Source organism: Streptomyces sp. NPDC028910 (genome assembly GCF_055564955.1).
This window is the reverse complement of sequence record NZ_JBVHVF010000021.1, coordinates 1-112,377: the sequence shown is the minus strand read 5'-3', so window position 1 is coordinate 112,377 and position 112,377 is coordinate 1. Positions and strand designations below refer to the sequence as shown.

Sequence of the window (112,377 nt, the reverse complement as noted above, 5' to 3'; positions counted from 1 at the left end):
GCGCGCAAGGTGCTGGCCGTCGTCTCCGCTCCCGGTGGGTTCGAGGGCGAGGGATTCCCGGTGCGCCGCGCGTTCGCCGGGATCAACTACCAGTACCTCGACCCGTTCATCATGATGGACCAGATGGGCGAGGTGGAGTACGCGCCGGGCGAGCCCAAGGGCACCCCCTGGCACCCGCACCGCGGCTTCGAGACCGTCACGTATCTGATCGACGGAACCTTCGTCCACCAGGACAGCAACGGCGGCGGCGGAGTCATCAACGGCGGTGACACCCAGTGGATGACCGCCGGTTCGGGCCTCCTGCACATCGAGGCCCCGCCGGAGGCCCTCGTCGTCAGCGGCGGGCTCTTCCACGGCCTCCAGCTGTGGGTGAACCTCCCGGCCTCCGACAAGATGATGCCCCCGCGCTACCAGGACATCGGCGGCGGCCAGGTCCAGCTGCTGACCACCCCGGACGGCGGCTCCCTGCTGCGCGTGATCGCCGGTGAGCTCGACGGCCACCAGGGGCCGGGCATCACCCACACCCCGATCACGATGATCCACGCGACCGTCACGCCGGGTGCGCAGATCACCCTGCCGTGGCGCGAGGACTTCAACGCCCTGGCGTACGTCATGGCCGGCCGCGGGTCGGTCGGCGAGGACCGCCGGCCCGTCCGGACCGGGCAGACGGCCGTCTTCGGCGAGGGCGGCTCGCTCACGGTGCGGGCGGACGAGTCGCAGGACTCCAACGCGCCCGACCTGGAGGTCGTGCTCCTCGGCGGCCGTCCGATCCGGGAGCCGATGGCGCACTACGGGCCGTTCGTCATGAACAGCCAGCACGAGCTCCAGCAGGCCTTCGACGACTTCCAGGCGGGCCGGCTGGGCACCATCCCGACCACCGCCCGGACCGGGCTCGGTCACCGGGGCACCGGCGAGCCCGACGCCGACTGACCGTACGGGAGCGCGTAACCGCGTAACCGCGTAACCCGGTCACAGCACTAGACAGGACCCACGGGTCCGGGCGCCGCTTCGGCGGCGTACCGGGCCCGCAGCTCCGAGATCACCCCGAAGACGGCCGCGGTCAGCGGTACCGCCAGCAGCATCCCCAGGATCCCGGCGACGCTCGCCCCGGCGGTGATGGCCAGCATCACCACGGCCGGATGCATCTGCACCGTGCGGCTCTGCACCACGGGCTGGAGCACGTACCCCTCGATCATCTGGACCAGCAGCACCAGGCCCAGCGCCCACAGCCCGATGGCCCAGCCACGGTCGGCGAAGGCCACGAGCACCGCCACGGCGCCCGAGAGGAACGCGCCGAGGTAGGGGATGTAGGCGGTCACGAAGACCAGGGCGGCCAGCCCCAGCGCGCCCGGCACGTCGAGGATCAGCAGGCCCACGCCGATCAGCACGCCGTCGACCAGGGCCACGAAGGTGGTCCCGCGCATGAAGCCCTCGACGGCCTCGAAGGCGCGCCTCCCCATGGCCTCCATCAGGTCGCCGGAGCGGCTCGGGACCAGCGAGCGCAGCGTCCCCACGGCCCGGTCGGAGTCGCGGAGGAAGAAGAAGATCAGGACCAGCGCGAGCAGGGCCATCGCGATCACCGAACCCACCACGCTGAGCCCGGCGACCACGCCCGACGCGGCCGTACTGCCGAACTTGGTGAGCAGGTCCTTGGAGTTCGCGGTGATGTCCTCCAGCGAGGTGCCCACCGCCCCGAGGTGCTCGGTGAGGGTCGCGCCGGCCCGCCGCAGCGCGTCGACGATCTGATCGCCGGTCTCGATGAGCGCGAGGCCGACGACGTACGCCGCCCCGCCGACGACGGCGACCACCGCGAGGCAGGTGAGGGCCGCGGCGAGCGAGCGGTTCACCTTCATGCGGACCAGACGCCGGTGCATCGGCCCGAGCAGGGCCGTACCGAGAACGGCCAGCAGGACGGGCGTGACCGCCGTCTGGAAGACGACGCACAGCCACACGGCGACGGCTAGGACGGCGGTCACGAGCAGGGCGACGGCGCACCAGGCGGCGAGCCGCCGTACGGGCTCCGGCAGGAGTGGAGGGGGCACGTCCGTATCCAATCACGATCACCATGACGGCCCGCCCGCCCCGCCCGGCGCTCAGAGCACCGGGTCGGGGTCCGCCTTCGACTGCTCGTGCAGCTCGAACCAGATCGACTTGCCCTCGCCCCGCGGGTCCACGCCCCAGGTATCGGCCAGCATCTCCATCAGCAGCACGCCGCGGCCGCTGGAGGACATCTCGCCCGGGTGGCGCTTGTGCGGGAGCTCGTCGCTCGCGTCCGCGACCTCGACGCGCAGCCGGCGCGCGCCGAGCTCGCCCACCGCCTCCGCCGCCAGGAGGGCGTCGCCGTCGGTGTGCGTCAGTACGTTCGTCACCATCTCGGAGACCATCAGCACCGCCGAGTCCACCTGATCGGCGTCGGCCCAGTCGTGCAGCAGCTCCCGCACCTGCCGCCGCGCGCCCGCGATCCGTTCCGGTTCCGCCTGGGCCACGGTCAGGACCGTGCGGCGCGCCGGGCGGGCGGGGTGCGTCAGCGGGGTGCCGCAGCCGCAGCCCTCGCCCTCGCGGCACAGGAGCAGCACCGCTATGTCGTCCTCGCGGCGGTCGGCCAGCGGGCCGGTGGTGTGGTGCGAGGACGGCCCGTGCACGGCCTGGACCAGCAGGTCGGCGAGGCGTTCGAGGTGCGGGGGCTCGAACGGCGCGAGCCGTCCCTCCTCGGCGGCCCGGCCCGCCCCGGGGCTCCCGGGCGCGTGCGTGTCGGACTCCAGGACCGCGCGCAGCCGCGCCCAGCCGGTGTCCAGGTCGTGCCCGCCGGTCTCGATGAGCCCGTCGGTGCAGAGCATCATCGTCTCGCCCGGTTCCAGGGTGAACCGGGTGGTGGGGTAGTCGGTGTCGGGGACGATCCCGAGGGGGAGCCCGCCCGCGGTGGGGCGCATCAGGACGGTGCCGTCCGTCATCCGGATCGCGGGATCGGGGTGGCCGGCGCGGGCCACCTCCAGCATTCCGGTCTTCGGGTCGCACTCCACGTACAGGCAGGTCGCGAACCGCGGGCTCTGGAAGTCCGGGTCCTCGCCCGGGTCTGCGCCCGGAGGCACGTCAAGGGCCCCGTCCGGGCCTCCGTCAGGGCCCCGGTCCGGGCCGCCGGACTCCTGCGAGGAGCACAGCCCGGCCAGGAAGCGGGAGGCGCGGGAGAGCACCGCGTCCGGGCGGTGCCCCTCGGACGCGTACGCCCGTACCGCGATCCGCAGCTGGCCCATCAGCCCGGCCGCCCGGACGTCGTGTCCCTGCACATCGCCGATGACCAGCGCGAACCTGCCCGAGGGCAGCGGGATCATGTCGTACCAGTCGCCGCCCACCTGGAGCCCGCCGCCGGTCGGGACGTAGCGCGCCGCGATCCGCATGCCGGGGATCTCCGGGCCCAGCTGCGGCATCATCGACCGTTGCAGGCCGGTGGTGAGTTCCCGCTCGGATTCGGCCACCCCGGCGCGCTGGAGCGCCTGGGCCAGCATCCGGGCCACGGTCGTCAGGACGGACCGCTCGTCGGGGGAGAAGGACGCCGGTTGCTTGAAGGCGGCCATCCAGGCGCCCATCGTCCGCCCGGCCACGATCAGCGGCAGGAAGGCCCAGGACACCCGGCCGAAGCGCTGGGCGAGCGGCCAGGTGGCCGGAAAGCGCCGTTTGTAGTCCTCGGGGGTGGGCAGGTAGATCGCCCGGCCGGTGCGCACGACCTCGGCGGCCGGGTAGTCCGTCTCCAGCGGCATGTCCGCGAAGGGGCCCTCGTCCCCCGGATCGTGCCCGTGGTGCCCGATGATCGACAGCCGGTCCCCGGCCACGCCGAAGACGGCCAGCCCGTCCGGGTTGAAGCCCGGCATGGACAGCGAGGCGGCGACCCGGAGCACCTCCGCCGTGGACCGCGCCTCCGCCAGCGCCCGCCCCGCGTCCAGCAGGAAGGCCTCGCGGGAGCGCCGCCAGTCGCCGGTGATCGGGGTGTGCGCGGCCGTGGTGCCGGGCTGCGGCTCGGCGATCTCCTGGATGGTGCCGATCAGCTCGTAGTCCAGGGTCCCGTCGGCCGCCCGGTTCTCCAGGGGTTTGGAGCGGCTGCGTACGGTCCGCAGGACGCGCCCGTCCACGTCCATGATCCGGAGCCGGGCCTCGGCGAGGGTGCCCTCGGCGACGGCCATGTTCACGATCCCGTTGATCTCGTTCCAGTCCACCGGGTGGAAGCGGGACCGTACGGACACCTCGGGCAGCACCACGGGCTCGGCGGGCAGCCCGAGGAGCCGGGCGGCCTCGCTGTCGAGGGTGACCGTCCCGGAGGCGTTGTCCCATCGCCACAGGCCCGTCGCGATGGCGGCCAGCACGTCCTCGGTGCGCACCCGGTCATCTTTACAGCTCATCCCACCGACGTGCCTGTTCGCCGGGTGCTGCCGGGCGCGTTCTCCGCCGGCTTCGGGGCGCCTCCCGGGCGCGTTCCGCGCGGGCTCCCGGGCGCGTTTGCGCAGGCTGGCGGGAGTGCCCGACCTGCCACGCTTCCGGACGGTAACCTTGTGAGGGTTGAATCCACCCTGGTATCGCGTAGAACTGGATGACTGATGCATCGGTACAGGTCCCACACCTGCGGCGAGCTCCGCGCTTCTGACGTCAACGCCGACGTCCGGCTGAGCGGCTGGCTGCACAACCGTCGAGACCTGGGCGGCATCCTCTTCATCGATCTGCGGGACCACTACGGCATCACGCAGCTCGTCGCCCGGCCCGGCACCGCCGCGAACGAGGCGCTCAGCAGCGTCACCAAGGAGACCGTCGTCCGCGTCGACGGCAAGGTCGTCTCCCGCGGCGCGGACAACGTCAACCCCGAGCTGCCCACCGGCGAGATCGAGATCGAGGTCTCCGAGGTCGAGGTGCTCGGCGCGGCCGGCCCGCTGCCCTTCACGATCAACACGGACGACGGTGTGAACGAGGAGCGGCGTCTGGAGTACCGCTTCCTCGACCTGCGCCGCGAGCGCATGCACCGCAACATCATGCTGCGGTCGGCCGTCATCGCCTCGATCCGCTCCAAGATGGTGGCCCTCGGCTTCAACGAGATGGCGACCCCGATCCTCACCGCGACCTCCCCCGAGGGCGCCCGTGACTTCGTGGTGCCGTCCCGCCTGAACCCGGGCAAGTTCTACGCCCTGCCGCAGGCCCCGCAGCAGTTCAAGCAGCTGCTGATGATCTCCGGCTTCGACCGGTACTTCCAGATCGCGCCCTGCTTCCGCGACGAGGACGCCCGCGCCGACCGCTCGCCGGGCGAGTTCTACCAGCTCGACGTGGAGATGTCCTTCGTCGAGCAGGAGGACGTCTTCCAGCCGATCGAGCGCCTGATGACCGAGCTCTTCACCGAGTTCGGCCAGGGCCGCGAGGTCACCTCGCCGTTCCCGCGGATCCCGTTCCGCGAGTCGATGATGAAGTACGGCAACGACAAGCCCGACCTGCGCGCCAAGCTGGAGCTCGTCGACATCACCGACGTGTTCGAGGGCTCGGAGTTCAAGGCCTTCGCCGGCAAGCACGTGCGCGCCCTGGCCGTCCCGGACACCGCCGGCCAGCCGCGCAAGTTCTTCGACGGCCTCGGCGAGTACGCGATCTCGCTGGGCGCCAAGGGCCTGGCCTGGGTGCGGGTGGGCGAGGACGGTGCCCTGAGCGGCCCGATCGCGAAGTTCCTCACCGAGGAGAACGTCAAGGTCCTCACCGAGCGCCTGGGCCTGGTCCCCGGCCACGCGGTGTTCTTCGGCGCGGGTGACTTCGACGAGGTCTCCAAGATCATGGGCCCGGTCCGGGTCGAGGCCGCCAAGCGCGCCGGCCAGTTCGAGGAGAACGTCTTCCGCTTCTGCTGGATCGTCGACTTCCCGATGTACGAGAAGGACGAGGAGACCGGCAAGATCGACTTCTCCCACAACCCCTTCTCCATGCCGCAGGGCGGCATGAAGGACCTGGAGGAGAAGGACCCGCTCGACATCCTGGCGTGGCAGTACGACATCGTCTGCAACGGCATCGAGCTGTCCTCCGGCGCCATCCGCAACCACGAGCCCGAGGTCATGCTGAAGGCCTTCGAGATCGCCGGTTACGAGGCCGAGACGGTCGAGCGCGAGTTCAAGGGCATGCTGAAGGCCTTCCGCCTCGGCGCCCCGCCGCACGGTGGCATCGCCCCGGGCGTGGACCGCATCGTGATGCTGCTGGCCGACGAGCCGAACATCCGCGAGACGATCGCCTTCCCGCTGAACGGCAACGCGCAGGACCTGATGATGGGCGCGCCGACGGTGCTGGAGGAGTCCCGTCTGCGCGAGCTGAACATCGCGCTGCGGGGGCCGGTGGAGACGAAGCCGGCGGAGGCCAGGCCGATCACCGAGGCCGTCCACCCGGACGCCGCGCGGTAATCGCGGGAAGCGCTGTGACGAAGGGCCCGGGATCGGCTGATCCCGGGCCCTTCGGTCGTGCACGTACTAGAAGCGGTCCAGGATGCCCTTGATCAGGGCGGCGGAGGACAGCTCGCGGGGGGCGGGGCCGGCGTGGAAGAAGCCGGCGTTTTCGGCGTCCAGCTTGCGCAGGAAGTCGAAGGCCTTGGCGTCGTGGTCGCCGAAGGCGACGAACTGCCAGTGGATGCCCGGAGCGGTGGTGGCGGCCTCGGTCAGCGCCTGCCGGGCGGGCTGGCGGTTGTCGGGGGCGCCGTCGGTCTGGAAGACGACCAGGGCCGGGCCCTCGCCGCCGTCCTTCTGGTAGCGCTCCAGGACGGCCTCGACAGCCACGTGGTAGCTGGTCCGGCCCATCCGGCCGAGCTCGGCGTGGCGGGCCTCGACCCAGGCCGCGTCGTGGCCGTCGAGGGTGAGCTCGGAGGTGCCGTCCACGTCCGTGGAGAAGAACACGGTGTGCACGGTCGCCTCGTCGTCGAGGTGCGCGGAGAGGGCGAGGGCGTGGTCGGCGAGGTACTGGGCGCTGCCGTCCTTGTAGAACCCGCGCATCGACCCGGACCGGTCCAGGACGAGATACACCTTGGCCCGCGCCCCGGCCTTCCCCTTGCCGCGCAGCACCTGGCCGGCGGCCTTGTACGCGGCGAGCACCTCGGGCGCCCGCCGCCGCACCACCGCCACCCCCTGCGCCGGCCCTCCCGCCTCCGTCGCGGTCCCGTCGCCCTCGGCGGCCAGCGGCTCGTCCTGCGCCTGCGGCGCATCGGCCTCGGGCTGCTCCGCCTCGGGCTGCTCCGCCTCCGGCGTGGTGGTCTCGGCGGCCGGCGTCTCCGCCGCCTGGGGCGCGTCAGCCTCGGGCTGCTCCGGCTCGGGCGCGGCCACGTCGGCCAGGGGCTCGTCCTGCGCCTGCGGCGCATCGGCCTCGGGCTGCGGCGCAGCCGTGGTGGCGTGCGCCACCGGCGCGGTGGCCTCGGCGGCCAGCGGCTCCGCCTCGGGCGCAGTGGTCGTGGCCTCGGTGGCAACCGGCTCGGCGGCCTCCGCAGCGACGGCCTCCGGCTCGGGTGCGGTGTCCGGCACCGCCGCAGGCGGGGTGGCCTCGGCCGGCGCGGGCGAGGGGTTTTTCCCGCCGGGCTTCGCCGCAGGCGACGCGGCAGGGGACCGGCGGGCCTCCGGGACCGTGGGGTCCGTCACCGGGGTGACGGGGGCCGTGAGGACCGTGCCGGGTTCGCGGTCCCGCGGAGCGGACTGCGGTGGAACCGTGGGGTTGTCGAAGGACGCCGCCACCAGTTCGGCCGCCACGTCCAGGGGCGTGCGTTCCGTCTGGTTGGGGACAGCGGCCGAAGGGGCGTCCGTAGTGTCGGGAACGGGTTCCTCAGACCGTCCGAACACCTTGCGCAACAAGCTCCGAATACCCATGGGCCAGGCCTTTCGCATGTGTGCGTGCGTCATTTGTCCGTGCTGCGCGGATGATCCCTGCCCAGAGTGGACACGTAAGGTTATCGGCCGCCCGGCTGGATCTTCGGCAGGGGCGCCTTTCGTGGTGTCCGGTTCCCGAACGCCCGCACACCGCCCTCGAACTGCCTCTCCGACGCGCTCGGTTCATCGACCGTTCATCCCTCCGCCGCCGCTTCGGCGTAACCCGGGCCTAGCGTCGCGGCTGGATTGTTCCGACAGGTTGTCGGCGCCCACGCAGCTACTCGGAGGACACTCGTGCGCAAGCTCCTGCCGTTCATCGGCAACCCGCATGGGAGCGGCCGTTCCGCTCTCACCTGTCGTTACCGCTGTGGCGACGCCTGCTTCCACGAGGTGCCGAACACAAGCGACAACGAGTACGTCGGTGATGTCATAGCCCGCGCGTACTCCCGCCGCTCGATGCTGCGTTCCGCCGCCGTCGTGACGGTCGCCACCGCCGCCGGTACTGCCGTCGCCCTCAGCGGCCCGGGTCAGACCGCCAACGCCGCGACCGCCGGCGAGGCCGGGGCGGCCGGCTCCGGTTCCGGTTCCGGCTCCGGCTCCCGTGGCGAGGCCGCTCGGGGCCTGCGCTTCAAGGCCGTCGCGCCGAACACCGACGACAAGGTCACCGTCCCCGAGGGCCACGAACAGAACGTGGTCATCCGCTGGGGCGACCCGATCATCAAGGGTGCCCCGGGCTTCGACCCCGACCGGCAGACCGCCGCCGCACAGGCCGGTCAGTTCGGCTACAACAACGACTTCCTGAGCCTGCTCCCGCTCGGCGGCGACTACGAGCGCCAGCAGCTGCTCGTGGCCAACCACGAGTACACGGACGAGGTCCTCATGTTCAAGGGGTACGACCCGGCCAACCCGACCCGCGAGCAGGTCGAGATCGCCTGGGCCGCGCACGGCCTGTCCGTGGTCGTCGTCCAGGAGGACCACCGCAGCGGCAAGCTGACCGCCGTCAGCCGCCACCAGCTCAACCGCCGCCTGACCGCCACCAGCGAGTTCAGGCTGACCGGCCCCGCGGCGGGCAGCGCCCTGCTGAAGACCTCCGCCGACCCCACCGGCACGAAGGTGCTCGGCACCCTCAACAACTGCGCCGGCGGCACCACCCCGTGGGGCACGATCCTGTCCGGCGAGGAGAACTTCAACCAGTACTTCGCCAACGGCGGCAGCGTCACCGAGCCCGTCCAGGCCGCGCGCCTGAAGCGCTACGGCGTCACCGGCGCCGCTTCCGAGCGCAAGTGGGAGCGGTTCGACAAGCGCTTCGACGTGGCCCAGGAGCCCAACGAGTCGCACCGCCACGGCTGGGTCGTCGAGCTGGACCCGTACGACGTGAACTCCGTCCCGCGCAAGCACACCGCGCTCGGCCGCTTCAAGCACGAGGCCGCGCAGCCCCGTCTGACCCAGGACGGCCGCCCGGTCATCTACATGGGCGACGACGAGCGCTTCGACTACTTCTACAAGTTCGTCTCGTCGAAGCAGATGAAGAAGGGCAGCTCGCGCGCGGCGAAGGAGCACAACCTCACGCTGCTCGACGAGGGCACCCTCTACGTCGCCAAGCTCACCGGTGACTCCCCGGCCGAGCAGGTCGACGGCACGGGCAAGCTCCCCGCCGACGAGCAGTTCGACGGCTCCGGCGTGTGGATCAAGCTGGCCACGGGCAACGTCTCGCACGTCCCCGGCATGACCGCCGAGGAGGTGTACGTCTTCACGCGGCAGGCCGCCGACAAGGTGGGCGCCACCAAGATGGACCGCCCCGAGGACGTCGAGCCCTCCCCGCGCACCGGCCGCGTCTACGTGGCGCTGACCAACAACAAGGACCGCGGCGCCGCCGGCAAGGCCCCCGCCGACGAGGCCAACCCGCGCAACGGCAACAAGCACGGCCAGATCCTGGAGCTCGCCGAGAACTTCGACGACCCGGCCGGCGACGGCTTCGCCTGGCGGCTCTTCCTGGTCGCCGGTGACCCGAACGACCCGGCGACCTACTTCGCGGGCTTCCCGAAGGACAAGGTCAGCCCCATCTCCTGCCCGGACAACGTCACCTTCGACCCGCACGGCAACCTGTGGATCTCCACGGACGGCAACCAGCTCGGCTCGCACGACGGCCTGTTCGGTGTCGCGACGGCCGGTGAGCGCCGCGGCGAGCTGAAGCAGTTCCTGACCGTCCCGCGCGGCGCCGAGACCTGCGGCCCGATCGTCCAGGACAAGCGCGTCCTGGTGGCGGTCCAGCACCCGGGCGAGATCGACGGCGCGTCCGTGGAGAAGCCGCAGTCGGTGTGGCCCGACGGCCCCGGCAAGATCGTCCGCCCGGCCGTCGTCTCCGTCTGGCGCAAGGACGGCAAGAACATCGGCGTCTGATCCGCCCGATGAGCACGCCCGGTTGACCGGCCCACGGGATGTTTCACGTGAAACATCCCCCCGGCCGGTCAACCTCCGTCCGGCAGCCGCCCGACGGGAAGCCGGAGCGTCGTCAGCGCGCCCCCATCCGGCGCGTTGGCGAAGCTCAGCGCGATGTCCAGGACCGCCGCCTGCCCCACCACGATCGTCAGGCCCAGCCCGTGGCCGCGCCCGCGCCCCGGGTCTCCGGTGCGGAACCGCTGCGGGCCGTGCTCGATCAGCTCGGGCGGGTAGCCGGGTCCGTGGTCGCGGACCACCACCACCGGGCCCTCGACGGTCACCTCGACCGGCGGCCGGCCGTGATGGTGGGCGTTGACCAGCAGGTTGGTCAGGATCCGGTCCAGGCGTCGGCGGTCGGTGAGCACCACCGCGTCCCGGACCACCCGTACCGAGGCGGCCAGTCCGGTCCCCGCGACGGCCCGCTCCACCGCCCGGCCGAGTTCCACCCGGGCGAGGTCGGCCCGTTCGACGCCCGAGTCCAGCCGGGAGATCTCCAGCAGGTCCTCGGTCAGCAGGTGCATGGCCTTGAGCCGGTCGTTGATCATCTCCTTGGGGCGGCCCTCGGGCAGCAGCGCCGCCGCGGCCAGCGAGCCGGTGAGCGGGGTGCGCAGCTCGTGCGCGACGTCCGCGGTGAAGCGCTTCTCGGCCTCCAGCCGGTCCTGGAGCGACCCGGCCATCGAGTCCAGCGCCTGCGCCACGTCCCGTACCTCGTCCCGGAAGCCGCTGGGCCCCGGCTCGCCCCCGTCGGCCGGGAACCCCACCCGGGCGTCCAGGTCCCCGGCGCTGATCCGGCGCGCGACGGCGGCCGTGGTCGCGAGCCGCCGGCTGATCCGGTTGGCGAGGAACAGCCCGGCCAGCGCCACCACTCCGGCCGCGAGCGCGGAGGAGGCGAGGATCGCGGTGTCGATGTCCCGCAGCCGGTCGCGGGTGCTGCGGTACGGCAGCCAGACCGCGAGGGCCTTGCCGTCGGCGGGTCCGGCCGCCCACATGACGGGCTCGCCCTTCTGCTCGCCGACCATGCTGCCGGTCTCCCCGCGCGCGACGAGCCCGCGCAGTCGTCCGGGCAGGCCGGGCGGGTCCAGGGCGGCGTTCACATCGCCGTGCGCGGTGCCGTACTCGTAGTGGCCGAGGGCGTGGTCCAGCTCCCCGGCCGCCTCCTTGCGGACCTCCCCGACGATCTGCCGGGCGACGACGTTGTGCACCAGGATCCCCAGCACGGCGGCGACCATGCAGCACACCCCGATGGTGGTCAGGGCGATCTTCCAGCGCAGGCTGCTCAACGCGCGCATCGTGAGCCGTCCCCGCCCGGCGGGAGCTCGGTGAGGCCGGGGCACTCGTCGAGGGTGAGCTGGGTCAGGTTCATGATCCCGGCCTTCTCGTCCCACACGTAGTCGGAGATGGCGACGTACTGGGGGTTCGACGTCGGCTCGCGGACCGCCAGGTGCTCGGCGGCCACCTCCACGCCCTCCAGCACGCCGCGCCGGGACAGGATCCGGGCGATGCTCCCGTCGTCCCGGACGGTGTAGACGCGCAGCTCGCTGAGCCGGCCGTCGATGTCCAGGGCGGTGATCAGCTCCTCCCGGCCGTTGCCCGTCAGGTCGTGCAGGACCGCTGGACGAACCGGGCAGTCGGCGCCGCCGTCCACAGCCTGTGTACAGAGCGCGAGCCGCTGGATCGCCCGCGGGTCCACGAGCTGTCCGGTCCCGCCGTCCCCGGCGGTGGCGGAGGTGATGTCGGCCCGCACGACGTCCAGCGCGTTCACGCCGCGCATGTTCAGGTCGGGCACCTTGGGCAGACCCGGGATCACGGTGGCGGTGCCCGGCCTCTGGTCCGGGTCGGGCGGGGCGGGGCGGATGTCCTTCCACAGGCTCTTCGGGGCGTGCACCGTGCCGAGGTCGCCCTCGCTCTTCAGGCCCTCCACGTCGGCGCAACCCGCGGTGGCCGCGAGGAGGGCGGCGAGGGCCATTACGGCCGGGGCCGGGGCGCGGTGCATGTTCCGATGCTCCCCCGCCGGGCGGCTCCCGGCCCGGACACAGGCCCATCCGAGGGACCGGCCCCGCTCCGAGCACCGGCCTGACGGCCGCACCGGGGCTCCGCCCCGGACCCCGCGCCTCAAACGCCGGCGAGGCTGGATTTGCTCGGCCCCGGACCGCGCGCCTCAAGCGCCGGCGAGGCTGAATTTGCCGGCCTCGAACCATGAAGCATCTACGCCTACTAGGGCTGGGCGATGGCGCGGGCTGCTGCCAGTTCCTGGTGGACCGGGGCCAGGACGCTCGACTCCTCGCCCTCCGGCTCGGCGTCGACCCGTACCGGGGTCGTGCTGGTGCGCACCCGCTCGGCCAGCTCGCGCAGTTGCCGCGCGATCCGCTCCACCTCGCCCGCCGCAGGCGGCACCGCGCCGTGGTCGACCCGGACCCGCGCGGCGGTGGTCGCGTCCACGATCCGCTCGACGGCGACCACCAGCGGCCACCAGGCGGCGGCCCGGGCCCCCGTCGGAGGCGGCTCGGTCAGCGCCCGCTGGAACTCGCAGCGCACGCCCGACAGGTCCCGGTAGATGCGCCGCCGGGCCTGGAGGCGGGCGGTCCGTGCCGCGGCGCGCGCGGCCTCGTCCGGGAGCGGGGCGAAGGACCGTTCCACGTAACGGGCGGCGTCGTCCACGGCGTCGGCGAGCCGGTCCCCGATCCGGGTGTGCCAGCTCTCGGGCCACAGCAGGTAACCGGCGACGAGGGTGATGGCGCAGCCGATCAGGCTGTCCAGCAGCCGCGGGCGGATCAGGTCGAAGCCCTGGTGGTTGAGCACGTCCGAGAGCAGCAGGATCACCGGGGTGATCGCGGCGGTCTGGAAGGCGTACCCCTTGACGGAGAAGGCGGGGATCAGCGCGGCGAGCACCATCATCACGGGCACGGTCCACCAGCCGCGCGGCACCTCGGCGAGCACGGCGGCCGCGATGACCAGCCCGCCCGCGGTGCCCAGCGCGCGCAGCACGGCCCGGGAGAACACCGAGCCGAAGTCGGGCTTGAGGACGAAGGTGACGGTCAGCGCGACCCAGTAGGACCGCTCGACCTCGACCACCGAGACGAGCGACTGCGCGAGCCCGATGCACAGGGCGAGCCGCAGCCCGTACCGCCAGGAGGCCGCGGACAGCGCCATGTCGTGCACCGCCCGCCGGGCCCGCACCCGCAGCGCGGCGGGCCGGCCGAGGCGGTCCTCCACGTTCGGGGTCCCCTCCGGGCCGCCGGGCCCTAGGGGGGACTCCGGTTCGGCGAGGTACACGACCCTCGCCGCGTGGCGCAGGGCCCCGTCCACGGCCCGTTCGGAAGGGGTGTGCGCGGCGGGCAGGTCCAGTACGGGGGTTCCGGTGCGGCCCTCCTCGACGGCGACGGCCAGTTCCCGTACGGCCGCCGGGATCTCGGGCGGCAGCGGCCGGCCGCGCAGGTGCGCGGCGGGCGCGGACTCCACCAGCGGAATCACCACATTGAGCTGGGCCAGCATCCGCACCAGCGAGGGGCTGCGCCCGTGCACCCTGGCCCGGCGGCCCAGCACCAGGTCGTAGGCCTGGTTCAGGTCCTGGGTGACCTGGCGGCGGCGCTCGTCGTAGAGGGAGCCGGGTCCACCGGCGGCCTCCAGGGCGTCGGCCAGGGACCGGTAGGTGGCGGCGACCGCCGCCCGCTCGGGCCGGCGTCCGCGCAGCGGCCAGCCCAGCAGGGTCAGCGCGAGCACGAACAGTCCGCCCGTGCTCAGCAGCAGCGGGGCCGCCCACCAGGGCTGCGGCATCGGGAGCCCGGCGCCGACCACGGCGTTGAGCAGGAGCAGCAGTCCGGACACGGAGGCCACCGTGCCGATGGAGGAGATCATCCCGGAGACCAGGGCGATGAGGGTGAGCACGCCGACGGCCAGCCATCCGTGCCCGAAGACCAGGGTTCCGAGCGCCACGCCGACGGCGCCGAGGAGTTGCGGGACGGCGATGTTCAGGACCCGCATCCGGTAGGCGTCGGCGGTGTCGCCGATGACTCCGGAGAGGGCGCCCATGGAGGCGAGGGCGCCGTACTCGGGCTCGTCCAGGGCGAAACCGACGGCGAGCGGGGCGGCCAGCGCGACCGCCGCGCGCACCACGGCGGCCCGGGGGATCGGAGCGGTGCTCGGCTTCAGCCCGCCGAGCAGCCAGGGGGGCGGAGCCAGCGGAAGGTGCCGGGCTCGCCGCGACGATATGTGTTCGGTGCGTTCGGTGCTCATCCCGCTTCCGTGCCGTCGCTCGCGAATCGGTTCTTCTGGGCTCTTCTGCGCCGTTCTGCGCGTGTTGGTACCTTCCGAGCTTATGGGGTGCGGCGTAGTCGGCCCATCACCCATGCGGCCAGCGCGGCGGCGAGCCCGATCACCAGCACCACCGAGGCGGTGGTGCGCAGGAACGCGGTGAGGGCGTCGTACACCGCTCCGGCGGCGGGCCGGTCGATGTCGGCGGGCAGATCGTCCAGGGTGAGGCGGCGGCACACCTCCACGGCGAGCCACAGCAGTCCGGCGCCGGCCGCGAGCCCCAGTCCGGTGGCCATCACGGCGCGTCGCCGGTGGACGGCGACGGCGATGGCCGCCACGGCCAGGACGAGGGTTAGCACGGGAAGCCAGACGCCGGCCATCTGGAGCATGCGGAACCCCGTTCGGAGAGCGCCGAGGTTGTCGTACTCCATGACCTTCACGGAGAGGTGGGTCACCGGGATGTGGTCGGCGAAGGGCACGTCGTCGGCGACGAGTTCGCCCTTGACCTGGGCGATGACGGGAGCGATGTCGATGGTGACGGCGTCGCCGTGGCCGGTGGTGAGCGCGTCGAGGAAGGCGGCGTGGGCAGCCCGGTTGGCCGCGTCCCAGGCGGTCCGGTAGGCGGGGGTGTGGGCGAAGGAGTTCAGGGCTTCGCCGAGCAGCGCGTCCACCCCGCTCTGGAAGGGGCCGGCGTCGATCTGTCCGGCGAGGGCGCGGGTGGCCTGGGTGACGACGACTCCCCGCACGTCCGGGTTCTCGGCGAGGGGCGACATGATGGCGGTGTAGCGGTCGGCGTCGCCCAGCTCGCGGTCGGCCCAGTACGCGACGGCGCTCGCGGGCACCAGGAGGGCCACGAGCACGATGAGTACCGCCGACAGGATGGTGCGCACGTCACCAGGGAAAGGGGGCCCGCGCCCGGGCGCGAGCGGTGTTGCTGCGGGTGGGTGGTGGGCCGTCCGATGGCGTGGCACCCCCTTGCCTCCCCGATCCTGGATATCTAATATCCAGGATATGAAGATGAGCGAGGGCGTCGAGTGGGCCCTGCACAGCTGCGTCAATCTGGCCTGGAGCGGCCCGGACCGGGCCGTGTCGGCGGCGCGGCTCGCCGCCTGGCACGACCTGCCCGCCGCCTACCTCAACAAGCAGCTCCAGGCGCTGGCCCGCGCGGGCATCGTCACCTCCACTCCCGGCCCCCGGGGCGGCTTCCGGCTGGCCCGCCCGCTCGCCGCCATCTCGCTCATGGACGTGGTCGCCGCCGTCGAGGGGCCGGGGGAGGCCTTCCGGTGCGCGGAGATCCGGCAGCAGGGTCCCGGCGCGGGCGACCCGGCAGCCGAGGCCGCCGACGGCGCCGAGTGCGCCATCGCGCGCGCCATGACCCGGGCCGAACTGGCCTGGCGCAGGGAGCTGGCCGCCCAGAACCTCGACGAGATCCGGCAGCAGGCCGAACGGCAGGCCCCCGGGGCCCCGGAGCGCCTGCGCGCCTGGCTCGCCGCGCAGTAGCCCCACCGCCCCACACGGCACCGCCCCACACGGCACCGCACCGCACGTACGGAAACGGACACGGAAACAGGGAGCTCGGCATGACGCGCAGCATCATCAACCCGGCAGGACTCCACACCCCGACCGCCTACGGCTACAGCCACATCGTCTCCGCCCCCGGCGAGCAGGTCTTCATAGCCGGCCAGTACGGCTCCGACGAGAGCGGCCACGTCGTCTCCGAGGACTTCGCCGACCAGGTCGAGAGGGCCTTCGCCAACCTCCGCACCGCCCTCGCGGCCGTCGGCCTCGGCCCCGCCGACGTCGTCCGCATCGGCACCTACGTCGTCGGCCATGACCAGCGGAAGCTCGACATCCTCCTCAAGCACCTGCACACCACCTGGGGCACGGAACTGCCCGCCCAGACCCTGATCGGGGTCGCCGCGCTCGCCCTGCCCGGCATGCTCTTCGAGATCGACGCCGTGGCCGTGCGCACGCCCTGAGCATTGATCCACTTGCCGCTCAGGGGTGGCGGGTGTGCCCTGGATGATGGAAGAGAGGAGCCCGTCATGGCACATGCGGCACCCCCCGCCCCCAGGCGGCACGCCCCCTGGCAGTCGGCGGACACGGCCCACCTGAGCAAGAGCGCCTATGCGGGGCCCCTGCTCCTCGGACTCGTCTTCGGCGTCTGGGCCGCCTTCCTCCAGCGCCAGATGGGCCCCGTGGACGCCGGCAACGTCTTCTACGGGATCCTGTGCGGCGTGCTCTTCGCCGCGATCATGTTCGGTCTGGCACGGATCGGCCCCCGCCTCAAGCGCGAACTCCACGCCACCGCGTACGGCGTCTTCGCGGGCGTCGCCGCGGGCTACCTGCACAGCCTCACCCACGCGTCCGTGCTCCGCGCCACCGTCATCGGCCTCTTCGTCGGACTGGGCGTCGGCGGGGTGGCGTTCTACCGCTACTACACGCGCGAGGACTGAGGCGGGCAGCCGTACTCCGGCGCCGGTTCCCCTGCCCGTGGTCGAAGCCTCACACCACCACGCTCCGTTGCCGGGGGTAGGGGAACCGGCGCTCCGTCATGTCTGCGGGAAGCTCCTACGCGGCCGGGTCCGCCGCGGCGGTCTGCTGCGGTTCGCTCTCGGGCTCCACGGCCTCCGTCGGGGTCTTCGGCGGGGGGGCCGGCTCGGCCTGACGGACCGGCGGGGTGAAACGGGTGACTTCGGCGCGGAGCATGGCGTTCAGTGCGGTGTACGGGTCGATGGGCATGGCGGAACCTCACGGTGTTCAGGGGGTGTGGGGGTGGGGTCTGCGCGGTGGACTCGACCCGCTCAGCAGCGCAGGACCACACTCCGCACCGTCCGCAGGGACAGGGCCGGGTCGGCCGTCTCCGCGGCGGTCCCGCCCGGCGGGGCATCCGCATGTTTCACGTGAAACACGGCGAGCGGCGTCCGCCGTACGCCCGGCAGCCCGCTGCGCGTGAGCGTCCGTACGGCCGCCCGTGCTTCGGGGTCGGCGGCCGGATCGGACTGGCCCTCGATGGGCTCCGTGGGCTCGGCGGGCGCGCTGGAGGCGGTACGGGGCTCGGCGGCCGCGGCGCCAGCCGGACCGGCGCCGAAGACGCACAGCAGCACGACACAGGCCACGGTCAGGACCTTGGTCAGTGGCGAATGCGCGCGTTTCCTCCCGCTCATGCGAGGGGTGTGCCCCGCACTGCCGGACGGTTCCCGGACGGGCCCCAAGAAGTCCCCCGACCGGGGGACGAAGACACCCCCCACGGCTGACAGGCGGCCGCGGGGCGAGCCGGGCCGCGTGTCGGGGGCGGTGGGGGGGCCGGATCAGCCGGTGTGGCGCTGCCCGGTCAGCAGGGCCAGCACGGCGGTCTCACCGCCGAGCAGCAGCAGTTGGGCCCGGCCGGCCGGGCCCTCGTGGCCGGAGGCCTCGCCGGGTGAGATCCGTACGACGGTGAACACGGCCGTACGGCTGTCCGCGCGGGGGATCTCGATGGTCAGGCCCCGCCGCAGCTCGCCGAGGCGCAGCCCGGCTCCGGTGATCACGGCGGTCCCGGCCGCACCCGGTGCGGGCCCGTCGGTGTCCCAGGAGACCGAGGCCTCCTCGGGGTCGCCGGTCAGCGGTGCGTCGACGCCCAGGCTCGGGATGCGCAACCGCAGCGGACGCGCGGCCCGCAGCGGTTGCGTGACCTCCCGCAGCGGTCCGGCGGCGGTTCTCTGCGACCGGGCCCCCTTGCCCGGGGTGTGTTCGGACTGCTCCAGCTCCCGCACGAGACGGCGGTGGCCGGAGAGCCCCAGTGCCCGCGAGGGAAGTGCGTCGTCGGTGGTCGCGGCTGCGGGTTCGGCACCCTCGGTCCGGTTCAGCACCACGATGCCGGTGGACAGCAGAGCCACCGTCAGCGAGGCGACGACCCACTTGGGGCGGGGCATGGCATTCCCTCCTGGCCGGCTCGTACGGCCGGGTCATGTGAGCAGTGGACACCTCCTCTGCCCAGCGGCACCCTGTGAAACACGGTGGACTGACAGGGCGACACTGGCGTGTCGTGGCCCGATCCGGTCGTCTTCGCAGTTCGCGGCGGGTCGCCCGCCAGGTGCCGGGTGCGGGTCGGGTGCGCCCGAACGGGTGAATGCGAGCGGGTCCCCGGGCGCTCCGGGGCCCCGGCCCGCGGCCACGCGGTGGAGGGTCACATGACGACGGCCGCGGTGCCCGCCCCCATCAGTGCGGCGGCGAGGTGCATCGCCGGGTGGCCGTAGTCGCCGTACCAGAGGTGGCGGGCCAGGCCGCCCAGGGCGGCCAGGGCCGCGATGACGCCGATCTGGCCGAACAGCGTGATCGCGCAGCAGGGGGCCAGGAGCAGCAGGAACGAGTTCAGCCAGAACGGGGCCGCGCCCGTCCAGCCCCGCCATTCCCTGATCGCCGTCGGCATCTGCTACCGGCCCCCTCTTCGTCAACTCGTCGGCTGCACAGCCTCCTTGGGTGCGGCGATCGGCACAAGGGCGCGTTCGGCTAGAAAACCGAAGGCCAGGCCGAAAGTCGTCCACAGTGCGGTCTGGATGGCCAGGGACGCGAGGCGGAACTCCCAGATCAGCGCGGCCGGGAAGTCCGCCGGTACCTCGTTGATGGCGGGCAGGGTGGCGTACGAGATCCCGATGACCAGGACGAAGGCCGCACCGGCGGCGATCGACGCGTTCGCGTTGCCGAGCCTCGGCGCGAGCCGGCGGCCGAGGAGCAGCGCGCCCGCCGCCAGCAGCCCGCTCAGGGCGATCATCAGGAGGTAGAGGGCGGTCCGCCGGGCGGCCGTGCCGGGGTCGCCGACGGCGGGGGGATTGGCGGGGTACTTGAAGAACGGCACCAGGGTCACGGTGACGAACAGGCCGGCGGTGACCAGCGCGGCCGTGGCCCGCGGGCCGAAGCGGCCGATGCGCCCCAGGGCGTAGCAGTAGACGAGCGAGGCGATGCCGCCGAGCGCGACCCCGTAGAGCAGGACGCCGGTGCCGAGGCCGGCCGTGGCCTGGAGGGCCCGGCTGACCGGGGCCTCCTCGCCGTGGTCGTGGCCGCCCCCGGCGTGGTCGTGGCCGCCCCCGGCGGCGGCCTCTTCGATGGCGATCGCCGCGTCCACCTTGGACTCACCGAGCAGGTACGCGACGAGGAAGGCGGCCGCGCCGGCCAGCAGGCCGGCGAGCATGCCCCGGAGGAGCAGGGTGCGGGGAGAGGCCCCGCCTGAAGGGATGGAGGCCATGGTTCGGTTCCCTTGCGGAGACGGACGTCAGGCAGGGCGATCAGTGGCAGGGGAACCCGAGCAGGTGGCGGCCGTCGTGCAGCCACTCGTGGATGGTCTCGCCCTCGAAGACCGCCGTGGCGCCCTGCTCGGCGCCGACGAAGTACAGCAGGACCAGCATCAGGATGCCGGCGAACGCCGCCCAAGGGGCCAGCGCGGAGAGCGAGATCGGGGCGATGACGGGTCCGGTCGCCGCGGTCGTCGCGGTCGTCGTGGGCACGGCGGAGTGAGCCATGGCAGAACCTCCAGAGGGAACACGCGTCCCGGTCAGTGGTGCTCGCGACGACGGTGGCGGGTCTGACTTGCCTCCCCCTCCGGGAGGATTCACAGTGGCGCGACCGTGCCGGATTCTCACCGGTGCTTCCGTCGTACCGTCGTCATGTAGTGGTGTCGTCCGTGACCGTACCGCGCTTACGCTCCCCTTATGAAGACCCCGTTGGTACGAGTCCGGCTCGTGAGACTCCCACTGGACGCAGCCGCCCGTCAGGGGCGCTTCGGTCACGCGCGACCGTGCCCCGGTCACGAGGGACTGCGCGGCCTGGACGCGGGGGAGTGGGCGGGGCGCACCCTCGACGAGGTGGCGGCCGAGGACCCGGCGGCCGTGCACGCCTGGCTGACGGACCCCGCCTACGCGCCACCGGGCGGGGAGTCCGTGGACGCGCTGATCGCCCGCGTCGGGGCGGAGCTGGCCGGCCTGCCCGAGGGCACCCACCGGGCCGAGGTCGAACAGGCCGTCGTACGCGCGGCCGTGGTGCACGCCTTGGAGCTTCCGGCGGCGGCCTTCTGGCGCCTCGACGTGCGGCCGGAGTCGGTGACCACCCTCACTGGGCGCTCGGGGCGCTGGAATCTCCTCGTAGGGCAGCAGTCCGGCCCGGACCCCGCGACGCGGTCCGGGCCGGAATGATCCACGGCGGACGGCGTGTTACGCGACGATCCAGTCGGACGTCGCGATCACCGGCTGCACGCCGTCGCGGTGGACGGTGCCCTCGATCAGGCCGTACATCCGGTCCGCCGCGAAGTAGACCTCGTTGTCGTTCTTCAGGCCGAAGGGCTCCAGGTCCACGAGGAAGTGGTGCTTGTTGGGGAGGTTGAGGCGCACCTCGTTGACCCGGGGGCAGTTGTCGAGGACGCGCTCCGCCATCTGGTTCAGGGTCTGCTGCAGCGAGTACGAGTACGTCTCCGCGAAGGCTTCCAGCATGTTCTTGCGGACCTTCTTGTACGACTGGTCCCAGTCGTACCCGGCGTCGTCGGCGGCCAGCGCCGAGTGCGCCCAGCGCGCGGTGACCTTGGTCGCCAGGATGCGGTCGTACGCCTCCTGGAGGGTCGTGTACTTGTCCTTGATGTAGCCGTGGAACTCGGAGTTGGTCGAGTTCATCACCGTCAGGTCCTTCAGACCCGAGATGACCTGGAGGCCCGTCGTCTCGCTGTAGGTGATCTGCGCGGTGCGCACCTCCTGGCCCTTGCGGACGAAGGAGTGCTGCTCCTTGCGCGTCGGGACCGGGATGCGGTCCCACACGTACTCCTCGATGCGGATCTGGGCCTCGCGGATCGGCCGCTGCGAGGAGACGAAGTGCTTGGCGAGCAGGATGCCGAAGGCCTCGGGGGAGTCGATGCCGTGCTCCTTGCCGAAGGCGTACACCGTGTTCTTGGTGGTGTCGGTCGGCAGGCAGTTGGCGTTGTCGCCCGTGAGGTGGACGTCGCGGAACTCACCGCGGAGCGCGACCGAGACGTTGAGGTCGCGGATCTCGTGCCAGGAACCGTCGTTGCCCTTGCGGGTGACCTTCACGATGCGGTTCTCGGCCTTGCCGTACTGGTTCTGGGCCAGGACGTGCTTGCTCATGCGCTGTCTTCCTTCGGGTACACGGAGTCCGGATGCGTGGATCCCGTACGCCCGGCGTCCGGTGGCCCGTCCAGGTGCTGCGGTCGGCCCGCCCCCCGCCGTTCGGTCCCGCAGGACCGCCCCGGGACTGACGTGCATCCCGGTCCGTAGGTGCTCTGTCGGATTTCAGCACGTTCACGTGCTGTTCGGAATGGCGCAGATCCTCCGAGACAGGCACCCACGGATTGGGCGACCCTACGTTCGTGCAGCTCAGGCCGTGTGCGCGTCAGCGACCGAGAGCGCTTCGTCGAGGATCGCCAGCCCCTTCGCGACGTCCTCGGGAGCGATGTTGCAGGCCGGCGCGACGTGGACGCGGTTTCCGGCGACGAGCGGCCAGAGCCCGCCCTTCTTGCACGCGGCGGCGAGCGCGGCCATCGGAGCGTTGTCCGCCCCGGCCGCGTTGTACGGGACCAGCGGCTCGCGCGTCTCCTTGCTCCGTACGAGTTCCAGCGCCCAGAAGGTGCCCAGACCGCGCACCTCCCCGACGGAGGGGTGCCGCTCGGCCAGCGCGCGCAGGCCCGGGCCGAGCAGCTCGGCGCCGGTGCGGGCGGACTGCTCGACGGTGCCCTCCTCCTCCATGACGTTGATGGTGGCGACGGCGGCCGCGCAGGCCAGCACGTGCCCGGAGTAGGTCAGCCCGCCCGGGTAGGGGCGGCGGGCGAAGGTCTCCGCGATGGCTGGCGAGATGGCGACACCGCCGAGCGGTACGTAGCCGCTGGTGACGCCCTTGGCGAAGCAGAGCAGGTCGGGGGTGACGTCCCAGTGCTCGGAGGCGAACCACTTCCCGGTCCGCCCGAAGCCGACCATGATCTCGTCGAGGATGAAGACGATGCCGTAGCGGTCGCAGAGCGCGCGTACCCCGGGCAGGTAGCCGGCCGGGGGCACCAGCACGCCCGGGGCGCCGCCGACGGTCTCCAGGATGATCGCGGCGATCGACTGCGGGCCCTCGAAGACGATCGTGTCCTCCAGGTGGCGCAGGGCCCGCTCGCACTCCTCGGCCTCGGTGGTCGCGTAGAAGGGCGACCGGTAGGCGAAGGGCCCCCAGAAGTGCACGACACCGGCGGTGGCGGAGTCGTTGCCGAAGCGGCGGGCGTCGCCGGTCAGGTTGATCGCGGTGGAGGTCGCGCCGTGGTACGAGCGGTACGCGGACAGCACCTTGGGCCGGCCGGTGTGCAGCCGCGCCATGCGGACGGCGTTCTCCACGGCCTCGGCCCCGGCGTTGGTGAAGAAGATCTTGTCGAGGTCGCCGGGGGTCCGCTCGGCGATCAGCCGGGCCGCCTCGGAGCGGACGTCGACGGCGAAGCCGGGCGCGACGGTGCACAGCTTGGCCGCCTGCTCCTGGATGGCCGCGGCGACCTTGGGGTGCTGGTAGCCGATGTTGGTGTAGACGAGGGCGCTGGAGAAGTCGAGGTAGCGGTTGCCGTCGTAGTCCCAGAAGTACGAGCCCTCGGCGCCGGCGACGGCGAGCGGGTCGATGAGCTCCTGCGCCGACCAGGAGTGGAAAACGTGCTTCCGGTCAGCGTCTTTCACTGCGTCTTTCACGGCCGTGAGGGCATCGGCTTCTGCGTTCATGAAACGAGCGTAGTTGTCCAGGATGTGGACGTGGCGGGGGTCGCCCCGCCGGACTCGTCCGGCGCGTCCGGTACCTTCCCCGCGCCCGCCCCCGCCCCTGCCCCTTCCGCCCCTTCGGCGTCGTCGGTGAGCAGGCCGCTGCGCAGCCGGGCCAGGGTCCGGGCCAGCAGCCGGGACACGTGCATCTGGGAAAGGCCCAGCCGGTCTCCGATCTCGGACTGCGTCAGCTCCTGCCCGAACCGCAGCGCGAGCAGGGTGCGCTCGCGGTCGGGGAGTCCGGCCAGCATCGGCTTGAGCGACTCCAGGCACTCGATGCGGTCGTACGCGCACTCCTCCTCGCCGAGGGCCGGCCGGTCGGCGTACGCCTCCCGGTCGCCGTCCTCCTCCACCGGAGCGTCCAGGGAGCGTGCGGAGTACGCGCACGCCGCCTTCTGCCCCTCCGCGAGCTCTTCAGGTGTGACGTGCAGGTGCTCCGAGAGCTCGGCGTCCGTGGGCTTGCGGCCGAGGTCCTGCTCCAGGTCGTCGTGCGCCTTGGCCACGTCGATCCGCAGCTCCTGGAGCCGGCGGGGGACCTTGACGGCCCAGCTGGTGTCCCGGAAGAACCGTTTGATCTCGCCGGTGATCGTCGGCATGGCGAACGAGGTGAACTCCACCCCCCGCTCCGGGTCGAACCGGTTGATGGCCTTGATCAGACCGATCGTGCCGACCTGGACGATGTCCTCCATCGGCTCGCTGCGGCTGCGGAACCGGCGGGCGCAGTACTTCACGAGGCTGAGATTGAGCTCGACGAGGGTGTTGCGGACGTACGAGTACTCCGCGCTGCCCTCCTCCAGCTCCGCCAGTCTCCGGAGCAGGGACACGGACAGGGCCTTGGCCTCGTGGGTGGCGACGTCAGTGAGGTCTGTATGACGGTGCATGGCGCTCTGCGCTCCTCCGACGGTCTGTCCCCGAGGATCCCGAGGGTACGTACGTCGTCGCGCTGTCCCAGGAGGTATACCCGCCTGAATCGCCCGATACCCACCCAACCGGTTCAGGCCAGGGCTTCTCCGTACAAGCGGAACAGCCGAGGACCTCCGGCCGGGGCGGCGGCCGCCAGCCGGGCCCACGCTCCGGCAGCCTCGGCCCGGGCCACCGTCCCCGGCCACGGCTGCGGCAGCAGTTCCGGCGGGAGCAGCGGATCCGGGAGCATCGCCGTGGAAAAGGCCGAGGCCAGCGCGACGGCGTGGGCCAGCGCCGCCACGGCCCCGTCGCCCTCTGCCCCGTCGCCCACTGCCCCGTCGCCCGCCGCCCCGTCCGCGGCCCCGCCGACCGCCTCCGACCCCGCCAGCGCGCGCAGCGCCTCGTACCGGGCCGCGATCTCCGGCAGGGGCCACAGCCGCTGCGCCAGGGCCCGCGGATCCGTGGTGCCGCCCACCGCGAGGTCCCGGGTGCTCAGGCAGCTCAGCGCGTGCGACACGCCCAGTTCCGCGGCCCGCGCCCGGACGTACGGGCCGATGGCGTTCGGCGTGACGTACAGCCCGCCCTGCACCGCCGCCGCCCCCAGCCCGGTCAGCGCGTCGCGCAGGGCGTCCCGCGCCGCCCGCGCGGATTCGGGCACGGCGAAGGCGAAGGCGTGCCAGACCCCGTCCCACGGCTCCAGCCCCCGGTCCTGCCGGTACGCGTGCCGTACGAACTCCACCTCCGGTACGAGCTCCGGCCCCGGCCCCGACCCCGCACCCGCCATCCGCAGCACGGACCGCCGGCCGCGGCCCTCCACCACGAACCGGCCCTCCGCCACCAGCCGCTTCACGCACAGCCGCACTTGCTGGTCGGTCATCCCGAGCAGTCCGGCGACCTCGTACAGCTCGCCGCCCGCGACCGTCCCGTCCTCCCGGACCAGCGCGTGCACGACCATCCGCGTAGGGACACCGCCCGCCGCGACCGTCCCGCCCGCCCCGACCGTCCGTCCCGTCCCGTCCGACCCGCTCACCGCGCCACCGCCTTGTGCATCGTCGTCACGCCCCCGAATCCCAGCACGTCCCGCAGCCAGGGTGTCCGCTGCACCCTGACCGCCCGGAACCCGTGCCGTTCGTACAGTGCCCGCGCCCGCGGGTTCTCCGCGACCACGTCCAGCCTGATCCGTCGGCACCCCTGCTCCACCGCGACGGCCTCGATCTCCCGCAGGAGCAGCCCGCCGATGCCCCGGCCCCGCTCGGCGGGGTCCACGGCGATGCCGTCCATGACCAGCTCGCCGCGGGCCGGGGTGCGCTCCAGCAGCGCCAGCAGGAACACCCGGTACAGGCCTCGAAAGCGCCCGTACTCCGCCCTGACCGCGGCCGCGTCGCCGCCGACCAGGCCGCGCCCGGCCAGCTGGTAGCCCGCGACGCCAACCACGCGGCCGTCGGGGCCGCCGGACAGCGCGGTCACCGCCCGGTCCGCGTGCAGGTGCCCGGCGATGAACCGCCGTCCGGCCTCCGCGGGGCCGAGCACGAGGCCCAGCTTTCCCGCGAAGGCGTCCCAGTACAGCTCGGCGACGCGCGCGGCGGCCCCTTCGGGCACCCCGCGCCGTACGTCCACGCTCTCCGTCGTCATAAGCACAAGCATAATACGTTCATTGCAGCTACGATCGTTTTTGACACGAGCGAATCAGTGAGATCCGGAGTCCTCATGACCGCGCCCCGCCGAACCGTCCGCAAGGCCCTCCTGACGGTCTTCCTCCTGGCCCTGACCACCGCGCTCCTCCTCACCGGTGTCGTCCTGTGGCAGCACGACTACGGCCTCCACGAGGAACGCGTCACCGTCCCCGCCGCCGGCCACGACCTCCCCGGCGTGCTCGCCACCCCCACCGGCAAGGGCCCCGGCCCCTTCCCGCTCGTCGTCCTCGTGCACGGCGACGGCGAGGTCGACGCCACCCACGACGGCTTCTACCGCCCCTACTGGGAGGCCTTCGCCCGCGCCGGATACGCCTCGCTCTCCCTGGACAAGCCCGCCGACTGGCTCGGCCAGAGCATGGACAACCGGGCCCGCGAGACCACCGACGCCATCGCCTGGGCGGCCCGCACCCGGCCCGAGATCGACGCCTCCCGCATCGGCCTGTGGGGCGCCAGCCAGGCCGGATGGGTGCTGCCCAAGGTGGTGGCGCGGGCCCCCGCCCCCGGCGTGCGCTTCGTCATCGCGGTCGGCACCGCCGTGAACTGGCAGCGCCAGGGGGAGTACAACCTGCGCGCCGAGCTCCGCGCGGCCGGGGCCGGCGCCGACCGCACGGCGGCCGCACTGCGCACCCGGGAGGCCAACCTGGCGCTGCTGCGGCGCGGGGCGACGTACGAGGAGTACCGCGCGAGTCCGGGCGCCGACCCGGAACTCACCGCGGAGCGCTGGTCGTTCATCAGCCGGAACCACACCGCGGACGCGACCGCGGACCTGCGGGCGATGCGGACCAAGGGGGCCGTCCCGGTGCTGCTGATCTCGGGCGCCGACGACCTGAACGTGGACGGCGCCGAGACCGAGGCCGTCTACCGGTCCCTGCTCGCGCCGGGCACGCTCACGGTCCGCCGCTATCCGGGGGCGACCCACTCCCTGCTCCGCACCCCGCTGGAGCGCTCCTCCTGGCGGCTGGCCCTGACGGCCGTGTTCGCCCCGCGCGCCCTCTTCCCGCCCGGTCTCCTCGCCGACCAGCGCCGGTTCCTGGAGGACCTGCCCCGGGCGAGCGGCTGACCCTCGACTCCACCCGCGCCGCGTCGGCGCGCTGCCTGGGGATATTGCCATTTCGTTATCCGTGGGTGTCGGATAGGCCCGAAATGGCGGCAGTTGATGATGATCTACTGGATGTCGCTTCGGCCTGAGATGACCAATCAGGGCGGGGTACGGGCGCTTTAGCACCACTTTAGTGCCGCTTTAGTCCGCGGTGCTCCGGCAGTGCATTCGGGCGATCGCGACTTTTGTGTCGACTGACCTGGGGGAGAACATGTCTTTCGTTTCCAAGAAATCCGCCCTGCGCGTGGCCGTGGCCGCGGCCGCCATGGCCTCCTTCGGCCTGACGGCCCCGCAGGCCTCCGCCGTGCAGGCCGTGCCGTCGGCGGGCGAGGTGCGGATCGCCGCCGTGGCGGACGAGGCCACGCGCGCCATCGCCAAAGCCCAGCCGCAGGCGGCCGCGGCGACGGCCAACCTGTGCGGCGCCGGCTACGCGCTGGCCTACGCCGAGCAGCTTCCGGACGCCCGTCGTTTCGGCACCCTGTTCATGTACCGCAAGGGCACTTCGGCGACCTGCGCCGTTTTCGACAACAACCTCGGCACGGCGAAGTACATGAAGCTCAAGCTGTGCGAGACCAAGCCGCGGCCCGTGGGCACGCCCCGGGTGTGCAGCACGGACGAGGGAACCTTCACGCAGTACGCCGGCCCGGTGCGCGTCAATGACAATTGCGGCGAGGTCACCGCCATCATGAAGAGCAGCGGCATCGCGCTGATCGACCGCGTCCAGCTCATCCCGCCCTGCAAGTAGCCGATTCACGAAGACGGCCCCCGCGGATGAACGCGGGGGCCGATTTCGTCGCTCACTTGTCGGAGTAGCTGAAGTCTCCGACGGTCCAGGCGCTGACGTCCTTGACGGCGATCCGGTACATCCCGCCGGTCTCGGGGATGCCCAGGGTGCCCTGGAGGATGCGGGCCACGTGGAAGTGCAGGTGCGAGGGCGCCCCGGCGGTCTGTCTGCCGGCCCGCCCGGGGGAGCTGAAGACCTCGGCGAACGGGGCCAGTTGGTCGGAGTCCTGGAGGACCTCGGCCACCCGCTGACGCCAGACGCTCTCGGGGGCGAGGCGGCCTGTGATGACGGCGCCGTGGACCACGACGGTCAGGGACATCTGATTGGTCTGCTCCGACTCCACCATGGCGGCGAGATCGAGGAGCAGGTCGTCAGGGATCGACATGGACACCGACTCTAGCAAGCGCCGTCAGGCATCGGCCGGGCTTCCGAGGAGTGCCGAGGCCGCCTGGAGCGGGGTGAGGGCCGGCGCCGGCACGGGTACCGAAAGGTCGCGGCAGGTGAAGCCCAGGCGGGTCAGCGCCCGGGTGACCTCGGCCGCCGTGAAGTCGCGGCGGTCCTGGCGGGTGATGACCTCACCGACCTGCTTGACGGGGTAGGTGCGGCGGCTGATGATCACGGACGCGCCCGTGACGGGCTCGGCCTTGACGCCCTTCATCTTCTCCTCGACCTCGCTCTTCTCGAGGTCGAAGGGGTATCGGGCGATGACGAAGCGCATGATGCCTCACAGACTGGACGGAGTACCCGGGACGGCGGGACGGCGGGACGGCAGGACGGACGGGTGTGGCCGCGCGGATCAGGCGGCCATGCCCATGGCGCGGCGTCGCTCCTGGGCGGGGCGGCTGCGCCGTCCGCGGGAGGAGTTCTCGCTGCGCCGGGGGCGCTCCGCCTTCGGCGCGGTGATGGTGACCGGAATGCCGGAGGGGGCCTGGGCGCCGGTGATCCGGCTCAGCGCCTCCTCGCCCGAACGGACCTGGGTGGTCTGCGGGACGATGCCCGCGGCCGCCATCAGGCGGGTCATGTCGCGACGCTGGTTCGGCGTGACCAGGGTGACGACGCTGCCGGACTCGCCGGCGCGCGCGGTACGGCCGCCCCGGTGCAGGTAGTCCTTGGGGTCGGTGGGCGGGTCGACGTTCACCACGAGGTCGAGGTTGTCGACGTGGATCCCGCGCGCCGCGACGTTGGTCGCCACCAGCACCGTCACGTGCCCGGTCTTGAACTGGGTCAGGGTCCGGGTGCGCTGGGGCTGCGACTTCCCGCCGTGCAGCGCCGCGGCCCGTACGCCGCTGTTGAGCAGGTGGCTGGTGAGCAGGTCGACGGCGTGCTTGGTGTCCAGGAACATGATCACCCGGCCGTCGCGCGCCGCGATCTCGGTGGTGGCGGCGTGCTTGTCGGAACCGTGGACGTGCAGCACGTGGTGCTCCATCGTGGTGACCGCGCCGGCCGAGGGGTCCACGGAGTGCACGACGGGATCGGTCAGGTAGCGCCGGACCAGCAGGTCGACGTTGCGGTCGAGGGTGGCGGAGAAGAGCATCCGCTGGCCCTCGGGGCGTACCTGGTCGAGCAGGGCGGTGACCTGCGGCATGAAGCCCATGTCGGCCATCTGGTCGGCTTCGTCCAGCACGGTGATCCCGACCTGGTTCAGCCGGCAGTCGCCGCGCTCGATGAGGTCCTTGAGCCGTCCGGGCGTCGCCACGACGACCTCGGCGCCGCCGCGCAGCGCGCCGGCCTGCCGCCCGATGGGCATGCCGCCCACGACGGTGGCCGTACGCAGCTTCATGGCGCGGGCGTAGGGAGCGAGGGCGTCGGTGACCTGCTGGGCCAGCTCGCGGGTGGGAACGAGCACCAGGGCCAGCGGCTGGCGGGGCTCGGCGCGCTGGCCGGCCGTACGGGCCAGCAGCGCGAGGCCGAAGGCGAGGGTCTTGCCGGAGCCGGTGCGCCCCCGGCCCAGTACGTCGCGGCCCGCGAGGGAGTTCGGCAGGGTCGCGGCCTGGATCGGGAACGGTACGGTCACGCCCTCGGTGCCGAGCGCGGCCAGCAGCGGCTCGGGCATGTCGAGGTCGGCGAAGGCCTCGACGGCGGGGAGCGCGGGGGTGATGGTCTTGGGGAGGGCGAATTCGCCCTGGAGGCCGGCGGGGCGGCGGCCGCCGTAGCCGGAGCGGCCGGGGCCGCCGGAGCGGCTCGGGGCCGAGGAGCCGAAACGGCTGCCGCGACCGGAGCCGCCGGAGCCGGCGTAACCGCCGGAGCCCGCGGAGCTGCCCGTACGGGGGCTGCGGGAATAGCGGTCGTTCGTGCGAGTGGTGCGGTTCATGCAGAACCTTCCTCGATGCGGCGCGTATCGAGGAATTCCCGACAGGGGGATTCGCGAGAACGTGCCGAAGAAAAGACGAGGCAGAGCCGTGCCGGAAAGAGCGGGCCGGACTGCCGTGGAGAGAGTGCCGCGCTGCGCGTCGGAGAGCCGGGGGACCGGCGGACGGTATGCGGGGCAGGGGGCGAGGCGGCGCGTCGTGGAGGACACTGCCGCCCGGCCGGACGATGAGGCGGGCCGGCGCTGAGCGCCGTCACCCGCCGCTCACGCGCTCCGTCGGGGACCGACAGGGGGTGTGAGCAGGGGAAAAGCAACGCGCTGAGGCCCGCACCCCAAGGTGCGGGCCTCAGCTGCGTGTACGCGTCAGCGATTAGGCGGGAACGATGTTCTCGGCCTGCGGGCCCTTCTGGCCCTGCGTGACGTCGAAGGTAACCTTCTGGCCTTCCTGAAGCTCACGGAAGCCAGAAGAGGCGATGTTCGAGTAGTGGGCGAACACGTCAGCGCCGCCACCCTCCTGCTCGATGAAGCCGAAGCCCTTTTCCGCGTTGAACCACTTCACGGTGCCAGATGCCATATGAATTCTCCTTTGGGGCAGTGCCCGGATTCGCACTGTGCGAATACCGGCGTCGCTGTGATGATTGCCCCGTCCGGACTGTGCATGTGACTGCGTGCACCGGAAATAAAAAGTGCGCCCACCGAAAAGTCTGGTGAGAGCACTTGTAAGTTTTTGGGAACCACAACTGCAACTGAGATCACAGTAGCACAGGGGGGTCCGGCAGGCGCGGTGACTTTTCCCCCGCGTGCCGTCCGGTCGTGAAATCTCGTGGCGTGTCAGCCGCAATTCTGCACTTGCAGTAACAGATATCTGCGTACGGAAGTCATATAAACGGTCCCGGTGGCTTCAGGAACCGTTGCTCCGGCGGCTCATCTCCTCGTTCAGCTTGAGGGCCTCTTCGAGCTGGTCCTCGAGTGCGACGATCCGGCAGGCCGCTTCCACCGGGGTGCCGCCGTCGACGAGCTCCCGGGCCCGGGCGGCGATGCGCAACTGGTAGCGGGAGTACCGGCGGTGGCCGCCGGTGGAGCGGAGCGGGGTGATCAGGCGGGCCTCGCCGATGGCGCGGAGGAAGGCGGGTGTGGTGCCGAGCATTTCTGCGGCCCGGCCCATCGTGTAGGCGGGGTAGTCGTCGTCGTCGAGGCTGTCGGCGAGCGGGGACTTCTCAGGGGTCACGTCAGAGACGCTAACCGTGATGAGAGACCATGTCTACTCTGACCATGGCAGATTTGCTCCAGGATTTGCATCCGAAGTTCTGTCCCCCGAGAGAGGTATTTTCACGGGCATGACCGCCTGGGCGCTATTCGTGGGAAACAGGCGGAGCCCCCGGCTCGCGCCTGCGGTCGGAGGCCGCTGCGGCCACCATGCGCAGATGTGACGCAGGTCACATGGAATGTCCGGCCGGTTCGCGGCCTCTTCCCTCCCGGCACGCCGTCAAGGAGGAGGAATGCGATGGCCGCGGACGCGGATACGAGCGGAGCCGCGGGCAGGGCCGAGCCGGCCGCGCTCGTGCGCCGCGCCCAGCGCGGCGACCCGATGGCCGTCCAGGGGCTGCTGGACCTGCTGACCCCCTACGTCGGGCGGCTGTGCGGTCCCATCGCCCTGCAGGACGGCCCGGACGCCGCGCAGGAGGCGATGATCGTGATCTTCCGTAACATCGGCCAACTCCGGGAACCGGCCGCCCTGTTCGGGTGGGTACGGGTGATCGCCGTACGGGAGGCGGTCCGGATCGCCCGCGCGGCGGCCCGGGCCGTCCCGGACCCGCTCGACGACGTGCCCGCGCGGGACGATCCGCAGCTCGCCGCCGACGTGCGCGACGTACTGGAACGGCTCTCCCCGGCGCACCGTGCCGTACTGGTCCTGCGGGACCTCGAAGGGCTGGACGAGCATGCCGTCAGCGCACTCCTCGGGGTGCCCGAATCCACCGTGCGGACCCGGCTCTTCCGGGCCCGCCGCACCTTCCGGAAGGCGTGGGAACGTTGAACGACTCCTGGCCGGTCGCCGAACTCGACACCGTCCGCAGGCTACGGGTGATCGCACGCAGCACCCCGGGCACCGGCTTCGCGGAGCACCTGGTCGACGCCCCCTTCGAGCGGGTCTGGGCGCTCGCCTCCGACCTCGAGAACCAGCTGCCCCTGATGATCACCGACATCAGCGCCTTCACCGTGACCTCGGCCGTGGGCGAGCACCTGGAAGCCCGGGCCCGGAGCCCGCTGGGGATGCGGGCGCGCTTCGACGTCGTGCTGCGGCCGGGCTGGTGCCTCATGCGGAGCCGGTTCGTGGTCGGCGGGATGGCCGCGGTGGCGGAGGGGGACGGCACCAGGCTCGCCTTCTTCGGCGGGCTGCGCCTCCCGGGCGTCCGGCATGCCGACCGCCTGCTGCGCCCGCTGATGGCGCCGCTGGGCGCCAGGGCACTCAAGCGGCTCACCGACCAGCTGTGACGGGCCCGGGCCGTGGGCGGCTGGCACTAGGTGCCGATGCGTACCAGCGCGAGCGTGATGTTGTCCGGGCCGCCGGCATCGATCGCGGCCTTCCACAGCTCGAAGGCGGCCCTGCCGTCGTCGTGGACCCGCAGCAGATCCTCGATCTCCTCGTCGGGCACCGGATCGGTCAGGCCGTCGCTGCACACCAGGTAGCGGTCGCCCTCGGACAGAGCGAAGGTCGCCAGGTGGGGCGTGATCGCGTGGTAGCCGCGGCTGCCGCCAAGGGTCTGCGTGACGGCCGACGTGGTGCGGCGCCCGGGCGGCGGCGGTGGGCTGTCGTCCACGCTCACCTGGTGGAGGCCGTCCTGCGCCGCGTGGAACACCTTGCTGTCGCCGACGTTGAACGCCAGCAGCGACTCCGCCAGCACGAGGGCCCCCGCGACGGTGGTCCCCATGGTGGCCAGCTCCGGCCGGCCGTCGGTGGCCGAGTACAGCGAGCGATTGCAGAGGTTCAGCGCGTCACTGACGGCTTGCGCGCCGTCGAGCGTGGGACCGAGCGTGGAGAGCTGGCGGACCACGAGCTCGCTGGCCACTTCTCCGCCCGGCTGCCCGCCGAGCCCGTCGGCGACCGCCACGACGAGCGGCGTGCCGAAGGGGAAGACGAGCGTCTGGGGATTCTGCGTCACGGTCCCGCACAGCGTCCACGGTCCGACGGCGAGGCTGTCCTCGTTGTGCTCGCGGATCAGCCCGACATGGCTCAGAGCGGTCACGGCTATGTACGGCACCTCGACGTCCCGCCTCTCGCTCCGTACGGCAACGGCAGACGTGTCCCTCCCCACCATTGTCGCGCCGCCCCGGCATGCGGGGCGCGGCCTGCCGGAGCACGCTGGTCATGGAGCTGCACGTTCCCGACGGGCAGCCGTGCCAGGAAGGACTGCCGCAGATGTTCGCGAGGCTGAGCACCTACCAGGGTTCACCGGTCCCGCCGGAGGGAGACGTGTCCGCGAATTCGGAGGCGATCGTCCGGCAGGTCCAGGACGTTCCCGGCTTCCGAGGCGTTTACTACCTCGTCAACCGGACGACGGGGGAGGCCAAGTCGCTGACCTTGTGGGAGGACGAGCGGACCATGCGGGACAGCGAGGAACAGGCCGCCCGGATCCGCGAGGAGACCGCGCAGCGGGAGGGCCAGCGGATCGTCTCGGTCGAACGCTTCGAGGTGGGCTTCAGCCATCTGCAGCCGTAGCGCGCGCCTGCGCCGGCGCGGCGCCCCGTGCGTCACCAGCGCCGCCCGAGACGGCTCCTGACACCGGGACCGGGGTGGGCCTGCCGCTCGGCGGGCCCACCCCGGTCGTGTCCGCCACGGCGCCGCCGGACACCCCCTAGTGCTGTGACCGGAAAGGTTCACCGGGTCACGGCCCCCGGCACGGCACCTCGCGGCGTTGTCGGACCGCGCAAGTACGTCCAGTACGAGCCGCGGTCCTCCGCCTTGCGATGCACCGCACCGGACGCCGCGACCCGGCAAACCTTTCCGGCCACAGCACTAGTGGGCCGCCGGCACCGCGGAGTCCGCGGGCAGCTCGGGCGCGGCAGGGCCCACCGGCAGCAGCTCGGTGACCACGAAGGCGACCACGGCCGCCAGGATGATCACCGGCATCATCGCGGTGCTGCCGAGCAGCAGGGCCACCAGCACCACGCTGCTCACCGGCAGCCGCATCGCACTGGTCGCGGTCGCCGCCATGCCCGCCGCCATCGCGGGCACGATGCCGAGGCCGGGCAGGGGCGCGAGGAGGACGCCCGCCACGGCGCCGAGGAAGAGCGCGGGGAAGACCGGGCCGCCCCGCAGGCTGCCGAGGCAGAGCGTGTAGGCGGCGCCCTTGAAGAGCAGGACGGCGATCAGCGCACCGATTCCCCAGGCGTGCGGATCGGAGGCCAGCGCGGCGAGGGAAGCCTGGCCGGACCCGGCGGCCTCGCCGGGCGAGCGGCCGGTGAGCAGCGCGTAGAGGCAGGCGCAGGCCCCGGCGCCCACGGCGCACAGGACGGTCCGTACGAGGGGTCGTGCGGCGACGTACGAGGCGATGAGCCGGGCTCCGGTCAGCATGGGGTGCAGGGCGGCGGCGAGGGCCACGGCGATGACCACGGACCAGCCCACATCGGCGCCGTCCAGGCGGGGGACGGGGACGGACAGGTGCAGCGTCAGGTCGCCGGTCGGCAGCCCGGTCCAGCGTCCGAGGCCCGTGAACACCAGGGCCCCGACCCCGCTGGACAGCAGGGCCGGCAGCATGACCGCGAACAGCTGCGGTCCGCCCACGCCCGCCACCTCGATCAGCAGCACCGCGCCGATCACCGGATTGCCGAAGATCGCGCAGATCGCCGCCGCGGCTCCCGCCGCGCCCACGAGCGCGGTGCTCTGGGGGGTCGCAGGCGCTTGCGCGAGGTCCCGGAACAGCAGGGCCAGCCCGCTGCCCAGGGCGATCAGCGGCGCCTCCGGTCCCAGCACCGCGCCGAACGGCAGACCGGCCGCCGCCGCCAGCATGACCCCGGGCAGTGCGGCCGAGGAGGCGTCGCCCGTCCGCAGGCCGGCTGCCGGGACGTGACCGCCGCCGCCGCGCAGGTGCGTGGCGGCGAGGCCGACTCCGATTCCGGCGACGAGCAGCAGCGGAAGCGGCCACCACCAGGGTGGCGTGGCCCAGCCCATCGCGGCGGGGAGGTCCGCCCACAGCGCGTGTTCCGCCTCGTGCAGCGCGACGAGGAACCAGAAGGCCACGAGGGACACCGGGATGCCGATGAGGGCGCAGAAGCCGAGCAGCTTGAGGTATCCGGGGCTGCGGAGCGCCTGTCGCAGGACGTTCGCTTCCTGCGGCTGCGTTGCGCTGACGGGCGGTTCGGATCGAGGGTGCGACGGCCGCATGGCTCACTTCCTTTCCGCTCCCACGATGATCCGCCTCGGCGGCGTACTTCGCCGCCGGGGGACGCACCCACGGCGCGCAGCGGCGTGACCGGCCGCTCAGGGCTCGTCCGACGCCTCGTCCGACGGCCCCCGCCGGGGCGCGGGAGGCCGGCCTGCGCTTGCGCATCCCGATCCTGACCGCGCCGAGGAGGACCTTGGCGATCACGCCCACCACGATCACGTCGACGACCATCTGTACGGTGGTCAGCGCACGGCCGGTCTGGGTGGCGGGTGTGATGTCGCCGAACCCCACGGTGGCGAACACGGTGACCGTGAAGTACAGGGCGTCCGTCCGGCTCAGCGGCTCCGAGAACGATTCCGGAACCTCCTCGGCGAGCAGGAAGTACGTCGCGGCGAACAGCGTCAGGAACAGCGGTACGGCGGTGGCCAGTGCTTCGAGGGCGCGCAGCCGCGGGTACTGCGCTCGGGTGATGGCGGTGACCTGCCAGGCCACCAGCAGGCCGAAGAGTCCCAGGCCGAGCCCGAGCGTCACGACGGTGAGGACGCCGAACCCGCGGTCCAGGGGCGCCAGGTAGAACAGCGCCGTGAGCAGCACGACCGAGGCCACCGAGCGCAGTACGTGGCCCAGCAGGGCGAGCCGGCGCCGCCTAGTGCTGTGACCGGAAAGGTTCACCGGGTCACGTCGCCCGGCACGGCACCTCGCGGCGTTGTCGGACCGCGCAAGTACGTCCAGTACGAGCCGCGATCCTCCGCCTTGCGATGCACCGCACCGGACACCGCGACCCGGCAAACCTTTCCGGCCACAGCACTAGCTACGGTGCGTTCCACGGCTCGACCGCCCTCGCGTCGGCAGGATCAGCGGGATGGGCGGGATCAGGTGGCGCGCCCGTAGCGCACGCTTCCGGTCCAGATGCGTTCCAGTCGCACTCGGGTGCCCGGGCGCGGCGCGTGCCAGATCCTGTCGTGGCCGGCGTAGATGCCCACGTGGCCCATGGTCGCCCCGCTCGGGAAGAAGACGAGATCGCCCGGCGCGCGATGACTGCGCGGAATGGGGCGGGTGTGCCTGTACTGCTGTCCGGCGGTGCGGGGTAGTCGTCTGCCGGCTTTCCGGAATGCGTAGAGCGTGAGGCCGGAGCAGTCGAAGCGCTTCGGGCCCGTCGCGCCGTAGGCATAGGGGGCGCCCTTCTTGGAGGCGGCCACGGCCACCGCCTTGACGCCGTACGGCACGGCCGCCTCGGCTTCGGCGGCGGTCCCGGCCACTGTGCCCGTGGCCAGGAAGAGCAGGAGGGCGATGGTCGTGGCGAGGGGCATCGGGGTCCAGAGCGGCGTTGTGTGCCGTAGCGGCGCGCCAGAGATATTCAGCGTCATCTAGGTGGCCAACTCCTGTGTGTGGATGGTGGCTTGATTGATGGTCGCGATCACAATGGGACGGTCTCTCTGTCGCCCGGCATATTACGCAGAAACCTGTGGCTGCTTACGGTTCATTCGGCCGGTTTCTATGCATTCCACCTTTCGCAGGGATGGAAATAGAATAATGAGCTGAAGCGCATAGCCGTATGTTCATGGCGAAGGCCCAGGTCGTCGACCTGGGCCTCATCGGAATCCTGGGAATCAGCGGGCGCTGTCGGGCGGGCTGGTCGCGGCGCGGCGGAATTCGGCGTTGATGCGCTGGGCCTCTTCCAGCTGGTCCTCGAGGATGACGATGCGGCATGCGGCCTCGATCGGGGTGCCCTGGTCGACGAGTTGCCGGGCGCGGGCCGCGATCTGCAGCTGGTAACGGGAGTACCGGCGGTGCCCGCCCTCGGAGCGGAGCGGGGTGATCAAGCGGGCCTCGCCGATGGCGCGGAGGAAGCCGGGGGTCGTGCCGAGCAGTTCGGCGGCCCGGCCCATCGTGTAGGCGGGGTAGTCATCGTCGTCCAGTCGGCCGACGAGCGAGTCATCCGCTGTCATTTGCACCTCTTCTTGGGAACGCGTCGAGGGGCCTTGGTGCCGTACGGCACCAAGGCCCCGAAGGAAATTCAACACCATCTGTCGGCCCTAGTGCGCCGACCTTCTGTTTCCGCGGCCTCGCCCTGGAGAAGGGCGGGAGTGCGGGGATCGCGTATGCGTGACCGGGGACCACCTTCCGTTCCGGGGTCTTGCGGTACCCGGGCCGAATGCTGCCGCCCGGGCGATCCTGATGGCGTCTGCCTCCTCCGTTCTTCTCTGGATCGGCTGGATCAATCACTTGCCTACTGCACTGCTGGTACAGCTGCCCGGCAGTTCGTCTCTGCCGGGCCTTTTGACTTTGGCTACGTGAGAAACCATAACGATGCCAGGACCCAATGTCTACTTCGGCGAGCGCAGATTTTTTCGTGTCCCGCGCTGAGGCAATCCGCCCTGGACGGCAACGGCACGGGTCCTCCGGCCGGGCGCGGGGTGTCACCGTCACGCGCGGGGCGGTGGATCGTTGGCCCGGCATGACTGACTTCGCGGTGCAGATTTCGGCGGACTGGCTCGCCCGGGTGTTCCTCTCGCTGCGGCGCGGCAGCTCCGACGATGCCCACGCCCTGGCCGCCGAACTGCAGCCGTTCACCGAGAGGCCGGGCCAGCGGGTGCCGGTGCCCAGGGCGACGGTCCTGCGTACCGAGCTGGCCCTGCGCGGGGAAATGCGGCACGTGGACGAAGGCGAGCGGCTCCAGAGGCTCTCGGAGGAGGCCGAGTACCTGATCAAGGCACGCCTGGATCAGTAGCGGCCCCGGTCCGGGCGGCCCCCGGTCCGGGCCCGGAGGCGGATCACGTTCACACGTGGTGCAGGCCGGCCTGCCGCCGGTGGAACGGGCGGCCGTCGATGGTGGCGGTTGCGGCGGTCGGCCGGTTCAGACCGAGGATCATGCGCAGGGTGGTGCTCTTCCCGGCGCCGTTCGGGCCGAGGAATCCGGTCACGGTCCCGGGCCGCACCGTGAAACTGAGGTCGTTGACGGCGAGGACGTCGCCGTAGCGCTTGGTCAGTCCGTTGACTTCGATCACCGGTGCCGCGCGCCGGGGGCGGGCGGCCACGCCTCCCTGCGGGCCGGAGCGAGCGGCTTCCTCGTCAAGGACATGGACCTGGACGGGTTCCTCACCGCCATCCGCGTGATGGCCGCCGCGGACTGTCCAACGCCGCCATAAGCTTGCGCATCACCCGGCACTTGGGCGTGCACGGGTCCCGGCGCCGCCGCCGGAGCCGGGCAACGATGCGGGTCCCGGCGTCCGCAGAGCCCCCGGCGGGGCCCCGCGGCGGAGTGACACCAAGGTGCCAGACCCCATGCTGCCAGCCACATCCCTTGGGCCCGCCCCGACTCCTCATGCAGGATCACCGCAAGGGGAAATCGGGCCGGAACACAAAATGATCCGGCCGAATACCGGTTAGTGAACCATGGGGGAAGCTCCACATGAAGTGTGTCAGGAATGCCGTTGCCGTCTTTGTCGCGCTCATCGCCGTCGCGTTCGGGGCGGTCGAATTCGGAGCCGGTGACACGGTGAACTCCGCGTCGGCCGAGACCACGGCCGATGCGGTCATCGTTCCTCTGAGCAGCCTCAACTGGGACTGATCCGGCGCATCGCGCGAAGGACGTAGGGAGAAGCAAATGAATGTCTTGGTGTGCCGATGGGACCGGGTCACGCTGGAGGCCGTCCTCGACCGGGGCGCCTCGGTGACCCTGGTGTTCGACGAGTGGGAGGCCGCCAACCGGGGGATCGACCAGAAGTTGCTGGACCGGGTCGACCGCCACTACGTGATCCGCAGCTTCGACGCCCTCGACGAGCTGGCGCAGCTGGCCGTGGACATCCGCTCCAGCGGTGTGAAGATCGACCGGCTGCTCAGCCTGTCCGAGTTCAGCCAGTTCGGTGCCGCCTACCTGGCACAGCTGCTGGGCCTGGCGCTGCCCGCCGTCGAGACCTCCGTGCTCATGCGGGACAAGCGGGCGATGAAGGACCGCGTCCAGCAGGCCGGCATCCGCTGCGCCCGCTACGTCTCCCTCTCCACCCGGGACATCGAGGGATCGGTGCGGCAGGTCGAGCAGGAGCTCGGGTTCCCGGTCATCGTGAAGCCGGCCGCGGGCCTCGGCTCGGTCGACACCTTCAAGGCCGAGGACGCGGCGCAGCTCACCGCAGCCCTGCGGGAGGCGGGCCGTGAGGCCACGGTCAAGTTCCTGATGGCCGAACAGGTCCTGGACGGCGACGAGTACCACGTGGACGCGGTCTGGGCGGACGGGAAGGCGCGGGTCTTCGGCGTCAGCCGGTACCTGCGTCCGCGGATGACGGTCACGACGCCGGGCCACGACAACGGCTCGATCCTCCTTCCCCGCGACCGCGAGGCCGCGCTGTACGAGGAGATCGAGCAGCTGCACGAGCGCGTCAACACCGCCTTCGGCATCACCGACGAGATCACCCACCTGGAGATCTTCCGGCGAGCGGACGGCGAGCTGTGGTTCTCCGAGATGGCCACCCGCTTCGCCGGCGGCGCCATCCCGGAGAGCTTCGGGCCGCAGGGCGCCGACCTGCGGGAGCTGTGGATCGCCGCGGCCCTGGGCGGGCCCGGCGAGGAACTGCCCGCGCAGACGCCGCCGTACCCCTACGTCGGGTGGATCAACCTCGCGCCGGCCGGGACCGGACGGATCCTGGAGGACCCGTCCGACGAGCTCATCTCCCGCTTCCCGTATGTGCTCAAGACGGTCCGCAGCCGCCCGGTCGGCTCCGAGATCGGCGAGCTGCACCCCTCGGTCTGGTGCACGCTGCTGGTCCTCGGCGCGGACAGCGAGGCCCAGTTCCGCGAGCGGGCCGCGGAGCTGGAGGCGGCGCTGCTGCCGGCCTACGTGATGGGGCAGTGAGCCGGTGAGCACGGCACCGCTCGGCTTCGGCCGGCACTTCACGGAGCACATGGCGGTCGCGCGGTGGACCCACGGGGCGGGATGGTCCCGGGTGGAGCTGACCGAGCACGGTCCGCTGGCCCTGTCCCCCGCCGCGATGGCCCTGCACTACGGCCAGGCGATCTTCGAGGGGCTCAAGGCCTATCCGCAGCCGGACGGCTCGCTCGCCCTGTTCCGGCCCGGGGTCAACGCGGAGCGCTTCAACAGCAGCGCCGCTCGTCTGGCCATGCCCGAACTGCCCGAGGAGCTGTTCGTCGAGGCGTGCGAGACGGTGGTCCGGGCGGACGCCGACCAGGTGCCGCGCGGGCCCGGGCAGAGCCTGTACCTGCGCCCGTTCATGATCGCGGTGGAGCCCTCGCTGGGCGTCAGGCCGGCGCTGGAGTACCTGTTCGCGGTCATCGCCTCTCCCGTCGACCACTTCTTCGCCGACGGCTACCAGGCCATTGAGGTGTGGTGCGCGAGCGACCAGATCCGTGCCGCCCGCGGCGGCACGGGCGCGGCCAAGTGCGCCGGCAACTACGCGGGCAGCCTGGCCGCCAAGGCCGAGGCCGTGGCCCAGGGCTGCCACGAGGTGCTGTGGCTGGACGCGGAGGAGCGCCGCTGGGTGGAGGAGCTGGGCGCGATGAACTTCTTCTGCGTGACCCAGGACGACGACGGCGCTCCGCTCCTGGTCACCCCGGAGCTCTCGGGGACGATCCTGGCCGGCAACACCCGGGACAGCCTGCTGCGCATCGCGCCGGACCTGGGTGTGCGGATCGCGGAGCGGCCCGTCGCTCTGGCCGAGTTGACGGGCGGCGACGGCAGGGTCACGGAGGCGTTCGCCTGCGGCACGGCCGCGTCGGTGGTGCCCATCGGCGCGGTGACCACGGCGGACGGGCGTGTCCCGATCGGCGACGGGCGCCCGGGGAAGATCACCACGATGCTGCGGGACGAGCTGGCCGCCATCCAGTACGGCCTCCAGCCGGACCCCCATGGCTGGATGCTGCCGGTTCCGGTACACCCGGCGGCCGTTGCGGCACCGGCCGGCTGAACGCGAGGGCGCGAGGCGGCGAGGCGGCGAGGCCGCGGGTCCGCGAGGCCGCGAGGCCGCGGGTCCGCGGGTCCGCGGGTCCGCGAGGCCGCGGGCCCGTGCGGTGCTGGTCCCCCGATCACGGGGTCCGGCGCCGTCGGCCTTCGCTCACAGCCAGCCGCACTCCACGGCGCGCACTCCGGCCTCGAAGCGGCTTCGCGCCTCCAGCCGGGTCATGAGGTCCGCCATGATCCGGCGGACGCTGCGCAGGGAGAGGCCCAGCCGCTTGCCCGCCGCCTCGTCGGTCAGCCCGGAGGCCAGGATGCGCAGCAGCTCGCGCTCCTGCGCGGTGAGGCCCTGGTCGTCGCGCTGCCCCGAGGTGCCGAGCGGGAGTGCCGATTCCCACAGCCGCTCGAAGAGGGCGATCAGGGCGGCGATCACGCTCGCCTCGCGCATCAGCACCGCTCCGGCGCGGCTGTCCTTGGGGTCGATGGGCAGGACGGCCGTCTTGCGGTCGATCACGATGATGCGCATCGGCAGGGTGGGCACCGTGCGGATCTCACCGCCGAGGCCGGTGAGCCAGACCGCGTACTGCTGGGTGGCGGGATGGTTGCGGACGCTGTCCAGGTAGAGGGTGCGCAGCGACACCCCGCGGGCCAGCACCTCGCTGTCCAGCTTCTGGCTGGCCTCCAGGCTCTCGGGTGACAGCCCGGCCTTGGGGATCAGCGCGAGGATCTCCGACTGCACGTCCTTGGAGAGCTCGGCGATGCGGTTCCTGGTCGAGTCGAGGCTGCGCAGGTACTCGATCTCGCCGGTCTCGCGGGCGCCCTGGGCGGCCTCCTGCTCCCGCATCAGGTTCATCATCGCCGTGCGGGCCTGCTGCAGCTCGTGCTGCTCCTTGAGGAGCGCGGCCTCCCGCTGCGCGATGAGCGCGCCGAGGCCCAGGTTCGGCTGTATCGCGACCATGCGGCCGGGGTTCTCATAGGACGGCCAGAGCAGGCCCAGCTCCGCCAGCTCGGCGCGGCTCGCCTGGACGGCCTCCTCGGTGCTGCCGAGTTCCGCGGCCAGTTCGGGCGTGTCCCACTCGGGACGCCGGAGCAGCAGCTGGTACGTCGACTCCGCGAGCCGGGTCAGGCCGAGGCAGTCGAGTACCGGTTCCGCAGAATCCACCGAATCTGCCGAATCCGTCGAATCTGCCACATCCGCTGAATCCGACGCATCGCCCCCGAGGCGCTCCAAGATCATTCGCATCTCTTTCTTCAGCCCCGGGAGGTCGATTCGGGGCGTCGCACCGCCGAGGACTGTAGCCCGCAGGTGCCCGCGCTGTCCAAGATCCTCACGGAGTGTGATCATCCCTGATCGGAAGGGTAGGGATGCGTGTGAGGTGACATCAACGTGCCAGTCCCCAAGCTGCCCGATGGATCGATTGAGTTACCGATAATCCCGCCAGGACAATTTCTCCACGGAATTCATATCTGTAGGGGTGGGGCATCGGAAGAGAAATCCGCGGAATGCGTATCCTCTCCTGGGCGGCATCGGCGGCTCCCGCCCACGGAAGATTGCACGAGGTGTTTCATGCGGTATCTGGTCTGTCGTTGGGAACCGGGCGCCATCGAGGCCCTGTTGTCCCGCGGCGTGGACGTCGTCCTGCTCATCGACGCGTGGGAGGCCGAGCACCGCCGTCTCGACCCCGGGATCACCGGCCGGCTGGAGCGGTTGATCCGGATCGACAGCTTCGACGCCATGGACGAACTGGCCCAGCTCGTCACGGGCCTCCAGGAGGAGGGACTGGCCTTCGACCGGGTACTGAGCGTCTGTGAGCGCGGCCAGTTCGCCGCGGCGTACCTGGCCGCTCTGCTCGGCCTGGACCGGCCCACCATCGTCCAGAGCGTCCAGGTCCGCGACAAGCGCGCGATGAAGACGGCGGTCCGGCGGCTCGGCGTGCCCACGGCACGCTTCACCACAGTCCCGTCAGGCGACCCGGGGGCGGCCGCCCGCCATGTCGAGCGGGAGATCGGTTTCCCGGCCGTGGTCAAGCCCGTCGCCGGTGCCGGGGTGGTCAGCACCGTCCGGGTCGGGACGGCCGGCGAACTGGAGGCCTGGCTCGCGGTGAACGCCGCGGACGGGCGCTTCATGGCCGAGGAGATGATCGACGGCGAGGAGTTCCACGTCGACGCGGTCTGGGTGGACGGCCAGGCCTGGGAGTTCGCCGTCAGCCGGTACCTGCGCCCCCGGATCGAACTCGACGACCCCGGCCACCTCAACGGCGCGATCCAGCTCCCCGCCGACCGGGAACCCGAGCTGTACGCGGCCGTCGAGGAACTGCACGGCCGGGTCAACGAGGCGCTGGAGATCACCGACGGCATCACGCACACCGAGCTGTTCCGCTCCCCGGACGGCAGCCTCTGGTTCTCGGAGATCGCCACCCGTCCGGGCGGCGGCGGCACCACCCAGGCCTTCCGGCCCCGGGGGGCCGACCTGCGCGAGGTGTGGGCCGAGTCCCTGGTCAGCCCGGAGCGGCGGCCGCAGCCGCTGTCCGAGCCGCCCCACCCCTACATCGGCTGGGTCATGCTGACGCCCCGTACGCCGGGCCGTATCACCCGCGAGCCCGCGGACGCCGAGATCAGTGCGTTCCCCTACGTCCTGGACGTCGACCGGACGGCCCGTGTCGGCGACGTCGTCTGGACGAACAGCCTGGCGCCCGGCGTGACCCTGGTCATCGGTGCCGACAGCGAAGAGCAGTTCACCGAGCGGGCCCTCGTCCTCGAATCCGTCCTCGTCTTCGAGACGCAGCCCGCCGACGAGGCCGCCGCATGACCATCGTCCACGACTTCCGGGAACTGCCCGCCCCGGCGAAGCTGCTGCTGCTCGCCAGAGGCGTGACGTCCTTCGGTTCCGGCCTGGTCCTCCCGCTGCTCGTCATCTACCTCGTCCAGGGACGCGGCTTCGGGGTCTCCGTCGCCACCAGCACGATCGCCGTCACCTCCGTGACCGCCTTCGTCGGAGGGCTGGTGGCCGGCTGGGCCGCCGACCGGTTCGGCAGCGTGCGCGCGGTGTTCACCGCGCTGCTGCTCGCCGCGACCGGCACCGGACTGTACGCGTGGGTCACGGCGCCCTGGCACGCCCTGGCGGCCGCAGCGGTCTTCGGGCTCGGCGTGGGAGGCACCAGCGTCTGGCAGGGGCTGTTCGCCGAGGCGGTGGAAGCCGACCGGCACCCGGTCGTGTTCGGCTTCCAGTTCGGGGTCGCCAACGCCGCGCTCGGCATCGGCGGGATCCTGGCCGGGATCGTCGTCAGCGTCGAGCACCTGTGGACGTTCCAGGCCGTCTATCTGGCCGACGCCACCACCTTCGTCCTGGCCGGGCTGATCACCGTCGTCGCGGGCAGGCGCCTGCCGGCCCCGGCGGACCGGCCGGAGGAGCGCGCGCAGCAGTCCTCCTACCTGCGGGTGCTGGCCAACGGGCCGCTGCTCGCGGCGCTGCTCATCGCGTTCCTGATGTTCGCCATCGGCTACTCACAGCTGGAGTCGGGCATTCCCGCCGTGCTGGTCGCGGTCTCGGACGTGCGGCCCTCGGACATCGCGCTGATGTGCCTGGCGGACACCGCCTTCGCCGTGATCGCGCAGATCGCCCTGATGCCGGTGGTCAAGCGCACCCCGCACCGGGTGTCGCTGGCGATCGCCGCGCTGACCTGGCTGGTGTTCTGGGTCGTGCTGCTCGGTGCGCTCCAGGCCGGGTCCCGGGTCGTGATGCTCGCTTCGATCTGCGCGGGCGTGGCGGTGGCCTCCGTGGGCGCGGCCTTCTACTCCATGGCGATGCCGACCCTGGTCAATGCGGCCGCGACCAGTGCCGACCGGGGGCGGGCGAACGCCCTCCTCGGGATCTTCACCTCGCTCGGATTCACCGCAGGGCCGTTCGCCGCGGGTCTGTTCGCCGACCACGGCATGGCCCGGACCTGGGTGCTCGTCGCGGCGGGGACCACCGCGGCCACGGCACTGCTGGCCTGGGTGCTCCGGCTGTCCGGCACGGCGCGGTCCGCGGAGCCCTCGGAGCCCGGGCAGCCGGCGGAGTCGAAGCTGCAGCCCGAAGCGGTCTGACGTGGGGGGCAGGACCAACGACGGACGGACGGGGATCCCGCTGCACTGCGGGATCCCCGTCCGTCCGTCGTCCTGCCCCCGGGTCAGACCTCGGTCCCGGCCACGGCCCGGGCCTCGGCCTCCACGGCCAGCTCCACGAGCGCGCCGCGCACCGCACCCGCGAGCCGGCGCAGGCCCCGCGGCCCGATCCGGGACGGGTCCGCGGTGAACAGCAACTGCCGTGCGCCGCCGGGCCGGTCGGCCCGCAAGAGCTCCGCGGTGAGGTCGGCCGAGGGGGCGGAGCCGATGAGGTGCGCCGGCGCCAGGAGCGACGTACCGAGACGCAGGCTCCTGGCCGGCTCGCCCGGTTGCACGCACAGGGTCGCCTGGAGCAGGGGTGCGGGCGTGCCCTCGTACCACCAGTGGTCGGCCGAGAACAGCAGCTCCCGGTCGCAGCGCCGTACCAGGGAGACCAGTGACTCGCCCGGTACGGCCCGCACTTGGACGAGGAGCGTGAGCACCCGGCGGCCGAGCGTCGGCTCCTGCCACGGCTCCACCCGGCCCGAGACCACCAGGCCGACCCGGAACTCCGGCTGCCCGGCGAACTCCGCCAGACCACGGGCGTACGCGGTGAGCACCAGCGAGGTCAGGGACACGCCCAGGGCGCGGGTCGCCGCACGAAGCCGCCCCAGCAGCACGTCGTCGACCGGAACGGCCCACTCGACCACGTCGCCGCCGTCCACGCCGCCGTTCTCGGCGCCGTTCTCGGCGCCGTTCTCAGCGTCGTCCGGTGCCCCGGCCGGCCAGGCGATCGGGGGCAGCGCCGCCAGCCGCTGGTGCCAGTCGGCCACCGCGGACCGGGGCTCGGTGCCGCCCGCCGACCGGTGGACGGCAGGGGCCGCCCGTCCGGAGCACTCGGGTTCCGATGGACGGGCGGCCGCGTAGGCGCTCTCCAGCTCGCGTTCGAAGGCGTCCAGCGACCAGGGGTCGAGTGCACTGCGGTGCAGATGGACGGCCAGCAGGCGTCCGCCGTTCCAGGTGTAGAGGGCGCAGCGCACCAAGGGGCCACGGACGGTGTCGAGCCCCTCCAGGGCTCCCGCCGCGGCGAGGTCGCGCGCCTGCTGCAGGGCCTCCCAGCCGGCGTCCGGCACGGGTACGACGTCGACGCCCAGCCGGTCCCAGTCCGGCAGGACCGTGGATCGGTGGGCGTCGTGCCCCGCCTCGCCGGGCGGGGTGCGCAGGGCGGCCTGGCGGGCGGCCACCGTCCTCAGCGCTGTGGTCAGGCGGCCCGGGTCGATCCCGAGGTCCCCGGTGCCCGTATAGGCGAGGGACACGACATCGGCGGGCCGCCCGGCCTGCGTTCCCCCGTGCGGACGGTACGGGCCGGGGCCGGGGCCGGTGGCGAGGCCGGGGGCGGGGGCCGCGCCGGCCGCCCCCCGCCGGCGCAGCCCGGCCGCGATGCGGCCGGGCGTCCGCCCCGCGTAGATGTCCGCGACGGACAGGCGGACGCCGAACTCCTCGTACACGCAGGCCGCCAGCCGGATCGCGGCGCTCGGTTCGAGCCCGGCCTCCGCCAGGTCGGTGCCGCACCCGATCGGTACCTCCAGCACCTCGAAGGCCAATTCCGCGATCCTGGCGGTGAGATCGGCCCCGCTCCAGGAAGGCGGTCGGGTCACGGCGTGAGCGCCACGCCGTTGAGGCGGGGGGCGAGCTGGAGCTCGCGGATGTCCTTGTGGTTGAGCACCCACATGAACCAGCGCTCGACGCCGAGGCCGAAGCCGGAGGTGTGCATCGGCGCGCCCTCCTTCATGCGCACGTACCAGTCGTAGGACTCCTCGGGCACGTTGTGGTGCGCCAGCGCGGCGCGGGTCTGGGCGCCGTCCACGTGGCGCTCACCGCAGCCGACCGTCTCGCCGATGCCGAAGAGCAGGTCGCCGTTGAGCGCGGTCCGCTGCTCCGCGTCGCCGTACGCCTGGTAGAAGGGCACCGACAGGTGGTCGAAGTGGGTGACCCACAGCACCGGGCTGATCTCCTGCATCAGCCGGCGCTCGCCGTGCCGGGTCAGGGTCCGCCAGCCGTCGTGCTGCTCCACCGCGTACGGGTCGTTGCCCAGGTGCGCCACGGCCTCGTCGAACGTCAGGCGCGGGAAGGTGTCCAGGGCGAGCATCTGCTCGATGTGCGAGGTGGAGCCCGCCAGTTCGCGGATCTCCTCCGAGAGGTTCTCCATCACACCGGCGGCGAGCGCGCGCACGTACGCGTCGACGACGTCCATGCAGTTCTCCAGGCCGCCCGGCAGCTCCGCCTCGCTGTGGAAGAACTGGTTGAGGTGCGACTCGTCCGCGTCCTCGCCCCGGAAGCTGGGCATCAGGTACCAGGCGCCGTTGCGGCTGAGCCGGCAGCCGTACTCCAGCATGAACTGCATCGAGTCGGCCAGGAAGGTGCGCTCGCCGAACAGGTCGATCTCCACCGGGAGGGAGTCGCTGCCCAGGCCCATCGGGCTGGAGATGCTGTTCGTGGTGATCGGCAGGTGCACGGACTTGACGCCGCGCTCGCTCCAGAAGGCGGTCGTCCGGGTGGTCACGAGGTCCTGGAGGTCGACCAGGGTCCGGTACAGCGGCTGATCCACGATTTCGAGGAACCGGTCCGCCGAGGGACGCCATCCGCCGTGGGAGAAGTCGTTCTTGAGGCTCATGTTTTCTTCCTGTTCGGTGGCAGACCGGCCGCCCGGAGGATCTCGTGGGTTCTCCGGCGCCGTCTTGGCATACGTACTGAATCGGGAGGAAGAGTCGCGCACGGGTGTCGCGAACGGTCCCGGTGATGGAGACAGGACGATTCCCCCGCTCATCAATATGTCGGCACGGTCCCGGCGGGCCAAGTGGTGTGGGTGGCAGCTATGTTCGTGGCAGCTTGGTGCCTGCCCGGAGCGGATTCAGTCGTTGATTGCCGCACATGTCCGGGGATACATTCACGTCATCATCCTTCGGCAGGGCCCTTCGGCGGAAAGATTCGCCGGGTTTCCGCGTGCCCTTCGTGTTCCGCGCCGTCAGACCGTGCCCGTGCCTTTTGCCGTGCCGCGTCGGGCATTTCACTTTTCGTGTCGCGCGGTGGGCCGTGCCGGAGCAACGCATCACCTTCAGAGGAGATCCCTTTCATGACCGAGACCCTGCTCGCCGAGGTCCAGGACTACTTTTCCGTGAAGGCCGAGGCCTACGACGACGTCGACCTCCAGCCGTACTGGATGCTGTCCGACCGGCTGCTGGCCGCTGCCCTGAAGGACGAGGTGCTCTCGCGGCTGCCCGAGGGCTTCCGCTTCCTGGACGCCGGCTGCGGCACCGGCCGCTGGACCACCTTCTTCGCCGAGCAGGCGCCGGCCAGCCGCGGTACGTCCTTCGACCTGACCGCCGAGATGCTGGGCGTCGCCGAGGAGAAGGCCCAGCGCCGCGGCTTCGCCGACCGCGTCTCGTTCGTCCGCGGTGACCTGGCCGACGTCTCCGAGACCCTGGCCGGCCAGAGCTTCGACCTCGCCTTCAACTTCCACAACGTCCTCGGCTTCGTCGCCGACCCCGAGAAGGTCATCGCCGACGTCGCGGGTCTGCTCAACCCGGGCGGCCTGCTCGTGTCGTTCCTGCCGAGCGTCTGGCACACCGCCTTCTTCAACATCAGCGTGGGCAACCTGGACGAGGCCGAGAAGGCCCTCGGCCGCCGCGGCCGCTTCACCACTCAGATGCCGGACATGCACCTGTTCGACCTGGAGCGCATCGAGAAGATGCACGCGGCCGCCGGCCTGGAGCTGGAGGTGGTCTCCGGCTTCCCGAACCTGATCTACCCGGGCTACCAGGAGACCCAGCTGCACGGCTCCACCGAGAAGCTGGTGGACATCCTGGCCGACGACAACGCCGACCGGATCTTCGAGATGGAGAACCGGCTGCGCAGCACCCCGGGCATCGCCCCGCGCGGCAACAACCTCTTCGTCGTCAGCCGCCGCCCGGCCTGACGACCCGGCACCGAGCTGAGCTGAACTGATCATGCACGCAACACTGGCGGCCGAGCCGCTGTCGCTGCTGTCGGAGGAGTTCGCCCGCGCCCCCCACCCCCACTACCGGCGCCTGCGCGAGCAGGCGCCGGTGTGGTGGGACGCCGAGACGCAATGCTGGTACGTCACCAGCTACCGCGAGGTCAACGCCCTGCTCCGGGACGCAAGGCTGTCGGCCCGGATCGGGGCGGGCTTCTTCGGGGACCTCGACGTCCCCGCCCGCGCCGGCATCCAGGACGTGGTGGACTTCTTCGACTCGTGGCCCATGTTCACCGATCCCCCCGCGCACACGCGGGTGCGGTCCGCGGCGGGCCCCGGATACCGCCCCGCCGGCGTCCGCCCCCTGCGCGACCGGATCGCGCGCGAGGCGCGAGAGCTGCTGGCCGACTGCGATCCCCGGACCACCGATCTGCTCGGGCGTTTCGTCCATCCGCTCGCCGTGTCGGTGACCTGCCGGCTGCTCGGTATCGACGACGAGCACCGCGAGTCGGTCCTCTCCTGGTCCTGCGACATCATCGAGTTCATCGGCGTACCGCAGTGCGAACCGGACCGGGCGCCCCGCTCCCGCGCGGCGATCCGAGAACTCCAGGACTACCTGCGGACGGTGATCCTGCCCATGGCCCGGGCCGGACAGGGCCCCCCGCAGATCCAGGCCTTCCTCGACCTGGAGCCGCGCCAGGGCGCCGCCCTGTACGCCCAACTGCTCACCGGAGGCATCGAGCCGGTCGCGGCCAGCCTCGGTTCCGCGCTGGTCAGCCTCCTGGACGGGGCCGGGGACGTACTCGACGGGCTGCACCGGGGGTCCGTCGACGCCGGTCAGGTGGCCGAGGAGGCGCTCCGGTACGACGCCCCGTTCCACTTCGTACCGCGCAGTGCCACCGAGGCGATCGACGTGGCCGGGGCGACCATCCGGCCCGGTGAACGGGTGGCCCTCGTGGTGGCCGCGGCCAACCGGGACCCCGCCGTGTTCGCGGACCCGGACCGGTTCCGGATCCCGGTGGAGGGGGAACGGGACCGTCCGCACCTGTCCTTCGGGGCCGGCCATCACTTCTGCCTGGGTGCCGGCATCGCCCGGGTGACCCTCACCGAGGCCATCGCGGCATTCGCCGAGTGGACCGCGGGGCGGCCCGTCGGCCGGATCTCGGCCGACCGGTCGGCCGCGTTCTGCCGGACGGTGTGGGAACGGGTCGCCGTGGGCCTCTGACCCCTGACATCCGCGCCCCGGCACCCTGCGTAGCGAGGGTTCCGGGTGGACCGCCGCCATCGTCGGCTGTCCACCCGGAGCCCTCGCTTTCGCGTGCCGGCCTGCGTACGGGCCTGCGTACGGGCCTGCGTACGGGCCTGCCGACCCGCCCGCGTACCGGCGCCGCGCCCGGGACGACGGCCAGGGCCTCCCACCCGTACCCACGGGTGGGAGGCCCTGCGCGCGCTGTGCGACGCCCGCCGCCCGCCTACGGGCGGTCCGTCATGCGGGAGCGTCCTCCAGCACCGTGCGGACGGCCGCCGCGGCCTCGGCGAGGGGGACGGTGATGCTGCCGCCCTGGGCGAACCGGGCGCTGCCACCGCCGCGGCCGCCGGTCACCGCCAGCACCTGCTCCAGCAGTTCCCTGGCCGTGCCCTGCCCGCCCAGCGCGGCCGGCACCCCCACACCGATACGGAGGGTCCCGGCGCCGTCCGGGAGCAGGAACAGCACGACGGCGTTCAGCTCCTCGCCGAGCCGGCCGGCCTCGTCCGCCATCTGCTTGGGGTCCAGGGGCGGATCGACGAGCAGGACGTACCGTCGGCCTCGGCCGGACACCGGTTCGCGGACCTCCGCGGCCAGCGACTGTGCGCTGATCCGGGTCTGCCGGGCCGGCTTCTGCTCCTTGGCCGCGAGTGCCTCTATCCGGGCGGGCAGTTGCTCCGCCGGTACCCGCAGCCGGCCGGCGAGCTGCTTGAGGGTCCGGTCGCGGTCCAGGGTGTAGGCGAGTGCGGCCTCACCGGTGACCGCCTCGATCCGGCGGACGCCGGCGCCCACGCTGCCCTCGCCGATGATCCGGAAGAGCCCGATCTCGGCCGTGCCGGACACGTGCGTACCGCCGCACAGCTCGCTGCTGACGTCCCCGAACGAGACCACCCGGACGTCGTCGCCGTACTTGTCGCCGAAGAAGGCGATCGCTCCGTCGCGCACCGCGTCCTGGTACGGCTTCACCCGCACGCTCCGGCCGGCGTTCTCCAGCACCCGGGCGTTGACCAGGCGCTCGACCTGGTCGGCCTCCTCCTCGGTGAGGGCCCGGGGGTGCTCGAAGTCGAACCGCAGCCTGTCGGGCGCGACGAGCGAGCCCGCCTGCCGCACCTGGTCGCCGAGCACCTCGCGCAGCACCGCGTGCAGCAGGTGGGTCGCCGAATGGTTGCGCATCGCCGCCCGGCGACGGGTCGCGTCCACGGACAGGTCCAGGGTGTCGCCGGCGCGCAGCACGCCCTTCGAGACCTGGACGACGTGCACGTGGTGCCCGTCGATCCGGCGGGTGTCCGTCACCTCGGCGGACAGCTCCGGCCCGGTGATCGTGCCGGTGTCGCCGACCTGGCCGCCGCCCTCCGGATAGAAGGGCGTGCGATCCAGGACCAGCAGGCCCTCCTCGCCCTCGACGAGGCTGTCGGCGGGCCCGTCCGGGCCGGCCAGGGCGACGACCCGGGCCTCGGACTCCAGCCGCTCGTAGCCGAGGAACTCCGTGGTGACCGAGCCGATGGCCGCGGTGAACGCGGGCGCGAGGGTCCGTACGGCGCCCTTCGGGTCACCGGCGCCGGCCTTGCCCGTGCCGCCCGCGCCCCGGGACAGCTCGCGGTGGGCCGAGAACAGCTCCGTGAAGCGCGCCTCGTCCACCGAACCGCCCTGTTCCGCGGCGAAGTCGCGGATGAGGTCCACCGGCATGCCCTGGGTGGCGTACAGGTTGAAGGCCTCCTCGCCGGAGATCCGGAACCCGGGGCCGGTGGCCAGCCCGGACAGCTGGTCCAGGCCGCGTCGGACGACCCGGCCGAAGTCCCGCTGCTCCCGGCCGAGCAGTTCCAGTGTGCGGTCCCGGTTGCGGCCCAGCTGGGGGTAGGCGCCCTTCAGCCGGTCGATCGCGACGTCCGCCAGCTCGGGCACGTCGATGTCGTGGAAGCCGCTGCGGGTGGCCACGGCGATCGCCTTGCGCAGCAGGCGCCGCGGGATGTAGCCGCGGCCGTCGTTGGAGGGCACGACGCCCTCGCTCAGCATGAAGGTCGAGGACCGGATGTGGTCGGAGATGATCCGGACGTCGCGCTCGGCGGCCGCCGCCCCGCCCAGGCCCTCGCGGACCGCCCGGACGATCGGGGCGAACAGATCGGTCTCGTACGCCGAGTCGTGTCCCTGGAGCACCATGGCCATGCGCTCCAGCCCCGACCCGGTGTCCACGCTGGGGAAGCGCAGGCGCTCGAAGCGGCCGTCCGGCTGCTTCTCGAACTCCATGAAGACGCCGGCGTTCCAGATCTCGATGTACCGGCTCTTCGTGTCGAACTCCCCGCCCGGCCGGTACTCCTCACCGTGCGCGGCGCCGGTGTCGTAGAACACCTCGGTGCACGGGCCGCAGGGGCCGGTGTCGCCGGTGGACCAGAAGTTGTCCTCGCCGAGGTACACGATGTGGTCGCGGGCGATGCCGACCCGCTCCCAGGCGGCGGCCGACACGTCGTCCGGCGGCAGGCCGAGGGCCGGGTCGCCCTGGTAGACGGTGACGTACAGCTTGTCCGCGGGGAATCCGAAGCGCTGGGTGAGCAGCTCGAAGGCCAGCTCGACGGCGCGTTCCTTGAAGTAGTTGTCGATCGACCAGCTGCCGAGCATTTCGAAGAACGTCAGGTGGTGGCGGTCGCCGACATCGGTGATGTCGTTGGTTCGCACGCACGGCTGGACATTGCAGAGGTCCGGCGCGGGCGGCAGCACCTCGCCGAGGAAATAGCGCTTGAGCGGCGCCATACCGGCGTTGATGAAGAGCAGGGAGGGGTCGTTCACCGGAATGACCGACGCGGAGTCGATCCTGGTGTGGTTCTTCTCGACGAAGAATTCCAGGAACGTGTCCCGTATCTCATCGCTGGTGAAGGTTCGGATCATATGGAGTGCCTGATTCCTGGGAATGATGCGTACGGGTGTGGGGGCAGGCACGGTCCGTGGACGGGGCTGCGGAAACCGGTGCCGTACAGGCCCGAACAGATCCCAGGGCCCAGGTGAATTCGACGAGTTCCGCGCATGGCGCGTCGGGCAGTTCCCGCCGATGTCGAGTCCCCGGACACCGAGCGCCGGACTGCCGTGCCCGCGCCGCTCATGATGGCACAAGCACGATAATGGAATGCCCTTTTATTTCCGGTTCATCCCCATATCGTGGGCGGCTGCGCGCCGGGCACCAAGCTGCCAGGGGAGTAGGTGCCACAGCGCAGTGCTGTCCGCCGCCCGCCCGCTGGCGAATGCTGGAACGGCCGGGGGATCGGATCACCGATCCCGGCCCGCGCCCCGAGTCCCCGGGGCGGACGGGGCCCCGGCGGTAAGCGCTCTCTTCAGGGTGGACCACCGATCAAGGAAGACGAAGATGATTGACGTCGCCCCTCATCCGCAGCCGGCAGCACCGCCGCCCTGGCAACCGGTCATCCGGCAGCGGATGTTCGCCACCGCGTCGTCCGTGGGCGGGAGTTCGGCGACCCGGGGCGTGGTGACCGCGTTCCTGGACACCCTGACGGAGCGCGGGTACGAACTGACGCCTGCGGCCCGGCTCACCGACGCGGACGCGTCGGTCACCTTCGTCAACGCGACCATCACCCCGCACAAGCAGGCCCTGGCCCGTGGCGGCCGCATCGGATCCATCTGCCACTACCAGCCGTGCTTCCGGGCGCACGGCGAGCACCCCTGGCTGTTCGCCTTCGGCATGGTCGGCCTGCTCGCCGACGTGGAGAGCCCCGACGACCTCGACCGGATCGCCGAGGACACCCACCTGGCGACCCTCGCCGCGCTCGGCCACCCTCCGGTGGACCGGCTGCACATCCTCATCGACTCCCGGGACACCGACCTCCAGGAGTCCGTGGGCAAGGCGGCGGCCCGCCACGGAGGCACCCTGCACGTCCTGCCGGACTCCACCGTCGGCACACGATGGACGTACGGCAGCGACAGCCCGCTCACCGGGCGTGGCATCACCTACTACTACCGGCGCCCGGACGTGGGCTGCGAACCCGAATGCCGGCCCGACTGCCGGTGCCCCCGCTGGCAGCCGTTGTCGAATCTGATCGTCGTCCACAACGGCGAACGCCAGTACGCCGAGGTCGGCTTCGGCACCGAGGTCACCGCCGCGATCCCGTACGGTCCGAACGCCTTCTCCCTGCCGGAGATCGCCGACCGGGTCGCCATGGCCACCGGGGCGGGCCTCCCGGATACGGCCGCCGCCGACGCGGTGAACCTCTTCCGCGCCGTCACCATGCTCGTGGAGGACGGTGCCCGGCTCTCCGGCAAGGGCCCCGGATCGGTGGTGCGGAAGTTCGTCCTGCGGCTACTGGACCTGCTCGACGGCACGCTCGGCGTGGAAGGCGGGGAACACCTGCTGACCCGGTTCGGCGCCACCCGGCAGCTGTTGGACGTGCTGCGCGCCGAACGGCAGCGCAGGGAGAGCGCGATGGCCGACAACCTGCGCGCCGCCCTCTTCCTGCTGGACCGGCACCCGCACACCACGGACGCGGAACTGCGCTCCACCTACGGTGTCTCCGAGTGGCAGGCCCGCCGGCTGCGGCAGACCCGGCTGCGTCCGCCGCGGCTGAAGGCGGGCGATACGGTCACCGTCGTCTCCCCGTCCTGGCGCGGCGGGGAGGTCTTCCCGGAGCGGACGGCGCGCGGCGCGGCCGAGCTCGCTGCCCGGACCGACCTGACCGTGGTGACCTCGTCCGTGAAGCCCGGGCTCTGCCCGGAATCCCGCACGGCTCGCGCGGAGGAGTTCAACCGCGCCGTACAGGACCCCGGAACCCAGGGCATCCTGTGGATGATCGGCGGCCTGTCCGCCTCCGAACTGCTGCCCCTGATCGACTACGAGGCGTTCGGGGCCCGCCCCAAGGTGCTCTGCGGGTACTCGGACGCGACGGTGCTGCACCACGCCCTGTACGCGCGAACCGGCGCCACCACCTTCTACGGCCCGGCGCTGCTGTCGCAGTTCGCCGAGAACGGCGGCGCGCCCGAGCTCACGGTGGGCTCCTTCGCCGAGCTGACCATGCGGGGCTGGACGGGACGGTTCCCGACCGCGTCCGAGGTGATCGAGGAGTTCGTCGACTGGGCCGGCGACAACCGTCCGCGGGGCGCCGTCCCGGCGCCCCCGCGCAAGGTGCTGCGTCCGGGGCTGGCCCAGGGACCCCTGCTCGCCGGATGCGTCCCGAGCGCCCTGCAACTGCTCGGCACGCCCTGGCTGCCCGACTACCGGGGCCACGTCCTCGCCTTCGAGTTCACCGACGACAACGGCTACGGCCCCGGCCAGGCGGCCCGGGACCTGTGGCAGCTGCGTCACGCGGGCCTGCTCGACGGCGTCGAGGGGCTCGTCCTGGGCCGGCCGCGGATGTGGTCCGACGACCAGCGGGAGCAGCTGGAGCGCATCGTGCTCGACGTCTGCCACGGTACGGCGTTCCCCATCGTCACCGAGTTCGAGTTCGGCCACACCGACCCGGTCCTGACCCTCCCCACCGGCGTGCCGGTCGAGCTCGACAAGACGACCCTCACCCTGCTGGAACCGGCGGTCCGCTGAGCCGGCGCGGGGTGTCGGTGTGCCGCGGGGTGCCGCAGGGTGCCCGGGGCCGCTGCCGGCCCGAGGTGCGTTACCGGTCGCGATGGGTGGACAGTCCCGCGCGGCCGCACGCCACCACCGCTTCGCGAATGTCACCCACCAGGTCTTCGCGGTCGCCCACGATCATGCGGACCAGCTGCGGCGCGGCCTGCGGCCACACGGCCAGCCCGATCAGGACGAGGAGGCGGACCGCCATCTCCTTTTCGGGCAGCCCGGTCCGCTGCGCGAGGGTCACCACCGTGCGCTGGTAGCGGGCCGTGCGCTCGGGCTCGCCCGGCACCTCCTGGTCCTGGTAGTGCAGCGCCTCCCACATCAGGAGCCGCAGTAGAACCGGGTTGCTCTGGTGGAAGTCGAAGATGTCGCCGAGCGACTCGACCGGATCGGAGGCGAAGGCGGGTACGGCTTCGTACAGCTCGCTGAACGCTTCGATGACGACAGCCTCGAACAGCTTCTCCTTGGAGCCGAAGTAGGCGTAGATCCGCTGCTTGTTGGCACCCGCAAGCGCGGCGATCCGGTCAACACGGGCACCGGCGATGCCGTGTTCGGCGAATTCTGCGCGACTTGCGGCCAAAATCCGATCGCGTGTGCTGGCGGAAATGGAACCCTTGGTTGGCATGGAACACTCCTCGGTCCCCCTCGGTGTCTCATCGAGATGTGGGGTGATCGGCCTCGTAGCCGGCTGGGAAACGGAACCCGCCGCACGGTTTGACCAGCGGGTTCGTCTCAGATCCTGACACAGAAACGCATGGCAACCAACTAGTTGGGGTGCTAGCTTTTCGTCTCGTGACGACGACAGAGATGAACCGAACCTCCAATGAGAGGGACGCATATGTGCCGATCTGGCCCACTGTGCCGGTCCTGGCTGTCGTCGCCGCTCTCATCGCCGGGCAGCTCTACATCGCCATCCCGCTGTACGACCCGATCTCCGCGTCCTGGAACGTCGCGCCCGGCGACCTGTCCTGGCTGGTCACGGCGTTCGGGCTGGCGTATGCGATCGGGTTCCTCCTCGCCGGCCCGCTCTCCGACCGGTACGGCCGCCGCACGGTCATCACCTGGGGGCTGGCGGCCACCGCCGTCTCCACGCTGGCCGTCACCGCTGGATCGGACCTGGCCGCCGGTACGGGGCTGCGCGTCGTCCAGGGCCTGACCGCATCCGCCTTCGCGCCGTCGGCGTTCGCCTACCTCGTCGAGCACGTCGAGCCGAGCAAGCGTGTCCTGGCTCTCGCGTCGCTGATCAGCGGGTTCATGGCCTCGGCAGTCGTCGGCCAGGTCGGTGGTCAGGCCCTGGCCGGCTTCGGCTGGCGCGCCGCGTTCTTCGTCTCCGCCGGGCTCTTCGCGCTGGCCGCGCTGGTGCTCCGCTCCCTACTGCGCCCGGACTCGGCCGCCACCGCCGGCTCCCTGCCCGCCGCGCTGCGCGCCATGCTCGCGCTGCTCGGATCCTGGCGCCTGGTCCTCCTCTACCTGTCAGCCGGTACGGTCCTGACCTCCTTGGTCGCCTTGTACGCGGGCATCCAGCTCGCCGGCGCATCAGGGATCGCCGGCAGCCCCACAGCGCTGTTGCTGCTGCGGCTCTCCGCCCTCCCCGCGATCGTCCTGATGCTGTTCGTGACTCCGCGTCTGCGTCACATCAGTGCGTCTCGGCGGGTCGCAGGGGCGCTGGCCGTCGCTGCCCTGGCCGTGCTGCTGTCCGAGGCGGCCTGGCCCGCCCCGGTCGCGGTGGCCGGAGCCCTCTTCGTGTTCAACGCGGCGATCTCGGTGGCCGCACCCAGCCTGGTCGAGACCATCGGCGATCAGGCGGGCCCCGCCCGCGGTGCGGCCGTCGCCCTCTACACCTTTGCCCTGTTCATCGGTGCGAGCCTGGGCTCGCAACTCGCCACCGGCTTCCCCGCCGACTACGGCGCGCTCGCTCTCGCGGCGACCACCGTGCTGTCGCTGGGAGCACTCGGCTCCCTGATCGCAGGCAGGCCGGCGCGTCGCACGTGATCGCCTGACGCGCAGTTAAGTTCCGTAAATCACCCACTACTTGAGGAGGCTCGATGTCCGCCACCACCACACGCGGCACCGCCGAGACCGTCAACGCCTGCAACGGAGCGAGTCTCCCGTACGGCACCTGACAACCATCTCTCACGCACACACATGGGGGTAAGCGCGTGAACACCGATCTCATCCGTACTCTGTGCCTCGTCGGCGACCGCTTCGAGGGATTCGGACGGCACGAGTCCGTCCGGACCCTGTCCGGCTTCCTGGGAGCACTGCGCCGAGGCGAGTTCGACTCCATCCCGGCACCGCTGTTCCTGTTCGGGGGGCAGGGGGTCGGCGCCTACGAGTGGCAGCACGTCCGCACCGCACTGGAAGCCCGTGGACTGACGGACAAGGTCATCGTCGAAGAGGCCGTCCAGCCGCTGGCCGGCCGCAGCGAAGCACACAAGCACCGCGCGGAGAACGTACTGATCGCCGGTCTCGACCGCGTCGACGACACCCGGTTCAAGGCCGATCTGCGGCTGCACAACGACAACGAACTGCTCATCGACCATCAGACCGGCCAGCACGTACAGGGCCTGGTGGCGGTCGAGGCGGCCCGGCAGATGTTCCTTGCCGTCACCGAGCGCTTCTACGCGGCCGGCCGCGACTACTATTACGTCATCAACTCGCTGGACACGCGGTTCGAGAACTTCCTGTTCCCGCTGGACGCGCGCATCGACTACACCGTCACCAGCGCCGACACGGACCGTGCGGACCGGCTGCGCTTCACCGCCCGCATCGAACTGCACCAGGCCGGGCTGCGGGCGGCACTCACCGAGGTGAGTTTCACCGCGTACGAGTCCGGCAGCATCGAGACCAAGGAGCACCGTCGCGCCGAGGACGCACTCACGGCGGCCCTGACGTCCGATCGCGTTCTGGCCACCGCGGGGCCCGCTCGATGAGCGCGAACGGCAGAACCGCCGCGTTCTTCGATGTGGACGAGACGCTGACGGACTTCAAGTCGATGTTCCGATTCCTGTCGTTCTTCCTCCGCACGCAGGGCGAACCGGACTCCACCTACGACCGGCTGACCGGCAGGCTCTTCGCCGATGCCGCCGCCGGGACGCCCCGCGAGGAGATCAACCGGGCGTACTACCGCCTGTACGCGGGGGAGCGCGCGGACCGGCTGGCCGAGTGCGGCAAGCGCTGGTTCGCGTACGAGCAGGCCGGCGGCGGCGTGTTCCATCCCCGGATACGGGCCGAGCTGGAGGCCCACACCGAGGCAGGACGGCAGACCGTGCTGATCTCCGGGTCGTTCTTCGCCTGCCTGGATCCGATTGCCGCCGAGCTCGGCGCCGACTACGCCTACGGCACCGAGCAGGTGATCCGGGACGGCGTGCTGACCGGTGAGGTGGTCCGGCCGACCATCGGCGAGGCCAAGGCGATGGTGATCGCCGAGCACGCGGCGCACGCCGGCCTGGACCTGGCCGGCTCGTACGCCTACGGCGATCACGCTTCCGATCTGCCGATGCTCAGGGCCGTGGGCCGGCCGGTGGTGGTGGGCGCCGACCAGGTGCTGACCGCGCACGCGGCCCGAGGAGGCTGGCGATGCCTGGCCCTGGACGGCGCCCTCAGGTAGGCGCCTCAGGTAGGCGCCCTCAGGTAGGCGCCTTCCCCGTAGCCCTCTGTGCGCGGGACCTACACAGCACTTCTGTCTGCATTCCCGGCATCCCCACATGCGTCCCGATGTCAGACCCTGATTGATCAGGGAGCACCATGCAGTTCACCCAGCCGGTGGCCGTTCTCGGCACCGGGTCCTACGTTCCGGACACCATCGCCACCAACGAGCAGGTCGGCTCCGCCGCCGGGGTCGATGCCGAGTGGATCCTCCGCAAGACCGGCATCCGGGAACGGCGCTACGCCGCCCCGCACCAGGCCGCCTCGGATCTGGCCGCCCAAGCGGCGCTGGGCGCCCTTGAACAAGCCGGAGTCAGCGCCGGCGAACTCGACTACATCGTCGTGGCCACGTCCACCCCCGATCACCCGCAGCCCGCCACGGCCTGCATAGTCCAGGACGTGATCGGCGCCCGCCAGGCGGCCGCGTTCGATGTGAACGCCGTCTGCTCGGGCTTCGTCTTCGCGCTGGCCACGACCCGGGCCCTGCTGGCGACCAGGCCCGGATACGGTCTGGTCATCGGCGTCGACGTCTACTCACGCATCATCGACCGCACCGACCGGCGCACCGCGATCCTGTTCGGTGACGGAGCCGGCGCGGTCGTCCTCGGCCCCGCGGTCCGCAGCGGCGCTGTCCTGGAGACCCATCTGGCCTCCTCCGGCGCCGACCACGGGTTGATCGGCGTGAGCGCCGGGGGCTCCCGCGTGCCCGCCACCGCCGCCACCGTCGAAGCCGGTGACCATTTCTTCCGCATGGACGGAAGAGGCGTACGCGACTTCGTCAGCCAGCATGTCCCCGACACCACCCGGCACTTCCTGAACCGAACGGGCATCTCGCCCGACCAGGTGACGCACTTCGTCCCGCACCAGGCCAACGGCGTCATGCTCGACGAACTGCTGCCGGAGCTCGCGCTCGGCAACGCCACGATGCACCGCACGGTCACGCACTTCGGCAACACCGGCGCGGCGTCCATTCCGCTCACCCTGGACGTGGCCTCGCGATCCGGAGAGATCGACGAAGCCGATCTCGTGCTGCTGGAGGGCTTCGGCGGAGGCATGTCGCTGGGAGCGGCGCTGCTCCGCTGGGAGATCCCGGCCGCGCAGCTGCTGCCGCGCGCCGCCTGACCTCACTTCTCATGACTTCCCGCCCCTCGGGTGCGGGCACCCGTGCCCTGAAGAAGCGGGGCACACCGAAACTCACTAGGGAGAAACCGTGCACCACTTTGCCATGCCCCGCCGCCCCAAGCGCCGTACCGCGCTCATCGCCGCAGCGCTCCTGACCGCCACCCTCGGCACCACCCTCAGCGCGCAGGCCGCCCCGGCCGAGGCGACCGCACTCACCGAAGCGGTGGCGGGCGGCGACAACGTCGTACTGAAGTGGAACCAGCAGGCGTACAACGCGACCGTCGTGCGCGCTGCCGGCAAGGGCACCCAGCCGCCGATCGGTTCTCGTACCTTCGCCATCGTGCACGCGGCGATGTTCGACGCCTGGGCGGCCTACACCCCGACCGCGCAGGGCACCCAGCTGGGCGGCGGCCTGCGCCAGCCGGAGAAGAAGCGGACCGAGGCCAACAAGGCCAAGGCGATCAGCTATGCGGCCTACGACGCCCTGGTGAACCTGTTCCCCGAGCAGAAGGCCACCTTCGACCAGCAGATGACCGACCTGGGCTACGACCCGGCGGACACCACGCTCAAGACGGAAAACCCGGTCGGTGTCGGCCACACCGCGGCGGCGGCCGTCATCGAGGACCGCAGAGACGACGGCTCGAACCAGTACGGCACGCCGGCCTATTCGCAGCCCGAGGACGACACCTACCAGCCGATCAACCCGCCGCAGGACATCAACAACTTCGACAAGTCGACGGTGGTCGCGCCCGACCGGTGGACGCCCCTGATCATCAACGGGGTCACGCAGAAGTTCGCCACCCCGCAGTGGCGCAACGTGAAGCCGTTCGCGATTTCCAACACGCAGGACTACCGGGCGCCGGAACCGCCGAAGTACGGCAGCCCCGAGGTCGCGGCGGACATCGAGAAGCTCATCAACATCCAGGCGAACCTGACGGACGAGCAGAAGGTGATCGCCGAATACTGGCTGGAGATCCAGGAGACCCCGACCGCCCACCAAAACCAGTGGGCCCAGTTCGTCTCCCGCCGGGACAAGCACGGCCTCGACGAGGACGTGAAGATGTTCTTCACCCTCAACCTGGCCATGGCGGACGCGGGCATCGTTCTTCGCGACAACAAGGTCGCCTACGACTACGCACGCCCCATCACCACGATCCGTTACGACAAGTCCGGGCAGCAGGTCCCCTCGTACCAGGGTGCGGGGCTGCCGACCGCGATGGTCGACGGCTCGAAGTGGAAGCAGTACACGGGCACCCCGCCGTTCGCCGCGTACATCTCCGGCCACGCCATCTGGGGCGGTACGGCCGCCGAGGTGCTGAAGCTGTGGACCGGCTCCGACAAGTTCGGCGACTCGGCGACCATCAAGGCCGGCTCCTCGCTGTTCGAGCCCAACGTCACCCCCAAGCAGGACATCACTCTGAAGTGGGAGACCTTCTCGGAGGCCTCCGACCAGGACAACGACTCGCGCCTGTTCGCCGGTTCGCACTGGACCTTCGACGTCGAGGAGGGCGAGGCCACGGGCCGCAAGGTCGCGCGTGACGTCTACGCGATCGCCCAGAACTACATCAACGGTTCCTGACCGCTCTCCTGCGGGCCACCACCCCGCAGGAGTCCCCGACCGCCGGGCCGGCCGATCGCGTGCGGCCGGCCCGGCGGCCGGCCCGGCGGTCGGCCGGGGAGAAGGCGCCCGGTCATGCGGTTCGATCAGCGATCCACCGAAGGAAGGAGTTCTTGATGCGTGCCATCCGATTGCCGAACCGTTGGAGAGACCGGCTGGCAGCGTTCTCCGTCGCCTATCAACGATGGAGCCCGGCGTGCCTGCGAGCCAGCGTCGGTCTCCTGTACCTGTGGTTCGGGGCGCTGAAATTCATCCCCGGCATGAGCCCGGCGCAGGACATCGCGATTCGGGCGATGTCCACCATGACGTTCCACGCCGTCCCCGCCGGGGTCTCGCGTCCGCTGCTCGCGCTGATGGAAGTGCTGATCGGCCTGGGACTGGTCTCGGGACGGCTGCCACGGCTGACGATGGGCGTGTTCTTCGTCCATATGGCCGGGGTGTTCGCCACGCTGGTGATCATGCCCCACTCGGTGTGGATGTGGGCGCCTTTCGCGCCGACGATGGAGGGGCAGTACATCCTGAAGAACATCGTGCTGGTGGCGGCGTGCATGTCGGTGGCCACCCGGCGTCCCGGCCGCCGTGTGGGGGAGCACTCCGACGTGCGGCCGGCCGAGCAGGAGCTTTCCCCAGCCGTGTCCGCCCGTGCCTGACGGCTGCGGCAGCGTTCAGCCCGCAGGGTGGGCGAGCAGTACGGCTGCGGCGGAGCGGGCCAGGCGTGCGGCATCGGAGCGCCGGTCCAGGTGCGCGGCGATCATCGCGCCGTCGTACAACTGGCCGAGGACGGCCGGTAGATCGCCGGCGCCGGTTCCGAGCAGCCGGCTGAACAGCTGGCGTTGCCAGGTGCGGTGGCGGGTGATGACCGCACCGATGAGTTCGTCGTGCGGGTATTCGGCGGCGGCGTTGGAGAACGGGCAGCCCCGGTAGCCGGGGTCGGACAGCGCCTCGTCCAGGACGTCGAAGACCGCGAGGACACGTCCGTCCGGGTCTTCGGAACGCGCTTCGACCTGCTCTTCCATGTGCGCGCTCCATGACTCGGTGCGTTCCTGCAGATAGGCCGCGACCAGCTCCTCCTTGGTCCGGAAGTGCACGTACAGCGTGGACTTGGCCACCTTGGACTCGGCAACGATGCGGTCGATGCCGACGGCACGGATGCCTTCCGCGTAGAACAGCTCGCTTGCCGTGGCCAGTGCGCGCTGCCGCGCGGTCGATCGCTCTGTCGTGTCTGCCATTTCTCAATCATACGTACAGGTCTGTTTGACCAAGGCGATCTTCGTCGTTACAGTTTTAATCGAACGAACAGTTCTGTTCGATCTCACTCAAGGAGTACTCATGTCTCGCCTGCCCGTCGTCGACCCCGCCGCCGCCACCGGTGACGCCAAGCAGCTCCTCGACACCGTCCAGGCCAACTGGGGCGCGACCCCCAACAGCCCGAAGGTGATGGCCAACAGCCCGGCCGTTCTGAAGGGGTTCCTGGAGTTCTCCGGGGCCCTTGCCGGTGGCGCCCTGTCCGCCGCCACCCGCGAGAAGATCGCCCTGGCTGTCGCGGAGGCCAACGGCTGCTCCTACTGCCTGGGCGCCCACGGCTACGTCTCGGCCAACTTCGTCGGCCTGTCGGCCCAGGACATCGAGGACGCCCGCCGCGGAACCTCCACCGACAAGCGGGACGCGGCGGCCCTCGCCCTGGCGCTGGCCATCGTCGAGACCCGCGGCCACGTCAGCGACGCCCTCGTCGCCGATGCCCGCAACGTGGGTCTGACGGACGGTGAGATCGCCGAGGTCTTCGCCAACACGGCGCTCAACATCTTCACCAACTACTTCAACGAGGCCGCGGAGGTCGAGGTCGACTGGCCCCTCCTCGCCCCCCTCGCCTGATCCTGGCTGGGAATCCCACCCCCACCGCCAGCTGAAACGGCCCCTGACCAGCCAACTCGGTCAGGGACCGTCGGCATGTCGTACACCGTGGCGAGGTCAGGCCGGGGCCTGCGCCCGTGCGCGGCTCCGAGTCTCCTGCCGTACGACACGCCGGTGCCGGGACGGCATGCCCGCTGTCGGGTTGGCGACGCCCCACGCAGCGCCCTTGCAGATCAGCTCCTTGTAGAGGGCGGCTACACGGCCCGTCAGGGCGCTGTCGACCGCTCGGTCGTCGGCGGCGACGAACTGGATCAGGCCCTCCTTGCGGCCGAGGGAGATGCACTGCTGGAAGTAACGGATGGAGATGCGGGGGATCTTGGTGCCGGCGAGACGGGCGGCGATGGCGTCGGCGGCCTGCCAGGCCATGGGGACGCCCGAGGCGCAGGACATGCGCAGGGGCGTGCCGGCCGCGCCGATCGCCATCGCCGCGTCGCCCACGGCGTACACGTCCGGGTGGGAGACCGAGCGCATCGTGGTGTCGACCACGATCTGGCCGCGGTCGGTGAGCTCCAGGGCGGTGGCCTGGGCGATCGGGTGGACGGCGAAGCCCGTGGTCCAGACCGTGACCTCGGCCGGGATGGTCCGGCCGTCGGCGGTCGTCACGCCGTCCGCCTCCACGGCGTTGACCGCGGCGTGCTCGTGGACCGTGATGCCGAGCTTGTCCACCACCTTCCGCAGGTGGGCGCGGCCCTTCTCCGAGAGCCAGTCGCCGAGGGCGCCGTGGGTGGCCAGGGCGACGTCGAGGTCCGGGCGGGCCTCGGCGATCTCGGTCGCGGCCTCCAGGCCGGTCAGGCCGCCGCCGACCACGACCACGGGCCGGCCGGCGTCCAGGGCGGCCAGGCGATCGCGGAGGCGGAGGGTGCCGGGGCGGCTGGAGATCTCGTGGGCGTGTTCGGCGGTGCCGGGGACGCCCCCGTCGTTCCAGCCGCTGCCGAGGGCGTAGACCAGGGTGTCGTACTCCAGCTCCTCCCGCTCCTCCCGCTCGGGGCCGTTCGCCGAGGCGACCGTCACCGTCTTGCGGTCCACGTCCACGGTGGTGACCTTCGCGAGCTTCAGTCGCACGCCCGTGCCCGCGAACATCTCGCCCAACGGCCGGGGCCTGAGGTCCTGGCCGGCCGCGAGCTGGTGCAGCCGGACGCGCTCGACGAAGTCGGGCTCGGGGTTGACGAGGGTGATGGTGACGTCCTCGTGGTGCAGCCGCTTGGCGAGGCGGCCGGCGGCGATGGCACCGGTGTAGCCGGCTCCGAGGACGACGATGCGGTGCTGCATGTCCGTGCTCCTGTCTGGGCGGTGGCTGCCGTTGTCCGGCGTGGTTTCGCCCCTTGAACCGGACAGCCCCCCGTTCCCTGACAGGATCCGAGTGTGACTTGCGTCACGCCCCGTCACAGGGTGTGGAGCGCCTCCCCGTGGTCCGCGGCGGCCCAGTGCTCGGTCGCGCGGACGAGCTTGTCGGGGTTGACCTGGCTGCGGACCGCGGCGATGCCCTCCGCGGTGACCTCCAGGCAGGTGATCCCGACGACCCGGCCGTCCACGACCGCCACGATGGCGGGCCCGCCGTTGGCGGTCGTGGCGTAGATCTCGGCCGCGCCGCCGATGTGGGCCCGCTTGGCCTCGCTGGGCTTGAACAGGCCGCGCAGGAACCTGGCCACCGCGAGCGCGCCCTCGAACGCCTTCGCGCGGGCCGGGACCTTCCCGCCGCCGTCGCCCACCGAGACGGCGTCCTGGGTGAGCAGGCGCAGGAGGGGTTCGGTACGGCCACTGGTCGCCGCGGCCAGGAACTCCTCGACGATGTGCCGGGCGGAGGCCTCATCGATCTCGGTGCGTGCCTTGCCGTCCGCGATGTGCTTCTTGGCCCGGTGGTAGATCTGCTGGCTGGCGGCCTCGGTGATCTCCAGGATCTCGGCGATCTCCCGGTGCGCGTAGTCGAAGGCCTCGCGCAGCACGTACACCGCCCGCTCGTTGGGCGACAAGCGCTCCAGCAGGACGAGGACGGCGTACGACACCGACTCGCGCTGCTCGGCGGTGTCGGCCGGGCCGAGCATCGGGTCCCCGGTGAGCAGCGGCTCGGGCAGCCACCTCCCCACGTACGTCTCGCGCCGGGCACGTGCCGAAGTGAGCATGTTGAGGCACCAGTTGGTGAGGACCTTCGTCAGCCAGGCCTCGGGCACCTGGATCCGCTCGACGTCGGCTGCCTGCCAGCGCAGGAACGTCTCCTGCACGGCATCCTCCGCCTCACTCGCCGAGCCGAGCAGCCGGTAGGCGATGGCCTCCAGCCGGGGCCTGGCGGCCTGGAAGCGCTCCACATTGCTCGTGATCAGGGCCATGCTCGTGATCCTAGGACCAAGCGCGAGGTGGTCAAGGCCGGTACGGCTCTCACTCATCCGCATGATCACTGCCGCGCCGCCGGAGGCACAGCTCCTCGGATCGCCCCGAGGACCATAGGCTCACGACACGTGGCTCTTTGGTTGCTCAACCATCTCAGCACCCTCACCCTTGCCCTCGTCATCGTCGGCGGGATCGTCTGCGCCGCGGTCGCCGGAAGTCTGCTGACCAGGCGCAGATACCCGTCGCTCGTCGACGGAGAGCACAACGACATGGTCGGGGTGACGCTCGGCATGTTCGGCGCGATCTACGGCATCATCCTCGCCTTCGTCATCGTCACTCTGTGGACCCAGCTGGACACCACCCAGACCGTGGTCGCCGCCGAGGCCTCCGACCTGGCCCTCATCGCCCGCGATTCCGCCGTCTTCCCGCCGTCCGTCCGCGCCGAGGTCGACGGGGCGCTCCGCGGCTACCTCCATGCCGTCGTGGAACACCAATGGCCGCTGATGCGCCAGGGAAGGCCCAGCCACGCAGCGACCGCCGGAAGCATGCAGTCCCTGTTCGACGCCCTTCAGCGTTACGAGCCCCGTACGGTGCGGGAGCAGGTGTTCTACGAGGAGGCCGCCGGCCGCCTCAACGACCTCGCCGCGCAGCGCCGGGCCCGGCTGACGGCGGCGTCCCAGCAACTCCCGCCGCTCCTCCAGGTCCTGGCGATCGGCGGTGCACTCGTCCTGATCCCCCTCACCTTCCTCTACGGGATGCGCAAGGCGCGGATCCAGCTGCTCTTCGTCGCCTCGGTCGCCGCGCTGATCGGCTTCAGCCTGCTGCTGATCCTGGTTCTCGACCGGCCGTTCGCCGGCGAGCTGAGCGTGAGCCCTGCCCCGTACCGGGAGGGAGCGCTGGCCCGGTACTGGGAGTGAACCGGCTGTCCGGAATCGTTCGGAACCGTTCGTTCCCACGGCGGCCCGGGAGGTACCTCCTCCCGGGCCGCCGTCGCTGTCGTCACATCATCCCAACCCGGTGAGCAGGGCCTTTACTAAACCCTGGGGATGATGCAAGATCGCCCAGTGTCTCGCTCGACAGTTCGTCGCCGACGGGAACGCGCCACCCGGAGGACCCCTTTCGTGTCTCAGATCATCGGCTACGCGTCCGGCGTCTTCGACCTCTTCCACATCGGACACCTCAATCTCCTCAAGCACGCCCGTGCCCAGTGCGACCACCTCGTGGCGGGCGTGTTGAGCGACGAGGCGTCCGGGCACAAGGGACACCTCCCGATCATCCCGCTCCACGAGCGGATGGAGATCGTCCGCTCGATGTCGTACGTCGACGAGGTGGTCGTGGACCACACGCTGGAGAAGATGGAGGCATGGCGGCAGGTCGGCTTCCACCGCCTGTTCAAGGGCGACGACTGGCGCGGCACCCTCCGGGGCGCCCAATGGCAGCGCGATTTCGCAGCGGTCGGGGTCGAGGTCGTCTATCTCCCGTACACGATGCACGTCTCCAGCACGCAGCTGCGCCAATTGATCCAACAGCTGTGACGCCCCGCGGCACGTCGTGGCCGGGGCCGCGTGAAGCCGCCCCGGCCACGGTCGCTGAGCTGTCAGGTCGACGATGCCCGGCGCGTGTCAAGGGTGTGGTTTCAGGTCCCCCAGTTCGACACAATGCGCCCACTCACCCGATTCAGCGAGCGTGCGGCGCGTGATGGTGTCCGCCTCGTGCGCTGCCATGCCATGACTGCGGTCCATGCGCGGGCATGCGCCGGCGTTGGGAGGCGCGCCTGGTGAGAAGGCGCGGGCCACATGCTCCTTGTGCCCCCGAGGGCTGGTGCCGAGCGGATTCTGTCGCCTGACGTGGGGGCAGGTTGACGCCACCGGTATCCCTCTGCAGCAGCCCTTCGCCAGTCGCCCGGGTCAAGGGCCTGACGGTCTGGTCGTCGGCGTCTCGTGGAGCCGACCACACGTGCGGCGATGCCAGCGCGTCTCCCCGGCCGCGCCTCAAGCCCTTCATCTCTTCCTTCGCCATCTGCCTCCTCATGGAAAGCGGTAGTGATGCACGAGAAAACTGTCGTAGTGATGCCCGGCACGATCGCTATGCCGCCCGCGGGTGTGCTGCAGGCGATCGCCGCCGACGTCTCCGCAGTCCGGGGCCTGCTCAGCGAAATCGACCGGGTCGGTCCGGAGTTCGGGGTGCCGTCCCTGCGCCACTACCTGACCGATCCGTCGGCGGCCATCGATCCGGTCACCCCGGAGGCGCACTACCTGGCGCTCATGGCCGTATCCCTCGCGGTCTTCGAGGACTTCATCAGCGGCGGTGGCGAGCCGTACGCGATCACCGGGCAGAGCATCGGCGAGCTGTGGGCCTTGGTCGCCGCGGGAGGCATCGACGTCGCCGGGGCGGCCCGGTTGGCGTGCGTGCGGAGCCAGGCGCTGACCGATCTGGCGTGGCCGGGGTCGATGATGGCCGTCGGCGCGGGTGCTGCGGCCGTGGGACACCTCGTCGGGGCGGTCGACCACAGCGACCTCGTCGTGGCCTGTGTGAACGCGCCGCGCCAGACGGTGGTGTGCGGCCCGCGACCGGTGGTGTCCAAGGTCGGGAAGCTGGCCGAGGAACTGGGCTGGGCCACCTCCATACTGCCGGTTCCCCACGCGAGCCATACTCCTGCCATCGCCCCCGCCGGGGCCCGGATGGTCGCGGCCGTACCGGGGCTGCGTTGCAGGCCGATGCGCTGGCGGTTGTGGTCCCCGACCCTGCGGCGGTGGGTCGGCGATGACGACGACCCGGTCGAGATCACCATCGCCGAGATGACTCGGCCGGTCCACTTCCGCGACACGGTGTTGTCGCTGTACTCCGCAGGAGCCGAGACCTTCCTCGAATGCGGTGCTCAGGAGATCCTGGCGAAGCTGATCCACGCCAGCCTGCCCACCGTCAAGGTGGTGACTCCCCTGGCCGACCGCACGGGCCGGCGCAGGCCCCCGGCCGAACAGGCCGCCCCGCTGCTGCCTGCGCCCGATCCTGATCCGAGCGCGGTGAGGTTCTGCGAGCCGACCGCGCAGAAGCCGACGGTCGGGACCGCCGCGACGGCGGGCACGGCTCTGGTCACAGATGGCGCCGAGCCGGATCTGCCGCGCGGCGACGTCCTGGCCGAACTGCAGAAGCTGTACGGCGACTACCTCGGCTACCCGCCCGAGTTGCTCGGCGAGGACGATCGACTGGAGGCAGATCTGGGAGTCGAGTCCCTCAAGCAGGTCCACCTTCTCGTCAAGGTCGGCGAGCGGTACGGCATCAGCAGCCTGCGCAAGGACGTCCGTCTGCTCGACTACCCGACCCTGGGCAAGATCGCCGACATGGTCGCCGTCGCTGGCGTTCGGACGGGCTGAGATGGCCGACGTACAGGACTTCGCAGGCAAGATCGCGCTGGTCACCGGCGGGGCACGCAACCTCGGCGCGGCGATCACACGGCACCTGGCGGGCCGCGGTGCCCACGTGATCGTCAACTACTTCCACGCGACGGATGAGGCCCGGGCGCTGGGCGCGGAGCTGGCGCGTGCCGGTCACTCGTACGAGCTCGTCCGTGCCTCGGTGGCCAAACACGACGCGGTGGACCGCATGTTCGACGAGGTCGCCGAGCGGTACGGGGCTCTGGACATCCTGGTCAACAATGCCGCGGCCGGGGCGTTCCTGCCGCTGTTCGAGGCCGACGACGTGTTCTGGGAGCGGGCCTTCCGCACCAACGTGATGGCCCCGGTGTGGTGTGCCAAGCGCGCCGTGCCGCTGATGCGGGGGCGCCACGGGGCGTCCATTACGTGTCTGTCCTCGCTCGGCTCCCAGCGCGCTCTCCTCGGCTACGGCACGGTCGGCTGGACGAAGGCTGCCGTTGAGGACCTGGTGCGCTACTTGGCCGTCGAGCTGGCACCGGACGGCATTCGGATCAACACCCTCCTCGCCGGACTGATCGACAACGATGTGCCCAGGCAGGTCTGGGACAACGCCGGATCCCTCGTGCAAGAGTTCAAGGACTGGGCACTGCTGAAGCGCGCGATGTCCAACGAGGAGATCGCAGAGCTCGTCGGCTTCTTGGCCTCCGACCTCGCGGGCATGATGACCGGCACGACTCTGACGGCCGACTGCGGCGCACTGGCCGCGCCCCCGGGGAACTCGGCTATGACGAGCCGGCTGCGCCAGGCCGCCACCACGTCCACCACGTCCACCACGTCCACCACGTCCACCACGTCCACCACGTCCACCACATCCACCACGGCCACTGACAGCCTCCCGGCCGGCAGCCGGCAGGCCGCGGGGGCCAGCGGCGTCATCGCGGTGGTCGGCGTCGGTGCCGTCCTGCCCAATGCCGGATCTCCGCAGCAGGTGTGGCAGCGGCTACGCGAAGGCGAACCGCAGTTCAGCGAGCCCACCCGGTTCGACATCGACGCCTACTGGTCACCAACACCGGCACCCGACCGGGCATACGTCAGGGTCGGAGGGTTCATGGGACCTTTCCGCCCCACCGAGACACTCGCACGCGAACTCCGCACCGGAGACTGGCCGCACGACGCCCCCGCGACGGCCACCATGCTGAGGCACTGCGCCATCGAAGCAACGGAACGGGTCACCACCACGGGCCGCGACCGGTGGACGTGCGTCACCGCTGTCGGCGTCACACCGTACTCCGAAGTCCGGCAGGCATCGCTGCTCGGCAACGGCCTCCAGGCGATGGCCGCCGAGCACCTGGACCCGGCACTGCACGAACTGGCCGCCCATGCCCTGGCCGCCCGCTACAACAGCAGCCCCCTGCCCGACCTGGACGCCATCGCCCCCTACGCCGTCCGCAACGCCCTCAGCGGACTCGTGCCCGACACCGCCGAGCAGATGAGCCTGGACTCGGCCTGCGCCAGCGGCCTCCACACCGTGGACATCGCGGTCAAGGCCCTGCGTGACGGCTCCTGTGACATCGCCCTGTGCAGCGCCACCTGCATCGTCGACCCCGCATTCGTCGTCACGTTCTGCAAGGCACAGGGGCTGTCGCCCACCAGCCAGCTCCGGCCGTTCCAGGCCGACGCAGACGGCACGATGATCGGCGAAGGCGCTGTGAGCCTCACCCTCAAGACCCTGGAACGCGCGGAACGGGACGGGGACCGCATCTTCGGGCTCATCCTCGGCACCGGAACGAGCTCCGACGGCAAGGGCAGGGGAATCCACGCGCCGGCCCAGGAGGGCCAGGAGGCGGCCCTGCTGAAGGCATGGAATGACGCGGGCATCACGCCGGACGACGTCCAATGGGTCATCACGCACGGAACCGGCACCCCGCTTGGTGACACCGTGGAGCTCCGGGCCTTGAGGGAGAGCCTGGGAAGCCGTCCGGATGCCTGCAGGATCACCTCCAACAAAGCCGTCTTCGGGCACACCGCCCTCACTGCCGGCCTCGCCTCGATCGTCCACGCGCTCCTGGGCCTGGAGCACGAGCTGATCCCGCGGCAGCCCGACTTCCGCGATCCTCACCCCGAGCTGGTTGCCGCCCGCACTCTCACCGTCCCCACCGAGGATGTGCCCTGGCCGGCCGATCCCGGCCGCCCGCGCCTTGTCGGGGTCTCAGCCTTCGGGCTGGGCGGCAGCAACGCCCACATCGTCCTGGCCGACCGTCCCCCGCGACAGGGCCCGGCACGGCGCGAGTACTCCCGGGAGGACATCGTTGTCGTCGGCTGGGGCACCCAGCTGCCCGGCTCGGCAGCGGACGCCCCCGACGAGTGGCTTGCTGGATCCGGCGCCGCGCCTGCGGCCGAGTTCGGCGAGCAGTACCCGCTGCCTTCGCCTGCCGAGATCCGCATCCCGCCCCTGACCATGCGCCACATGGACCGTACCCACCTCATGGCGCTCCAGGCGACCAGGCAGCTCCTGGACCGGCTCGGCGCCGACCCGGCCAAGCGGCTCAGCGCCCGGACGGCCGTCATCGGGGCCACCATGGCACCCACACGCCATTACAGTCGGCTGCTCCAGCGCATGAGCCTGGACGACTGTGCCCAGGCGTTCGACCTGCTGCCCGACCGTGAATCCGCGGACGCGGCCTACGAGGCGCTGCGCAGGGCGGTGCTGTCCGTGACGACCGAGTCGACGGAGGACGACTTCACGGGTGCCCTTCCCAGCGCCACCGGCCGGGTCGCCAATTACTTCGACCTGCGCGGCCCCAATCTGGTCGCGGAAGGCGGCCTGGACTCCGGTCAGCTGGCGCTCCGCACCGCGGGGCGGCTACTGGGCCACCATGACTGTGACGTCGCGGTGGTCTGCGGCGCCAGCGCGAACACCCTTCCCGAATGGGTACAGGCCCTCGCTCCAGTCCTTCCGGCAGGCAGGCAAGTGGCCGAGGGCTGCGTCACGATCGCACTGGCCCGGCGCTCGACCGCGCTGAAGGAAGGTCTGCCGATCCTCGCCACGGTGGAGACGGGCATCGACACCGACTGGGACGGGCACCCCGCCCTGGATCTTCCACCCCTGCGCGACGTCGGGCAGTGCTATCCCGGCATCGACGCCCTGTTCGCCGTCCCCCATAGCGTGCTCACCGGCACGGCCCTGAACCTGACGCCGACCACGCCTGGTTCACCGCACGTGCGGATCCGCCCCGCGACCCCGAACGGGTCCTGCGCTCCCGCAGCAACGGACGTGTCCCGGTTGGGCACCCTCATGGCCTGCGGCCTGGTGGACGCCACCGGCCCGGTGGAAACCTGGCACGGCGAGGCGGCCGACGCCCTGCCCGAAGGCAGCCTGGTCATCACCAACGACCCGGAGCTCGCCGCCGCGGCCGCCGACCGTCCAGGGGTGCAGGCGTGGACCTCGCACGCCGCGTCCCGGGCCGTTCGCGCTGTCCGGGTCTCCCCGGAGGCCGCCCGGGAGCACATGGCGCAACTTCCGTTCCCCCTGCGGCACGTCCGCCTGCTGGTCGCACTCGCCCCCACCGACGGCGCTGTCCTTCCCCAGGACGCTCTGGACCTCCAGGACCTCGCCTTCGCCGCCATCCAGGCAGCCCTCCCCGTCTTGGAGACGGGCGGCAGCCTCGCCGCTCTCGTCCTGGGCGCACTGGCGGAGGGCGGGCCGGACCCGCGTGCGGGCCTGTTCGACGGACTGGTGCGCTCCATCGCCGCGGAGGTGCACCAGGCGACATGCGCGACAGTGCTGTCCGATGCCGACGACGTATCCACCGGCCTGGCCCAGCTGGCCACAGAGTGGCGCCGGCCCCTGCCCCATCACGTGATCGCCTACCGCGGCGACCGGCGCATGGCGTACACGCTCGCCCCGGTCCTCACGCCCGGCGGGCCTCCCGACGGCGCCGGGGCGCTGCCCCTGGGACCCGACTCAGTGGTGGTCTCCGCCGGCGGCGGCCGCGGCATCACGGCCGAGATCCTGTACGCGCTGGCCGAGAAGACCCAGCCCCATCTCTACGTCCTGGGGCGTACCCGGATCGACGACCTGCCGCCAGAGCCGCCTCCGGAGCGCGCCGCATTCCTGCGCGGCCGCCGTGCAGAGGCACCCCGGACGCCGGTGGGCGAACTCGTCCGGGAGCACACCCGCTGGGTGCGCGCTGCCGAGGTCCGCCGGAACCTGGCACGGCTGCGAGCGCGCTGCGGTACGGACAAGGTGCACTACCTCGTCTGCGACATCCTCGACGAGAAGGAACTGGCCCAGGCGACCGGTCAGGTACTCGCCCGCCACGAACGCATCGACCTGCTGATCAACAGCGTGGTGGAACTGCGTTCTCAGGCAACCGCGACCAAGGCCCTCAACACCTTCCGCCGTGTCCGCGACACCAAGGTGCGCGGCTACCACAACCTGGTGAGCGCCCTGGCGGGACGGCCCCCTTCCATCTGGTGCAATTTCGGCACCATCGGCGTGCTCTTCGGGAACCCCGGCGACATCGACTACGTCTCCGCCAGCGAATACCTCAACCACGCCACCCGCCGCCACACCCCCGAAGACTGCCGGGAGTTCACGGTGCTGTGGCCGATCTGGACCGAGGCCGGTGCGGCGGCCACGCCCGAGATCATCGCGGGGTTCCGCGACCGCGGACTGAACGCCTTCCTGCCCACCGAGGTCGGGACCGCCCAGTTCCTGGACGCCCTCTCCCGCCGAAACGTGCCACCAGTGCTGGCGTACGTCCGCCCCGAGGAACGCGACGCCATCGCCCACGTCGCCCGCCGCTCGCTCCCGCCGCCCCGAGAACGGCAAGGGCCTGCCCTGGCCCCCCTCATCGACCACCAGATCCTTGTCGGTGAACGGGCAGGGCTGTTCACCAAGACGTTCTCCCCGCAGGAGGGAGCAGGTCGCTGGCTCGGCCATCACCGGGTCAACGACACACCCGTCGTCCCTGGGATCTGGGTTCTGGAGATGGCCGCCGAGGCCGCCGGCCACATGCTCCCCGGCCTGAACATCGTCGGCTTCCGTGACCTGGCCTGCCTGGCAACCCTCACCGTCACTGAGGACGGACCGCCCCGGACGATCAAGATCGAAACCACCCTCCTGGAACGGAACGCCAGGCGAGCCCGGGTCCGCGTCGACGTCAGGGTCGACCGGCGCACCGCGATCGGGCGCATCCTGCGTCACGACGACCTGTGTCACCGCGTCGATGTCCTCCTCGCCGACCGCCACCCGAAGCTCACGGGCCCCAAGACCCCTGAGCGCGGCCTGGACTCCGGCGACCTCACCGTTCCGGCCTACACCACCAACACCCAGGTCCAGGTCAGCGGCCCGCTGGCCCCGGTCCACAACGCCCGCCGCGGCAGGCATGGCATCACTGCGAAATTCCTGCACGGGACCCAGCCGTGGCGAAACGACTTCGGTGGGTTCCTCCTGCCGGTGCTGATGCTCGAAGGCATCTCTCACCTGCCCAGCCTGCCCCCCGAGCGAGGGGCCGCCGGCCACCTGGGAGTCCTCCAGGGCATCGCCGAGATCGACATCGCCGTCCCCGGCAACGACGCGACGCTCACCACGCGCTACGGCGAGCCGATCCTCCTGCACACCACATTCCCGCTCGACCGCGGCCAGGGATTCGCCCTGGCTCCGGACCGCACCGTGCTGCTGCGCATGTCCGGTATCAGCGGCCGGTCACAAGCCGTGCTCGCCGACGGCAACGAAGCCGTGACCCCCACGACCGGAAATCCCGGCTGGTGGGGCGCGGGCAGGGAGCCTAGGCCGTGATCTGGCACGACCTCTACATCGCCGACACCGCGACCTACCTGCCCCCACGCACCGACATCACCACCGCACCCGGCTCCTTCAACGACGCGCTGGGCTACCGGTCCGCCACCATGGCGGCGCCCGGCACCGGACCCCAGATGGCCGCGCGAGCGGCCCTGCTCGCGCTCCACCGCTCCGGACACACCGCAGACGAACTGACCTTGCTCACACTGGCCGCGACCATCCCCACTGACACCACCTTCCTGAGCCCCGTCTGCCACGTCCAACGGATCCTGAAAGCCGACCGCGCCCGCGCCGTCGACTTGGGCGCAGCGAGCGCCGGCGACCTCGCCGGCCTCGTCGCGGCCGCGGAACACCTCACCGCAGACCCCACCACCACGGCGGCCATGGCCGTCGCCACCTCATGCCTGTCCGGCATCGACCGGCACAGCAGCCCCGACTACGTGATGACCGACGGCGCGGCAGCACTCGTGCTCTCCCGCCGCCGCTCCCACGCCCGCGCCCGCCTCGTGGCCACCGCACACACCAGCGCCCCGCAACTCGAACCGCTCACACGCCTCAACCTCACCGCCGAACAACGCTCCACGGCCGCGAGCAACCTGCCGGCACCCCTGCTCACCACCCTGCGCGACAAGACCGCGCAGGCCGTAGGTCTGCTCCTGGACGAGACCGGCACGAGCGCGGAAGAACCATCCCGCGTCGTTGTCCACGGAGCGGGCCTTCCGTTCCTCTCCACCGTCTTCACCCAGCCCCTCGATCGCGACCTGGCCGACACGACGTGGCCCTTCCACCGCAACGTCGGCCACGCGGGGCCCTGCGACCACTTCCTCGGCTTGGACCACCTCCTCCACGACGACCCAGAAGTCGAACCCGGCGCCCTGATCCTCGTCGTAGGGATGGGCGTCGGATGGCGCTGGATCTGCGTACTCGTCGAGATCTTGCGAACGGATCCACGCGCGGAGCCGACACCGGATTGAACGACCACCGCCCTCCTCCGAACAGCCTTCCCCCGTCGACCGGAAGTGGGAATCCGAATGACACCCATCGCAGAAGGGCCGATCTCATCCACCGCGGACACGCTCATCACCGCGGAAGCGGCGATCTGGCTGATCGGCCTTGCCGGTTGGGCCGCACGGGACTGGCTCAAGCACCGCCGGCCGGAGCTGGCACTGCTGATCTGCTCGGCAGCCGCAGCCGTCTTCGCGGTCACCATCGTCTGCCCCCTCATCAACATCCGGCACTTCCCCAGCGACGACGCCGTGATCGCATACTCCGCCTTCGGTCGCGACTTCGCCCTGTGGCTCGTCCTGAAGAACACGGCATGGCTCGGTACCGCGGGATACCTGGTGATGAAGGCCGCCGAACGAGGATGGTCCGCACGGCGCCTGTGGGGTCTGTACGCAGGCGCGGTTGTCTTCGACGCCGTCGCCGAAGCAGTCATGGTCACACGCGGGTTCTACCTCTACGACGGAAGCCAGCCGGCCAAGGTGCTCGGCATTCCGTTCGCCTGGCCGTTCATCCTGTCCGCGGTGATGATGATCTTCGGGCTGGCCGCCTTCCAGTTCTTCCACCGCGCCCGCGGCCGTCAACGCCTCCTGTTCCTGCCCGCCGCCAGCGGATCCGTCGCCGGTGCTTGCATGTGCCTGGGTTGGCCGTTGTTCCTCGGCAGCGGCATGAACCTGTCGACACCCGCAATGAGCGCGCTCGGCGTACTCAGCACAGCCGCCGCATTCACCACCCTCCACCTGATGATCCGGTGGCTGAATCACCCCCGCACAGACCGCGACCCGCCGCAAGAGGGTGATCAGGGCAAGCCGCCCAGCCCTCGCGCGGAACCCCAGAGCATGGAAGCGGCCCACACGGAAGACCGCTAGACCGCCAGGTCGGCCGTTTTTGGGGCGAGGAGACGCCGCAGTGCAGTTGGTGCGTGGCCGAGATATTGGCGCATGGTCCGGCAGAGGAGGGTCCTGGTCGGCGACGAGCGTCGCCTCGTCCCGGCCGGGACGGACGCTGGTCGGTACGGCTCCGTCGACGGCCTGGCCGACGGTGGCGGAGAGCAGGCCGAGTAGCTCCTCGGTCACGGCATGGTCCACGTCGCCGGTGCGGGCGGACGTGAGGACGCGGCGGTGGGCCAGGTCGAGGCGGGCGTGCACGTAGACGCTCTGTCGTGCCGGGCCCCGCTTGCGCCTTGTATCTCGAAAGCGAGAGGCTTGACGCAAGGGGGTCGGGGCGGGACACTTCTTGCGTGTTCTCTCCTTATTTCGTGAGGGTAGTCGCATGGAGGTGGTCATGGAACTGCTGTCGGTCAAGCAGGCTGCGGCCCTGCTCGGGGTGGATGACTCCCGTGTCCGTCAGTTGCTGCATGACGGAAGGCTCCAAGGGCAGCGAGTCGGTGGTCGTTGGCTGGTTGCCGGGGACAGTGTCCGGGATCGCAAGGACCGGGGCCCCCGTTCGCGGAGGCCGCTGTCGGCCCGCAACGCATGGGGCGTTCTGGCGATTCTGGACGGCCATCTGCCTGTGGGTCTGTCCGACGCCGAGAAGTCCCGGGTGAGGATGCGGTTGCGGAATCTCCTCGCCCACGAGCGGCTGGCTCCGACGCTGCTCCAGGAGCTTCTTGCCGCCCGGGCTGAGGTGCGCTCGTACCGCGTTCATTCAGGCGTGCTGCCGGTGTTGCTCGCCGCCCAGGATGTGGTGAGGGGGGGAGCGAGCGCCACGGCGCGGGCGGGGGCTGACTACGTCGCTCTCGGGCGTGCGGAGATCTACGTACATCCTGACAGCGTTGACAAGCTGGAAGCCGAGTTCGGCATGGTCCGGGATGAAGAGCGTGGCAACGTCTCGCTTCGAATTCCCCCAGCGGAGATGTGGTCGTTCCTGACCTCAAGATCTGAAACGCCTGGGCAGGGCCACGACGCGCCAGCCTCGGTAGTGGCGGCCGACTTGCTGGACCGCCACGACGGCCGAGCCGACGCTGCCGCAGCTGGGTTGCTTGAGTCTCTACTGGCGCGCTACGCACAGCCTCGGAGGGCGTAATCATGGCGGCTGAAGTGCCCGACGTGCGACTGGAGTCAGACCTATTCACCGGTCCGCTGGTGGAGCTGTGGAGCGTGCTGTTCGACTTGTCGGAGCAGGTGCCCAATGCCTGGTCGCTGATCGGCGGGCAGATGGTGCTCCTCCACGGGCTGGAGCACGGTCGCACTCCGCCGGCAGCCAGCGCCGACTTGGATGTCCTGGCTGATGTGCAGTCGGACCAGCAGAGCTTGCGCCGCTTGGTCGCGGCACTGGAACGGCTCGGATTTTCCCCCGCCGGCATGTCGCCGCAGGGCAACCTGCTGCACCGTTACGAGCGCGGTGCCGAGTCGCGGCGGCTGGTGGTGGACCTGTTGGCGCCCGACAATCTCGGCCCCCGCGCAGACCTCACAACGACGCCGCCCGGCCGCACCCTGGAAGTTCCAGGAGGTCGACAGGCTGCGCAGAGAACCGAGGCTGTGAGGGTCCAGTTGGGGCTGCGGACCGGCCGGATCCGTCGCCCGAGCCTGTTGGGGGCGATCGTGGCGAAGGCTGCAGCGGTGCGCATCAAGACTGCTTCACCGGATCGGCACTACCGCGACCTGGCGTTCTTGCTCTCGTTGCCTGCCAATCCGCTGCAATTCAGGGCGCAACTCGACAAGGGCGACCGTAAGAAGCTCGCGTTGGCGAAAGCTCTACACGATCCGCAGCATGCCGCTTGGCGCCAACTGTCCGACGAGGGTGCCCGGGTCGACGGCCAGGCCATGTACGTGTTCTTGTCTCCGCCCGCGGTGAGGTGAGGACGGCCGAAGGCCCGGCCGCACCGCTGGATGGGCTGCCGGAGCTCGGCGCTGTCCCCTGTTTGCCGCTCTGTAGGGCACGGATGGGGCACGGCTGGGTGGGTGTCTTGGTGAGGGTGCCAACCAGGGGTTCCGTGCTCACTGTGTCGGCCCCCTGAGGTGGTCCCGGTTCACGGAAGTGGATGGGGCGGATTCCCAAACGGAATCAAGACCCCTCCTATTGGACTGAAATGTCCGCATAGTCTCACTCGGCATCGACCCGGCATTCGCACAAAAGCGATGCGAGCCTCATCGGCGCCCCTGGAGACTCCTTGATGACCTTTCGATCCGTCACCGCCGTGGCGTGCGCCCCCTTGCTCCAGCGGCCGGCCGTCCACCGGCCGCTGACCGGGTTGTGGCGCTCGCTGGACTGGTACGTACAGGAGACGATGCGGGCGACCAGCGTCCACGGCGCCCGTTACATCGCCGCCGATCGCTGGAACGAGCCTGGCATGGCGTGCCTGCGCACCCGCGCGGCGCGGCTCGGCAAGGGCGAGGTGGAAGCTGTGGCCCTCCGCCTCGCCGCGATCAGTGTCAACTGCGGCTGGCCCGCCGTCGTGTCCGACGCAGGCGTCCCAGTGGCCGGGGTCCCGGTGCATTTCGCGGGTCTGTGGGCGGCGGTCGCTCAGCGCATCGGTACGGTCCGGTTCGCGGCCGCGCCGCTGCTCGCCATCGTCAACCACACTGCCGCGGATGGGCCGGGGGACACTGCGAGGGCCGTTCTCACATGGTCGGGAACGGAGGCCCTCAGCCGGATCGACCTGCTGCTCGCGACGGCGGCGCGGATCGACGCGGTCAATGCGGCCGTGCTGTTGAAATCCCACCAGCTGGAGCACGCGGGGGCGAGGCCGCTGACCGCGATCCGGGCGCTGGAACGGATCATCCGGATCCAGCGCGTGGTACAAGAGGTACTGGCTGCGCGGCTCGATGTCATGGGCGGTGCATCCTGTCCGGCGATCGGCGTGCTGGCGGCGCGAACGCTCGCGGCGGACGTGCTCGCTGCCCCGGACGGCATTCCGCCGCGCCTCGTCACGCCGGTCCAGCAGGCGGTCGAATCGCTGCTCGGACTGCGGGTGCTGGAGAACGGACTGGTGATCCGGCCGCGCGCCAGACGGTACTTGGGACGTGAACAGGCGCAGGCACTGGAGTCCCTCGACCGGCTCGGGCACCAGGTGCGCGAACTCGCCCGGTCCCATGCACAAGTGGCGCAGGCCCACCAGGGCGCCGTGGCCGGGGTCAGGCTCAGCAACACGCTGTACCGCAGGCTCATCGACGCGGTGGTGCATCCCGGGTCTGCCGCTGCATCGCGGGCGGCGGGCATATGACGCGGCCCGGCCACCGGCGTACCGTCGGCGTACGGCACTGCCTTGGCATGACAGCTTCCCTCGCCGCGGCGTGGTGGTGCGTATCGGCGCCCGGGCAGGGTGCGGCCGAACATCCGCGGACGGTGTCGGAGACCGTCGGAACGCCCCTCCCGCCGCCGCCCGACGCGCCGGGCACCGATCCGGCGGGCCGTCTGCCCCTGGAACGCAAGCTCGTGCTGGGCGGAGCCTTCACGACGGTCATGACGCACGAGACGCCCTCTCAGGCGGTCGAAGCCGGTCACGTGCTGCGCTACCGGGTCGACGTCGAGGACGGATTGGCCGCCCGGGGGTTCGACGGCACGCACATCGCCTCCTTCGTCGAGCGGACGTTGGAGGACCCCCGTGGCTGGACGCACGACGGCGCCCTGTCCTTCGAGCGGGTGTCCACCGCAGAGGCGGACTTCGTGATCACGTTCGCGAGTCCGGGAACGGTGGACGCGTGGTGCGCCAAAGCTGGTCTCGACACGTCGGAACAGACGGTGTCCTGCGACGTGCACAACACGGAACGCGTGATGATCAATGCCTATCGCTGGGCACAGGGGTCGCCCACGTACGGGGACGACATGCTCGGCTACCGCCAGATGGTCGTGAACCACGAGGTCGGACACCGGATCGGCCACGATCACGAGTCCTGCACGGCGGACGGCGTGCCCGCTCCGGTGATGATGCAGCAAACCAAGACTCTCCGGTCGGGTGCAGCCACCTGCGCACCCAACCCGTGGCCCCATCCATGAACGCTAGCCCAGGAGCTGCCTCACCTCCCGGTCGAGATCGAAGTGGCGATGCTCGGTGCCCGGCGGTACGAGGGCCGCCATCCGTCGGCACCACATGTTGATGTGAGTGATGCATGCGGAGACAAGGCACTCGCCGGTGTCGGAGGAAAGGCTGAGGTAGACCCGCGTGCTCTGCTCCAGATGAATCGGCCATATCCGCACATCGCCCAGGCCGGCGAGGTACAGACGCCCATCGAGCATAAGGTCGCGGGCGAAGGTCCACGACACGGGAATATCCCCTGCGCAGCGGAATGTCGCCGTCATTTCGAAAGGTCGCTCCGCGTCGTAGTAGAGGCGCGTCAGGATCGGCATCTGACTCTCTGCGCTCTCCAGCCGCATGAAGAAGTTTGCGTCAATGCTCCGGTTCATGATTTCGGATCCTCCCAGGGGTTGTTGCAACTTTTGTGAATTCGTAGATGGAAGGTCGAGAGGAACGTGCGCGTCATGACGGAGAACGGGGGCCGGGAGATCCCGGCAGAGGAAACGCGTGCCCCTTACCCGGGGCGGGTAAGGGCGGGCGGGTCTCCCGCTCTCCGCGCCCCTCGCGTCCCCGAGGTGCGAGAGCGCCGTGGCTGGGCCGTCTCGGGGTGGGCGGGCTTGGCCGCGGCAGCGCTGAACATCGCCGCTTGCGTGGTGCTGCTCGCGCTGGCCGGAGTGCGCGTGCCGGGCGCGGCGGCGGTGCTGCCGGACCCGCAGTGGCCCGCAACCGGGTTCTGGATCGCCGCCGGGCTCTGTGGCCTCTGGGCCTCCTATGCCCTGTCCGGGCTGACCTGGGGACGCGATGGCACCGCCGTCGTGCTCAGCCGGGGTAGCGGCTACCGGGGCACGGTCCGCAGAACGGGCTTCCTCTGGATGCCGCCCCTGCTGCGCCGACACCCGGTCGACATACGCCTTCGGCACTGGCGCAGCGATGAGATACGCGCCGTGGACCGCGACGGCGCCGCCTTCGGGGCGGTCGTTCTGGTCGTCTGGCGGGCGCGGGACACGGCGCGCGCGGTCTTCGGCGTGGAGAACCACGAGGCGTACCTCGGTGCCGTCGTGGAGGCTGCCGTCTGCCGGGTCATGTCGACGTCACGCAGCGCCGACGCCCTCGGAGATGCCCCGCCGTCCGGCGACCTCGGGTTCCTGGCGGAGGAGCTCACCGCCACCGTCGCTGCCGAATGCCGTGCCGTCGGCCTCGACGTCTATTCCGTACAGCCCTTTCACGTCGCGTACGCGCCTGATGTGGCGGGGGCGCTGCGGAGCCAGCAGTTGTTCGTCCTGAATGCACAGCTGAGGCAGGCCGTCGCCGACAACATGGTGGACACCGTCACGGCCACCGTCGACCGGCTCGTGGAGCGGGATGTCATCTCGCTCTGCGAAGTCCAGCGGTCCGAATTGGTCAAGGACTTGTCGGTGGCGTTCTATGCGGCTCGCGATTCGATGCCCGGCCGAAGGGGGAAATCGCCGGTCCGTTCGTCAACCGGTCCGTTCACCAACGGCTCGGTGAATGTCGACGGTAGGCCGGGACTCTCCTCCGATGATCAGCGCAATTGTTGATCACGATGGAGAGTGCAGATCATGCCCCCCACACCTTTGCCCACATTCCGTGAACTGCCCCTGAGGTCCGACTGCGCCTGCCCCGGCTGCACAGCCGCAGCTGCCGTTCCATCGGCGCGGCCGGCGGTCTCGCCGACGGCCTGTGCCCGTACGCCCCGGATCGCCGCGGTGACGGCGCTGGCAGGACTGGCGGTCGCGGGTCTGGGCAGTGCTCAGGCCCATGCCGCCGTCCAGGCCCCCGCAGGGCGGGCCGCGGTGGCCCCGGCCAGTGCCGCAGTCGAGTCCCCCGCCCCCTCCGCTGCGCGCTGGACCTCGACGCGTGCCGGGATACTCGCCCGGGCTCAGGCGTGGGTCGACGCCGGGGTGCCGTACAGCAGCCATGCCTACTATCAGGGGTACCGCACCGACTGCTCGGGCTTCGTGTCGATGGCCTGGGGCCTGGGCGAGAGTCACTGGACGGGTGACCTGCACCAGTACGGCGTGCGCATCACGAAGGAGGAACTGCAACCCGGCGACATGCTCCTCTTCCACAACCCTGCGGATCCTTCGCGTGGTTCACATGCGGTCCTCTTCGCGGGATGGGCGGACCAGGCGCACACCCGCTACACGGTGATGGAACAGACGGGCAGCCGCGGCGCGGTGAAGCGGACCGCCCCCTATGTCTACTTCTCGCACTCGGCGTCCTATGTCCCCTACCGCTACAGAGGTCTTGACGGCGGTGGGGGCGAGGGCCAGGCCGGCACGGCTTTCCCCGGCGCCGGCAGCTTCGGACCCGGTGCGCACAATGCGTACGTCACCCGGCTCGGCTCGATGCTGGTGGCCCGTGGCGGCGGGCGCTTCTACCGCGAAGGGCCAGGTCCTGGCTGGGGTGCGCCCGACGAAGCGGCCACCCGGGCGTTCCAGCAGGCCCAGGGCTGGTCGGGAGCGGATGCGGACGGCGTACCCGGTGCCGGGACGTGGCGGCTCCTCGTCGAGGGCAGGGGCAACGACATCGGCGGCGGCCAGCACGGAGGCGATCGGCCCGCAGGTCAGCCGCCCGAGTACCCGGGTGCCTCGTCCTTCGGCCCGGGCCGGACCAACCCGTACGTGATGCTCCTCGGGCAACAGTTGGTGCGGAAGGGCTTCGGGCAGGCGTACACAGCGGGGCCGGGGCCGGTCTGGAGCGAGAGCGACCGTCGCGCGGTGGAGGCGTTCCAGCGGGCGCAGGGCTGGCGCGGCGCGGACGCGGACGGGTACCCGGGCGCTCACACCTGGCGGCTCCTCTTCTCGTAGGACGTCGCCGTCCGATACGACAGGCATAATGTGTGTCGGAATTAGGCGAATTATCTATATTTTATCAAGGAACTTCGTGACCGCCCCCGCCCGCCCGGATGCCTTCGAGCGCTGGTACCGCACGCTCATGGCACCGGCCGGGCGGACCCGCTGGCTGCGAGCCGACCTGCTGATCGTGGGCCTCGTCGCGGTCGGCGCCGTGCACTGCGCCTTCAAGCCGGCGGCGGGACTGGTCCAGGGCATCCTGCCGAGCGCGGCGGTCGCGCTCGTGGTCACGGTCGGCTTCCTCTGGCGGCGGCAGGCTCCGCTCGCGGTGGCCCTGCTGACCATGGCGGGTCTGGTCCTCAACGGCGCCCGCACGCCCGTCTTCTTCGCGCTCTACGGCCTCGCCCGATATCAGCGAAGCAGACGGCAGGCGGTCATAGCGCTCAGCAGCGCCGCGTTCGTGCCCCTGAAAGCACTCCTGCCGGGCCACCTCGGATCCTCCTTGGTGGAGGATTTCCTGAACTCGGCCTTCTACGTCGTGCTGCCCGTCGTCTTCGGGCTGGGGGCGACCGCGTACGAGCGGAACATCACGGCGCTGCGCGAGGAGCGCGAGCGCCGGGCCGCGCAGACCAAGGCGGAGGAGCGGGTCCGCCTTGCCCGCGAGATGCATGACGTCCTGGGCCACCGGATCGCGATCATCGCCATGCACGCCGGAGCGATCGAATTCGTCCCCGGCGTGCGGCCCGAGAGCAGGCAGCTGGCCAGGTCGGTCGGCGACACCGCCCGCGCCGCGATGCGCGATCTACGGCAGGTTCTGGGAGCGTTGCGCGACGGGGACGACTCGGTGGTGGCGGGCCACCGGCTGGCCGATCTGGACGCCCTGGTGGCGGAGGCGCGGTCCTCGGGCCTCCGCATCGCCTTCGCCATGGAGGTGACCGGCAGAGTGCCACAGGAGATCGCGCTCACGGCGTACCGGACCGTCCAGGAGGCCCTGACCAACGTGGTGAAGCACGCCCCGGGGGCGCAGACCGAGATCCGGGTCAGCCTGGCCGACGGCGTACTCGCGGCATCCGTACGCAACGCCCCCGCACGTCTTCCCGTCCCGCCGGCCGCGACGGCAGGCGGCGGGTTCGGCATGACCGGACTGCGCGAGCGCGTCTCCCTGCTGGGCGGCGACTTTCACGCCGGCCCCACCCCGGAGGGCGGCTGGAAGGTCGCCGCCACGGTACCGATCGACGGCTTCCGCGGCCGTGAGCCCTGAGTATCGACTTGTGGCGGGCCGATCATTCACCAAGGTGAACAACCTCCGTGCGACCCTCCGACGGACAGGACGCCGAAGGCCCCGGCAGGTGGGGGAAACAGAGCGAGGGAGCAACGCATGATCCGTGTACTCGTGACGGACGACGAGCCGCTCGTACGGTTCGGGCTGCGCATGCTGCTGGACGCCGCCGAGGGCATCGCCGTCGTCGGGGAGGCCTGCGACGGCACCTCGGCGCTGACCCGCGCCCGCGAGCTGGCCCCCGACCTGGTACTGACGGACCTGCGGATGCCGGGCATGGACGGCATCACCGCGACCAGGCAGCTCCTGGCCCTTCCCAATCCGCCTTCGGTCCTGGTGCTGACGACCTTCGACACGGAGGAAGGTGTCACCGAGGCCCTTGAGGCCGGAGCCGCCGGCTATCTACTCAAGGACGCACCACCCGAGCAGGTCGTGGGCGCGGTACGGCTGGTCGCGTCCGGGGGCACCGTGCTCGCCTCGGCGTCCGCCGCCCGCCTGCTGGCGGCCTCCCGCGCGCGCAACAACAAGGCGCCAGGCGTCCCTTTCGAGCAGCGGCGCCGACTGGAGGCACTGGGCGACCAGCAGCGAGAGATCCTGCGCCACCTCGGGACCGGCCTGTCCAACGCTGGCATCGCACGACGGATGTACCTGACCGAAGGCACCGTCAAGGCGTACGTGTCGCGGCTGCTGACCGCACTGAAGGTCGACAACCGCACCCAGGCCGCGATCGTGGCCCACCGGGCGGGCCTGTTCGACGACGGAAGTTGACCACTTCCGCCGCACACGGGTCCACTTCCGGCCCGTCCCACCGGGATCTGATCAAGGTGTCCACGCCGCAGCGGCGCGGACACCTTGATCAGATCAAACCGGAGGAACAACATGGGCAAGGCAGTCAACGCCACCCGCATCAAGCGCTGGTCGAAGCTGGCCGCGATCCCGGTCGGTGTGCTGGCGTCCGGCGCGATGGTGCTCGGCGCCACGCACGCCACGGTCACCGCCTCGGCCTGGAACAACGGCAACACCATTGAGTCGGGCAAGTGGACGAAGGCCGACGTCTCCAGTAGCAAGCCGAACACGGCGGTCGTCACCGTCAAGGACCTGAAGCCGAGCGGCCCGCGGGACGACGAGGATTCCTTCACCACCGTCACCTACACCTTCGCGGCCGACCCCGACATGGTGCCGGGCAGCATCGGCGCGGTCCTGATGAAGAACTTCATCGCCAAGGACGCCCAGGGCAACGTCCTCTCGGACGCCGCCAAGTCCGAGCTGGCCAAGCACCTGCACATCGACTTCGTCATCGACCGCAAGGGCGACCGTGCCTCGGAGTACGAGGTCTCGCGCACGCTCGCCGAGTGGATCGACGCCGGATCCGGCGGCAACTCGGTGGTCCAGGAGGGCCTGCTTCTGAACAAGGACAAGAACAAGAACCAGTTCGACGTCCAGATCGGCTGGTACCTGGACACGGCCGCCCCGGCGGCGGCCCAGAACAACAGCGTCAGCTTCGCCCTCGGCGCCCAGGTCGACGAAGAGCGCGACCGCTGACCCTGGAGTATCCGGCCGTGGACAACGAGAGCTGGTGGCACGTCCTGCGGGTGGCGGGGTGCCGGACGATCGTCACCATGGTGACCACGCTGATGTGTCTGCCCGTGGCAGCGCTGGCATGGGGCTGGAGCCCCTCCGTCGTCGTCTCAGGGTCCATGGAGCCGGCGCTCAGCCGCGGTGACGTGGTCGCCGTCCAGCCCGTCAGCGCCCACTCGGTCGGGGGCGGCGCGGTCATCGCCTTCCATGACGACACGCACGGGGGCAGGCTCACGACCCACCGGGCGATCGAGCGGCAGGGCACCACGTACGTGACCAAGGGCGATGCCAACCGGAGCCGGGACCCCATGCCGGTGACCCCGGACAAGCTGGAGGGCGTCGTCTCGGCGGTCGTCCCCTGGGTGGGCACCGCCTGGCTCTGCCTCGAGGACGGCCGCTGGGAGTACCTGGCCGCGACCGTGCTCGCGTACGCCCTCCTCCTACGCGGCTGCCGCGAAGGCTCCCTCCCCACGGGGTAGCCGGCAGATGACGCAGCCCCAGGTCGCTGACCTGGGGCTGTGTCATGGAGCAGGGAAGGCTCGGCTACGAGAGCCGGTCCACCTTCGGCGCCTGGGAATCCCCGTAAGGTGAACGGGGTGGCCGCATAGTCTCCGTCGCCATCACCCCTCTCGAGGACGCCCACACCGATCAGGACCGGGAGTTCGGTACGTACCCGTAGGCCCTGGAGTCGCTGGTGCTGCCCATTGCCGCCAAACCCCGCAGAGCTGAGGAGTGGTGAGCTCGCCTGCTTCACGGACCGTGCGGCGCCCTTGCTCTCGGCCGCCGTCCGAACTGCCGATTCGCTGTGCCGCTGAGCCTTCGACCCGCTTGAGGCAAGCAGGCGGCTATGGCGTGCCGTCGGGATCTGTGCGTACCGGTTGTGACCGCTGATTACCACTCCGAAGGGCACGGATGGGGCACGCTCCGCCTGATGTGGAGATCAAGGCGTCGGCGCCGACCGCTCGTCACCGCTCTGCATGGCAGGTAGTGGCACGCGGTCATAGTTGTTCGCATTCATGCGTTCACGTCTTCGAAGAGGGCGAGGCCGAAGAGGCCGGCTGGGACTGAACTATCGGCATGTGGACTGCGAGAAGGCGCTTCGAGGGGTGCTCCATCACAGCCCGCCAGGGCACCCGAAGGGTTTCGATCACCGGCCACTTGAGGGTGCGCGCATGTCGCCCTCCACGCCCCACTTGTGCGCCTTGACAACGGGGGCGCGGCCTGCTCAGTGGGCCACGGTTTCCGCCGTCCAGCTGGCCAGCAGGGCCAGTCGGTCGGCGGTCGGTGAACCGGGCGCGACCGTGTAGGCGACGAGGAACTGGTCCGGGTCGCCGGGCAGTGCCAGCGTCTCGTAGCCGAACTCCAGCTCCCCCGCGACGGCATGGAGCAGGCGCTTCACACCGTACGTCTTCTGCCTGACTTGGTGATCGGCCCACAACCGCCTGAAGTTCTCGCTCTTCACCGAGAGTTCGCCGACCAGAGCGGACAATGCCGGGTCGTCCGGATGGCGGCCGGCGTCCAGCCGCAGGTACGCCACCGTCTCAGCGGCGACCGCGGCCCAGTCCGGATAGCAGTGGGGTGCGGTCGGGTCGAGGAACACCTGCCGGGCCTGGTTGCGCTCGGCCGGTGGCTTACGGGAGAAGCCGGCGATGGCGTCGGCCAGCGCGTTCCACGCCAGCACGTCCATCCGTCGGCCCAGCACGAACGCAGGTGAGCCGGTCATGGCGTCCAGCAGCAGCCGCAGCCCCGGGCGGACGCTCTGCCGGCCGTGCGAGGCGGCCCGGCGGGCGGCCCGGGCGGGGCGGATCAGGTCCCGCAGGTGTGCCTGCTCGGTGTCGTCCAGCCGCAGCACCCGGCCGATCGCGTCCAGCACCGCATCGGAGACGTTCCGCCCACGGCCCTGTTCGAGGCGGATGTAGTAGTCGACGCTCACTCCGGCGAGCTGCGCGACCTCCTCGCGGCGCAGCCCAAGCACCCGCCGCCGCCCGTGCGAGGGCAGCCCGACGTCCTCCGGCCGGATGCGGGCGCGCCGCGACTGCAGGAAACCGCTGAGGTCGTTCTTCATGTCCCCGACCCTATGGCGGACGGCGGACGCGAGCCTGGTACTGGCAGACCCAGGAAAGCCGCAGCCCTGGGTAGCCGGACCGCGGGCCCGCACAGTGGATCACGCCGCCGCCCACCGCGGCCGGCCACCGTCACCGCACGCAGGAGCACCCTCATGAGCTACGCAGCCCTCGCCGGACGCACCGCCGTCGTCACCGGAGCCGCCAGCGGCATGGGCGAGGCCACCGCCCGCCTGCTCGCCGCGAACGGTGCCCGTGTGGCGCTGCTGTCCCGCCGCGCCGACCGGCTCGACGAGCTGGCCGCGAAAATCTCCGCCGACGGCGGCCAGGCTCTCGCCGTCCCCGTGGACATCACCGATCAGGCGTCCGTCGACGCCGCGTCCGCCGCGGTCCACGAGGGCTACGGGCCCGCCGACCTCGTCGTCAACAACGCAGGCGTCATGCTGGCGAACCCACTGGAGGACGGCCGCATCGACGAATGGACCCGGATGATCGACACCAACATCACCGGCGCCCTCCGGATCGTCCGCGCGTTCACGGCGGACCTGATCAACGCTGCGGCCGCCGGCCGCCGCGCCGACCTGGTCAACATCTCCTCCATCGGCGCCCATGTGCCGTTCCCCAACTACGCCGTCTACGGCGCCACCAAGGCCGCCCTTACCCACCTGTCGGTCATGCTGCGCACCGAATTCGGCCCGCGCGGCATCCGCGTCACCAACATCGAACCGGGCCTGACCGACACGGAGCTGGGGCAGCACATGGACAACGCCGTCCTCTCGGAGCAGCTGCAGGGCATGCACGACGCGATCGGCGCACTGTCCGCCGACGAGATCGCCGACGTCGTCGGGTTTGTCACCAGTCGCCCCGCACACGTCAACCTGCGGCAGGTCATCGTCCTGCCGACCCGGCAGGCATGAGACGAACCAACGACCTCGAACACGATGAGGCGGAGTGACTACGCCGGTGGCAGGGTGGCCGTGACGATCAGGCCTCCGCCCTCGCGGGGTTCGGCCTGGACGTCGCCGCCGTGCGCGCGGGCGACGGCGCGGACGATGGACAGGCCGAGGCCGGCACCTGAGGTCCTTACGCGCTCGGCGCCCAGTCGGCGGAAGGGTTCGAACAGGCTCGACACCTGGTGCTGGGGCACGACAGGGCCGGTGTTGCTGACCTGGATGCGGGCCGAGCCGTCGGGCGCGGTGCCGCTGCTGACGTGGACCCAGCCGCCCTCGGGGACGTTGTAGCGGATCGCGTTCTCGAAGAGGTTCTGGACGAGTCGTTCGAGGAGGACGACGTTTCCGGTGGTCGGTGCCTCCTCCGCCGCGGTGGTGAGACGGATCCCGGCAGGGGCCGGGTGCTCGGCCAGTCGCTCCACCATGTCCGCGAGATCGACGAAGGACCGCTCCTCCACCTCCCGCTCCGAGCGCGCCAGCAACAGCAGCCCGTCGATCAGCCGCTCGTGCCGCGCGTTGATGTCCAGCAGCGTCTCGCCCATCTGCCGCGCGTCCGCCGTGGTGGTGGAACGTTGCAACGCCACTTCGATCAGCGCCCGGTTGAGGCCCAGCGGCGTGCGCAGCTCGTGTGAGGCGTTGGCGATGAACCGCCGCTGTCCGTCGAAGGAATGATCCAGACGCGCCAGCATCACGTCGAAGGCGTCGGCCAGCTGCTTGAGCTCGTCGGCCCGTCCCTCCATCGCGATCCGCTCGTGCAGGCCCCGGTCCGCGGCCGGGGCCTTGGCGATCCGCGTGGCGGTCTCGGTGATCCGGTGCAACGGCCGCAGCAGCCGCCCCGCGATCAGCCATGCCAGGCCGGTCGCGGCGACCGCGACGGCTCCCAGGGCGACCCCGCCCTGTGTGAGCAGCGCGTCGAGCGCGGCCTCCCGGGAGACGATGAGGTGCCCGGGCTTGGGGTTCGTGTCACTGCCGGGAGAGGGCTGGACCGTACCCGGTTGTGGCGATGCCGTCGTCACCACCGTGTCCGGCGTGGGCACGGGCCCACCGATCTTGCTGTTCTGCGGCAACTGCGCGCCGACCAGGAAGTACGTGATGCCCAGGAGCAGCAGACACGCGAGCACCGCGAACCCGCACTGCACGAGCGTGAACCGGGCCCGGATGGACAGACGCGAGGACTTCTGCTGGGACTTCTGCTGGGACTTCCGCGTCGACTTCAGCGTGGACTTCAGCCCGCCGGCTGCCGTGTGGCTCATACGATCCGGTACCCCACTCCCGGGTCCGTCACCACGACCGCCGGATCGCCCAGCTTTCGGCGTAGCTTGTGGATCGTCATCCGCACGGTGTGCGTGAACGGGTCGGTGTTCTCGTCCCACGCCTTCTCCAGGAGATGCTCGGCCGAGACGGCGGCGCCCTCGGCGCGCAGCAGCTCGGCGAGTACGGCGAACTCTTTCCGGGACAGCAGCACGTACCGGCCGTCGCGGTACACCTCGCGCCGGTGCAGGTCCAGCCGGATCCCCGCACGCGACAGCACCGGCGGCGCGGCCTGCCGGGAGCGCCGTCCGAGCGCCACGACCCGTGCCTCCAGCTCGCGGAACGCGAACGGCTTGGCCAGGTAGTCGTCCGCTCCGAGGGCCAGCCCGGCCACGCGGTCGTCGATGTCGGAGGCGGCGGTGAGCATCAGGATGCGGGCGGCGGCTCCGGTGGCCACGAGCTCGCGGCACACGTCGTCGCCGTGCACGACGGGCAGGTCACGGTCGAGCAAGATCACGTCGTACTCGTTGACCGAGGTCCGCTCCAGCGCCGCGCCGCCGTCGTACACCACGTCGACAGCGTGTGCGGCGCCCCGCAGCCACTCGGCCACGGAGTCCGCGAACAGGGGCTCGTCCTCCACCACAAGGATGCGCATGGATTCATCCTCACAAGTGAGGTGTCACTTTTCCGTCATCGTTCGCGGTTACGCCCGGATGACGGCCCGCCGACTCGAATGGGATCCCCGGCCGGGAGCTGCCCGGCCGCCGAGGGAAGGGGACGACATGCGCGTCAGGGCAGGGCTCGCGATCGGTCTGCTGGTGATGGCGGGCGTGACCGGCTGCGGCAGCGGCGGCGGAGACGACAGGGGTGTGGCGTCGGCGAACGGCTCGTCCAAGCCGTCGAGCAGTTCCACCGCCAAGGCGGAGGAGCAGAGCGACCAGGAGAAGGCCCTGGAGTACGCGAAGTGCATGCGGGAGAGCGGCATCCCGAACTTCCAGGACCCGGAGGTCAAGGACGGCGCGGCCCAGATGATGCTGCCTGAGGGCGTGGACCCGCAGAAGGCCAAGGAGGTCTCCGACAAGTGCAAGCAGTACCTGCCCAGCGGCGGTGACCAGAAGGGCGTCGAGGACCCCAAGGTCACCGAGCAGCTGAAGAAGTTCGCGGAGTGCATGCGCAAAAACGGCGTGTCCAATTTCCCGGACCCGCAGGCCGGTGGCGGCGGGGCGATCGTCGGTGACGGCCAGACGGGCCTGAGCCCGGACGACCCGAAGTTCAAGGCGGCCCAGGAGGCGTGCGCCGCGTACCAGCCGGGCGGCGCGAAGAACCTGAACCCGGGTCGGGGCGCCGGCTCCGGCGGGAGCAAGGGATGAGCGGCGCGACCAAGAAGCGGCGTCGCGCCGCCGGCCGGGTGGCACTGGCCGGGGCCACCGTGCTGGCCGTCGGGGCCGGAGTGGTCGCCGCCACCGGGATCGGGCTGCCGTTCGGCGACAAGCCGAAGGAAGCACGCAGCACCCTCCCGCCGGCGACCGCGAAGGTGACCAAGCAGACGCTCCTCGACACGCAGACCGAGACCGGCAAGCTGAGCTACGGCGATTCGACGACCCTGGCGGGAAAGCTGTCCGGCACGGTGACGTCATTGCCGACCCCCGGTTCGGTGATCAAACGCGGTCAGGAGCTCTACCGGGTCGACAACACCCCGGTCGTCCTCATGTACGGCTCGCTGCCCGCGTACCGCGCACTGTCGGTCGACACCGAGGGCGCCGACGTCAAGCAGTTCGAACAGAACCTCTGGGACCTCGGCTACCGCGGGTTCACCGTGGACGAGGAGTACACCGAGGCCACCGCCACCGCGGTCAAGAAGTGGCAGAAGGCGATCGGACTCCCGGAGTCCGCCCGTACCGGCACGGTCGACCTGGGACGCGTCGCGTACGCCCCGGACGCCGTGCGCGTGGACACCGTCAAGGCCTCCCTGGGCGATGCGGCCAAGCCCGGCGACGCCGTGCTCACCCACACCGGCACGGTACGCGGCGCCACCGTCGAGCTCGCCGTCTCCGACGTGAGGCTCGCCGTCAAGGAAGCCGTGGTGACGGTCAAGCTGCCCGATGGCAAGACGGTGAACGGGAAGATCACCGACACCCGGAGCAAGGTCAGCGACAGCGGAAACGGCAGCGGCGGGGGCTCCGGGGGCTCCGGGGGCGGCAACGACTCGTCGAGCAGCGAGACGAAGATCCTGGCCACCATCGCCTTCGACGGCACGGACGCGTTCTCCGGCTTCGACCAGGCAACGGTCGACATCGGTTTCACGGCCTCGAAGCGCGAGAACGTGCTGACCGTCCCCGTGTCCGCGCTGCTCACGCTCGCCGAGGGCGGCTACGGGGTCGAGGTCGTCGACGGCGGGGCCACCCGCATCGTCGCCGTGAAGACCGGCCTGTTCGCGAACGGCCAGGTCGAGATCAGCGGTGACGGCGTGACCGAGGGCATGACGGTCGGAGTGCCGGCATGAGTACGAGCGCCTTCGCGGACCCCGGAGCGATCATCCGGACGAACGCCGTCGTCGAGCTGGAGGGCGTCACCAAGGAGTACCCGGGCGGGGTCAAGGCCGTACGCGAGGTCTCGATGGAGGTCGGCTACGGCGAACTGGTCGCCATCGTGGGCCCGTCCGGCTCAGGCAAGTCCACGATGCTGAACCTGATCGGCACGCTGGACCGCCCCTCGGCCGGAACGGTGCGCATCGACGGCCACGACATCGCCGCCCTGTCCGACCGCAAACTGTCGGCGCTGCGCGCTCACCGCATCGGGTTCGTGTTCCAGCAGTTCCACCTGGCGCCGGGCGAGACCGCCCTGGACAACGTCGCCGACGGACTGCTCTACACGGGCATGGCGATGAGGGAACGCCGCAGCCGCGCGGAGCGGGCACTGCTCCGCGTCGGTCTCGACGACCGGCTCGACCACCTCCCGCACGAGCTGTCCGGCGGCCAGCGCCAGCGCGTGGCCATCGCCCGCGCGGTCGCGGGCGGACCGGCGCTCCTGCTCGCCGACGAGCCCACGGGAAACCTGGACTCGGCCTCCGGGGCGGCCGTCATGGGACTGCTCCACGACCTGCACGACTCCGGCACCACGATCCTGGTCATCACCCACGACCGGGACATCGCCGCCGCACTGCCCCGGCAGATCACCATGCGCGACGGGGAGGTGGTGAAGTGAGCGCCGCACTCTCCCCCACCCGGCTGCGGCTGCGGGACGTCCTGCGGGTCGGCAGCGCGGGTCTGCGTACCCGGCCCCTGCGGGTGTTCATGTCCGCGCTCGGCATCGCGATCGGCATCTCCGCGATGATCGCGGTGGTCGGCATCTCCTCGTCCAGCCGCGCCGATCTCGACCGGCAGCTCGCCGCACTCGGTACCAACATGCTCACCGTGGCACCCGGCAACACCATGACCGGGGGCGACGCGAAGCTGCCCATCGAGGCCGTGGCGATGATCTCGCGCATCGGCCCCGTGGAGAAGGTCGCGGCGACCGGCAAGGTCTCCTCGGCCAAGGTCTACCGCAACGACAAGATCCCGTCGGGGCAGTCGGGCGGCATCTCGGTGCTGGCGGCCGGCCTGAAGCTGCCGGAGACCGTGGGCGCGACCATGGCGCACGGGGTCTGGTTCAACGAGGCGACGGAGAAGTACCCGGCCGTCGTCCTGGGCTCCTCGGCCGCCAAGCGCCTCGGCGTCGCGGCGGCGGGCACGGGCGTCCAGGTCTACCTCGGCGGCAAGTGGTTCACCGTGGTCGCCATCCTCGACCCAGTGCCGCTGGCCCCCGAGCTGGACGGCGCCGTGCTGGTCGGCTGGTCGGCCGCGCAGACGTACCTCCGCTTCGACACGCACCCGACGACCGTGTACACGCGGACCAAGGACAGCGCCGTCGAGGCGGTCCGCTCGGTGCTCGCCGGGACCACCAACCCGCAGGCGCCGAGCGAGGTCAAGGTCTCGCGCCCCTCGGACGCCCTGGCCGCCCGCGAGGCCACCAACCAGGCCCTGACCGGGCTGCTCCTCGGCCTCGGCGGCGTGGCCCTGCTCGTCGGCGGCGTCGGCGTCGCCAACACCATGGTGATCACCGTCCTGGAACGCCGCGCGGAGATCGGCCTGCGCCGCTCCCTCGGCGCGACCCGCGGCCAGATCCGACTCCAGTTCCTCGCCGAGTCACTGCTGCTGTCGGTACTCGGAGGCATCGGCGGGGTCGTGGTCGGCATCGGCGTCACCACGGGTTACGCCGCCGCACAGGGCTATGCCGCCGTCGTCCCGCCATGGGCGACCGCCGGCGGCGTGGCATCGACCTTGCTCATCGGAGGCATGGCAGGCCTCTATCCGGCAATCCGCGCTTCCCGCCTGCCCCCGACGGAGGCCCTCGCGATGCCGTGACCCTAAAACAAGCCCCAGGTCTGTGACCCGGGGCTTTGTCGTGGAGCGGATGACGGGAATCGAACCCGCGCTATAAGCTTGGGAATTACCCGGTACTTGAGGTTCGTTGGGGCTCTGACCTGCGAAGACGGGTTCTCAAAGTTGATTCCGAGGTTCCGTACCATCCCCAGTTGACCGCTGCTTACCGCCCTGACTGGCACGTAACGGCACGCGCCGCTCAGGGCGTTCCGGGTTGTGGCTTGCAGCCCCGAACGGCTGCCTCGGAGTGCTTGGCCGACCTGGCCATCTAGCGGCCGAGGAACCTCTCGACCGCCGTCGCCAGGGCCTGCGGACTTTCGTCGGGGGCGAAGTGACCGGCGTCGTCGAAGACCTCGAGCTCGGCGTTCGGATACCACTGCAGCCACGTGGATCGCATGGTGTCGGGGCCCATCGCCGGGTCGCTGGCACCGGCCACTACGAGCACTGGCGTCGCGTTTCCCTTGACCAGCTCGTGGATATCGGGGCCGCGCGTCCAGGATTCGAGGTACGAGCGCAGGGCCGCCTGCGAGGAGCGTTCCGGGCCGTTCACCCTGGCGTCCAGCCACGCGTCGTCGTGCCGACTGCCGGTGAGGGCGTCGAAGATCGTCCTGCGGTTGCCGGAGTCCGCCACGGCCCCGACGAACAGCTCCCACATCTCCCCTTCGAGCGGGAACCCGGACGCGGGCACGGGGGAGATGCCGATGATCGAGCGGATCCGCGAGGGGGCGTCCAGCAACAGCTGCTGGGCCGCCTTGCCGCCCATGGAGTGACCGATGACCGAGAAGGTGTCCCAGCCGAGGTCGTCGGCCACGGCGAGGGCGTCCGCTGCGATTTCCTCCATCGTGTACGTGCCGGGGGTGTCCTTCGCCTCGCCGTACCCACGGCAGTCCACGAACGCGTAGCTGAAGGCGCCTCCGTCCAGGTGCTGCCGCAGATGGCCGAAACTCGACCTGTCGCTGAGCCAGTGGTGGAGTGCGACGACCCGCTCCGGACCGCTGCCCTGTACCTCGTACGGAATGACGTTTCCTGCTCCACGGTTTGCCACGATGTTGGGTCTCCCCTGTCGGGCCGGGCCCGGAATTCCGCCGGCCGGTGGCTTCGCCCCAACGGCGTACAGGGAAACCGGGCCGGGTCAGCCCGCCAAGCTCCACGTCGTACGAATCCGAACCGTTGTTCACCGTCCCTGTCGGCACGTTGGGTCACGGCCTTCCGTCATCCGCGCCACTCGAACAGGACGAGCGTCGCGTCGTCCGAGGTGGTTTCGCCGCGTGCCCGCATGAGGGTGTGGGACAGGTCCCGGGCCACCGCGCGGATCCCCTGGTCAGCCTGCTCCAGCTGGTTCACCCAGTCGATCAGCTGCTCCTCGCCGAACTGTTCCTGCCCGCTTTGGTGTTCTTCGATCAAGCCGTCGGTGAAGCAGAGGACGCGGTCGCCCGGCTCCAGTGCCACCGCGCTGACCTGGGGCTGGGCCCCTCCGAAGCCGACGGGGAGGGTCGTGGGGCTGTCCAGACGGCCTACGACGCGGTGCGCGCGGATCAGCATCGGCGCGGGATGCCCCGCGTTGACCCACTGGAGGCGTCCCGTGTCCGTGTCCAGGCGCATCATCTGCGCGGTCACGAAGTGGTCCGGGTCGAACTGTTCGGCGACGGCCCGATCCATGAAGAGGTAGATCTCGGACAGTTCGATGCTGATCCGGCGGGCGTGGCGGTACGCGCCGATGGCCACCGTGGCCATCGTGGCCGCGTCCAGGCCGTGCCCCATTGCGTCGACCATGGCGAGGTGCAGGACGTCGCCGTTCAGGGCGTAGTCGAAGCTGTCCCCCGCCACGGCGTAGGCGGGCTCCAGGACTCCGGCGACCGCGACGCGCGGCATCACCATCGACAGTGGGGGCAACAGGGACCACTGGATCTCCGCGGCCACGCTCATCGGTTCGCTGCGGCGGGTGCGGAAGAAGAGGCCGGTGTAGCCGTTCTTCGTCTCCAGCAGGTCGGCCGTCAGGCCCGCGACCCTGCGCAGGAGCCGGCGGGCGTCGTCGTCGATCCCGCCCAGGGTGACGGCCAGGACCCCCACCTGGTCGCCGCCGTCCAGCAGGGGCAGGTGGACCCTTACGCCGTCGGGCGTCAGGACTTCGACGGGGCGTGACTCCAGGAAGCACCGGCCGGCTTCGGACCGGTCGATGGGCTGCGGATCACCTGCGGTCAAGCCGCCGGCGGGCAGGGGTACCAGCTGTTGCTGTCCGTAGTCCTGGAGCAGGATCTGTGGTTCGCGGCCCCCCATGCGGGCCACCGTCTCGGCGACGAGCGGGCCTACCATGTGCGGCGCCAGCTCGGGCGCACGGTCCAGGAACACCCCGAGCAGTTCCTCCCCGAAGCTCTCCGAGCGGTCCGGGTCGTCCCGGCGCCCTCCGGCGGTCATCCTGTTTGCCTCCAACCGGGCGGCGGGCCGGCGTCCGGCTGCTTGATCAATACATCAGGCCGTGCCTTTCGGATCAGGCCGGGCCCGTGGCCGTCTCTTCCTCCTCGGCCTCCATGCGCCGGATTCCCTCGTGGGTGAGGGTGACCATCGCGGGGGTGTTGCCCGGATCCCAGTCGACGGTGATCAGACCTTCGCCGGCCAGGTACGTGCAGGCGGCGGCCAGGTCCTGTTCCGGTACGTGCAGGTCGCGCCGCAGCTGTGCTCCGGTGATGCCGAGGAGGCGGTTGCCTTCGACGGCTTCGTACAGGACCCGGAGCACCTGTTTGCGGTAGGTCTTGCGTTCGCTCAGTGTGGCCATGACCGCGTCCTTTCGTGTGTGGGGTCGGCTCCGGGGCCGGTGGGGGCTTCTCAGATCTCGTCGGAGTGGGCGCCGGTGCCGGCGGGGGTCCTACTGGCGGCCAGCCACGAGCGGGCGGGGCCGGCGGGTGTTGCCGTGTCCACGGTCAGGTGGAGGCGGGTGTCGCCGTCGAGGCCGGGGTAGCTGCGCTGTTCCGCTCCGGCGAAGCAGCAGCGAAGTGCATCCGCGACCGCGCGGGCGGCTTCGGGCGTGTGCGCGATGATCCGTACCTCGGCGTGCCCGAGCGACGGCAGTGTCTGGGTCTCGATGTACTTCACGTAGGTGTGTTCCCTTCAGGGTGGGCGAGAGGCAGGCGGGCCGGGGCACCGTGGCGCCCCGACCGCTGCCCCCGGTCGGAGGAAGGCCTGTTCCTCACCGGTCGGCATCCGTGCGGTGGGCTCGACGACTGGTGCCGTCCGGCAGACCGGGAGGTCTCGGCAGGGGGTCGCTGAAGTGGTAGGCCGCGATGATCCGCGCGTCGTGCTGGGCGTTCAGCAGGTGGATCCAGCGCATTCCGATGGCGATCGCGAGGATGATCACCGCGATGAGGACGACGGTCTCCACGAGGCTCACCTCCAGCCGTTTCCGTGCAACGGGAGGGTGCTTCGGTCCGGCAGGTTCCCGAAGGCGGACGTGCATGCCCCGCCTTCGCCCTCCCAGGTGTCTTGTCGGCGACGGGCGTCGCGGATGTCGCGCCCGATGGCAGCTTCGTTGGTCATCAGAGCGCCCGAGGTGAGGACGCTGCCCGGTATCGTCGCGGCGGCCATCAGGCGGGCCGCTGCTGCGGGTGCGGTCTCGGGCGGGATCACGAGGAGGTCCCAGCGGCCGACGGTGTAGGAGAGCAGGATCAGCTTGTCGGGGTTCTGTTCGGTGAACCAGCCCACGTGCAGCGTGCGCCCGTCCATGGGCACGGTGTGCGGTACGACGGGCCAGCGGATGGGGTTCACGGTGACGCGGGTGATGCGGCCCCAGGGCTCGTCCAGGGCAGCTAGCAGCACCGGGAGCTCGGCTTCGAGGTCTCGGGAGTAGGGAAACCAGGCACCGTCCAGTTGGCCGGCGAGCGTGCTCTTCGGGGTGAGGGACAAACGAGCCGGAAGCTCTGCGGCGAGGTCGCGGGGCGCGGTCCGTTCGAGGGTCGTGGTCATGATGTGGACCTGCCTCCGGACTGCCCGTCGGCAGCCCGGTTTTTAGGCGATCGCCGGAAATGACACCCGTGTGAAAGCCGGTGTGCGAAGTACTTCCGGTGCTTTCACTGTACGCCTGTTCGACGGACTGTGACCGGCCTGAGCAGGCGTTTTGCGGCGGGCGGTGGAGCGGGCGGCGGGAGTACCGTGAATGGACGGCAGGCCCGCGCACGTCGCCCGACGGCACCGCACTGGTGCCGACCTGCGACGCGGTACGACCGCACCCTGTAGACGGGCGGACCCACATGGCTGACTCCGACACCCCCCACACGCCCCCACTGCTCCTGCCGGATGCGATCCACCAGGCGATCAAACCGGGTACGGCACTGCTGCGGCTGGAGACCACGCGGTCCCGGGAAGGATTCCTGGACGGCGCGTGGTAGCCGCGCACCCGCGTCATCGAAACCGAGCTGCCCGCGCTGATCAGCGTGTTGACCGGGCATCTCGGGCCCATCACCCGGGTCGGCGTGGACGAGTCCGCCTGGAACGGCCTCCCGACCCGCCTGGTCATCGACGACCAGGTCGTGCACCTCGACTCCGACCCCGTGGGCGACGACACCGTCCTCATCACTCGCGGCCACAACGACCACTTCGCCCTGCTGGTGGTTCCCCCGGACACCACCGCCGACGCCGCCCGCGAAGCCATGGCCCGCGCCGTCCGCGCCGACAACATCACGCAGGCCGCTCAGATCCTCATCGCCACCACACCCGAACCCGAGGACAGCGCCGCCGATGCGGCAGGCTGACCCCGAATCCTCAGGGGTCGGGCCGACAGCGCGGCGCGACCGTGGCGGGCGGCCCGGTCCCCTCCGGCGTCGGGCGGGATGCCACAGAGCCCGGCCGGAGTGACTGTGGACCGGCCGGGCTCTGGGCGTGTGGGCAAGTCGTGCGCTGGTCAGAGGCCCTCGTCGTGCAGGTCCTCTTCGCGCAGCAGGTCGTCCTCACGGCGGCGCGAGGTCTCCTTCGGGCCGGACTTCTGTCCCTTCTCGCGGGGCGACTTGCCCGGCTGGGGCTGCGCGGGGTCTCCGGGGCGATGGTGCTCCTGCGCCTCGCGGCCCTTGCCCGGCTCCTGACGCTTGTCCTGCCTACCGTCCATGACGGCAACTCCTCTTGATGAGTGGGGTACGGATTCCTCTCGGATCACGCTGACACGCACAGCGGCGGCCCGCATCATGTCAACTGCGAAGCGAGGCGCACGGCCCCCTCCCCAGCGGGCAGCGTCGAAAGGCCGGCCATCCCTCCAGCGCCGAGGAGGACGCGATCCGCACCCCGCCCGTCGGCCTCAGCGTGAATGGCGGCTGACCGGACGGCAGCCACTCGACATCGAGTAGCGCCCGGGGCTCAACCTGACGCCCTAAGAGGGCACTTGTGGCACGCGAATGGCATGAGAGCCCAGAGGGATCTGGACAACAAAAGTAAGCCCCAGGTCTGTGACCTGGGGCTTTGTCGTGGAGCGGATGACGGGAATCGAACCCGCGCTATAAGCTTGGGAATCACCCGGCACTTGGAGTACACGTGGTCGATGACCTGCGAAAACGTTCGCCGGTGGGGTTGGGTGGCTGCTGCAGGTGCGCCCCTGTTGACCGCTGTTTACTGCCCTTACTGGCACGTTATGGCACGCCAAAGCCCCCACCCCGGAGCGATCCGAACCAGGCGGCCCGCACCCGGAGTCTCGCGGGGAGGGCCGGACGGCTGGCGGAGGCCGTCGTAGGACTTGCCTTCGACGGCCTCCGCACCGCGGTGCAGCGGCTTCGCGCGGAGCTGCTAGCCGATCTGGGCGTAGTTGTAGTACCTGTCGAAGCGCGGCACCCAGATGGTGGGCCAGGGCACACCGCTGACGTTGCAGGCGCCGAAGGTCACGGGCGAGCGGCGGCCGGTGTCGTGCAGGCACAGCCCGGTGCCCACCTCCTGGAACTCCCAGTGGTCACCCTTCTCACCGCCCTGGAAGACCCACGTGAAGGTGGCACAGCCCCAGCCGTCCGTCTGGATGAGGGAAGCGCCCTGGTAGACGCCGCCCTGCGCGCCGAGGCAGCGCGCGCCGCCCCAGGTGCCGATCACGAAGTTGCCGTTGCCCACGCTGTGGAAGGTGAAGCGCTGGTGCAGCGCACCCTTGCAGTCGTACCTCTGGATGACGGCACCGGCGCTGGTGGACCCGCCCCGGATGTCGAGGCACTGCCAGCTGTACCCGGCCCGCACCTCGTAGATGGGCGCGTTGTACGGGGTGGTGCTGTAGCGGATGGTCGGGTTCTCCGCGGCCTGCGCGGACGTGGGCAGCAGCATGACGAACAACGCCGTGAGAGCGGCTATGACCCCGCTGCCGAACCGGCGGAATTTTTGCGCCACGTTCTCTCCTGACTGGAAACAACTGACCGGGGACGAGCTTGACGCCGGAGAAGTTACCGAGATCCACTGGGACTCCGGTACCCACCCTTTCAGGGGGGTGTGTTCACTGCGGAGGCTGTGGTGAGGGTGGGCTCGGGTCTGCAGCGTGCCCAGCGGTTCATGATGCTGGCGACCGGCCTGTACCGGGCCAGCCACCTGACGGCGGGCTTCGCGGCCGTGCTGCGGAAGGCGCCGGGCGAGGTCCTCCCCTGGGCGGTGTTGGGCGGAATCCTCGCGTCCAGTGCGTGGCTGTACGGGAACGCGTACGCACGGGGCTGGTTCGACCGGCGCTGGGTGTGGGCCGACGTGCTGGTGACCGGGTGCTCGGTGCCGCTGCTGGTGTGCCTGGCGACCGGTGCGCGGGCGGGCGGCGGCTGGGTGCCCGGGGGCGCCGAAGTGGCCGTGTACGGATGGCTGTTCCTGCTGGGCGGGTCGGTGAGCGCGGCGGCGGGTGTCGCTCTGGCGCCGCGACCGGCCGTGGGGGCCGTACTGCTCCTGCTCGGCACCACGCTGGCCGCGTACCTGTGGGTGATCGGGCCGGAGGCGGCTCCGGGGTCCGCGCTCGTCGGGCACCTCAACTCGATGGTCTCTTCGGCCGTGATGGCCAGGGTCTTCTGGTGGTACCTGCGCCGCCAGGGCACCCAGCTGGACGAGGCCAAGGAGCGGGCGCTGACCGCCGAGGCCGCGCGGGCCCGGCAGGCGGAGCGGATCGCGCACCACCGGGCCCTGCACGACACCGTGCTGGCCACGCTGACCACCATCGCCGCCGGCCGGGTGGACGCCAACGCGCCCCTGGTGCGCGAGCGGTGCGCCCGCGAGGCCGCGTACCTGCGGCGGCTGATCCAGCGCGAGGACGACCCGGAGGCCGCCGGCGCGGAGGCCGCCGAGGTGGCCGTCGGGACCGCGCTGGAGGAGGCGGTGCACTCGGCCGAGTGCCTGGGCCTGAAGGTCACCGCCCAGTACCACGAACTGCCGTCGGTGCCCCGCCCCGTGGCCACCGCCCTCGCGGCCGCCGTGTCCGAAGCCCTGAACAACGTACGGTGCCACGCCGCCACCGGACAGGCCTTCCTGACGGCCGTCGGGGTGGGCGAGGGCGTGTCCGTCACGGTGGTTGACCGCGGCGCCGGTTTCGACCCGAGAGCCCCGGGGGGCGGCACGCCGGACGGGTCCGGGTCCGGGACCGGGCTGCGGCGCTCCATCCACGCCCGGCTGGCCGAGATAGGCGGACAGTCCGAGGTCGACAGCGCCCCCGGCGAGGGCACCAGCGTGCGGCTGCGGTGGCCCGCGTGATCACCGTGGCCGTGGTGGACGACGACCGGATGCTGCGCGAGGGCCTGCGCTCCTGGCTGGCCGGGGTGGAGCGGTTACGGCTGCTGGCCGCGGTGGAGACGGTGGACGAGCTGCTCGCGGTGGGCGGCCGGCCAGCCGACGTGGTGCTGCTCGACCTGGTGCTGCGCGACGGCTCCGTCCCCGAGGAGAACGTCCGGCGGCTGTGTGCGGCGGGCAGCCGGGTGCTGGTGATCAGTACGGTCGCGGACCGGGCCCGGATCGTCGGGACGGTGGCGGCCGGGGCGGACGGCTACCTCACCAAGGACCACTCCCTGGAGACGCTGGTGGGCGCCGTGGAGACGGTGGCCGGGGGCGGTACGGCACACTCCGTCGAGCTGGCCTTCGCCTGGGCGCACGACACCGGCCCGGCCCGGCCGCAGCTGGCGCCGCGCGAGCTCCAGGTCCTGCTCGACTACGCCTCCGGGCTCACCCTGAAGGCCACCGCGCGGCGGGCGGGCGTCAGTCCGAACACCGCCAAGTACTACCTGGACCGGGTCAAGGAGAAGTACCAGCGGGCCGGTCGCCCGACGTACACGAAGATCGACCTGGCCCTGCGGGTGCGGGAGGACGGGCTGAGCCCCCAGGACCGCCCCCAGCACCGCCCTTAGCCGCAATCTGCCGCCCCGTTACGGCACTTGTGGCACGTAAGGGCACGCAGGCCTGAGAGGTCTAGACAACAAACAAGCCCCAAGTCGCTGACCTGGGGCTTTGTCGTGGAGCGGATGACGGGAATCGAACCCGCGCTATAAGCTTGGGAAGCTCATGTTCTACCATTAAACTACATCCGCGCAGGGGGCCAGTCGCCTGGAGCCCTATCGTTGCTCACTCTACCTCATGATCGACCCCCGGTGAATTTGCCGCGGGGTCGTTGTTGTGTGAAGTGTGCACCGGGGCGCGTGCGAGCGGGAGTTGGGCGTACCGTGGGGGTGCGGAGCGGCGGCTGGAGTGGGTGCCGATCATCCCCTAATGTGGCGATTCGTCGCAGTACGGCTCGTTGGGGAAAGGGACTCGATGGAGCACACCGTCGTCCGTTGTGCCGAAGGGCACGTTTTCAGTACCGCCTCCTTCCCGCTGCAGCACCTCGGTGCCGGCCGGATCGGGCCCGGGCGGCTGCTGCGGTGTCCGCGGTGCGCGCGGTTGCGGCATGCCGTGCCCGTGGGTGGCGCGAAGCGGTAGGGAGCCGACCAGGCTGGGCCGGGCGCGCGGGTACTCGCTCTCGATTGGGGGTGGCCCGCGCGCTCTGCGTATCCTCGGGACGTGCTTCTCTCTGACAAAGACATCCGGGCCGAGATCGACAGCGGACGGGTTCGCATCGACCCGTTCGAGGAGTCGATGGTGCAGCCCTCCAGCATCGATGTACGTCTCGACCGGTTCTTCCGGGTGTTCGAGAATCACCGCTACGCCCACATCGATCCCGCGGTCGAGCAGTCCGACCTGACCCGCATGGTCGAGCCGGAGGGGGACGAGGCCTTCATCCTTCATCCCGGTGAGTTCGTTCTGGCGTCGACGTACGAGGTCATCTCGCTGCCCGACGACATCGCCTCCAGACTGGAGGGGAAGTCCAGTCTGGGCCGCCTCGGCCTGGTGACCCATTCGACCGCCGGGTTCATCGACCCCGGATTCTCGGGCCACGTGACCCTGGAGCTGTCGAACCTCGCCACCCTGCCGATCAAGCTCTGGCCGGGTATGAAGATCGGGCAGCTGTGCATGTTCCGGCTGAGCTCGCCCGCGGAGTTCCCGTACGGCAGCGAGCGCTACGGGTCCAGGTACCAGGGGCAGCGCGGTCCCACCGCCTCGCGGTCCTTCCAGAACTTCCACCGCACTCAGGTGAGGCACGAGGCATGAGTGACGTACGCGAGAACCTGACCTACGAGGGCTTCGGGCGCGCCGTGCGCGAGCTCGCGCAGACGATCGCCGACGACGGCTACGAGCCCGACATCATCCTCAGCATCGCCCGCGGGGGCGTGTTCGTCGCGGGCGGGCTGGCGTACGCCCTGGACTGCAAGAACATCCACCTGGTGAACGTGGAGTTCTACACCGGCGTCGGCACCACCCTGGAGATGCCGGTCATGCTGGCGCCGGTGCCCGAGGCGATCGACTTCACCGACAAGAAGGTGCTGATCGCCGACGACGTCGCCGACACGGGGAAGACGCTCAAGCTCGTGCACGACTTCTGCCTCGGGCACGTCGCCGAGGTCCGGTCGGCCGTGATCTACGAGAAGTCGCATTCGCTCGTGCAGTGCGAGTACGTGTGGAAGAAGACCGACGAGTGGATCAATTTCCCCTGGTCGGTCGAGCCGCCCGTCGTGAAGCGTGAGGGCCAGGTCCTCGACGCCTGAGAGGGTCTGGGAGCGTCTGAGACGGCCCTGACGGGCTGACACACGGAAGGGCCCGCCGCGCTGACACTGCGCGCGGCGGGCCCTTTGCGTGTGCGGGGCAGCCTAGATGGTGCCCAGCTTGATGATCGACAGCAGCGCGATCAGCTGGATCGCGGAGGCGCCCAGGGCCTTCGGCCACGGCAGGTCGTGCGACTTGCCGACCAGCGAGGTGAAGAGCGCTCCGGCCGCCACCCAGGTGACCCAGCCGAGGACCTGTACGACCATGTTGTCGCCGCCGAGGAACACGGCGAACAGCAGGCGCGGCGCGTCCGTGATGGACATGACCAGCATCGACAGGCCGACGGTCGGCTGCCACGTGCCGTCGCCGCCCAGCTGGCGCGCCAGGGTGTGCGTGACCGCGCCCAGGATCAGACCGCAGATGACGAAGGCCACGCCGGCGGAGAGGACGATCGGGACGGCCTTCGACAGGGTCGCGTTGATCACGTCCTCGCGGGCGTCGTCGAGGCCGAAGACGGCGAGGAGCCCGTAGAGGAAGGTCACGATCAGCGCCGGACCCCAGACGGCGTGGTCGCGCATCTGGAGGAAGGTCTGTCCCGGCCGCGTCGCGATGCCGCGGAGCAGTTCCTTCCACGGCAGCCGCGGCCCCGACGGGGCGGCGGCGGCCGCGCCCGCGTGGTAGGTCGCGCCCTGGCTGTACGGGTCCTCGCCGACGGCGAAGACCTGGGTGTGACCCGGGTTGTCGTTCGTGTACCCGCCGCCGCCTCCGTGGCCGTACGGGGGCTGCGGCGCCGCCTGCGGCTGCTGCTGTCCGTACGGGTCGAAGTACTCCGGCTCGCCGTGGCCCCCGGCGCCCTGCTGCGGCCACTGCTGCTGCGGGGGCGGGCCGCCGACGGGCGGGTAGGGCTGCTGGCCGTACGGCGGCGGTTGCTGCTGGCCGTACGACTGCTGCTGCTGCGGGGGTTGTTGCGGGGTGCGGTTGTTGTCCCGGCCGCGTCCGATCCTGAATCCAGCCACGTGATCGAACGTACCTGGTCCGGCGGGTTCCGGTGGACGGGCGGCCGGAACCCGCGCCCTTTGCGGCTGACCTGTGACATCCCCTAGGGGAAACCCGGGGGGGGTTGTCCCCACCAAGGTCTACAAGATCAACGACACCACTTCGAGGCGGATGTCCCCGCCGGCTCCCTGAAGCTGGACACGCTGGTCAGCACGGGCGGCGGGAGTGCGGCCGCGGGGGTGCGGCCGGGCTCGGCTTTGCCCTGCTGCGGCGTCACCGCGCGGGCGACGAGGGCTGAGCCCGCTCCCCGAGCGGCTCCCTGAACGCCGAACGGCCGGTCCCCGGGTGGGGACCGGCCGTTCCGCTGCTGCGGGCTGCCGCTACTTGGCGTCCTCGGGCTTCGGCTCCGCCGCTGCCTCGGCCTCGGGCTCGGCCTCCGGCTCCGCCACGACGGCCGGCTCCGGCTCGGCCGCCAGCTCCGGCTCGGCCTCGGCCTTCGCTTCCGCGTCGGCCTTGGCCTCGGCTTCCGCCTTTGCTTCGGCCTCCGCCTCCGCCTTCGCTTCCGCGTCAGCCTTCGCCTTCGCCTTGGCCTCGGCTTCCGCCTTCGCCTCCGCCTCCGCGTCGGCCTTGGCCTTCGCCTCCGCTTCCGCCTTCGCGGCAGCGGCAGCGGCCTCGGCTTCCGCGGCGGCGGCAGCTTCGGCTTCGGCTTCGGCCTCCGCCGCGGCGGCCGCCAGTTCCGCCTCCGTCGGGCCCGGGGTCTTCACGGACTCCAGCAGCAGCTGGGCCACGTCCACGACCTGCACGGACTCCTTCGCCTGGCCCTCGTTCTTCTTGCCGTTGACCGAGTCGGTCAGCATGACCAGGCAGAACGGGCAGGCGGTGGAGACGATGTCCGGGTTCAGGGACAGGGCCTCGTCGACGCGCTCGTTGTTGATGCGCTTGCCGATCCGCTCCTCCATCCACATCCGCGCGCCACCGGCGCCACAGCAGAAGCCCCGCTCCTTGTGGCGGTGCATCTCCTGCTGCCGCAGCCCCGGCACGGCCGACATGATCTCGCGCGGCGGCGTGTAGACCTTGTTGTGGCGGCCCAGGTAGCACGGGTCGTGGTACGTGATCAGGCCGTCGACCGGCGTCACCGGCGTCAGCCGGCCCTCGTCGATCAGGTGCTGGAGCAGCTGCGTGTGGTGGATGACCTCGTACTCGCCGCCCAGCTGCGGGTACTCGTTCGCGATGGTGTTGAAGCAGTGCGGGCAGGTCGAGACGATCCGCTTCGCCGACTTCGGCTTCTTCGTCTCCGGATCGTCGTCGTCCTCGCCGAAGGCCATGTTCAGCATGGCCACGTTCTCCTGGCCCAGCTGCTGGAACAGCGGCTCGTTGCCCAGGCGGCGCGGCGAGTCACCGGTGCACTTCTCGTCGCCGCCCATGATCGCGAACTTGACGCCCGCGATGTTCAGCAGCTCCGCGAAGGCCTTCGTGGTCTTCTTGGCCCGGTCCTCCAGGGCGCCGGCACAGCCGACCCAGTAGAGGTAGTCGAACTCCGAGAGGTCCTCCGCGTCCTTGCCGATGATCGGAACCTCGAATTCCACCTCCTTGGTCCACTCGACGCGCTGCTTCTTCGCCAGGCCCCAGGGGTTGCCCTTCTTCTCCAGGTTCTTGAGCATCGTGCCCGCCTCCGACGGGAACGCGCTCTCGATCATCACCTGGTAGCGCCGCATGTCGACGATGTGGTCGATGTGCTCGATGTCGACCGGGCACTGCTCCACGCACGCACCGCAGGTCGTGCAGGACCACAGCACGTCCGGGTCGATGACGCCGTTCTCCTCGACCGTGCCGATCAGTGGGCGCTCGGCCTCGGCGATGGCGGAGGCCGGGACGTCCTTCAGCTGCTCCGCCGTGGCCTTCTCGTTGCCCTCCATGTCCTTGCCGCCGCCGGCCAGCAGGTACGGGGCCTTGGCGTGCGCGTGGTCGCGCAGGGACATGATGAGCAGCTTCGGGGACAGCGGCTTGCCCGTGTTCCAGGCCGGGCACTGCGACTGGCAGCGACCGCACTCCGTACACGTGGAGAAGTCGAGGATGCCCTTCCAGGAGAACTGCTCGACCTGCGAGACACCGAAGACGTCGTCCTCGCCCGGGTCCTCGAAGTCGATCACCTTGCCGCCGCTGGTCATGGGCTGCAGAGCACCGAGCGCCGACGAACCGTCCGCGTTCCGCTTGAACCAGATGTTCGGGAAGCCGAGGAAGCGGTGCCAGGCGACACCCATGTTGGTGTTGAGCGAGACCGTGATCATCCAGATCAGCGAGGTGCCGATCTTGATCATCGCGGTGAAGTAGATGGCGTTCTGCAGGGCGCTCGCCGACAGCCCCTTGAAGGCCAGGACCAGCGGGTACGAGACGAAGTACGCCGGCTCGTAGCTGTCCACGTGGTGGATCGCGCCCTCGAGGCCGCGCAGCGCGAGGATGGCGAGGCCGATGGTGAGGATGACGTACTCGACGAAGTACGCCTGCCAGGCCTTCGAGCCGGCGAAGCGGGACTTGCGGCCGGCCCGCGAGGGCAGGCTGAGCAGCCGGATCACCATCAGGACGACGATGCCGACGACGGTCATCAGGCCGATGAACTCGATGTAGAGCTCGAACGGCAGGAAGCCGCCGAGCACCGGCAGCACCCAGTCGGCCTCGAAGAGCTGGCCGTAGGCCTGCGCCAGGGTCGGCGGCAGCGTCAGGAAGCCGATCGCGACGAACCAGTGCGCGAAGCCGACGATGCCCCAGCGGTTCATGCGGCTGTGGCCGAGGAACTCCCGGGCGAGGGTGAGCGTTCGGGCCTTCGGGGCGTCCGTGCGGCTGCCGGCCGGCACGGGCTGGCCGAGCTTCACGAAACGGTAGATCTGCGCCACGGCTCGGGCGAGCAGCGCGACGCCGACCACGGTCAGGACCAGCGACACGATGATCGCGGCGAGTTGCATGGGAGGGCTCCTCGGGCGGCATTACTAAGCGGTAACTTATGCAGTCAAGGCCTGAGGTTACCCATTCCCGACGCCGCAATGTAGCCGAGCGGGCGGTGATCTGTGTCGCTCAGGCTTGCCTTTGACGGTAGGCCGCTCGCGGCGTCTGCGCCAGGATCGCCAGGTCCATCCCCAGCCAGTGGTTCTCCACATAGTGCCGGTCGAGCAGGGGCATCTCCTCCCAGGGGAGGTCGGAGCGCGCGCTCACCTGCCACAATCCGGTCATTCCGGGGCGTACGAGGAGTCGGTCGGGGCGGTCCGTACGGGCCTCCGGGCGCGGCCCGACCAGCGACATCTCGCCCCGGATCACATTGAGCAGCTGGGGGAGGCCGTCGAGGGCGCAGCGCTCCACGGCCGCGCCGAGTCGGCCCGCGCCGGCGTCGGTGCGAAATCGCCAGGTCCGGAACGGTCGTCCGGCCAGGCCGGCGGCCGGTTCCCGTACGAAGACGCGCGCGCCCTGGGTCACGTAGAGGAGGGCGGCGATCAGGGCGAGGGGTGCGGCGCACAGGGTCAGCAGGGCGACCGCGCCGACGAGGTCGAGCACCCGCTTGGCCGGGGGCCTCGCCGGCCGGAGCCCTGGCCGGGCGGGGAGGGGCAGCAGCAGAGGCATGCCAGCACGTTGCCGCATGCCTCTGGTGGTGCGGGGTGCCGCGCGGCGGGGGTGACCCGTTCGGGTGCGGCGCCGCTGCCAGGGGCGCTGCCCCCGGACCCCCGCGCCTCAAACGCCGGCGGGCTGAAAGCGTGTGGTGGTTGCGCGTAAGGGGGGCCTAAAGGTTGAGTCGACCACGCTCAGCTCTGTTGACGCGGGGGCGGCGATGCGGCATGGTTGAGTCTGTTCCACTCAAGTCAGCTGGAGGAATTGAAATGGCACGTGCGGTCGGCATCGACCTGGGCACCACTAACTCCGTCGTCAGCGTTCTGGAAGGCGGCGAGCCCACCGTCATCACCAACGCCGAGGGCGCCAGGACCACGCCGTCCGTCGTCGCCTTCGCCAAGAACGGCGAGGTCCTCGTCGGCGAGGTGGCCAAGCGCCAGGCGGTCACGAACGTGGACCGGACCATCCGCTCCGTCAAGCGCCACATGGGCACTGACTGGAAGATCAACCTGGATGGCAAGGACTTCAACCCGCAGCAGATGAGCGCCTTCATCCTGCAGAAGCTGAAGCGCGACGCCGAGGCGTACCTGGGCGAGAAGGTCACGGACGCGGTCATCACCGTCCCGGCCTACTTCAACGACTCCGAGCGTCAGGCGACGAAGGAGGCCGGCGAGATCGCGGGCCTGAACGTCCTGCGCATCGTCAACGAGCCGACGGCCGCCGCCCTGGCCTACGGTCTCGACAAGGACGACCAGACCATTCTCGTCTTCGACCTCGGTGGCGGCACCTTCGACGTGTCGCTCCTCGAGATCGGTGACGGTGTCGTCGAGGTCAAGGCCACCAACGGTGACAACCACCTCGGTGGTGACGACTGGGACCAGCGCGTCGTCGACTACCTCGTGAAGCAGTTCCAGAACGGCCACGGCGTCGACCTGTCCAAGGACAAGATGGCGCTCCAGCGTCTGCGCGAGGCGGCCGAGAAGGCGAAGATCGAGCTGTCCTCCTCCACGGAGACCTCGATCAACCTGCCCTACATCACGGCCTCCGCCGAGGGCCCGCTGCACCTGGACGAGAAGCTCACGCGCTCGCAGTTCCAGCAGCTCACCGCGGACCTGCTCGACCGCTGCAAGACCCCGTTCCACAACGTCATCAAGGACGCCGGCATCCAGCTGTCCGAGATCGACCACGTGGTCCTGGTCGGCGGCTCCACCCGTATGCCGGCCGTCGCCGAGCTCGTCAAGGAGCTCACCGGTGGCCAGGACGCCAACAAGGGCGTCAACCCGGACGAGGTCGTCGCCATCGGCGCCACCCTCCAGGCCGGTGTGCTCAAGGGTGAGGTCAAGGACGTCCTGCTCCTCGACGTGACCCCGCT

Annotated in this window: 105 protein-coding genes, 1 tRNA gene and 3 pseudogenes (1 of these 109 only partly in view); 56 read left to right on the top strand and 53 right to left on the bottom strand. The window is 70.9% G+C overall.

Going from position 1 to position 112,377, the window contains the following annotated elements; genetic code table 11:
* On the top strand, positions 1-930 hold the 3' portion of the coding sequence (locus ACZ4TV_RS24410) for a pirin family protein (protein WP_468136943.1). 66 nt of this gene lie to the left of the window's left edge; only the last 930 of its 996 coding nucleotides appear in the window; the start codon falls outside the window, past its left edge; its stop codon occupies positions 928-930.
* Positions 931-977: 47 nt separating this feature from the next.
* Here the strand turns inward: ACZ4TV_RS24410 and ACZ4TV_RS24405 are convergent, their stop codons facing one another.
* Both ACZ4TV_RS24405 and ACZ4TV_RS24400 read right to left on the bottom strand, forming a co-directional pair.
* The gene (locus ACZ4TV_RS24405; protein WP_468136942.1) at positions 978-2,042 is read right to left on the bottom strand and encodes an AI-2E family transporter; all 1,065 of its coding nucleotides are present in this window, start codon (positions 2,040-2,042) and stop codon (positions 978-980) included.
* 51 nt (positions 2,043-2,093) lie between these two features.
* On the bottom strand, positions 2,094-4,370 hold the full coding sequence (locus tag ACZ4TV_RS24400) for a SpoIIE family protein phosphatase (protein ID WP_468136959.1): 2,277 nt from the start codon (positions 4,368-4,370) through the stop codon (positions 2,094-2,096).
* A gap of 216 nt (positions 4,371-4,586) precedes the next feature.
* Between ACZ4TV_RS24400 and aspS the strand changes: the two genes are divergently transcribed.
* Positions 4,587-6,404 (top strand): aspartate--tRNA ligase, encoded by a 1,818-nt coding sequence (gene aspS / locus ACZ4TV_RS24395; protein ID WP_468136940.1) that lies wholly within the window; start codon positions 4,587-4,589, stop codon positions 6,402-6,404.
* Between the two features lie 66 nt (positions 6,405-6,470).
* On the opposite strand, the gene ACZ4TV_RS24390 is transcribed toward aspS, so the two are convergent.
* Complete coding sequence (locus tag ACZ4TV_RS24390) at positions 6,471-7,730, bottom strand: VWA domain-containing protein (protein ID WP_468136938.1); 1,260 nt, start codon at positions 7,728-7,730, stop codon at positions 6,471-6,473.
* 411 nt (positions 7,731-8,141) lie between these two features.
* Between ACZ4TV_RS24390 and ACZ4TV_RS24385 the strand changes: the two genes are divergently transcribed.
* Entirely contained in the window at positions 8,142-10,247 is a 2,106-nt protein-coding gene (locus tag ACZ4TV_RS24385; protein WP_468136937.1) for a PhoX family protein, read from the top strand.
* Positions 10,248-10,315: 68 nt separating this feature from the next.
* Here ACZ4TV_RS24385 and ACZ4TV_RS24380 read toward each other — a convergent pair whose 3' ends face one another.
* The 4 genes from ACZ4TV_RS24380 to ACZ4TV_RS24365 all read right to left on the bottom strand — a co-directional run bounded on the left by ACZ4TV_RS24380 (position 10,316) and on the right by ACZ4TV_RS24365 (position 15,427).
* Complete coding sequence (locus tag ACZ4TV_RS24380) at positions 10,316-11,575, bottom strand: sensor histidine kinase (RefSeq protein WP_468136936.1); 1,260 nt, start codon at positions 11,573-11,575, stop codon at positions 10,316-10,318.
* A complete protein-coding gene (locus tag ACZ4TV_RS24375; protein ID WP_468136935.1) occupies positions 11,563-12,279 on the bottom strand; it encodes a hypothetical protein in 717 nt (238 codons plus the stop codon). Before ACZ4TV_RS24375 ends, ACZ4TV_RS24380 begins: the two co-directional genes overlap by 13 nt.
* A 221-nt stretch (positions 12,280-12,500) precedes the next feature.
* Positions 12,501-14,519, bottom strand: coding sequence for an FUSC family protein (locus ACZ4TV_RS24370; protein ID WP_468136934.1), 2,019 nt, complete (start codon positions 14,517-14,519; stop codon positions 12,501-12,503).
* 80 nt (positions 14,520-14,599) lie between these two features.
* The gene (locus tag ACZ4TV_RS24365; RefSeq protein WP_468136933.1) at positions 14,600-15,427 is read right to left on the bottom strand and encodes a hypothetical protein; all 828 of its coding nucleotides are present in this window, start codon (positions 15,425-15,427) and stop codon (positions 14,600-14,602) included.
* Positions 15,428-15,554: 127 nt separating this feature from the next.
* On the opposite strand from ACZ4TV_RS24365, the gene ACZ4TV_RS24360 reads away from it, so the two are divergent.
* From ACZ4TV_RS24360 to ACZ4TV_RS24350, 3 genes are all read left to right on the top strand, one after another.
* Entirely contained in the window at positions 15,555-16,037 is a 483-nt protein-coding gene (locus tag ACZ4TV_RS24360; RefSeq protein WP_468136958.1) for an RrF2 family transcriptional regulator, read from the top strand.
* A gap of 80 nt (positions 16,038-16,117) precedes the next feature.
* Entirely contained in the window at positions 16,118-16,516 is a 399-nt protein-coding gene (locus ACZ4TV_RS24355) for a RidA family protein (protein ID WP_468136932.1), read from the top strand.
* Between the two features lie 66 nt (positions 16,517-16,582).
* Positions 16,583-16,993, top strand: a complete 411-nt coding sequence (locus ACZ4TV_RS24350; RefSeq protein WP_468136930.1) for a hypothetical protein — start codon at positions 16,583-16,585, stop codon at positions 16,991-16,993.
* Between the two features lie 115 nt (positions 16,994-17,108).
* Here the strand turns inward: ACZ4TV_RS24350 and ACZ4TV_RS24345 are convergent, their stop codons facing one another.
* The 6 genes from ACZ4TV_RS24345 to ACZ4TV_RS24320 form a co-directional block, all read right to left on the bottom strand.
* Positions 17,109-17,279 carry a hypothetical protein gene (locus ACZ4TV_RS24345; RefSeq protein WP_468136929.1) on the bottom strand — a complete coding sequence of 57 codons (171 nt, stop codon included), beginning with the start codon at positions 17,277-17,279 and terminating at the stop codon, positions 17,109-17,111.
* A gap of 62 nt (positions 17,280-17,341) precedes the next feature.
* Entirely contained in the window at positions 17,342-17,704 is a 363-nt protein-coding gene (locus tag ACZ4TV_RS24340; RefSeq protein WP_468136928.1) for a hypothetical protein, read from the bottom strand.
* Positions 17,705-17,848: 144 nt separating this feature from the next.
* Entirely contained in the window at positions 17,849-18,451 is a 603-nt protein-coding gene (locus ACZ4TV_RS24335; RefSeq protein WP_468136927.1) for a class F sortase, read from the bottom strand.
* Between the two features lie 254 nt (positions 18,452-18,705).
* Positions 18,706-18,948 carry a hypothetical protein gene (locus ACZ4TV_RS24330; RefSeq protein ID WP_468136926.1) on the bottom strand — a complete coding sequence of 81 codons (243 nt, stop codon included), beginning with the start codon at positions 18,946-18,948 and terminating at the stop codon, positions 18,706-18,708.
* A gap of 21 nt (positions 18,949-18,969) precedes the next feature.
* Positions 18,970-19,761 (bottom strand): CbtA family protein, encoded by a 792-nt coding sequence (locus ACZ4TV_RS24325; protein ID WP_468136924.1) that lies wholly within the window; start codon positions 19,759-19,761, stop codon positions 18,970-18,972.
* 40 nt (positions 19,762-19,801) lie between these two features.
* Positions 19,802-20,035 carry a CbtB domain-containing protein gene (locus ACZ4TV_RS24320; RefSeq protein ID WP_468136922.1) on the bottom strand — a complete coding sequence of 78 codons (234 nt, stop codon included), beginning with the start codon at positions 20,033-20,035 and terminating at the stop codon, positions 19,802-19,804.
* Between the two features lie 219 nt (positions 20,036-20,254).
* Here ACZ4TV_RS24320 and ACZ4TV_RS24315 point away from each other — a divergent pair, with 219 nt between their 5' ends.
* Positions 20,255-20,704, top strand: a complete 450-nt coding sequence (locus tag ACZ4TV_RS24315) for a histidine phosphatase family protein (RefSeq protein WP_468136920.1) — start codon at positions 20,255-20,257, stop codon at positions 20,702-20,704.
* Positions 20,705-20,722: 18 nt separating this feature from the next.
* Here the strand turns inward: ACZ4TV_RS24315 and pucL are convergent, their stop codons facing one another.
* The 5 genes from pucL to ACZ4TV_RS24290 form a co-directional block, all read right to left on the bottom strand.
* Complete coding sequence (gene pucL / locus ACZ4TV_RS24310; protein ID WP_468136919.1) at positions 20,723-21,640, bottom strand: factor-independent urate hydroxylase; 918 nt, start codon at positions 21,638-21,640, stop codon at positions 20,723-20,725.
* 249 nt (positions 21,641-21,889) lie between these two features.
* Positions 21,890-23,251 carry an aminotransferase class III-fold pyridoxal phosphate-dependent enzyme gene (locus tag ACZ4TV_RS24305; RefSeq protein ID WP_468136917.1) on the bottom strand — a complete coding sequence of 454 codons (1,362 nt, stop codon included), beginning with the start codon at positions 23,249-23,251 and terminating at the stop codon, positions 21,890-21,892.
* Positions 23,248-24,168: an RNA polymerase sigma factor SigF gene (locus ACZ4TV_RS24300; RefSeq protein WP_468136916.1), complete on the bottom strand. Its 921-nt coding sequence runs from the start codon at positions 24,166-24,168 to the stop codon at positions 23,248-23,250. The genes ACZ4TV_RS24305 and ACZ4TV_RS24300 overlap by 4 nt, the downstream gene beginning before the upstream one ends.
* Before the next feature lie 113 nt (positions 24,169-24,281).
* Positions 24,282-25,145, bottom strand: coding sequence for a PaaX family transcriptional regulator C-terminal domain-containing protein (locus ACZ4TV_RS24295; RefSeq protein ID WP_468136957.1), 864 nt, complete (start codon positions 25,143-25,145; stop codon positions 24,282-24,284).
* A 71-nt stretch (positions 25,146-25,216) separates the two neighbouring features.
* Positions 25,217-25,822, bottom strand: a complete 606-nt coding sequence (locus ACZ4TV_RS24290; protein ID WP_468136915.1) for a GNAT family N-acetyltransferase — start codon at positions 25,820-25,822, stop codon at positions 25,217-25,219.
* 75 nt (positions 25,823-25,897) lie between these two features.
* On the opposite strand from ACZ4TV_RS24290, the gene ACZ4TV_RS24285 reads away from it, so the two are divergent.
* Entirely contained in the window at positions 25,898-26,944 is a 1,047-nt protein-coding gene (locus ACZ4TV_RS24285; RefSeq protein WP_468136914.1) for an alpha/beta hydrolase family protein, read from the top strand.
* 250 nt (positions 26,945-27,194) lie between these two features.
* Complete coding sequence (locus ACZ4TV_RS24280; protein WP_468136913.1) at positions 27,195-27,728, top strand: hypothetical protein; 534 nt, start codon at positions 27,195-27,197, stop codon at positions 27,726-27,728.
* Between the two features lie 52 nt (positions 27,729-27,780).
* Here the strand turns inward: ACZ4TV_RS24280 and ACZ4TV_RS24275 are convergent, their stop codons facing one another.
* The 5 genes from ACZ4TV_RS24275 to ACZ4TV_RS24255 all read right to left on the bottom strand — a co-directional run bounded on the left by ACZ4TV_RS24275 (position 27,781) and on the right by ACZ4TV_RS24255 (position 31,303).
* Positions 27,781-28,152: a hypothetical protein gene (locus tag ACZ4TV_RS24275; protein ID WP_468136912.1), complete on the bottom strand. Its 372-nt coding sequence runs from the start codon at positions 28,150-28,152 to the stop codon at positions 27,781-27,783.
* A gap of 24 nt (positions 28,153-28,176) precedes the next feature.
* Positions 28,177-28,485, bottom strand: coding sequence for an SCO5918 family protein (locus ACZ4TV_RS24270; protein WP_374774946.1), 309 nt, complete (start codon positions 28,483-28,485; stop codon positions 28,177-28,179).
* A 78-nt stretch (positions 28,486-28,563) separates the two neighbouring features.
* Positions 28,564-30,078, bottom strand: a complete 1,515-nt coding sequence (locus ACZ4TV_RS24265; RefSeq protein WP_468136911.1) for a DEAD/DEAH box helicase — start codon at positions 30,076-30,078, stop codon at positions 28,564-28,566.
* A 367-nt stretch (positions 30,079-30,445) separates the two neighbouring features.
* The gene (locus ACZ4TV_RS24260; protein ID WP_030011983.1) at positions 30,446-30,649 is read right to left on the bottom strand and encodes a cold-shock protein; all 204 of its coding nucleotides are present in this window, start codon (positions 30,647-30,649) and stop codon (positions 30,446-30,448) included.
* 327 nt (positions 30,650-30,976) lie between these two features.
* Complete coding sequence (locus ACZ4TV_RS24255) at positions 30,977-31,303, bottom strand: helix-turn-helix domain-containing protein (protein ID WP_468136910.1); 327 nt, start codon at positions 31,301-31,303, stop codon at positions 30,977-30,979.
* 276 nt (positions 31,304-31,579) lie between these two features.
* On the opposite strand from ACZ4TV_RS24255, the gene ACZ4TV_RS24250 reads away from it, so the two are divergent.
* Positions 31,580-32,110, top strand: a complete 531-nt coding sequence (locus ACZ4TV_RS24250; protein ID WP_468136908.1) for an RNA polymerase sigma factor — start codon at positions 31,580-31,582, stop codon at positions 32,108-32,110.
* A complete protein-coding gene (locus ACZ4TV_RS24245; protein ID WP_468136906.1) occupies positions 32,098-32,568 on the top strand; it encodes a hypothetical protein in 471 nt (156 codons plus the stop codon). The genes ACZ4TV_RS24250 and ACZ4TV_RS24245 overlap by 13 nt, the downstream gene beginning before the upstream one ends.
* 26 nt (positions 32,569-32,594) lie before the next feature.
* On the opposite strand, the gene ACZ4TV_RS24240 is transcribed toward ACZ4TV_RS24245, so the two are convergent.
* Positions 32,595-33,335: a PP2C family protein-serine/threonine phosphatase gene (locus tag ACZ4TV_RS24240; protein WP_468136904.1), complete on the bottom strand. Its 741-nt coding sequence runs from the start codon at positions 33,333-33,335 to the stop codon at positions 32,595-32,597.
* A 107-nt stretch (positions 33,336-33,442) separates the two neighbouring features.
* Here ACZ4TV_RS24240 and ACZ4TV_RS24235 point away from each other — a divergent pair, with 107 nt between their 5' ends.
* Positions 33,443-33,793 carry a hypothetical protein gene (locus ACZ4TV_RS24235; RefSeq protein ID WP_468136902.1) on the top strand — a complete coding sequence of 117 codons (351 nt, stop codon included), beginning with the start codon at positions 33,443-33,445 and terminating at the stop codon, positions 33,791-33,793.
* A 297-nt stretch (positions 33,794-34,090) separates the two neighbouring features.
* Here the strand turns inward: ACZ4TV_RS24235 and ACZ4TV_RS24230 are convergent, their stop codons facing one another.
* The 4 genes and pseudogenes from ACZ4TV_RS24230 to ACZ4TV_RS24215 form a co-directional block, all read right to left on the bottom strand.
* Positions 34,091-35,458 (bottom strand): chloride channel protein, encoded by a 1,368-nt coding sequence (locus tag ACZ4TV_RS24230; RefSeq protein WP_468136901.1) that lies wholly within the window; start codon positions 35,456-35,458, stop codon positions 34,091-34,093.
* A 196-nt stretch (positions 35,459-35,654) separates the two neighbouring features.
* A pseudogene (locus tag ACZ4TV_RS24225) lies at positions 35,655-35,951 on the bottom strand (potassium channel family protein); the annotation flags it as partial.
* A 380-nt stretch (positions 35,952-36,331) separates the two neighbouring features.
* Complete coding sequence (locus ACZ4TV_RS24220; RefSeq protein WP_468136900.1) at positions 36,332-36,769, bottom strand: C40 family peptidase; 438 nt, start codon at positions 36,767-36,769, stop codon at positions 36,332-36,334.
* Between the two features lie 300 nt (positions 36,770-37,069).
* Entirely contained in the window at positions 37,070-37,408 is a 339-nt protein-coding gene (locus ACZ4TV_RS24215) for a MerR family transcriptional regulator (RefSeq protein ID WP_468136899.1), read from the bottom strand.
* Between the two features lie 509 nt (positions 37,409-37,917).
* Between ACZ4TV_RS24215 and ACZ4TV_RS24210 the strand changes: the two genes are divergently transcribed.
* Positions 37,918-38,190: a hypothetical protein gene (locus ACZ4TV_RS24210; protein ID WP_468136898.1), complete on the top strand. Its 273-nt coding sequence runs from the start codon at positions 37,918-37,920 to the stop codon at positions 38,188-38,190.
* A gap of 52 nt (positions 38,191-38,242) precedes the next feature.
* Here ACZ4TV_RS24210 and ACZ4TV_RS24205 read toward each other — a convergent pair.
* Positions 38,243-38,467 (bottom strand): annotated as a pseudogene (locus ACZ4TV_RS24205) (ATP-binding cassette domain-containing protein); the annotation flags it as partial.
* 404 nt (positions 38,468-38,871) lie between these two features.
* Here ACZ4TV_RS24205 and ACZ4TV_RS24200 point away from each other — a divergent pair.
* From ACZ4TV_RS24200 to ACZ4TV_RS24190, 3 genes are read left to right on the top strand one after another with little or no spacing between them, the layout of a single operon-like run.
* Positions 38,872-39,030 (top strand): hypothetical protein, encoded by a 159-nt coding sequence (locus ACZ4TV_RS24200; protein WP_468136897.1) that lies wholly within the window; start codon positions 38,872-38,874, stop codon positions 39,028-39,030.
* Positions 39,031-39,066: 36 nt separating this feature from the next.
* Positions 39,067-40,308, top strand: a complete 1,242-nt coding sequence (locus ACZ4TV_RS24195; RefSeq protein ID WP_468136895.1) for an ATP-grasp domain-containing protein — start codon at positions 39,067-39,069, stop codon at positions 40,306-40,308.
* 4 nt (positions 40,309-40,312) lie between these two features.
* Positions 40,313-41,377 carry a branched-chain amino acid aminotransferase gene (locus ACZ4TV_RS24190; protein ID WP_468136894.1) on the top strand — a complete coding sequence of 355 codons (1,065 nt, stop codon included), beginning with the start codon at positions 40,313-40,315 and terminating at the stop codon, positions 41,375-41,377.
* Positions 41,378-41,524: 147 nt separating this feature from the next.
* Here the strand turns inward: ACZ4TV_RS24190 and ACZ4TV_RS24185 are convergent, their stop codons facing one another.
* Complete coding sequence (locus tag ACZ4TV_RS24185; protein WP_468136892.1) at positions 41,525-42,526, bottom strand: LuxR C-terminal-related transcriptional regulator; 1,002 nt, start codon at positions 42,524-42,526, stop codon at positions 41,525-41,527.
* Between the two features lie 405 nt (positions 42,527-42,931).
* Here ACZ4TV_RS24185 and ACZ4TV_RS24180 point away from each other — a divergent pair, with 405 nt between their 5' ends.
* On the top strand, positions 42,932-44,173 hold the full coding sequence (locus tag ACZ4TV_RS24180; protein WP_468136891.1) for an ATP-grasp domain-containing protein: 1,242 nt from the start codon (positions 42,932-42,934) through the stop codon (positions 44,171-44,173).
* Positions 44,170-45,450 (top strand): MFS transporter, encoded by a 1,281-nt coding sequence (locus ACZ4TV_RS24175; protein WP_468136890.1) that lies wholly within the window; start codon positions 44,170-44,172, stop codon positions 45,448-45,450. Before ACZ4TV_RS24180 ends, ACZ4TV_RS24175 begins: the two co-directional genes overlap by 4 nt.
* An 83-nt stretch (positions 45,451-45,533) precedes the next feature.
* Here the strand turns inward: ACZ4TV_RS24175 and ACZ4TV_RS24170 are convergent, their stop codons facing one another.
* Positions 45,534-47,105: a condensation domain-containing protein gene (locus tag ACZ4TV_RS24170; RefSeq protein ID WP_468136889.1), complete on the bottom strand. Its 1,572-nt coding sequence runs from the start codon at positions 47,103-47,105 to the stop codon at positions 45,534-45,536.
* Entirely contained in the window at positions 47,102-48,121 is a 1,020-nt protein-coding gene (locus tag ACZ4TV_RS24165) for an amino acid--tRNA ligase-related protein (protein WP_468136888.1), read from the bottom strand. Before ACZ4TV_RS24165 ends, ACZ4TV_RS24170 begins: the two co-directional genes overlap by 4 nt.
* A 459-nt stretch (positions 48,122-48,580) precedes the next feature.
* On the opposite strand from ACZ4TV_RS24165, the gene ACZ4TV_RS24160 reads away from it, so the two are divergent.
* The gene (locus ACZ4TV_RS24160; RefSeq protein WP_468136887.1) at positions 48,581-49,423 is read left to right on the top strand and encodes a class I SAM-dependent methyltransferase; all 843 of its coding nucleotides are present in this window, start codon (positions 48,581-48,583) and stop codon (positions 49,421-49,423) included.
* Between the two features lie 31 nt (positions 49,424-49,454).
* The gene (locus ACZ4TV_RS24155; RefSeq protein WP_468136886.1) at positions 49,455-50,666 is read left to right on the top strand and encodes a cytochrome P450; all 1,212 of its coding nucleotides are present in this window, start codon (positions 49,455-49,457) and stop codon (positions 50,664-50,666) included.
* A 261-nt stretch (positions 50,667-50,927) separates the two neighbouring features.
* Here ACZ4TV_RS24155 and alaS read toward each other — a convergent pair whose 3' ends face one another.
* Positions 50,928-53,567, bottom strand: coding sequence for an alanine--tRNA ligase (gene alaS, locus ACZ4TV_RS24150; RefSeq protein ID WP_468136885.1), 2,640 nt, complete (start codon positions 53,565-53,567; stop codon positions 50,928-50,930).
* A 472-nt stretch (positions 53,568-54,039) separates the two neighbouring features.
* Here alaS and ACZ4TV_RS24145 point away from each other — a divergent pair, with 472 nt between their 5' ends.
* Positions 54,040-56,220: a S66 peptidase family protein gene (locus tag ACZ4TV_RS24145; protein WP_468136884.1), complete on the top strand. Its 2,181-nt coding sequence runs from the start codon at positions 54,040-54,042 to the stop codon at positions 56,218-56,220.
* 70 nt (positions 56,221-56,290) lie between these two features.
* Here ACZ4TV_RS24145 and ACZ4TV_RS24140 read toward each other — a convergent pair whose 3' ends face one another.
* Positions 56,291-56,830: a TetR/AcrR family transcriptional regulator gene (locus ACZ4TV_RS24140; protein ID WP_468136883.1), complete on the bottom strand. Its 540-nt coding sequence runs from the start codon at positions 56,828-56,830 to the stop codon at positions 56,291-56,293.
* Positions 56,831-57,090: 260 nt separating this feature from the next.
* On the opposite strand from ACZ4TV_RS24140, the gene ACZ4TV_RS24135 reads away from it, so the two are divergent.
* The 6 genes from ACZ4TV_RS24135 (at position 57,091) to ACZ4TV_RS24110 (ending at position 63,288) form a co-directional block, all read left to right on the top strand.
* Positions 57,091-58,242, top strand: coding sequence for an MFS transporter (locus ACZ4TV_RS24135; RefSeq protein WP_468136882.1), 1,152 nt, complete (start codon positions 57,091-57,093; stop codon positions 58,240-58,242).
* 167 nt (positions 58,243-58,409) lie between these two features.
* Entirely contained in the window at positions 58,410-59,183 is a 774-nt protein-coding gene (locus ACZ4TV_RS24130) for an AfsA-related hotdog domain-containing protein (RefSeq protein WP_468136881.1), read from the top strand.
* Positions 59,180-59,860, top strand: a complete 681-nt coding sequence (locus ACZ4TV_RS24125) for an HAD family hydrolase (RefSeq protein ID WP_468136880.1) — start codon at positions 59,180-59,182, stop codon at positions 59,858-59,860. The genes ACZ4TV_RS24130 and ACZ4TV_RS24125 overlap by 4 nt, the downstream gene beginning before the upstream one ends.
* A 137-nt stretch (positions 59,861-59,997) precedes the next feature.
* Positions 59,998-61,020 (top strand): 3-oxoacyl-ACP synthase III family protein, encoded by a 1,023-nt coding sequence (locus tag ACZ4TV_RS24120; RefSeq protein WP_468136879.1) that lies wholly within the window; start codon positions 59,998-60,000, stop codon positions 61,018-61,020.
* Between the two features lie 88 nt (positions 61,021-61,108).
* Complete coding sequence (locus tag ACZ4TV_RS24115; protein ID WP_468136877.1) at positions 61,109-62,599, top strand: vanadium-dependent haloperoxidase; 1,491 nt, start codon at positions 61,109-61,111, stop codon at positions 62,597-62,599.
* Between the two features lie 155 nt (positions 62,600-62,754).
* On the top strand, positions 62,755-63,288 hold the full coding sequence (locus tag ACZ4TV_RS24110; protein WP_468136876.1) for a DoxX family protein: 534 nt from the start codon (positions 62,755-62,757) through the stop codon (positions 63,286-63,288).
* Positions 63,289-63,303: 15 nt separating this feature from the next.
* Here ACZ4TV_RS24110 and ACZ4TV_RS24105 read toward each other — a convergent pair whose 3' ends face one another.
* Complete coding sequence (locus ACZ4TV_RS24105) at positions 63,304-63,867, bottom strand: TetR/AcrR family transcriptional regulator (RefSeq protein WP_468136875.1); 564 nt, start codon at positions 63,865-63,867, stop codon at positions 63,304-63,306.
* Positions 63,868-63,967: 100 nt separating this feature from the next.
* Between ACZ4TV_RS24105 and ACZ4TV_RS24100 the strand changes: the two genes are divergently transcribed.
* Positions 63,968-64,510: a carboxymuconolactone decarboxylase family protein gene (locus tag ACZ4TV_RS24100; RefSeq protein ID WP_468136874.1), complete on the top strand. Its 543-nt coding sequence runs from the start codon at positions 63,968-63,970 to the stop codon at positions 64,508-64,510.
* Positions 64,511-64,606: 96 nt separating this feature from the next.
* Here ACZ4TV_RS24100 and ACZ4TV_RS24095 read toward each other — a convergent pair whose 3' ends face one another.
* Positions 64,607-65,818 (bottom strand): NAD(P)/FAD-dependent oxidoreductase, encoded by a 1,212-nt coding sequence (locus ACZ4TV_RS24095; protein WP_468136872.1) that lies wholly within the window; start codon positions 65,816-65,818, stop codon positions 64,607-64,609.
* 113 nt (positions 65,819-65,931) lie between these two features.
* On the bottom strand, positions 65,932-66,873 hold the full coding sequence (locus ACZ4TV_RS24090; RefSeq protein WP_468136870.1) for an RNA polymerase sigma-70 factor: 942 nt from the start codon (positions 66,871-66,873) through the stop codon (positions 65,932-65,934).
* A gap of 129 nt (positions 66,874-67,002) precedes the next feature.
* Between ACZ4TV_RS24090 and ACZ4TV_RS24085 the strand changes: the two genes are divergently transcribed.
* The 11 genes from ACZ4TV_RS24085 to ACZ4TV_RS24035 all read left to right on the top strand — a co-directional run bounded on the left by ACZ4TV_RS24085 (position 67,003) and on the right by ACZ4TV_RS24035 (position 81,994).
* Positions 67,003-67,791, top strand: coding sequence for a bestrophin-like domain (locus tag ACZ4TV_RS24085; RefSeq protein ID WP_468136869.1), 789 nt, complete (start codon positions 67,003-67,005; stop codon positions 67,789-67,791).
* A gap of 204 nt (positions 67,792-67,995) precedes the next feature.
* Positions 67,996-68,409: an FAD synthase family protein gene (locus ACZ4TV_RS24080; RefSeq protein WP_468136868.1), complete on the top strand. Its 414-nt coding sequence runs from the start codon at positions 67,996-67,998 to the stop codon at positions 68,407-68,409.
* Positions 68,410-68,919: 510 nt separating this feature from the next.
* Entirely contained in the window at positions 68,920-70,248 is a 1,329-nt protein-coding gene (locus tag ACZ4TV_RS24075; protein ID WP_468136867.1) for an acyl carrier protein, read from the top strand.
* Position 70,249: 1 nt separating this feature from the next.
* On the top strand, positions 70,250-76,051 hold the full coding sequence (locus tag ACZ4TV_RS24070) for an SDR family oxidoreductase (protein WP_468136866.1): 5,802 nt from the start codon (positions 70,250-70,252) through the stop codon (positions 76,049-76,051).
* Positions 76,048-77,028 (top strand): 3-oxoacyl-[acyl-carrier-protein] synthase III C-terminal domain-containing protein, encoded by a 981-nt coding sequence (locus ACZ4TV_RS24065; protein ID WP_468136865.1) that lies wholly within the window; start codon positions 76,048-76,050, stop codon positions 77,026-77,028. Before ACZ4TV_RS24070 ends, ACZ4TV_RS24065 begins: the two co-directional genes overlap by 4 nt.
* A gap of 57 nt (positions 77,029-77,085) precedes the next feature.
* Positions 77,086-77,925 (top strand): hypothetical protein, encoded by an 840-nt coding sequence (locus tag ACZ4TV_RS24060; RefSeq protein ID WP_468136864.1) that lies wholly within the window; start codon positions 77,086-77,088, stop codon positions 77,923-77,925.
* A gap of 72 nt (positions 77,926-77,997) precedes the next feature.
* Positions 77,998-78,120, top strand: coding sequence for a hypothetical protein (locus ACZ4TV_RS24055; protein ID WP_468136863.1), 123 nt, complete (start codon positions 77,998-78,000; stop codon positions 78,118-78,120).
* A gap of 220 nt (positions 78,121-78,340) precedes the next feature.
* Complete coding sequence (locus ACZ4TV_RS24050; protein ID WP_468136862.1) at positions 78,341-79,081, top strand: helix-turn-helix domain-containing protein; 741 nt, start codon at positions 78,341-78,343, stop codon at positions 79,079-79,081.
* 2 nt (positions 79,082-79,083) lie between these two features.
* Positions 79,084-79,857 carry a hypothetical protein gene (locus tag ACZ4TV_RS24045; protein ID WP_468136861.1) on the top strand — a complete coding sequence of 258 codons (774 nt, stop codon included), beginning with the start codon at positions 79,084-79,086 and terminating at the stop codon, positions 79,855-79,857.
* Positions 79,858-80,171: 314 nt separating this feature from the next.
* Positions 80,172-81,221, top strand: coding sequence for a hypothetical protein (locus tag ACZ4TV_RS24040; protein WP_468136859.1), 1,050 nt, complete (start codon positions 80,172-80,174; stop codon positions 81,219-81,221).
* A 47-nt stretch (positions 81,222-81,268) separates the two neighbouring features.
* Positions 81,269-81,994, top strand: coding sequence for a DUF3152 domain-containing protein (locus ACZ4TV_RS24035; RefSeq protein ID WP_468136858.1), 726 nt, complete (start codon positions 81,269-81,271; stop codon positions 81,992-81,994).
* A gap of 3 nt (positions 81,995-81,997) precedes the next feature.
* On the opposite strand, the gene ACZ4TV_RS24030 is transcribed toward ACZ4TV_RS24035, so the two are convergent.
* A complete protein-coding gene (locus tag ACZ4TV_RS24030; protein ID WP_468136856.1) occupies positions 81,998-82,402 on the bottom strand; it encodes an SsgA family sporulation/cell division regulator in 405 nt (134 codons plus the stop codon).
* A 228-nt stretch (positions 82,403-82,630) separates the two neighbouring features.
* Between ACZ4TV_RS24030 and ACZ4TV_RS24025 the strand changes: the two genes are divergently transcribed.
* The 6 genes from ACZ4TV_RS24025 to ACZ4TV_RS24000 all read left to right on the top strand — a co-directional run bounded on the left by ACZ4TV_RS24025 (position 82,631) and on the right by ACZ4TV_RS24000 (position 88,165).
* A complete protein-coding gene (locus tag ACZ4TV_RS24025; protein WP_468136855.1) occupies positions 82,631-83,572 on the top strand; it encodes an SPFH domain-containing protein in 942 nt (313 codons plus the stop codon).
* A gap of 168 nt (positions 83,573-83,740) precedes the next feature.
* Positions 83,741-84,844: a peptidoglycan-binding protein gene (locus ACZ4TV_RS24020; RefSeq protein ID WP_468136854.1), complete on the top strand. Its 1,104-nt coding sequence runs from the start codon at positions 83,741-83,743 to the stop codon at positions 84,842-84,844.
* 76 nt (positions 84,845-84,920) lie between these two features.
* A complete protein-coding gene (locus tag ACZ4TV_RS24015) occupies positions 84,921-86,090 on the top strand; it encodes a sensor histidine kinase (RefSeq protein WP_468136853.1) in 1,170 nt (389 codons plus the stop codon).
* A gap of 117 nt (positions 86,091-86,207) precedes the next feature.
* Positions 86,208-86,876 (top strand): response regulator, encoded by a 669-nt coding sequence (locus ACZ4TV_RS24010; protein WP_468136852.1) that lies wholly within the window; start codon positions 86,208-86,210, stop codon positions 86,874-86,876.
* A gap of 111 nt (positions 86,877-86,987) precedes the next feature.
* Positions 86,988-87,650, top strand: coding sequence for a hypothetical protein (locus tag ACZ4TV_RS24005; protein WP_468136850.1), 663 nt, complete (start codon positions 86,988-86,990; stop codon positions 87,648-87,650).
* Between the two features lie 17 nt (positions 87,651-87,667).
* Positions 87,668-88,165, top strand: coding sequence for a signal peptidase I (locus ACZ4TV_RS24000; RefSeq protein ID WP_468136848.1), 498 nt, complete (start codon positions 87,668-87,670; stop codon positions 88,163-88,165).
* A gap of 746 nt (positions 88,166-88,911) precedes the next feature.
* Here the strand turns inward: ACZ4TV_RS24000 and ACZ4TV_RS23995 are convergent.
* Positions 88,912-89,751 (bottom strand): helix-turn-helix transcriptional regulator, encoded by an 840-nt coding sequence (locus tag ACZ4TV_RS23995; protein WP_468136847.1) that lies wholly within the window; start codon positions 89,749-89,751, stop codon positions 88,912-88,914.
* A gap of 153 nt (positions 89,752-89,904) precedes the next feature.
* On the opposite strand from ACZ4TV_RS23995, the gene ACZ4TV_RS23990 reads away from it, so the two are divergent.
* Entirely contained in the window at positions 89,905-90,666 is a 762-nt protein-coding gene (locus ACZ4TV_RS23990; RefSeq protein WP_468136846.1) for an SDR family oxidoreductase, read from the top strand.
* A 38-nt stretch (positions 90,667-90,704) separates the two neighbouring features.
* Here ACZ4TV_RS23990 and ACZ4TV_RS23985 read toward each other — a convergent pair whose 3' ends face one another.
* Entirely contained in the window at positions 90,705-91,952 is a 1,248-nt protein-coding gene (locus tag ACZ4TV_RS23985) for a sensor histidine kinase (RefSeq protein ID WP_468136845.1), read from the bottom strand.
* Positions 91,949-92,605, bottom strand: coding sequence for a response regulator transcription factor (locus ACZ4TV_RS23980; protein WP_468136844.1), 657 nt, complete (start codon positions 92,603-92,605; stop codon positions 91,949-91,951). Before ACZ4TV_RS23980 ends, ACZ4TV_RS23985 begins: the two co-directional genes overlap by 4 nt.
* A gap of 127 nt (positions 92,606-92,732) precedes the next feature.
* On the opposite strand from ACZ4TV_RS23980, the gene ACZ4TV_RS23975 reads away from it, so the two are divergent.
* From ACZ4TV_RS23975 to ACZ4TV_RS23960, 4 genes are read left to right on the top strand one after another with little or no spacing between them, the layout of a single operon-like run.
* Entirely contained in the window at positions 92,733-93,320 is a 588-nt protein-coding gene (locus tag ACZ4TV_RS23975; RefSeq protein ID WP_468136843.1) for a hypothetical protein, read from the top strand.
* A complete protein-coding gene (locus tag ACZ4TV_RS23970) occupies positions 93,317-94,453 on the top strand; it encodes a peptidoglycan-binding protein (RefSeq protein WP_468136842.1) in 1,137 nt (378 codons plus the stop codon). The genes ACZ4TV_RS23975 and ACZ4TV_RS23970 overlap by 4 nt, the downstream gene beginning before the upstream one ends.
* Entirely contained in the window at positions 94,450-95,154 is a 705-nt protein-coding gene (locus tag ACZ4TV_RS23965) for an ABC transporter ATP-binding protein (protein WP_468136841.1), read from the top strand. Before ACZ4TV_RS23970 ends, ACZ4TV_RS23965 begins: the two co-directional genes overlap by 4 nt.
* Entirely contained in the window at positions 95,151-96,353 is a 1,203-nt protein-coding gene (locus ACZ4TV_RS23960) for an ABC transporter permease (protein ID WP_468136840.1), read from the top strand. The genes ACZ4TV_RS23965 and ACZ4TV_RS23960 overlap by 4 nt, the downstream gene beginning before the upstream one ends.
* A 286-nt stretch (positions 96,354-96,639) precedes the next feature.
* On the opposite strand, the gene ACZ4TV_RS23955 is transcribed toward ACZ4TV_RS23960, so the two are convergent.
* From ACZ4TV_RS23955 to ACZ4TV_RS23930, 6 genes are all read right to left on the bottom strand, one after another.
* Positions 96,640-97,416: an alpha/beta fold hydrolase gene (locus tag ACZ4TV_RS23955; RefSeq protein WP_468136839.1), complete on the bottom strand. Its 777-nt coding sequence runs from the start codon at positions 97,414-97,416 to the stop codon at positions 96,640-96,642.
* 167 nt (positions 97,417-97,583) lie between these two features.
* Complete coding sequence (locus ACZ4TV_RS23950; RefSeq protein ID WP_468136838.1) at positions 97,584-98,786, bottom strand: PP2C family protein-serine/threonine phosphatase; 1,203 nt, start codon at positions 98,784-98,786, stop codon at positions 97,584-97,586.
* 73 nt (positions 98,787-98,859) lie between these two features.
* Positions 98,860-99,144, bottom strand: coding sequence for a hypothetical protein (locus ACZ4TV_RS23945; protein WP_468136837.1), 285 nt, complete (start codon positions 99,142-99,144; stop codon positions 98,860-98,862).
* 50 nt (positions 99,145-99,194) lie between these two features.
* The gene (locus ACZ4TV_RS23940; protein ID WP_468136836.1) at positions 99,195-99,461 is read right to left on the bottom strand and encodes a hypothetical protein; all 267 of its coding nucleotides are present in this window, start codon (positions 99,459-99,461) and stop codon (positions 99,195-99,197) included.
* Positions 99,462-99,555: 94 nt separating this feature from the next.
* Positions 99,556-99,747, bottom strand: coding sequence for a hypothetical protein (locus ACZ4TV_RS23935; protein ID WP_468136835.1), 192 nt, complete (start codon positions 99,745-99,747; stop codon positions 99,556-99,558).
* Between the two features lie 5 nt (positions 99,748-99,752).
* Complete coding sequence (locus tag ACZ4TV_RS23930) at positions 99,753-100,328, bottom strand: DUF5994 family protein (RefSeq protein ID WP_468136833.1); 576 nt, start codon at positions 100,326-100,328, stop codon at positions 99,753-99,755.
* A gap of 284 nt (positions 100,329-100,612) precedes the next feature.
* On the opposite strand from ACZ4TV_RS23930, the pseudogene ACZ4TV_RS23925 reads away from it, so the two are divergent.
* Positions 100,613-101,113: pseudogene (locus tag ACZ4TV_RS23925) on the top strand (DUF5994 family protein).
* Between the two features lie 149 nt (positions 101,114-101,262).
* Here ACZ4TV_RS23925 and ACZ4TV_RS23920 read toward each other — a convergent pair.
* Positions 101,263-101,463 (bottom strand): hypothetical protein, encoded by a 201-nt coding sequence (locus ACZ4TV_RS23920; protein ID WP_468136832.1) that lies wholly within the window; start codon positions 101,461-101,463, stop codon positions 101,263-101,265.
* A gap of 668 nt (positions 101,464-102,131) precedes the next feature.
* The gene (locus ACZ4TV_RS23915; protein WP_468136831.1) at positions 102,132-102,710 is read right to left on the bottom strand and encodes an RICIN domain-containing protein; all 579 of its coding nucleotides are present in this window, start codon (positions 102,708-102,710) and stop codon (positions 102,132-102,134) included.
* A 120-nt stretch (positions 102,711-102,830) separates the two neighbouring features.
* Here ACZ4TV_RS23915 and ACZ4TV_RS23910 point away from each other — a divergent pair, with 120 nt between their 5' ends.
* Positions 102,831-104,039, top strand: coding sequence for a sensor histidine kinase (locus tag ACZ4TV_RS23910; protein ID WP_468136830.1), 1,209 nt, complete (start codon positions 102,831-102,833; stop codon positions 104,037-104,039).
* Positions 104,036-104,686 (top strand): response regulator transcription factor, encoded by a 651-nt coding sequence (locus ACZ4TV_RS23905; protein ID WP_468136829.1) that lies wholly within the window; start codon positions 104,036-104,038, stop codon positions 104,684-104,686. The genes ACZ4TV_RS23910 and ACZ4TV_RS23905 overlap by 4 nt, the downstream gene beginning before the upstream one ends.
* A 106-nt stretch (positions 104,687-104,792) precedes the next feature.
* Here ACZ4TV_RS23905 and ACZ4TV_RS23900 read toward each other — a convergent pair.
* Positions 104,793-104,866, bottom strand: a tRNA-Gly gene (locus ACZ4TV_RS23900).
* Between the two features lie 469 nt (positions 104,867-105,335).
* On the opposite strand from ACZ4TV_RS23900, the gene dcd reads away from it, so the two are divergent.
* On the top strand, positions 105,336-105,923 hold the full coding sequence (gene dcd / locus ACZ4TV_RS23895) for a dCTP deaminase (RefSeq protein ID WP_272259275.1): 588 nt from the start codon (positions 105,336-105,338) through the stop codon (positions 105,921-105,923).
* A complete protein-coding gene (locus ACZ4TV_RS23890; protein WP_468136828.1) occupies positions 105,920-106,417 on the top strand; it encodes a phosphoribosyltransferase in 498 nt (165 codons plus the stop codon). Before dcd ends, ACZ4TV_RS23890 begins: the two co-directional genes overlap by 4 nt.
* A gap of 102 nt (positions 106,418-106,519) precedes the next feature.
* Here the strand turns inward: ACZ4TV_RS23890 and ACZ4TV_RS23885 are convergent, their stop codons facing one another.
* From ACZ4TV_RS23885 to ACZ4TV_RS23875, 3 genes are all read right to left on the bottom strand, one after another.
* Positions 106,520-107,431: a Yip1 family protein gene (locus tag ACZ4TV_RS23885; RefSeq protein ID WP_468136827.1), complete on the bottom strand. Its 912-nt coding sequence runs from the start codon at positions 107,429-107,431 to the stop codon at positions 106,520-106,522.
* Positions 107,432-107,791: 360 nt separating this feature from the next.
* A complete protein-coding gene (locus ACZ4TV_RS23880) occupies positions 107,792-110,371 on the bottom strand; it encodes a heterodisulfide reductase-related iron-sulfur binding cluster (RefSeq protein ID WP_468136825.1) in 2,580 nt (859 codons plus the stop codon).
* 109 nt (positions 110,372-110,480) lie between these two features.
* Entirely contained in the window at positions 110,481-111,020 is a 540-nt protein-coding gene (locus ACZ4TV_RS23875; RefSeq protein WP_468136824.1) for a sugar transferase, read from the bottom strand.
* A 254-nt stretch (positions 111,021-111,274) separates the two neighbouring features.
* Between ACZ4TV_RS23875 and ACZ4TV_RS23870 the strand changes: the two genes are divergently transcribed.
* The coding region (locus ACZ4TV_RS23870) for an Hsp70 family protein (RefSeq protein ID WP_468136822.1) at positions 111,275-112,377 on the top strand (1,103 nt) is incomplete at its 3' end.

Coding starts and splice junctions, on each gene's coding strand:
- ACZ4TV_RS24360 (WP_468136958.1), top strand. CDS start 15,555: ATGAGCGAGGGCGTCGAGTGGGCCCTGCACAGCTGCGTCAATCTGGCC.
- ACZ4TV_RS24120 (WP_468136879.1), top strand. CDS start 59,998: ATGCAGTTCACCCAGCCGGTGGCCGTTCTCGGCACCGGGTCCTACGTT.
- aspS (WP_468136940.1), top strand. CDS start 4,587: ATGCATCGGTACAGGTCCCACACCTGCGGCGAGCTCCGCGCTTCTGAC.
- ACZ4TV_RS24335 (WP_468136927.1), bottom strand. CDS start 18,451: ATGCCCCGCCCCAAGTGGGTCGTCGCCTCGCTGACGGTGGCTCTGCTG.
- ACZ4TV_RS23980 (WP_468136844.1), bottom strand. CDS start 92,605: ATGCGCATCCTTGTGGTGGAGGACGAGCCCCTGTTCGCGGACTCCGTG.
- ACZ4TV_RS23930 (WP_468136833.1), bottom strand. CDS start 100,328: ATGACCACGACCCTCGAACGGACCGCGCCCCGCGACCTCGCCGCAGAG.
- ACZ4TV_RS24210 (WP_468136898.1), top strand. CDS start 37,918: ATGACTGACTTCGCGGTGCAGATTTCGGCGGACTGGCTCGCCCGGGTG.
- ACZ4TV_RS23875 (WP_468136824.1), bottom strand. CDS start 111,020: ATGCCTCTGCTGCTGCCCCTCCCCGCCCGGCCAGGGCTCCGGCCGGCG.
- ACZ4TV_RS24300 (WP_468136916.1), bottom strand. CDS start 24,168: ATGCACCGTCATACAGACCTCACTGACGTCGCCACCCACGAGGCCAAG.
- ACZ4TV_RS24220 (WP_468136900.1), bottom strand. CDS start 36,769: ATGCCCCTCGCCACGACCATCGCCCTCCTGCTCTTCCTGGCCACGGGC.
- ACZ4TV_RS23990 (WP_468136846.1), top strand. CDS start 89,905: ATGAGCTACGCAGCCCTCGCCGGACGCACCGCCGTCGTCACCGGAGCC.
- ACZ4TV_RS24295 (WP_468136957.1), bottom strand. CDS start 25,145: ATGGTCGTGCACGCGCTGGTCCGGGAGGACGGGACGGTCGCGGGCGGC.
- ACZ4TV_RS24345 (WP_468136929.1), bottom strand. CDS start 17,279: ATGCCCATCGACCCGTACACCGCACTGAACGCCATGCTCCGCGCCGAA.
- ACZ4TV_RS24325 (WP_468136924.1), bottom strand. CDS start 19,761: ATGGCCTCCATCCCTTCAGGCGGGGCCTCTCCCCGCACCCTGCTCCTC.
- ACZ4TV_RS24055 (WP_468136863.1), top strand. CDS start 77,998: ATGGTCCGGCAGAGGAGGGTCCTGGTCGGCGACGAGCGTCGCCTCGTC.
- ACZ4TV_RS24005 (WP_468136850.1), top strand. CDS start 86,988: ATGGGCAAGGCAGTCAACGCCACCCGCATCAAGCGCTGGTCGAAGCTG.
- ACZ4TV_RS24155 (WP_468136886.1), top strand. CDS start 49,455: ATGCACGCAACACTGGCGGCCGAGCCGCTGTCGCTGCTGTCGGAGGAG.
- ACZ4TV_RS24050 (WP_468136862.1), top strand. CDS start 78,341: ATGGAACTGCTGTCGGTCAAGCAGGCTGCGGCCCTGCTCGGGGTGGAT.
- ACZ4TV_RS24215 (WP_468136899.1), bottom strand. CDS start 37,408: ATGACAGCGGATGACTCGCTCGTCGGCCGACTGGACGACGATGACTAC.
- ACZ4TV_RS24285 (WP_468136914.1), top strand. CDS start 25,898: ATGACCGCGCCCCGCCGAACCGTCCGCAAGGCCCTCCTGACGGTCTTC.
- ACZ4TV_RS24095 (WP_468136872.1), bottom strand. CDS start 65,818: ATGCAGCACCGCATCGTCGTCCTCGGAGCCGGCTACACCGGTGCCATC.
- ACZ4TV_RS24060 (WP_468136864.1), top strand. CDS start 77,086: ATGACACCCATCGCAGAAGGGCCGATCTCATCCACCGCGGACACGCTC.
- ACZ4TV_RS24180 (WP_468136891.1), top strand. CDS start 42,932: ATGCGGTATCTGGTCTGTCGTTGGGAACCGGGCGCCATCGAGGCCCTG.
- ACZ4TV_RS23920 (WP_468136832.1), bottom strand. CDS start 101,463: ATGGACGGTAGGCAGGACAAGCGTCAGGAGCCGGGCAAGGGCCGCGAG.
- ACZ4TV_RS24165 (WP_468136888.1), bottom strand. CDS start 48,121: ATGAGCCTCAAGAACGACTTCTCCCACGGCGGATGGCGTCCCTCGGCG.
- ACZ4TV_RS23975 (WP_468136843.1), top strand. CDS start 92,733: ATGCGCGTCAGGGCAGGGCTCGCGATCGGTCTGCTGGTGATGGCGGGC.
- ACZ4TV_RS24280 (WP_468136913.1), top strand. CDS start 27,195: ATGTCTTTCGTTTCCAAGAAATCCGCCCTGCGCGTGGCCGTGGCCGCG.
- ACZ4TV_RS24270 (WP_374774946.1), bottom strand. CDS start 28,485: ATGCGCTTCGTCATCGCCCGATACCCCTTCGACCTCGAGAAGAGCGAG.
- ACZ4TV_RS24175 (WP_468136890.1), top strand. CDS start 44,170: ATGACCATCGTCCACGACTTCCGGGAACTGCCCGCCCCGGCGAAGCTG.
- ACZ4TV_RS23890 (WP_468136828.1), top strand. CDS start 105,920: ATGAGTGACGTACGCGAGAACCTGACCTACGAGGGCTTCGGGCGCGCC.
- ACZ4TV_RS24275 (WP_468136912.1), bottom strand. CDS start 28,152: ATGTCGATCCCTGACGACCTGCTCCTCGATCTCGCCGCCATGGTGGAG.
- ACZ4TV_RS23965 (WP_468136841.1), top strand. CDS start 94,450: ATGAGTACGAGCGCCTTCGCGGACCCCGGAGCGATCATCCGGACGAAC.
- ACZ4TV_RS24350 (WP_468136930.1), top strand. CDS start 16,583: ATGGCACATGCGGCACCCCCCGCCCCCAGGCGGCACGCCCCCTGGCAG.
- ACZ4TV_RS24265 (WP_468136911.1), bottom strand. CDS start 30,078: ATGAACCGCACCACTCGCACGAACGACCGCTATTCCCGCAGCCCCCGT.
- ACZ4TV_RS23970 (WP_468136842.1), top strand. CDS start 93,317: ATGAGCGGCGCGACCAAGAAGCGGCGTCGCGCCGCCGGCCGGGTGGCA.
- ACZ4TV_RS24320 (WP_468136922.1), bottom strand. CDS start 20,035: ATGGCTCACTCCGCCGTGCCCACGACGACCGCGACGACCGCGGCGACC.
- ACZ4TV_RS24035 (WP_468136858.1), top strand. CDS start 81,269: ATGACAGCTTCCCTCGCCGCGGCGTGGTGGTGCGTATCGGCGCCCGGG.
- ACZ4TV_RS23985 (WP_468136845.1), bottom strand. CDS start 91,952: ATGAGCCACACGGCAGCCGGCGGGCTGAAGTCCACGCTGAAGTCGACG.
- ACZ4TV_RS24235 (WP_468136902.1), top strand. CDS start 33,443: ATGGAGCTGCACGTTCCCGACGGGCAGCCGTGCCAGGAAGGACTGCCG.
- ACZ4TV_RS24195 (WP_468136895.1), top strand. CDS start 39,067: ATGAATGTCTTGGTGTGCCGATGGGACCGGGTCACGCTGGAGGCCGTC.
- ACZ4TV_RS24380 (WP_468136936.1), bottom strand. CDS start 11,575: ATGCGCGCGTTGAGCAGCCTGCGCTGGAAGATCGCCCTGACCACCATC.
- ACZ4TV_RS24090 (WP_468136870.1), bottom strand. CDS start 66,873: ATGGCCCTGATCACGAGCAATGTGGAGCGCTTCCAGGCCGCCAGGCCC.
- ACZ4TV_RS24370 (WP_468136934.1), bottom strand. CDS start 14,519: ATGAGCACCGAACGCACCGAACACATATCGTCGCGGCGAGCCCGGCAC.
- ACZ4TV_RS24045 (WP_468136861.1), top strand. CDS start 79,084: ATGGCGGCTGAAGTGCCCGACGTGCGACTGGAGTCAGACCTATTCACC.
- ACZ4TV_RS24330 (WP_468136926.1), bottom strand. CDS start 18,948: ATGCCGACGGCGATCAGGGAATGGCGGGGCTGGACGGGCGCGGCCCCG.
- ACZ4TV_RS23950 (WP_468136838.1), bottom strand. CDS start 98,786: ATGACCGCCGGAGGGCGCCGGGACGACCCGGACCGCTCGGAGAGCTTC.
- ACZ4TV_RS24260 (WP_030011983.1), bottom strand. CDS start 30,649: ATGGCATCTGGCACCGTGAAGTGGTTCAACGCGGAAAAGGGCTTCGGC.
- ACZ4TV_RS24100 (WP_468136874.1), top strand. CDS start 63,968: ATGTCTCGCCTGCCCGTCGTCGACCCCGCCGCCGCCACCGGTGACGCC.
- ACZ4TV_RS24200 (WP_468136897.1), top strand. CDS start 38,872: ATGAAGTGTGTCAGGAATGCCGTTGCCGTCTTTGTCGCGCTCATCGCC.
- ACZ4TV_RS24125 (WP_468136880.1), top strand. CDS start 59,180: ATGAGCGCGAACGGCAGAACCGCCGCGTTCTTCGATGTGGACGAGACG.
- ACZ4TV_RS24040 (WP_468136859.1), top strand. CDS start 80,172: ATGACCTTTCGATCCGTCACCGCCGTGGCGTGCGCCCCCTTGCTCCAG.
- ACZ4TV_RS24030 (WP_468136856.1), bottom strand. CDS start 82,402: ATGAACCGGAGCATTGACGCAAACTTCTTCATGCGGCTGGAGAGCGCA.
- ACZ4TV_RS24375 (WP_468136935.1), bottom strand. CDS start 12,279: ATGCACCGCGCCCCGGCCCCGGCCGTAATGGCCCTCGCCGCCCTCCTC.
- ACZ4TV_RS24340 (WP_468136928.1), bottom strand. CDS start 17,704: ATGAGCGGGAGGAAACGCGCGCATTCGCCACTGACCAAGGTCCTGACC.
- pucL (WP_468136919.1), bottom strand. CDS start 21,640: ATGAGCAAGCACGTCCTGGCCCAGAACCAGTACGGCAAGGCCGAGAAC.
- ACZ4TV_RS24305 (WP_468136917.1), bottom strand. CDS start 23,251: ATGAACGCAGAAGCCGATGCCCTCACGGCCGTGAAAGACGCAGTGAAA.
- ACZ4TV_RS24230 (WP_468136901.1), bottom strand. CDS start 35,458: ATGCGGCCGTCGCACCCTCGATCCGAACCGCCCGTCAGCGCAACGCAG.
- ACZ4TV_RS24110 (WP_468136876.1), top strand. CDS start 62,755: ATGCGTGCCATCCGATTGCCGAACCGTTGGAGAGACCGGCTGGCAGCG.
- ACZ4TV_RS24070 (WP_468136866.1), top strand. CDS start 70,250: ATGGCCGACGTACAGGACTTCGCAGGCAAGATCGCGCTGGTCACCGGC.
- ACZ4TV_RS23945 (WP_468136837.1), bottom strand. CDS start 99,144: ATGGCCACACTGAGCGAACGCAAGACCTACCGCAAACAGGTGCTCCGG.
- ACZ4TV_RS23995 (WP_468136847.1), bottom strand. CDS start 89,751: ATGAAGAACGACCTCAGCGGTTTCCTGCAGTCGCGGCGCGCCCGCATC.
- alaS (WP_468136885.1), bottom strand. CDS start 53,567: ATGATCCGAACCTTCACCAGCGATGAGATACGGGACACGTTCCTGGAA.
- ACZ4TV_RS24010 (WP_468136852.1), top strand. CDS start 86,208: ATGATCCGTGTACTCGTGACGGACGACGAGCCGCTCGTACGGTTCGGG.
- ACZ4TV_RS24355 (WP_468136932.1), top strand. CDS start 16,118: ATGACGCGCAGCATCATCAACCCGGCAGGACTCCACACCCCGACCGCC.
- ACZ4TV_RS24145 (WP_468136884.1), top strand. CDS start 54,040: ATGATTGACGTCGCCCCTCATCCGCAGCCGGCAGCACCGCCGCCCTGG.
- ACZ4TV_RS24290 (WP_468136915.1), bottom strand. CDS start 25,822: ATGACGACGGAGAGCGTGGACGTACGGCGCGGGGTGCCCGAAGGGGCC.
- ACZ4TV_RS24075 (WP_468136867.1), top strand. CDS start 68,920: ATGCACGAGAAAACTGTCGTAGTGATGCCCGGCACGATCGCTATGCCG.
- ACZ4TV_RS24105 (WP_468136875.1), bottom strand. CDS start 63,867: ATGGCAGACACGACAGAGCGATCGACCGCGCGGCAGCGCGCACTGGCC.
- ACZ4TV_RS24160 (WP_468136887.1), top strand. CDS start 48,581: ATGACCGAGACCCTGCTCGCCGAGGTCCAGGACTACTTTTCCGTGAAG.
- ACZ4TV_RS23880 (WP_468136825.1), bottom strand. CDS start 110,371: ATGCAACTCGCCGCGATCATCGTGTCGCTGGTCCTGACCGTGGTCGGC.
- ACZ4TV_RS24250 (WP_468136908.1), top strand. CDS start 31,580: ATGGCCGCGGACGCGGATACGAGCGGAGCCGCGGGCAGGGCCGAGCCG.